At 69.3% G+C, this 115343-nt stretch carries 93 protein-coding genes, 6 tRNA genes, 1 other RNA gene, 2 pseudogenes and 1 riboswitch (1 of these 103 running past the window's edge); of the genes and pseudogenes, 73 read left to right on the forward strand and 29 right to left on the reverse strand.

All coding sequences use genetic code 11. The annotated features are described in order from the left end of the window. On the reverse strand, nucleotides 1–1682 hold a 1682-nt coding region (gene aceE, locus RCG67_RS05110; RefSeq protein WP_368825131.1), incomplete at its 3' end, for a pyruvate dehydrogenase (acetyl-transferring), homodimeric type. 430 nt (nucleotides 1683–2112) lie between these two features. Between aceE and RCG67_RS05115 the strand changes: the two genes are divergently transcribed. The 4 genes from RCG67_RS05115 (at nucleotide 2113) to RCG67_RS05130 (ending at nucleotide 4164) form a co-directional block, all read left to right on the forward strand. Further along, nucleotides 2113–2529, forward strand: a complete 417-nt coding sequence (locus tag RCG67_RS05115) for a DUF3052 domain-containing protein (protein ID WP_058874154.1) — start codon at nucleotides 2113–2115, stop codon at nucleotides 2527–2529. Between the two features lie 35 nt (nucleotides 2530–2564). Then, nucleotides 2565–3023 (forward strand): peroxiredoxin, encoded by a 459-nt coding sequence (locus RCG67_RS05120; protein WP_058874155.1) that lies wholly within the window; start codon nucleotides 2565–2567, stop codon nucleotides 3021–3023. A 32-nt stretch (nucleotides 3024–3055) separates the two neighbouring features. Beyond that, nucleotides 3056–3958: an NAD-dependent protein deacetylase gene (locus RCG67_RS05125; protein WP_368825132.1), complete on the forward strand. Its 903-nt coding sequence runs from the start codon at nucleotides 3056–3058 to the stop codon at nucleotides 3956–3958. Between the two features lie 130 nt (nucleotides 3959–4088). Next, nucleotides 4089–4164, forward strand: a tRNA-Val gene (locus RCG67_RS05130). 37 nt (nucleotides 4165–4201) lie between these two features. Here RCG67_RS05130 and RCG67_RS05135 read toward each other — a convergent pair. After that, nucleotides 4202–4483, reverse strand: coding sequence for a hypothetical protein (locus RCG67_RS05135; protein WP_058874157.1), 282 nt, complete (start codon nucleotides 4481–4483; stop codon nucleotides 4202–4204). 185 nt (nucleotides 4484–4668) lie between these two features. Here RCG67_RS05135 and gnd point away from each other — a divergent pair, with 185 nt between their 5' ends. Continuing rightward, nucleotides 4669–6126, forward strand: coding sequence for an NADP-dependent phosphogluconate dehydrogenase (gnd, locus tag RCG67_RS05140; protein WP_368825133.1), 1458 nt, complete (start codon nucleotides 4669–4671; stop codon nucleotides 6124–6126). Nucleotides 6127–6246: 120 nt separating this feature from the next. Here the strand turns inward: gnd and epsC are convergent, their stop codons facing one another. The 3 genes from epsC to msrA all read right to left on the reverse strand — a co-directional run bounded on the left by epsC (nucleotide 6247) and on the right by msrA (nucleotide 8666). Next, nucleotides 6247–6831 carry a serine O-acetyltransferase EpsC gene (gene epsC, locus RCG67_RS05145; protein WP_058874159.1) on the reverse strand — a complete coding sequence of 195 codons (585 nt, stop codon included), beginning with the start codon at nucleotides 6829–6831 and terminating at the stop codon, nucleotides 6247–6249. Between the two features lie 158 nt (nucleotides 6832–6989). Then, entirely contained in the window at nucleotides 6990–7925 is a 936-nt protein-coding gene (gene cysK / locus RCG67_RS05150; protein WP_368825134.1) for a cysteine synthase A, read from the reverse strand. Nucleotides 7926–8075: 150 nt separating this feature from the next. Beyond that, nucleotides 8076–8666 (reverse strand): peptide-methionine (S)-S-oxide reductase MsrA, encoded by a 591-nt coding sequence (msrA, locus tag RCG67_RS05155; RefSeq protein ID WP_368825135.1) that lies wholly within the window; start codon nucleotides 8664–8666, stop codon nucleotides 8076–8078. Between the two features lie 80 nt (nucleotides 8667–8746). On the opposite strand from msrA, the gene RCG67_RS05160 reads away from it, so the two are divergent. Together RCG67_RS05160 and RCG67_RS05165 are read left to right on the forward strand one after the other, a co-directional pair. Continuing rightward, nucleotides 8747–9811: a Nif3-like dinuclear metal center hexameric protein gene (locus RCG67_RS05160; RefSeq protein ID WP_368825136.1), complete on the forward strand. Its 1065-nt coding sequence runs from the start codon at nucleotides 8747–8749 to the stop codon at nucleotides 9809–9811. Further along, nucleotides 9808–10542: a zinc ribbon domain-containing protein gene (locus RCG67_RS05165; RefSeq protein ID WP_368825137.1), complete on the forward strand. Its 735-nt coding sequence runs from the start codon at nucleotides 9808–9810 to the stop codon at nucleotides 10540–10542. Before RCG67_RS05160 ends, RCG67_RS05165 begins: the two co-directional genes overlap by 4 nt. A gap of 46 nt (nucleotides 10543–10588) precedes the next feature. Here the strand turns inward: RCG67_RS05165 and rnpB are convergent. Further along, nucleotides 10589–10981: RNase P RNA component class A (rnpB, locus tag RCG67_RS05170), an RNA gene on the reverse strand. A gap of 106 nt (nucleotides 10982–11087) precedes the next feature. Between rnpB and RCG67_RS05175 the strand changes: the two genes are divergently transcribed. Further along, entirely contained in the window at nucleotides 11088–11861 is a 774-nt protein-coding gene (locus RCG67_RS05175; protein WP_368825138.1) for a YaaA family protein, read from the forward strand. A gap of 144 nt (nucleotides 11862–12005) precedes the next feature. Here RCG67_RS05175 and def read toward each other — a convergent pair whose 3' ends face one another. The 3 genes from def to orn form a co-directional block, all read right to left on the reverse strand. Continuing rightward, complete coding sequence (gene def / locus RCG67_RS05180) at nucleotides 12006–12578, reverse strand: peptide deformylase (protein WP_368825139.1); 573 nt, start codon at nucleotides 12576–12578, stop codon at nucleotides 12006–12008. A 98-nt stretch (nucleotides 12579–12676) separates the two neighbouring features. Then, nucleotides 12677–12750: transfer RNA gene (locus RCG67_RS05185), tRNA-His, on the reverse strand. Between the two features lie 130 nt (nucleotides 12751–12880). Continuing rightward, on the reverse strand, nucleotides 12881–13456 hold the full coding sequence (gene orn, locus RCG67_RS05190; RefSeq protein ID WP_438612643.1) for an oligoribonuclease: 576 nt from the start codon (nucleotides 13454–13456) through the stop codon (nucleotides 12881–12883). A gap of 197 nt (nucleotides 13457–13653) precedes the next feature. Between orn and mptB the strand changes: the two genes are divergently transcribed. From mptB to ettA, 6 genes are all read left to right on the forward strand, one after another. Then, entirely contained in the window at nucleotides 13654–15225 is a 1572-nt protein-coding gene (gene mptB / locus RCG67_RS05195) for a polyprenol phosphomannose-dependent alpha 1,6 mannosyltransferase MptB (RefSeq protein WP_368825141.1), read from the forward strand. A 150-nt stretch (nucleotides 15226–15375) separates the two neighbouring features. Continuing rightward, nucleotides 15376–15448 (forward strand) — tRNA-Arg (locus RCG67_RS05200). A 342-nt stretch (nucleotides 15449–15790) separates the two neighbouring features. Next, the gene (locus RCG67_RS05205; RefSeq protein WP_368825142.1) at nucleotides 15791–16021 is read left to right on the forward strand and encodes a hypothetical protein; all 231 of its coding nucleotides are present in this window, start codon (nucleotides 15791–15793) and stop codon (nucleotides 16019–16021) included. A gap of 411 nt (nucleotides 16022–16432) precedes the next feature. Further along, entirely contained in the window at nucleotides 16433–16573 is a 141-nt protein-coding gene (locus RCG67_RS05210) for a hypothetical protein (protein WP_157571375.1), read from the forward strand. 273 nt (nucleotides 16574–16846) lie between these two features. After that, nucleotides 16847–17440: a single-stranded DNA-binding protein gene (locus RCG67_RS05215; RefSeq protein WP_368825143.1), complete on the forward strand. Its 594-nt coding sequence runs from the start codon at nucleotides 16847–16849 to the stop codon at nucleotides 17438–17440. Between the two features lie 150 nt (nucleotides 17441–17590). Further along, the gene (gene ettA / locus RCG67_RS05220) at nucleotides 17591–19273 is read left to right on the forward strand and encodes an energy-dependent translational throttle protein EttA (RefSeq protein WP_368825144.1); all 1683 of its coding nucleotides are present in this window, start codon (nucleotides 17591–17593) and stop codon (nucleotides 19271–19273) included. Between the two features lie 111 nt (nucleotides 19274–19384). Here ettA and RCG67_RS05225 read toward each other — a convergent pair whose 3' ends face one another. Then, nucleotides 19385–20275, reverse strand: coding sequence for an acyl-CoA thioesterase (locus RCG67_RS05225; RefSeq protein WP_368825145.1), 891 nt, complete (start codon nucleotides 20273–20275; stop codon nucleotides 19385–19387). Nucleotides 20276–20349: 74 nt separating this feature from the next. Between RCG67_RS05225 and RCG67_RS05230 the strand changes: the two genes are divergently transcribed. Further along, the gene (locus tag RCG67_RS05230; protein WP_368825146.1) at nucleotides 20350–20835 is read left to right on the forward strand and encodes an acyl-CoA thioesterase; all 486 of its coding nucleotides are present in this window, start codon (nucleotides 20350–20352) and stop codon (nucleotides 20833–20835) included. 5 nt (nucleotides 20836–20840) lie between these two features. Then, the gene (locus RCG67_RS05235; RefSeq protein ID WP_368825147.1) at nucleotides 20841–21509 is read left to right on the forward strand and encodes a DUF8185 domain-containing protein; all 669 of its coding nucleotides are present in this window, start codon (nucleotides 20841–20843) and stop codon (nucleotides 21507–21509) included. 17 nt (nucleotides 21510–21526) lie between these two features. Here RCG67_RS05235 and RCG67_RS05240 read toward each other — a convergent pair whose 3' ends face one another. Next, entirely contained in the window at nucleotides 21527–22051 is a 525-nt protein-coding gene (locus tag RCG67_RS05240) for a globin (protein WP_438612644.1), read from the reverse strand. Nucleotides 22052–22122: 71 nt separating this feature from the next. Then, entirely contained in the window at nucleotides 22123–24690 is a 2568-nt protein-coding gene (gene pepN / locus RCG67_RS05245; protein WP_368825148.1) for an aminopeptidase N, read from the reverse strand. Nucleotides 24691–24926: 236 nt separating this feature from the next. Here pepN and RCG67_RS05250 point away from each other — a divergent pair, with 236 nt between their 5' ends. Genes RCG67_RS05250 through RCG67_RS05260 form a run of 3 tightly spaced genes read left to right on the forward strand, consistent with a single transcriptional unit; the run spans nucleotide 24927 to nucleotide 27012 of the window. Next, on the forward strand, nucleotides 24927–25448 hold the full coding sequence (locus RCG67_RS05250; RefSeq protein WP_368825149.1) for a ribose-5-phosphate isomerase: 522 nt from the start codon (nucleotides 24927–24929) through the stop codon (nucleotides 25446–25448). Further along, nucleotides 25449–26339 (forward strand): Fpg/Nei family DNA glycosylase, encoded by an 891-nt coding sequence (locus RCG67_RS05255; RefSeq protein WP_368825150.1) that lies wholly within the window; start codon nucleotides 25449–25451, stop codon nucleotides 26337–26339. Between the two features lie 31 nt (nucleotides 26340–26370). Then, a complete protein-coding gene (locus RCG67_RS05260) occupies nucleotides 26371–27012 on the forward strand; it encodes a methyltransferase domain-containing protein (RefSeq protein ID WP_368825151.1) in 642 nt (213 codons plus the stop codon). Nucleotides 27013–27205: 193 nt separating this feature from the next. Here RCG67_RS05260 and RCG67_RS05265 read toward each other — a convergent pair. Next, a tRNA-Gly gene (locus RCG67_RS05265) sits at nucleotides 27206–27276 on the reverse strand. Between the two features lie 242 nt (nucleotides 27277–27518). On the opposite strand from RCG67_RS05265, the gene RCG67_RS05270 reads away from it, so the two are divergent. From RCG67_RS05270 to RCG67_RS05295, 6 genes are all read left to right on the forward strand, one after another. Then, nucleotides 27519–27591, forward strand: a tRNA-Pro gene (locus tag RCG67_RS05270). A gap of 109 nt (nucleotides 27592–27700) precedes the next feature. Further along, complete coding sequence (tig, locus tag RCG67_RS05275) at nucleotides 27701–29152, forward strand: trigger factor (RefSeq protein WP_368825152.1); 1452 nt, start codon at nucleotides 27701–27703, stop codon at nucleotides 29150–29152. A gap of 191 nt (nucleotides 29153–29343) precedes the next feature. Continuing rightward, complete coding sequence (locus tag RCG67_RS05280) at nucleotides 29344–30024, forward strand: ATP-dependent Clp protease proteolytic subunit (protein ID WP_058874175.1); 681 nt, start codon at nucleotides 29344–29346, stop codon at nucleotides 30022–30024. A 61-nt stretch (nucleotides 30025–30085) separates the two neighbouring features. Continuing rightward, on the forward strand, nucleotides 30086–30763 hold the full coding sequence (locus tag RCG67_RS05285) for an ATP-dependent Clp protease proteolytic subunit (protein WP_058874176.1): 678 nt from the start codon (nucleotides 30086–30088) through the stop codon (nucleotides 30761–30763). Nucleotides 30764–30905: 142 nt separating this feature from the next. Then, nucleotides 30906–32201 (forward strand): ATP-dependent Clp protease ATP-binding subunit ClpX, encoded by a 1296-nt coding sequence (clpX, locus tag RCG67_RS05290; protein ID WP_058874177.1) that lies wholly within the window; start codon nucleotides 30906–30908, stop codon nucleotides 32199–32201. A 64-nt stretch (nucleotides 32202–32265) separates the two neighbouring features. Beyond that, nucleotides 32266–32871 (forward strand): mycothiol-dependent nitroreductase Rv2466c family protein, encoded by a 606-nt coding sequence (locus tag RCG67_RS05295; protein WP_368825153.1) that lies wholly within the window; start codon nucleotides 32266–32268, stop codon nucleotides 32869–32871. A 96-nt stretch (nucleotides 32872–32967) separates the two neighbouring features. On the opposite strand, the gene valS is transcribed toward RCG67_RS05295, so the two are convergent. Further along, complete coding sequence (gene valS / locus RCG67_RS05300; protein WP_368825154.1) at nucleotides 32968–35628, reverse strand: valine--tRNA ligase; 2661 nt, start codon at nucleotides 35626–35628, stop codon at nucleotides 32968–32970. 85 nt (nucleotides 35629–35713) lie between these two features. On the opposite strand from valS, the gene RCG67_RS05305 reads away from it, so the two are divergent. The 5 genes from RCG67_RS05305 to ndk all read left to right on the forward strand — a co-directional run bounded on the left by RCG67_RS05305 (nucleotide 35714) and on the right by ndk (nucleotide 42530). After that, the gene (locus tag RCG67_RS05305) at nucleotides 35714–36493 is read left to right on the forward strand and encodes an SDR family oxidoreductase (RefSeq protein WP_368825155.1); all 780 of its coding nucleotides are present in this window, start codon (nucleotides 35714–35716) and stop codon (nucleotides 36491–36493) included. Nucleotides 36494–36823: 330 nt separating this feature from the next. Then, a complete protein-coding gene (gene ileS, locus RCG67_RS05310) occupies nucleotides 36824–40192 on the forward strand; it encodes an isoleucine--tRNA ligase (RefSeq protein ID WP_368825156.1) in 3369 nt (1122 codons plus the stop codon). Next, a complete protein-coding gene (locus RCG67_RS05315) occupies nucleotides 40189–41562 on the forward strand; it encodes a bifunctional folylpolyglutamate synthase/dihydrofolate synthase (protein ID WP_368825157.1) in 1374 nt (457 codons plus the stop codon). The genes ileS and RCG67_RS05315 overlap by 4 nt, the downstream gene beginning before the upstream one ends. 73 nt (nucleotides 41563–41635) lie before the next feature. After that, on the forward strand, nucleotides 41636–42070 hold the full coding sequence (locus tag RCG67_RS05320; protein ID WP_082696904.1) for a DUF4233 domain-containing protein: 435 nt from the start codon (nucleotides 41636–41638) through the stop codon (nucleotides 42068–42070). A 43-nt stretch (nucleotides 42071–42113) separates the two neighbouring features. Beyond that, the gene (ndk, locus tag RCG67_RS05325) at nucleotides 42114–42530 is read left to right on the forward strand and encodes a nucleoside-diphosphate kinase (RefSeq protein ID WP_368825158.1); all 417 of its coding nucleotides are present in this window, start codon (nucleotides 42114–42116) and stop codon (nucleotides 42528–42530) included. A gap of 82 nt (nucleotides 42531–42612) precedes the next feature. Here the strand turns inward: ndk and RCG67_RS05330 are convergent, their stop codons facing one another. After that, the gene (locus RCG67_RS05330) at nucleotides 42613–43245 is read right to left on the reverse strand and encodes a vitamin K epoxide reductase family protein (protein ID WP_368825159.1); all 633 of its coding nucleotides are present in this window, start codon (nucleotides 43243–43245) and stop codon (nucleotides 42613–42615) included. A gap of 492 nt (nucleotides 43246–43737) precedes the next feature. Here RCG67_RS05330 and RCG67_RS05335 point away from each other — a divergent pair, with 492 nt between their 5' ends. The 23 genes from RCG67_RS05335 to RCG67_RS05445 all read left to right on the forward strand — a co-directional run bounded on the left by RCG67_RS05335 (nucleotide 43738) and on the right by RCG67_RS05445 (nucleotide 70216). Then, nucleotides 43738–47280 carry an Rne/Rng family ribonuclease gene (locus RCG67_RS05335; RefSeq protein ID WP_368825160.1) on the forward strand — a complete coding sequence of 1181 codons (3543 nt, stop codon included), beginning with the start codon at nucleotides 43738–43740 and terminating at the stop codon, nucleotides 47278–47280. A gap of 182 nt (nucleotides 47281–47462) precedes the next feature. Then, nucleotides 47463–48197, forward strand: coding sequence for a nuclear transport factor 2 family protein (locus RCG67_RS05340; RefSeq protein ID WP_368825161.1), 735 nt, complete (start codon nucleotides 47463–47465; stop codon nucleotides 48195–48197). Nucleotides 48198–48367: 170 nt separating this feature from the next. Next, nucleotides 48368–48461, forward strand: a riboswitch (TPP riboswitch). Continuing rightward, nucleotides 48453–49328: a hydroxyethylthiazole kinase gene (gene thiM, locus RCG67_RS05345; protein ID WP_438612639.1), complete on the forward strand. Its 876-nt coding sequence runs from the start codon at nucleotides 48453–48455 to the stop codon at nucleotides 49326–49328. It overlaps the preceding riboswitch by 9 nt. Beyond that, the gene (thiE, locus tag RCG67_RS05350; RefSeq protein WP_368825163.1) at nucleotides 49325–50008 is read left to right on the forward strand and encodes a thiamine phosphate synthase; all 684 of its coding nucleotides are present in this window, start codon (nucleotides 49325–49327) and stop codon (nucleotides 50006–50008) included. Before thiM ends, thiE begins: the two co-directional genes overlap by 4 nt. Further along, nucleotides 50005–51525: a bifunctional hydroxymethylpyrimidine kinase/phosphomethylpyrimidine kinase gene (locus RCG67_RS05355; RefSeq protein ID WP_368825164.1), complete on the forward strand. Its 1521-nt coding sequence runs from the start codon at nucleotides 50005–50007 to the stop codon at nucleotides 51523–51525. The genes thiE and RCG67_RS05355 overlap by 4 nt, the downstream gene beginning before the upstream one ends. Nucleotides 51526–51745: 220 nt before the next feature. Next, the gene (gene rplU, locus RCG67_RS05360; protein ID WP_368825555.1) at nucleotides 51746–52057 is read left to right on the forward strand and encodes a 50S ribosomal protein L21; all 312 of its coding nucleotides are present in this window, start codon (nucleotides 51746–51748) and stop codon (nucleotides 52055–52057) included. Nucleotides 52058–52117: 60 nt separating this feature from the next. After that, nucleotides 52118–52375, forward strand: a complete 258-nt coding sequence (rpmA, locus tag RCG67_RS05365) for a 50S ribosomal protein L27 (RefSeq protein WP_017834601.1) — start codon at nucleotides 52118–52120, stop codon at nucleotides 52373–52375. A 154-nt stretch (nucleotides 52376–52529) separates the two neighbouring features. After that, nucleotides 52530–54095 (forward strand): GTPase ObgE, encoded by a 1566-nt coding sequence (gene obgE, locus RCG67_RS05370; protein ID WP_368825165.1) that lies wholly within the window; start codon nucleotides 52530–52532, stop codon nucleotides 54093–54095. A 111-nt stretch (nucleotides 54096–54206) separates the two neighbouring features. Next, nucleotides 54207–55460, forward strand: a complete 1254-nt coding sequence (gene proB, locus RCG67_RS05375; protein ID WP_082696903.1) for a glutamate 5-kinase — start codon at nucleotides 54207–54209, stop codon at nucleotides 55458–55460. Continuing rightward, nucleotides 55457–56815 carry a glutamate-5-semialdehyde dehydrogenase gene (locus RCG67_RS05380; protein WP_197412618.1) on the forward strand — a complete coding sequence of 453 codons (1359 nt, stop codon included), beginning with the start codon at nucleotides 55457–55459 and terminating at the stop codon, nucleotides 56813–56815. Before proB ends, RCG67_RS05380 begins: the two co-directional genes overlap by 4 nt. 125 nt (nucleotides 56816–56940) lie before the next feature. Further along, complete coding sequence (locus RCG67_RS05385; RefSeq protein WP_368825166.1) at nucleotides 56941–57189, forward strand: hypothetical protein; 249 nt, start codon at nucleotides 56941–56943, stop codon at nucleotides 57187–57189. A gap of 19 nt (nucleotides 57190–57208) precedes the next feature. Further along, nucleotides 57209–57931, forward strand: coding sequence for a nicotinate-nucleotide adenylyltransferase (nadD, locus tag RCG67_RS05390; RefSeq protein ID WP_438612640.1), 723 nt, complete (start codon nucleotides 57209–57211; stop codon nucleotides 57929–57931). Next, nucleotides 57931–59028 (forward strand): hypothetical protein, encoded by a 1098-nt coding sequence (locus RCG67_RS05395; RefSeq protein ID WP_368825167.1) that lies wholly within the window; start codon nucleotides 57931–57933, stop codon nucleotides 59026–59028. Before nadD ends, RCG67_RS05395 begins: the two co-directional genes overlap by 1 nt. Nucleotides 59029–59114: 86 nt before the next feature. Beyond that, the gene (gene rsfS / locus RCG67_RS05400; RefSeq protein ID WP_058872739.1) at nucleotides 59115–59519 is read left to right on the forward strand and encodes a ribosome silencing factor; all 405 of its coding nucleotides are present in this window, start codon (nucleotides 59115–59117) and stop codon (nucleotides 59517–59519) included. Nucleotides 59520–59636: 117 nt separating this feature from the next. Next, a tRNA-Ala gene (locus RCG67_RS05405) sits at nucleotides 59637–59712 on the forward strand. A gap of 245 nt (nucleotides 59713–59957) precedes the next feature. Next, complete coding sequence (gene fdhA, locus RCG67_RS05410) at nucleotides 59958–61175, forward strand: formaldehyde dehydrogenase, glutathione-independent (RefSeq protein ID WP_058872770.1); 1218 nt, start codon at nucleotides 59958–59960, stop codon at nucleotides 61173–61175. Between the two features lie 328 nt (nucleotides 61176–61503). Beyond that, a complete protein-coding gene (locus tag RCG67_RS05415) occupies nucleotides 61504–62574 on the forward strand; it encodes an App1 family protein phosphatidate phosphatase (protein ID WP_058872738.1) in 1071 nt (356 codons plus the stop codon). Nucleotides 62575–62627: 53 nt separating this feature from the next. After that, entirely contained in the window at nucleotides 62628–64115 is a 1488-nt protein-coding gene (locus tag RCG67_RS05420) for an aldehyde dehydrogenase family protein (protein WP_368825168.1), read from the forward strand. Nucleotides 64116–64411: 296 nt separating this feature from the next. After that, a complete protein-coding gene (gene nrdH, locus RCG67_RS05425; protein ID WP_058872736.1) occupies nucleotides 64412–64648 on the forward strand; it encodes a glutaredoxin-like protein NrdH in 237 nt (78 codons plus the stop codon). 72 nt (nucleotides 64649–64720) lie between these two features. Beyond that, the gene (gene nrdI / locus RCG67_RS05430; protein ID WP_368825169.1) at nucleotides 64721–65218 is read left to right on the forward strand and encodes a class Ib ribonucleoside-diphosphate reductase assembly flavoprotein NrdI; all 498 of its coding nucleotides are present in this window, start codon (nucleotides 64721–64723) and stop codon (nucleotides 65216–65218) included. Then, nucleotides 65215–67374 carry a class 1b ribonucleoside-diphosphate reductase subunit alpha gene (nrdE, locus tag RCG67_RS05435; protein WP_368825170.1) on the forward strand — a complete coding sequence of 720 codons (2160 nt, stop codon included), beginning with the start codon at nucleotides 65215–65217 and terminating at the stop codon, nucleotides 67372–67374. Before nrdI ends, nrdE begins: the two co-directional genes overlap by 4 nt. Nucleotides 67375–67465: 91 nt before the next feature. After that, entirely contained in the window at nucleotides 67466–68464 is a 999-nt protein-coding gene (gene nrdF / locus RCG67_RS05440) for a class 1b ribonucleoside-diphosphate reductase subunit beta (protein ID WP_368825171.1), read from the forward strand. Between the two features lie 678 nt (nucleotides 68465–69142). Next, nucleotides 69143–70216, forward strand: a complete 1074-nt coding sequence (locus RCG67_RS05445; protein ID WP_368825172.1) for an IS630 family transposase — start codon at nucleotides 69143–69145, stop codon at nucleotides 70214–70216. Nucleotides 70217–70284: 68 nt separating this feature from the next. Here RCG67_RS05445 and RCG67_RS05450 read toward each other — a convergent pair whose 3' ends face one another. The 4 genes from RCG67_RS05450 to RCG67_RS05465 form a co-directional block, all read right to left on the reverse strand. Beyond that, nucleotides 70285–73746 carry a DEAD/DEAH box helicase family protein gene (locus RCG67_RS05450; RefSeq protein ID WP_368825173.1) on the reverse strand — a complete coding sequence of 1154 codons (3462 nt, stop codon included), beginning with the start codon at nucleotides 73744–73746 and terminating at the stop codon, nucleotides 70285–70287. A gap of 367 nt (nucleotides 73747–74113) precedes the next feature. Beyond that, nucleotides 74114–74248, reverse strand: a complete 135-nt coding sequence (locus RCG67_RS05455) for a hypothetical protein (protein WP_368825557.1) — start codon at nucleotides 74246–74248, stop codon at nucleotides 74114–74116. Between the two features lie 534 nt (nucleotides 74249–74782). After that, entirely contained in the window at nucleotides 74783–75940 is a 1158-nt protein-coding gene (locus tag RCG67_RS05460) for a restriction endonuclease subunit S (protein WP_368825174.1), read from the reverse strand. Then, a complete protein-coding gene (locus tag RCG67_RS05465; RefSeq protein ID WP_368825175.1) occupies nucleotides 75937–77457 on the reverse strand; it encodes a type I restriction-modification system subunit M in 1521 nt (506 codons plus the stop codon). The genes RCG67_RS05460 and RCG67_RS05465 overlap by 4 nt, the downstream gene beginning before the upstream one ends. 579 nt (nucleotides 77458–78036) lie before the next feature. Here RCG67_RS05465 and RCG67_RS05470 point away from each other — a divergent pair. From RCG67_RS05470 to RCG67_RS05515, 10 genes and pseudogenes are all read left to right on the forward strand, one after another. Then, entirely contained in the window at nucleotides 78037–78807 is a 771-nt protein-coding gene (locus tag RCG67_RS05470) for a TnsA-like heteromeric transposase endonuclease subunit (RefSeq protein ID WP_368825176.1), read from the forward strand. Further along, the gene (locus RCG67_RS05475; protein WP_368825177.1) at nucleotides 78804–80852 is read left to right on the forward strand and encodes a TnsB C-terminal domain-containing protein; all 2049 of its coding nucleotides are present in this window, start codon (nucleotides 78804–78806) and stop codon (nucleotides 80850–80852) included. The genes RCG67_RS05470 and RCG67_RS05475 overlap by 4 nt, the downstream gene beginning before the upstream one ends. Next, the gene (locus tag RCG67_RS05480) at nucleotides 80852–81958 is read left to right on the forward strand and encodes a TniB family NTP-binding protein (RefSeq protein WP_368825178.1); all 1107 of its coding nucleotides are present in this window, start codon (nucleotides 80852–80854) and stop codon (nucleotides 81956–81958) included. Before RCG67_RS05475 ends, RCG67_RS05480 begins: the two co-directional genes overlap by 1 nt. 1189 nt (nucleotides 81959–83147) lie before the next feature. Further along, nucleotides 83148–83222: pseudogene (locus tag RCG67_RS05485) on the forward strand (zinc-ribbon domain-containing protein); the annotation flags it as partial. A gap of 132 nt (nucleotides 83223–83354) precedes the next feature. Continuing rightward, on the forward strand, nucleotides 83355–84002 hold the full coding sequence (locus tag RCG67_RS05490; protein WP_438612645.1) for a zinc-ribbon domain-containing protein: 648 nt from the start codon (nucleotides 83355–83357) through the stop codon (nucleotides 84000–84002). Nucleotides 84003–84731: 729 nt separating this feature from the next. Then, nucleotides 84732–85292, forward strand: a complete 561-nt coding sequence (locus tag RCG67_RS05495) for a hypothetical protein (protein WP_368825179.1) — start codon at nucleotides 84732–84734, stop codon at nucleotides 85290–85292. Nucleotides 85293–85387: 95 nt separating this feature from the next. Beyond that, nucleotides 85388–85963, forward strand: a complete 576-nt coding sequence (locus RCG67_RS05500; RefSeq protein ID WP_368825180.1) for a hypothetical protein — start codon at nucleotides 85388–85390, stop codon at nucleotides 85961–85963. 115 nt (nucleotides 85964–86078) lie between these two features. Continuing rightward, on the forward strand, nucleotides 86079–86273 hold the full coding sequence (locus RCG67_RS05505) for a hypothetical protein (RefSeq protein ID WP_368825181.1): 195 nt from the start codon (nucleotides 86079–86081) through the stop codon (nucleotides 86271–86273). Next, a complete protein-coding gene (locus RCG67_RS05510; RefSeq protein ID WP_368825182.1) occupies nucleotides 86266–86673 on the forward strand; it encodes a hypothetical protein in 408 nt (135 codons plus the stop codon). The genes RCG67_RS05505 and RCG67_RS05510 overlap by 8 nt, the downstream gene beginning before the upstream one ends. Continuing rightward, on the forward strand, nucleotides 86670–86801 hold the full coding sequence (locus RCG67_RS05515; RefSeq protein ID WP_368825183.1) for a hypothetical protein: 132 nt from the start codon (nucleotides 86670–86672) through the stop codon (nucleotides 86799–86801). The genes RCG67_RS05510 and RCG67_RS05515 overlap by 4 nt, the downstream gene beginning before the upstream one ends. A gap of 396 nt (nucleotides 86802–87197) precedes the next feature. Here RCG67_RS05515 and RCG67_RS05520 read toward each other — a convergent pair whose 3' ends face one another. Continuing rightward, nucleotides 87198–88325, reverse strand: a complete 1128-nt coding sequence (locus tag RCG67_RS05520; protein WP_368825184.1) for a hypothetical protein — start codon at nucleotides 88323–88325, stop codon at nucleotides 87198–87200. 666 nt (nucleotides 88326–88991) lie between these two features. On the opposite strand from RCG67_RS05520, the gene RCG67_RS05525 reads away from it, so the two are divergent. From RCG67_RS05525 to RCG67_RS05535, 3 genes are all read left to right on the forward strand, one after another. Then, nucleotides 88992–90488 (forward strand): hypothetical protein, encoded by a 1497-nt coding sequence (locus RCG67_RS05525; RefSeq protein ID WP_368825185.1) that lies wholly within the window; start codon nucleotides 88992–88994, stop codon nucleotides 90486–90488. Between the two features lie 978 nt (nucleotides 90489–91466). Continuing rightward, the gene (locus RCG67_RS05530) at nucleotides 91467–92540 is read left to right on the forward strand and encodes an IS630 family transposase (RefSeq protein ID WP_368825172.1); all 1074 of its coding nucleotides are present in this window, start codon (nucleotides 91467–91469) and stop codon (nucleotides 92538–92540) included. A gap of 23 nt (nucleotides 92541–92563) precedes the next feature. Further along, nucleotides 92564–94138: a hypothetical protein gene (locus tag RCG67_RS05535; RefSeq protein ID WP_368825186.1), complete on the forward strand. Its 1575-nt coding sequence runs from the start codon at nucleotides 92564–92566 to the stop codon at nucleotides 94136–94138. 538 nt (nucleotides 94139–94676) lie between these two features. Here the strand turns inward: RCG67_RS05535 and RCG67_RS05540 are convergent. Then, nucleotides 94677–95438: a DUF6994 family protein gene (locus tag RCG67_RS05540; RefSeq protein WP_368825187.1), complete on the reverse strand. Its 762-nt coding sequence runs from the start codon at nucleotides 95436–95438 to the stop codon at nucleotides 94677–94679. A gap of 257 nt (nucleotides 95439–95695) precedes the next feature. On the opposite strand from RCG67_RS05540, the gene RCG67_RS05545 reads away from it, so the two are divergent. Beyond that, nucleotides 95696–96028, forward strand: coding sequence for a histone-like nucleoid-structuring protein Lsr2 (locus tag RCG67_RS05545; protein ID WP_368825188.1), 333 nt, complete (start codon nucleotides 95696–95698; stop codon nucleotides 96026–96028). 465 nt (nucleotides 96029–96493) lie between these two features. Here the strand turns inward: RCG67_RS05545 and RCG67_RS05550 are convergent, their stop codons facing one another. Beyond that, nucleotides 96494–96916 (reverse strand): hypothetical protein, encoded by a 423-nt coding sequence (locus tag RCG67_RS05550; protein ID WP_368825189.1) that lies wholly within the window; start codon nucleotides 96914–96916, stop codon nucleotides 96494–96496. Nucleotides 96917–97806: 890 nt separating this feature from the next. On the opposite strand from RCG67_RS05550, the gene RCG67_RS05555 reads away from it, so the two are divergent. The 3 genes from RCG67_RS05555 to RCG67_RS05565 all read left to right on the forward strand — a co-directional run bounded on the left by RCG67_RS05555 (nucleotide 97807) and on the right by RCG67_RS05565 (nucleotide 101049). Further along, the gene (locus RCG67_RS05555; protein ID WP_368825190.1) at nucleotides 97807–99129 is read left to right on the forward strand and encodes an NYN domain-containing protein; all 1323 of its coding nucleotides are present in this window, start codon (nucleotides 97807–97809) and stop codon (nucleotides 99127–99129) included. A 211-nt stretch (nucleotides 99130–99340) separates the two neighbouring features. Further along, a protein-coding gene (locus tag RCG67_RS05560; RefSeq protein WP_438612646.1) for an IS5 family transposase occupies nucleotides 99341–100149 on the forward strand; the annotation gives its coding sequence in 2 pieces (ribosomal slippage) (nucleotides 99341–99662 and nucleotides 99662–100149; 810 coding nt in all). A gap of 375 nt (nucleotides 100150–100524) precedes the next feature. Beyond that, nucleotides 100525–101049: a cupin domain-containing protein gene (locus RCG67_RS05565; RefSeq protein ID WP_368825192.1), complete on the forward strand. Its 525-nt coding sequence runs from the start codon at nucleotides 100525–100527 to the stop codon at nucleotides 101047–101049. 721 nt (nucleotides 101050–101770) lie between these two features. Here the strand turns inward: RCG67_RS05565 and RCG67_RS05570 are convergent. From RCG67_RS05570 to RCG67_RS05585, 4 genes are all read right to left on the reverse strand, one after another. Next, nucleotides 101771–102496, reverse strand: a complete 726-nt coding sequence (locus RCG67_RS05570) for a YwaF family protein (RefSeq protein WP_368825193.1) — start codon at nucleotides 102494–102496, stop codon at nucleotides 101771–101773. Between the two features lie 53 nt (nucleotides 102497–102549). Continuing rightward, nucleotides 102550–102972, reverse strand: coding sequence for a hypothetical protein (locus RCG67_RS05575; protein WP_368825194.1), 423 nt, complete (start codon nucleotides 102970–102972; stop codon nucleotides 102550–102552). 200 nt (nucleotides 102973–103172) lie between these two features. Further along, on the reverse strand, nucleotides 103173–103793 hold the full coding sequence (locus RCG67_RS05580) for a dihydrofolate reductase family protein (RefSeq protein ID WP_368825195.1): 621 nt from the start codon (nucleotides 103791–103793) through the stop codon (nucleotides 103173–103175). A gap of 164 nt (nucleotides 103794–103957) precedes the next feature. Continuing rightward, complete coding sequence (locus RCG67_RS05585; RefSeq protein ID WP_368825196.1) at nucleotides 103958–105508, reverse strand: HNH endonuclease signature motif containing protein; 1551 nt, start codon at nucleotides 105506–105508, stop codon at nucleotides 103958–103960. A 357-nt stretch (nucleotides 105509–105865) separates the two neighbouring features. Between RCG67_RS05585 and RCG67_RS05590 the strand changes: the two genes are divergently transcribed. Then, nucleotides 105866–107584, forward strand: coding sequence for an MFS transporter (locus tag RCG67_RS05590; RefSeq protein WP_368825197.1), 1719 nt, complete (start codon nucleotides 105866–105868; stop codon nucleotides 107582–107584). Between the two features lie 84 nt (nucleotides 107585–107668). On the opposite strand, the gene RCG67_RS05595 is transcribed toward RCG67_RS05590, so the two are convergent. After that, on the reverse strand, nucleotides 107669–108649 hold the full coding sequence (locus tag RCG67_RS05595) for a patatin-like phospholipase family protein (protein WP_368825198.1): 981 nt from the start codon (nucleotides 108647–108649) through the stop codon (nucleotides 107669–107671). A gap of 421 nt (nucleotides 108650–109070) precedes the next feature. On the opposite strand from RCG67_RS05595, the gene RCG67_RS05600 reads away from it, so the two are divergent. Further along, nucleotides 109071–110099: a M12 family metallopeptidase gene (locus RCG67_RS05600; protein ID WP_368825199.1), complete on the forward strand. Its 1029-nt coding sequence runs from the start codon at nucleotides 109071–109073 to the stop codon at nucleotides 110097–110099. A 461-nt stretch (nucleotides 110100–110560) separates the two neighbouring features. Then, nucleotides 110561–112724: pseudogene (gene katG / locus RCG67_RS05605) on the forward strand (catalase/peroxidase HPI). Here katG and RCG67_RS05610 read toward each other — a convergent pair. Both RCG67_RS05610 and RCG67_RS05615 read right to left on the reverse strand, forming a co-directional pair. Further along, on the reverse strand, nucleotides 112693–114249 hold the full coding sequence (locus RCG67_RS05610; RefSeq protein ID WP_368825200.1) for an FAD-dependent monooxygenase: 1557 nt from the start codon (nucleotides 114247–114249) through the stop codon (nucleotides 112693–112695). The pseudogene katG and the gene RCG67_RS05610 overlap by 32 nt on opposite strands. Before the next feature lie 111 nt (nucleotides 114250–114360). Beyond that, nucleotides 114361–115343, reverse strand: the 3' portion of a protein-coding gene (locus RCG67_RS05615) for an FAD-dependent monooxygenase (protein WP_368825201.1). The gene runs 223 nt beyond the window's last position; only the last 983 of its 1206 coding nucleotides appear in the window; the start codon falls outside the window, past its right edge; its stop codon occupies nucleotides 114361–114363.

A 115343-nucleotide genomic window follows, 5' to 3' on the forward strand; every position in this document is an offset into this window, starting at 1 on the left:
TTCTGCCCGTTGGGGTTGTAGATCTTGGCCGTGGGGAAGAACGAGTCCATGCCGAAGGTGCGGGCCTCGTCGGGGACGATGGGCACGATCCGGTGGCCGAACTCCTTCTCCCGCAGGAGGTCCTTGAGGATCCGCACGAAGGCCATGGTGGTGGCCGCCATCTGCTTGCCGGAGCCCTTCTTCGCGGACCGGTACGCGTCGTCGGACGGCAGCGCGATCTCGGGCTGCTCGTGCGGGCGGTCCGGGACGAAGCCGCCGAGCTCCTTCCGGCGCTCGAGCAGGTACTTGATCTCCGGGGAGTCCTTGCCGGGGTGGTAGTACGGGGCGCCGTAGAGGTCGCTCTCCAGCTCCTCGTCCGAGACGGGGATGCGCAGGTGGTCCCGGAAGGCCTTGAGGTCCTCCAGGGTCAGCTTCTTCATCTGGTGGGTCGCGTTGCGCGCCTCGAAGTGGCTGCCCAGGCCGTAGCCCTTGACGCCCTGCGCCAGGACCACGGTCGGCTGGCCCTGGTGCTCGGTCGCGGCCTTGTAGGCGGCGTAGACCTTGTGGTAGTCGTGCGCGCCGCGCTTGAGCTCCCAGATCTCGTCGTCGGACATGTCCGCGACGAGCTCCTTGGTGGCCGGGGACTTGCCGAAGAAGTGGTCGCGGATGAAGCCGCCGGACTCCGCCTTGTACGTCTGGTAGTCGCCGTCGAGGGTCTCGTTCATGATCCGCACGAGCTCGCCGTCCTCGTCCTTGGCGAGCAGCTGGTCCCACTCGCGGCCCCAGAGGACCTTCACGACGTTCCAGCCGGCGCCGCGGAAGAAGGCCTCCAGCTCCTGGACGATCTTGCCGTTGCCGCGCACCGGCCCGTCCAGGCGCTGCAGGTTGCAGTTGATCACGAAGTTGAGGTTGTCCAGCTTCTCGTTGGCGGCCAGCTGCAGCAGGCCGCGCGACTCCGGCTCGTCCATCTCGCCGTCGCCGAGGAACGCCCAGACGTGCTGGTCGGAGGTGTCCTTGATGCCGCGGTTGTGCAGGTAGCGGTTGAACTGCGCCTGGTAGATCGCGTTCATCGGGCCGATGCCCATCGACACGGTGGGGAACTGCCAGAAGTCCGGCATGGAGCGGGGGTGCGGATAGGAGGGCAGCCCGTTCGGGGCCTTGGTCTTCTCCTGCCGGAACCCGTCCAGCTGCTCCTCGGTGAGCCGGCCCTCGAGGTAGGCGCGCGCGTAGTTGCCGGGTGACGAGTGGCCCTGCCAGAACACCTGGTCGCCGCCGCCGGGGTGCTCGGGGCCGCGGAAGAAGTGGTTGAGGCCCACCTCGTAGAGGGTGGCCACGCCGGCGTAGGAGGAGATGTGCCCGCCCACGCCGATCTCGGGGCGCTGGGCCCGGTGCACCATCACGGCGGCGTTCCAGCGCAGGAACGCCCGGTACCGCCGCTCGATGTCCTCGTCGCCCGGGAACTCCGGCTCCTGGTCCACGGGGATCGAGTTCACGTAGTCGGTGGTGGTCACCATCGGCACGCCCACGCTCTTCGCGCCCGCGTGCTGGAGCAGGGCACGCATGATGTACTGCGCCCGCTCCGTGCCGTGCGTCTCGATCAGGCCCTCGAAGGACTCGATCCACTCCCGGGTCTCCTCGGCGTCGGAGTCCTTCAGGTTGTTGGTCAAGCCACTGAGGATGTGGTGGTTGCTGGATGAAGGCACGTTAAACCTCTCTTCGTCGAGTTGCCCGATCAGGTTCCCGGGCGGGTGCGCGCGAGGACGCGGCCGGGTCGTCCGACAGTCTCAAAATACCCGTTGCCCGTCCGGACGCCGCCCGGGGCGGGCGGACGTCCGGGAACCGGCCCGTCGTGCGGATTGCGCCGACAGGGCCACCCGGGCGCACGGGGTGTCTGTTGGGACCATGCTTCCACACCCGGGGCGGGCCGTCACACGACGTGTCACCCCACGATTCGGCGGTCCGCACCGTGCGGGAGCTTGAAAGAGTCCCTGATCCGGTGTTGTCTGGACGGTGAAGCCGGTATCCGGCCCGCCACCGGGCCCCCGCGGTCCGCCGACGGGCAGGCGGAGCCCAGCACCGGTACGCAGTGCGTGGTCGTCGTTCGTCGGCCCGATCCCAGAAGGAGCATGAACAGTGAGCGAGGCCAAGACCACCGCGGGTGACGCGGTAGTCCAGCTCGGTTTCAAGGATGGCGACTACATCCAGGAGTTCGGATACGACGAGGACGTCGACCTCGACCTGAGGGACGGCATCGAGGAAGTGATCGGCTCGGACCTGCTCGACGAGGAGGACCAGGAGGTCGTCGACGCCGTGCTCCTGTGGTTCCGCGAGGGCGACGGCGACCTGGTCGACACGCTGGTGGACGTCACCACCACCCTGGACGACGGGGGCGTGGTGTGGGTGCTGACCCCGAAGGCCGGGCGCGACGGCTACGTGCCGCCCGCGGAGGTCCAGGAGGCCGCGCCCACGGCGGGCCTGCACGTGACCACGACCGCGCGCGTCAGCGCGGACTGGGCCGCGACCCGGCTCATGCCCAAGCGCAACGTCTGACCGGGCGCCACGGAACCCACCGGAGGAGACCACGCATGCTCGAGATCGGCGCCCCCGCTCCGGACTTCACCCTCCAGAACCAGTTCGGCGAGCCGGTCGCCCTGAGCGGCCTGCGCGGGCGTCCGGTGGCGATCGTGTTCTTCCCGTTCGCGTTCTCCGGGACGTGCACCGGGGAGCTGTGCCGGCTCCAGGACAGCCTGCCCGTGTTCGACGACGCCGGGGTGCGGCTGCTCGCGGTGTCCGTGGACTCCAAGTACACGCTGCGGGCGTTCGCCCGGGAGGAGTCGTTCGACTTCGACCTGCTCTCCGACTTCTGGCCCCACGGGGCCGTGGCGCAGCGCTACGGGGTGTTCGACGCGGAGGCCGGCCTCGCGGAGCGGGCCACGTTCGTCCTGGACGCGGACGGCGTCGTCGTCGACGCCTTCCGGTCCGAGCGCGGTGTGCCCCGGGAGCTGGAGGCCTACCGCGCGGCCCTCACCCGGCTGCCCGGCTGAGCGCGGCCGGCCCGGTCCCCGAGCGAGCCACGATGCCCACCGTCCGCGCCGGCTACGGCGCCCCCGTGCCCCCCGACCAGTTCCCCGACCCCGACGCCGCCGGGCTCGACGCCGGGCTGGCCCTGGCCGCCGAGCTGCTGGCGGGCCGCCGGACCGCCGTGCTGACGGGCGCCGGGATCAGCACGGACTCCGGGATCCCGGACTACCGCGGCCCCGGCTCCACCCCCCGCACCCCCATGACGTTCGACGAGTTCACGGGCAGCGCCGCGATGCGCAGCCACTACTGGGCGCGCAACCAGTACGGCTGGCGCCACCTGGCCCGGGCCCGGCCGAACCCGGGGCACGCGGCCCTGGCCCGCCTCGAGGAGTCGGGGGCCGTGACGGGCGTGGTCACCCAGAACATCGACCGGCTGCACCAGGCCGCCGGGTCCCTCAACGTCGTGGACCTGCACGGGCGGTACACGCAGGTGGGGTGCCTGCGCTGCGCCAGCCGGATCCCGCGGTCCGTGCTCTCCGAGCTGTTCGACGAGCTCAACCCCGGCTTCTACGACTCGATCTCCTCCGCGGAGGACATCGAGTTCGCCCCGGACGCCGACGCCGTGGTGCCGCGCACGGCCGGGTTCCGGGTGCCGGACTGCCCCGTCTGCGGCGGGGTCCTGAAGCCCGACGTCGTGTTCTTCGGGGAGAACGCGCCCCGGCACCGGGTGCTGCGCGCGCTGCGCATGGTGGACGCCGCGGACGCCCTGCTGGTCGTCGGGTCGTCCCTGACGGTGAACTCGGGGCGGCGCTTCGTCCGGCACGCCGTGCGCGCCGACGTGCCGGTGGTGATCGTCAACCACGGGCGCACCCGGGGGGACGCCGCGGCACGGCTCAAGGTCGACGCCTCCGCGACCGAGTTCCTGGTGGGCCTCGAGCAGCGACTCGCCCGCCCGTAGGCTCCCCGCGGAATATGGGCAACGTCACACCGGAGCGGGCCCCCGGCCGGTCGGCGCCGGTCCGCCGCGGCGGGTAGCCTGTTCGGGAACCGGGTGCCGGCGGTTGCGCAAACCTCCCACCCGGTTGTCAGGGTCTTTAGCTCAGCTGGTAGAGCGCCACGTTTACACCGTGGATGTCATCGGTTCGATCCCGGTAGGACCCACCACGACGCGCCGGGGCCGTCCGCGGGAACCGGCACGCGGTCAGCGGAAGTACACCTGCTTGTTCCCGGGGCGGGTGCAGAGGACCACGATGCTGCCCGTGCGAGCGGCCTTCCGGGCCCGCTTCACGTAGCCGGAGGGCGGGCCCCCGCACAGCCGGGCGGCCCCCTCGGTGGCCTGGCCGACCGTGGCCTCGTCGAGCACCACCCTGGTGCCCAGGACCAGGTCGACCCCGCCAGCGGCGGCGGCGGGCGCGAGCGCGGCGCCCGACCACAGGGCGGCACCGGCCACGGCCCCCGCCAGTGCCCTCGTCCACGCGTTCATCCCCGGCCCCCCGACTCGTCGTGCTGCAGGACCAATCTAGGGGCCCCTGCGGAGCGCGCGGCGATTGTGACGCCGGTGCTCTCCCGGACGTCGCCGTCGGCCCGCCCGCGCGATCCGCCCCGGGAAGCGGCGGCAACAAGTGCGCACCGGACGTGGCAGGTCCCCGGGGTTTGTAGGCTGGGGGCATGCCAGCAGAACAGAAAGCCCAGATCGGCGTCACCGGCCTCGCGGTCATGGGCGCCAACCTCGCCCGCAACTTCGCCCGGCACGGTTACACCGTCGCCCTCCACAACCGCTCCGTCGGAAAGACGGACGCCCTGCTCGACGCCCACGGCGACGAGGGGACGTTCATCCGCACGGAGAGCCTCCAGGAGCTCGTGGACGCCCTCGAGACCCCTCGCCGCATCCTGGTGATGGTCAAGGCCGGCGCCCCCGTGGACGCCGTCATCGAGCAGCTCGTGCCGCTGCTCGAGAAGGACGACATCATCATCGACGGCGGCAACTCCTACTTCCAGGACACCCGGCGCCGCGAGCGGGAGCTCGCCGAGAAGGGCCTGGACTTCGTGGGCGTGGGCGTCTCGGGCGGTGAGGAGGGCGCCCTGCTCGGGCCCTCCATCATGCCCGGCGGCCCGGCCAAGTCCTACGACTCCCTCGGCCCCCTCCTCGAGGACATCGCCGCCAAGGCCGAGGACGGCAGGCCGTGCTGCGCGTGGATCGACACGGACGGCGCCGGACACTTCGTGAAGATGGTGCACAACGGCATCGAGTACGCCGACATGCAGGTCATCGGCGAGGCGCACGAGCTGCTCCGCTCCGTCGCGGGGCTCGAGCCGGCCGAGCAGGCCGACGTCTTCGAGCAGTGGAACCGCACCGAGCTGGCCTCCTACCTCATCGAGATCACCGCCCACGTGCTGCGCCAGGTCGACGCCCGCACCGACCAGCCCCTCATCGACGTGATCGTCGACGCCGCGGGGCAGAAGGGCACCGGCCGCTGGACGGTCCAGGAGGCCCTCGAGCTGGGCTCCCCGGTCACCGCGATCGCCGAGTCCGTCTTCGCCCGGGCACTGTCCTCCGCCGAGCCGGAGATGCGCCTCGAGGCGCAGCGCGTGCTGCCCGCCGGCGTCGGGGGCACCACCGAGGACGTCGTGCACGACCCCGAGTTCGTGGAGGACGTGCGCAAGGCCCTGTACGCCTCGAAGCTCGTCAGCTACGCCCAGGGCCTCGACATGCTCACCATGGCCGGCCGGGAGTACGGCTGGGACCTGGACCTCGCCACGATCGCGAGCCTGTGGCGCGAGGGCTGCATCATCCGGGCCGAGCTGCTCGAGGTCATCATGGAGGCGTACAAGGGCGACAAGCAGCCGCTGAACCTGCTGTTCGCCCCCGAGTTCGTCACCGCGATCGAGGACGCCCTGCCGTCCTGGCGGCGGGTCGTGGCCCGTGCCGTGGAGCGCGGCATCCCGGCGCCGGTGTTCGCCACCACGCTAAACTACTACGACTCGCTGCGCCGGCCCCGGCTCAACGCGGCCCTCACGCAGGGGCTGCGCGACTACTTCGGCGCGCACACCTACCGGCGCACCGACGACGCCGAGGGCGTCTACCACACCCTCTGGAGCGGGGACCGCTCCGAGGTCGTCGCCTGATCGGCCCGACCCCCGCACGACGGCGCCGGCCGGCCGTCTCCCGATCCGGGAGCGGCCGGCCGGCGTCGTGCTGACCGGGACGGCTCGGATCCGCATGGTGGCTCGGATCCGCAGAGCGGGTCAGATCCACATGGCGGGATCGATGTAGCTGGAGGGGTCCACGAGCGGCTGCTGCTTCTCCGGGGTGCGCGGGCGGACCTTGCCGGGGATCCCGGTCACGATCGAGTCCTCCGGGACGTCCTTGACCACCACGGCGTTGGCGCCCACGGCGGAGTCGGCGCCGATCTCCACCGGGCCGAGGATCTTCGCGCCGGCGCCGATCACCACCCGGTCGCCCACGGTGGGGTGCCGCTTGACCTTCTCGAGGGAGCGCCCGCCCAGGGTCACCCCGTGGTAGATCATCACGTCCTCGCCGATTTCGGCGGTCTCCCCGATGACCACTCCCATGCCGTGGTCGATGAAGAAGCGGCGCCCGATGGTGGCGCCGGGGTGGATCTCCACGCCGGTGAGGAAGCGGCCGAGCTGGGAGACCGTGCGGGCCAGCAGCCGCCGGTCGGGTCGTTGCCAGAGCCGGTGGGACAGCCGGTGGATCCAGATGGCGTGCAGACCCGAGTAGTTGAGGGCGATCTCCGCCCGGGAGCGCGCGGCCGGGTCGTGCGTCCGGGCCGTCTGCAGGTCCTCGGCGAGTCGGCTCCAGAAACTCACGGCTGTCCTCTGTTCTTCCGGGGGCGGGGTCGTGTCCCGCCGGGGCCGGCGGGACGTGCGGGGGCGCGGACGGGAACGACCCGCCCACCACCGGGGGCAACGTCACCGGAAGGCGGCGCTATTCCCGGCGGGGACGGGTCGTGCGGGCGTCGCTGGGCTCAGCCCCGGATGTCCTCGTAGAGCAGGGTGGAGATGTAGCGCTCGCCGAAGTCGCACACGATCGCGACGATCAGCTTGTCCCGGTTCTCCTCCTTGGCGGCCTCCTGGAGGGCGGCCCAGACGATGGCGCCCGAGGAGATCCCCCCGAGGATGCCCTCCTTGGTGCCGAGCTCGCGGGCGACCCGCACGGAGTCCTCGACGGTCACGTCGTAGACGTCGTCGTAGATCTCGCGGTCGAGGATGTCCGGGACGAAGTTCGCCCCGAGGCCCTGGATCTTGTGCGGACCGGCCTTGCCCTCGGTGAGCAGCGGCGAGTCGGCCGGCTCGACGACGACGAGGCGCACGTCCGGCTTCTGCTCGCGCAGGTAGCGGCCCGCGCCCGTGATGGTGCCGCCGGTGCCCACACCGGAGATGAACACGTCGACCTGGCCCTCGGTGTCCTCCCAGACCTCGGGGCCCGTGGTCGCGTAGTGGATCGCCGGGTTGGCCTCGTTGGCGAACTGGCTGGCGAGGACCGCGTTCTCGGTCGTCTCGACGATCTCCTGGGCCTTCTCCACGGCGCCGCGCATGCCCTCGGCGCCCGGGGTGAGCACGATCTGGGCGCCGTAGGCGCGGAGCATGACCCGCCGCTCCGTGGACATGGTCTCGGGCATGGTCAGGATGACCTTGTAGCCGCGGGCGGCGCCGACCATGGCCAGCGCGATCCCGGTGTTGCCGGAAGTGCCCTCGACGACCGTGCCGCCCGGCTTGAGCTGGCCGGACTTCTCGGCGGCGTCGATGATGGCCACGCCGATGCGGTCCTTGACGGAGCTGGCCGGGCTGTAGAACTCCAGCTTCACGGCGACGTTGCCGGGCAGGCCCTCGTCGAGCCGGTTCAGGTGGACGAGCGGGGTGCGGCCCACGATCTCGGTGACGTCGTTGTAGATCTTCGCCATGTGCGTACCTCGGTTTCTGAGTGGTCGGTTCTCTGTCGGGCTTCTGTGTCGGATTCCGGTGGAGCTCGGGTGCTGCACTGGCCGCCGGTGCTCTGGGGGGCCCGCGGCGGCGCGGTCCTAGCTCAGCCTAGCCAGGCCCCGCAACCGCTACTACGCGGTAAGCCACGCGGAGTAACGTTGCCGGACCTTCGCCAGCTTGGGGTTGATGATCACCTGGCAGTAGCCGTTCCAGGGCTGGGCGGCGTAGAAGTCCTGGTGCTCGGGCTCCGCCTCCCAGAACGTGCCCAGCGGCTCGAGCGTGGTGACGATCGGCTGGTCCCACGCGGGCTGCGTCCGGGCGATCGAGCGCTCGAACAGCTCCCGCTGGGACTCGTCGGCCCAGAACATGGCGGACCGGTACTGGGTGCCCACGTCGTAGCCCTGCCGGTTGAGCGTGGTGGGATCGTGGCCGGTGAAGAAGAGGTCGAGGATCACGTCCGCCGGCACGACCGACGGGTCGAAGGTCACGGCGACCGCCTCCGCGTGGCCGGTCGTGCCCGAGCACACCTCGTAGTAGCTCGGGCGCCCGGGACCGCCCCCGGTGTACCCGGAGACCACGGAGGTGACTCCCCGGGTGATGCGGTAGACGGCGTCGAGGCACCAGAAGCACCCGCCGGCGAGCACGAAGGTCACGGGGCCGGCGGGGTCGCCGGGAGCGGGAGCAGGGACGGGGCGTGCGTCGTCGTGCGCGGAGAAGGCCATGACCCGTACAACACCGCACGGCCCGCATCATTCCCGGGGCCCTCCGGGCCCGCGCCGGGGACGGCTCCTAGACTGGCCCCATGAGCGAGCAGAGCACGTCCCCGCCCCGGCCCGCGCCCTCCCTGTCGGAGGTGCTCGAGGCCGTCGAGCAGCTGTGGCCCCTGCGCCTGCAGGAGCCCTGGGACGCCAGCGGGCTCGTCACCGGGCGCCCGGACCAGCCGGTCCGCCGGATCCTCTTCGCGGTGGACCCCGTGGCCGACGTCGTGGCCGAGGCGGTCGCCACCGGCGCCGACCTGCTGATCACCCACCACCCCCTGCTCCTGCGCGGGGTGACCTCGGTGGCCGCCGACGGCTTCAAGGGCGCCGTGGTGCACGAGCTCATCGAGCACCGGTGCGCGCTGCTCGCCTGCCACACCAACGCGGACTCGGCCCCGGACGGCGTCTCGGACGCCGTGGCCCGGGCCGCGGGGCTCACGACGACGACGCCGCTCGCCCCGCACCCCCACGACCCGGCCGTGGGCATCGGGCGCGTGGGGGAGCTGGCGCGTCCCGTCCGCCTGCGCGAGCTGGCCCGGCGCCTGGCCGACGCCGTGCCGCCCACCGCCCACGGCGTGCGCGTGGCCGGGGACCCGGACGCCCTCGTGCGGCGCGTCGCGGTGTGCGGGGGAGCGGGGGACTCGCTCCTCGACGCGGTGCGGGCCGCGGGGGCCGACGCCTACGTGACCGCGGACCTGCGCCACCACCCCGCGTCCGAGGCGCGCGAGGCCGCCGTGGGGCCCGGGGCCGACGGCACGCCGTACCTCGTGGACCTGTCCCACTTCGCGAGCGAGTGGCTGTGGCTGCCCGTGGGCGCCGCGGCGCTGCGGGCGGCGCTCGCCGCCCGCGGCCACGACGTCGAGGTCGAGGTCTCGCACCGGCGTTCCGACCCGTGGGACTTCCGCCTCGACCACCCCGGCCACGACGGGCCCGACCCCGTCCGGTCCGGCCGGGACCACCCCGGCCACGACGGGCCCGACCCCGTCCGGTCCGGCCGGGACCACCCCGGCCACGACGGGTCCGACCCCGTCCGGTCCGGCCGGGACCACCCCGGCCACGACCGTTCCGCCCCCGACCCCGCCGCCCCGACCGCAGGAGGACCCGCATGAGCACCGCCACGCCTGAGCAGCAACGAGCCCTGCTGGCGCTCGAGCAGGTCGACGCCCGGCTGCGCCGGATCACCGCCCGGATCGCGGAGCTGAAGGCCGACCCCGAGGTCGCCGCGGCGCTGCAGCTGCGGGCCCGGGCGATCGCCACCGCGAAGGAGCTCGAGTCCGGGGAGCAGGCGATCCGCGACCGGCTGGCGGCCGCCGAGCAGAAGGCCGCCCGCGTCCAGGCCTCGATCGAGAAGGACCGCCGGCGCCTCGAGCAGGGCGGATCCGCCAAGGACCTCATGGGTCTGCAGCACGAGATCGAGACCCGCACCCGGCAGCTGGCCGAGGCCGAGGAGGCGGAGCTGGAGATCATGCAGGAGCTCGACGACGCCGTGGCGCACCGCGCCCGGATCACCCCGCGGCTCAAGGAGGCCGACGCGGAGGCGCGCCGTCTCGTTGCGGCACGGGACGAGGAGGGCCGGACCCTGACGGCCGAGCGCGGCGACCTGGCCGGCACGCGCACCGCCGCCACGGAGGGCGTGGGCCATCCCGGCCTGCTGGCGCGGTACGAGAGGATCCGGACCGGGCGCGGCACCGAGCGGCCGGCGGCCGCGGAGCTGCGGGGCACCGTGTGCGGGTCCTGCGGATCGGCGCTCAGCCCCACGGACGCCGCGACGTTCCGGGCCGCGGCCGCGGACGAGGTGCTCACGTGCCCGGAGTGCGGGGTGATCCTCGTCCGCTCCTGAGGCCCCGGCTGGGCCGGGCGCGCCGGCGGCGCCGGGAGGGAAGCGGGGGACAGGCCGGCCTGTAAGCCGGGTTCTGTGCACACGGCCGGTCGCCCGCGCCGTGCTGGTGACCATCCATCTAGGCCCACCGTTGCCGGTGGGCTCGAGCGGCCTACCCGGGTGCTCGGACGAGCAGCCCTCGGACGCACCCTGTCTGGCCTTGCTCCGGATGGGGTTTGCCGAGCCGCGCCGGTCACCCGGCGCGCTGGTGGTCTCTTACACCACCTTTTCACCCTCACCCGCTGCCCGGACGGACCGGGGCGGGCGGTCTGTTTTCTGTGGCACTTTCCTGCGGGTCTCCCCGAGTGGGCGTTGCCCATCATCCTGCTCTGCGGAGCCCGGACTTTCCTCGCGCCGCGGCAGCCGGAGCTGCGCGGCCCGCGGTCACCCGGCCGACCTGTCCGCCGCCCATCCTACCCGCCGGACCAGCGGGTCCGGACCGGGCCGGGGCTCCCGGTCCGCCCCGGCGGGCGCACCGGCCCCGCCGGGTCACTAGACTTCTGCGGGTGCTGATCCTCCTCCCGCCCTCCGAGACCAAGACCGCCCCCGACGCCGGTGCGCCCGTCGACCCCGCGCTGCTGTCCTTCCCCAAGCTCACGGCCGCCCGCGAGCAGGTCCTGGCCGAGCTGGCCGCGACGAGCGCCCGCGACGACGCGCTCGAGCTGCTGGGCGTGGGGGAGCGGCTGCGGGGAGAGGTCGAGCGCAACACCCGCCTGGGCGCGGAGCCCGCCGCCCCGGCCCTGAGCGTCTACACCGGCGTCCTCTACGACGCCCTGGACCCGGCCGGGATGCCCGGGGCGCAGCGGGCCGCCGCGGCGGAGACCCTCGTCGTCGTCTCGGCCCTGTGGGGCGCGGTGCGCCCCGCCGACCGGATCCCCGCCTACCGCCTGGCCATGGGGGCGGAGCTGCCGGGGCTCGGCCGGCTCGCCGCCCACTGGAAGCAGCACCTTCCGGCCGTGCTGGGACCCGCCGCCGGGGACGGGATCGTCGTGGACTGCCGGTCGGCGGCCTACGCGGCGGTGTGGCGCGGCCCGCGCGAGCGGACGGTGGGCGTGAAGGTGGTCCGGGAGCGTCACGGGAAGCGGCAGGTCGTCTCGCACATGGCCAAGCACACCCGCGGGCTGCTCGCCCGGCACCTGGTCGAGCGCGCCGCCGAGGGTCAGCGCCCAGGGACGCCGCAGGAGCTGCTCGCGGCGGCGCGGGAGCGCTGGCACGCCGAGCTCACCGAGCCCACGGCCCGGTCGGCGGGCGAGCTCGTCGTGGTGCGCACCGAGGACTGAGCCCGGGGGCGGGCCGGTCGCGCAGGTCGCGGGTCCTCGGCTCGGGCCCGGGGCCTGCGCCGGAGACTGTCGAGCCCGGGTCAGGGGCCTGCGCGGCCGGCTGCCGGGGCTCGGGCGCGGACCTGCGCCGGGCCCGCCGGGGGGTCAGTGGCCGAACGGGTCCTCGTCGACGCCCGGCGTCCAGGTGTGGCCGGCCCGGCCCCAGCCCTCGGCCTTGACGGCCTTGCGCGCCTTCCGGGCCCACCGGTCGTTGAGCCGGTCCACGTAGAGCTTGCCGTCCAGGTGGTCGTACTCGTGCTGCATGACCCGGGCGAACCATCCCGTGGCCTCGAAGTCCACCGGACGGCCGTCGGCGTCGAAGCCGGCGACCCGGACCCAGTCCGCGCGCTTGAGCGGCCAGCTGTGGCCCGGCACGGACAGGCAGCCCTCGGCCTCCTCGTCCGGGTCCGGCGGGTCCTGGGAGATCTTCCCCGGGGTTAGGACGGGATTGACCAGGACGCCGCGCGGCGGCACGCCGTCGTCGTTCTGGAAGGTGTAGGTGAAGATCCGCAGCCCCACGCCGATCTGCGGAGCGGCGAGGCCCACGCCGTGGGCGGCGTCCATGGTCTCGTACATGTCCTCGACGAGGGCGCGCAGCTCCTCGTCGAAGCGGGCCACCTTCGCGGCGGGACGGTGGAGGACGGGATCACCGGTGATCACCACGGGACGGACGGCCATGACGCACTTCCTTCGACTTGCCGGGGCTGACGCCCCTTCGAACCGGACCGGGAACGACGAAAGGCCGTCCCGAGTCCTCGGGACGGCCTTTCACAGCGGGTGAGCGACGGGGGTTGAACCCGCGACCTCCTGGACCACAACCAGGCGCTCTGCCGAACTGAGCTACGCCCACCATGAACGCCCGCCGGAAGACCGTGCTTCCGCTGGGCAACGCATACGAGTGTACCGCATTCCCGGACCGCCCCGGACCACGCCGGAGTCCTTCCTCCGCCGCCCGCGGGCCGCGCCGGCGGAGGACGGGCTCAGGCGCCCGTGCGGGAGGCGGAGATCTCCGCGGCGATGGTCCTCGCGGTCTCCGAGTCCGGTCCCGGCTCGGGAGCGAACACGGCGCGACGGTAGTAGCGCAGCTCGTCGATCGAGTCCCGGATGTCGCCGAGGGCCCGGTGGTTGCCGGTCTTCGGCGGGGCCTGGAAGTAGGCCCGGGGGAACCAGCGGCGGGAGAGCTCCTTGATGGTGGAGACGTCGATCACGCGGTAGTGCAGGTGCGCCACGAGCTCCGGCATGTCGCGCACCAGGAACGTGCGGTCCGTGCCCACCGAGTTCCCGCCCAGGGGCGCCCGGCCCGGCTCGGGCACCCACTGCTTGACGTAGGCGAGGACCTGCGCCTGCGCCTCCTCCATCGTCATGCCGGAGGGGAGCTCGTCGAGCAGCCGGGAGGAGGTGTGCATGTTCCGCACGAAGTCCCCCATCTGCGCCAGCGCCGCCTCGCTCGGTCGGATCACGACGTCGACGCCCTCGCCGAGGACGTTGAGCTCGTCGTCGGTGACGAGCGCCGCCACCTCGATGAGGGCGTCGTCCTCGAGGGACAGCCCCGTCATCTCGCAGTCGATCCACACTATGCGTCCGTTCGAAATAGCCACCCGGACAATCTACCGTGCCGCCCCGACGGCGGAGCTCCCGCCCCGGCTCCTCCGGGGATCCCGCAGCGGCCGGGGATAGGATCGGGGCGACCACGGGTCCGTGCTGCGCCCAGCCGCGGCACCCGAAGCCACCGGACGGGCGCATCGGGAGAGCAGTGCAGACCACTTCGAGGACGGCGGCCCCGGGCGAGGGCCCCGACGGCGTCCGGCCGCCGGCGGATCCCGGGAGCTCGCGGTACATCTCCGGATCGCCGCTGCGGACCGTGATCATGGGCACCGTCGGCTCCGTCATGCTGCTCGTCGGCTCCCTCGGCGTCGGCTGGCTCGCCTCCGTCTCCCCGCTGCGGCAGGCGCCGGTGATCATCGGCATGCGCTTCACCACCACCGGGGTGATCGTCTCCATTCTCCTGCTCGCCGTGGGCGGGATGCTCCTGATCCGCGAGTGGCTGCGGCTGGGGCAGAAGCTCAACCGGTGGGGACCGGGCAGCGGCCGGTGGGTGCTCACCGCCATCGCGGCGTGGTCCGCCCCCATGCTCGTGACGATCCCGCTGTTCAGCCGCGACGTGTACTCCTACATCGGCCAAGGCAGGGTCATGGCCAACGGGCTCAACCCCTACGAGCACGGCGTCTCCACGATCGACAACTTCTTTCAGCTCGGCGCGGACCAGATGTGGTCGGAGTCCCCGCCGCCCTACGGGCCGCTCTTCCTGTGGATCGAGCAGTTCGTGGTGGCCGTCACCGGGGCGGACCCGGACGCCGCCGTGCTCTGGTTCCGGGGGCTGTGCGTGCTCGCCGTGATCGCGTGCATGTGGCTGATCCCGCGGCTCGCACGGCTGCACGGCATCAACCCGGCACGGGCCCTGTGGCTGAGCGTGGCGAACCCCCTGTTCCTCACGAACTTCATCGTCTCCGTGCACAACGACGCCATCATGATCGCCCTGGCCCTGGGCGGCACCTACGCGGCCGCCGTGCACCGGAACTGGAAGGGCGGACTGCTCGGCACCACGCTCGTCACCCTGTCCGTGGCGATCAAGCCCATCACGCTCGTCTTCCTCCCGTTCATCGGCCTGCTCTGGGCGGGCCGGGGCGCCTCGTGGACCCGCCGCTTCGTGATCTGGTTCCTCGTGCTCGCCTACTCGATCGCCCTGCTCGGGCTGATGGGCCTGGTCAACGGCTTCGGCTTCGGCTGGGTCGCCGCCATGTCCACCCCGGGCTCGGTGTCCATCTGGTACGCCCCCGTGGGCTTCGTCGGCGGCCTGGCCGCGACCCTGGCCGCGGCCGTGGGCGGCGACTCGGGCCAGTGGCGGGAGGTCACCCACTCGGTGGGGCAGGCGCTCGCGGTGCCGGTGATCCTCTGGCTCATGTTCGTGGGCCGGGACGAGCGGATCATCCGCCGTCTGGCGTGGGCGTTCGCCGCGATCGTGCTCTTCTCCCCGATGATCCAGGCCTGGTACGTGGTGTGGCTCATCCCCCTGTTCGCCGTCACGGGCATCCGCAGCGACTGGCAGGTGGACATCCTGTTCTTCCTCACCGTCTTCTTCATGATCTACGCGGTGTCCGACCAGCTGGACGTCTTCCCGTACCTGGACCTGGACCTTAGCTCCGGCCGGCTGATAGCGGCGGTCGTCGCCCTCTCCTACGGCGTGTACCTGTGGTTCATCGACCCGGCGACCCGGCGGCTCTTCCGTGGCCGCTATCAGCCCCCGGTGCAGAGCGCCGTGATCTGAGCCGGGCCGGGCCGCCCCGGCGGCCGGGCGGTTCCTCCGCGGCCGCTGCCCGCCCTCGGTGCGGCGTGCCGCGCACCGACGGCGGACCGGGCCGCCGCGGCGAGTTGGTAAACTCGTGCGCGGCGCCCGGGACGGTCTCCCGGGCGGCCCGCCTCAGTAGCTCAGTGGATAGAGCAGGAGCCTTCTAATCTCTTGGTCGGGGGTTCGACTCCCTCCTGGGGCACCCGTGCGACCCCGTCCCGCCGGCTCACCGCCGGCAGGGCGGGGTCGTTGTCACTCCGGGACGAGGACGCCGTGGCCGTCATCCCGCCCCTCGCGCCCACCGCTGCTATGTGCTTTCGCGAAAGTGTGGACAGCCACCACCCTGTGAATTCGCATACGTTAAGAAGCACATCGCGGGGTGCGGTGCTCCGGCCACCCGACGTCCTCGCCGGGACGGGGAAGGGGAGGACCAGCACCTCGGCGACGTCCCCGGCGGCAGCCCGCCGGGACGGCCGCAGTTCCCGGACGGGGTGCCCGGGGCGGCCACGGACCGTGCGTCCGGATCCGATCCAGGGGAGGAACCATGAGCGTCACCATCATCAGGCAGTGGACGGGCCGGGGGGCCCGCTACTACCACTACGACACGGTGGAGGAGGCCACGGAGGACACCAGGGACTTCATCGTCCGGCAGGTCGGCGAGGACATCGATCCGCAGCAGCTGGAGACCATCACCCGTGGCGTCGTCGACCTGCACTGCATGCACCTGGACTTCCGGGAGGACTGCGTCGTCGTCGAGCCGGGGAGCGCCGCGTAGCCGCAGGGGTCGCACGGGAAAGGACACGGGTGCGCGGCGCGGTGGCCGCACGCGGGGGAGAGCGCGCCCGGCGCGGAGCCGGCTGTGCCGGGCCAGGGCGGCCGCACTGCACCGTCGGGTCCGCGCCGCGAGGGCGTGCCGGCCGACGACCGCGGGAACGCCTTGCCGGCCGCAACGAAGCGCTGCGGCCGGCAGGCCGCCCGGCGGCGATCCTGCGGGCCACGGCCCCCGTCCGGCGCAGCCGCCCCCGAGGCGGCGGGCGCGCGGCCGTCGCGGAGCGCGGAAAAGCCGCTCCCCGGTGCATCCACAGGGGTTCCCGCACCGGTAGTAGGGGTGAGGACACCCGCGCAGGATGTCGTCCGGCAGGCCACCACCTGCCAGGCCACTGCAACGAACATCGAGGTGAGTCCGATGGCCCGGATCCGGCTCTGCCAGTGCGGCGCCCCGCCCCTGTACGGCCCGTGGTGCTGGGCGTGCTCCCACGAGCAGGAGCGGCGCCGGGAACCCCTCGGCGTCATCGCTTGGAACGCCGCCGACATCGACGGACAGTGAGCACGTCCGCAGTCCGACGGTGCCGGGCCGTGGGCGGGTGACCACGAGCGCGACCCTTCGCCTCACGGGCCATGGACCTCGCGACGGGCGAAGCCGCCGGACGCGGGGCCCTCGGCCGCACTGCACAGCGCACCGTTCCCCGGCGACGACGGACCCGCCGTCCACACCGCGGGCGTCCGCGCCGCGGCGGCCCACGGTGCGGACGGACGCTGGGTGCACCCCGCCACCGGGGCCAGCACCGGCCGCACCGGCCGCCGTCCAGAGGAGTTCTCGATGACCGAGCAGATCACCGTCCGCGGCTACGTGGCCACGGATCCCGAGTCCCGCAGCCTGCCCGACGGCACCGTGGTGGTGACCTTCCGCCTGGCCTCCACCCCGCGCTGGTTCGACCAGCAGGCCGGTTCGTGGCGGGACGGGCACACCAACTGGTTCTCGGTCCAGGCGTTCCGCGCTCTGGGGCTCAACGTCCTGGCCAGCATCAAGAAGGGCCAGCCCGTGGTGGTGGTCGGCAAGCTCAAGGTCCGGTTCTGGGAGGGCGAGCACGGCCGCAACACGGCGGTCGACGTGGACGCGGTGTCCGTCGGCCACGACCTCGGGCTCGGCACGGCCTGCTTCCAGCGCACCGTGAGCTCCTCGCCGCCCGCCGACCAGGCGGGGGAACGGCTCGCCGGACAGCCCGAGGACGCAGCGGCGACCGGTGCCGCGGACGCTCCGGCGGCCCCGGGCGAGGTTCCATCGGGCTCGGGCGGCGACCACGACGCCGGGGCCCCGGCCGTCCCGGAGGGCGTCGACCCGGAGACCGGTGAGCTCGTCGGGGCGGCGGCCGACCCCGGCCGGCGCTCCCGCCGGCAACCCGCGGCGGGCTGAGCCGCCCGGGCGGGGCCGGCCCGGTGTGCCGGGGACGGATCGGACCGCGGGGCCGCCCTGGTGTCCGAGGGACGGAGCGGGGCCGCGATGTGGCCGTCCTCGCTCCGTCCCCGCCCGTGGGCCGCCGCGGAGCGGGGTAGCCTTGAGGGCATGGCGGAATTCATCTACACAATGTCCAAGGCCCGCAAGACCGTGGGCGACAAAGTCATCCTGGACGACGTCACCATGTCGTTCTACCCCGGCGCGAAGATCGGCGTCGTGGGGCCCAACGGGGCCGGCAAGTCCACCATCCTCAAGATCATGGCCGGTCTCGACCAGCCCTCCAACGGAGAGGCGAGGCTCAGCCCCGGCTACACCGTCGGCATCCTGCTGCAGGAGCCGCCGCTGAACGAGGAGAAGACCGTCCTCGGCAACGTCGAGGAGGGCGTGGGCGAGATCAAGGCCAAGGTCGACCGCTTCAACGCGATCTCCGAGGAGATGGCCCAGCCGGACGCCGACTTCGACTCCCTCATGGAGGAGATGGGCAGGCTCCAGGAGGACATCGACGCCGCCAACGCCTGGGACCTCGACTCCCAGCTGGAGCAGGCGATGGACGCCCTGCGCTGCCCGCCGCCGGACACCGACGTCAAGGTCCTCTCCGGTGGCGAGCGCCGCCGCGTGGCCCTGTGCAAGCTGCTGCTGCAGAAGCCGGACCTCCTGCTGCTGGACGAGCCCACCAACCACCTCGATGCCGAGTCCGTGCTGTGGCTCGAGCAGCACCTGAAGGACTACCACGGCGCCGTCATGGCCGTGACCCACGACCGGTACTTCCTCGACCACGTGGCCGAGTGGATCTGCGAGGTCGACCGCGGCCGGCTGTACGGCTACGAGGGCAACTACTCGGCCTACCTCGAGACCAAGCGCGCCCGCATGGAGGTGCAGGGCAAGAAGGACGCCAAGCAGGCCAGGCGCCTGGCCGACGAGCTCGAGTGGGTGCGCTCCAACGCCAAGGGCCGGCAGGCGAAGTCGAAAGCCCGTCTGGCCCGCTACGAGGAGATGGCCGCCGAGGCCGAGAAGACCCGCAAGCTGGACTTCGAGGAGATCCAGATCCCGCCGGGACCCCGCTTGGGCAACCTGGTGATCGAGGCGAAGGACCTGCAGAAGGGCTTCGGGGACCGCAGCCTCATCAAGGGGCTGTCCTTCTCCCTGCCGCGCAACGGCATCGTGGGCGTCATCGGCCCCAACGGCGTCGGCAAGTCGACCCTGTTCAAGACCATCGTGGGGCTTGAGGAGCTGGACGGCGGGGAGCTGCGGATCGGCGACTCCGTCAAGATCTCCTACGTGGACCAGAACCGCGCGAACCTCGACGCCAACAAGTCGCTGTGGGAGGTCGTCTCCGACGGCCTCGACTACATCAACGTCGGCAACGTCGAGATGCCCTCGCGCGCCTACGTCTCCGCGTTCGGGTTCAAGGGCCCCGACCAGCAGAAGAAGGCGGGGGTGCTCTCCGGCGGTGAGCGCAACCGGCTGAACCTGGCCCTGACCCTCAAGCAGGGCGGCAACCTGCTGCTGCTCGACGAGCCCACCAACGACCTCGACGTCGAGACCCTCGGCTCGCTGGAGAACGCCCTGCTGGAGTTCCCGGGCTGCGCCGTGGTGGTCTCCCACGACCGGTGGTTCCTCGACCGGGTCGCCACCCACATCCTCGCGTGGGAGGGCACCGAGGAGGAGCCGGACCGGTGGTACTGGTTCGAGGGCAACTTCGAGTCCTACGAGGCCAACAAGGTGGAGCGCCTCGGCGCCGACGCCGCGCGGCCGCACCGCGTCACCCACCGCCGCCTCACCCGCGACTGACGCGGAGCCGGGCCGCGCCCGGACTCCTCGACGGCACCGAAGGGGCCCGTCCGGCGGGAGAGAACCGTTCTCTCCCGCCGGACGGGCCCCTTTGACGTGCTCCGGTGCGGCCTAGGCGAACTCCGGGAAGCGCATCATGCCCTCCTGGGCGGTGGTGGCCACGAGCCGCCCGTCCCGGGAGAACATCCGGCCCACCCCGAGGCCGCGGGCCGAGGACGCATTGGGGGAGGACTGCACGTAGAGCAGCCACTCGTCGGCGCGGGCCTCCCGGTGCCACCACATCGCGTGGTCGAGCGAGGCGATGTTCATGCCCGGCTGGATCCACGTCCTGCCGTGCAGCCGGAGGATGGGCTCGAGCAGGGTGTAGTCGCTCGCGTAGGCGAGCGCGGCGCGGTGCACGTTCGGGTCGTCCGGCAGGGGCTTCAGGGTCTTGATCCACACCGCGTTGAACGGCTCGCCGCGGGAGTCCGGCTTGAAGTAGATCGGCTCGGTGATGTAGCGCATGTCGAAGGGCCGCTCGTGGGCGATCGCCTGCGCCTCGGGGGCGTCGACGTGGCCCAGCAGCTCCACGGCGCTCGGCAGGGACTCCGGGTCGGGCAGGTTCTGGGGCGACTCGTCCTGGTGGTCCAGGCCCCGGGCCGGGACCTGGAAGGACGCGATGGCCGAGAGGATGGCCCGCCCCTCCTGGTAGGCGTGCACGCGGCGGGCGGAGAAGGACCGGCCGTCCCGGATCCGCTCCACCCCGAAGGTGATCGGCCGGGACACGTCCCCGGCGCGCAGGAAGTACCCGTGCAGGGAGTGCACGATCCGCTCGGGCTCCACGGTGCGCATCGCGGCGGTCACCGCCTGCGCCAGGACCTGGCCGCCGTAGACCCGGCCGCGCGCGGGGGAGATGGAGTGGCCCACGTAGATGTCCTCGAGAGTGCGGGCGCCACCCCCGTCCGCGAGATCGAGCATGTCGAGCAGGGCCTGCGTGGGGTCCGGGATGGGGCTGTAGGTCATGGGCCTCACTCTAGCCAGGACGCCGGTCGCGCCGCGGCGCGACCGGCGGGGCGCGGTGTGATGGGATGGGGGTCATGTCTTCGCTGCTGATCCCCATCCAGATGCGCTTCGGCGACATCGACAGCTACGGCCACGTCAACAACGTCACGATGCTCCAGTACCTGGAGGACGCCCGCGTGCGACTCATGGCCCGGCCGCTGCCCGAGAACGCCGTGCCTGGGGCGCCCGCGGACGCCACGTTCCGCTCCCTGCTGGGCGACCGGATGACCGTGATCGGCCGGCAGGAGGTCGAGTACGCCCAGCAGCTGCTGTACCGCCCCGAGCCGGTGTTCGTGCGCGTGTGGGTCTCCTCCGTGGGCGGGTCGAGCTTCGTGCTGGACTACGCGGTCCAGGAGGAGGACGGCTCCCGGGTCTACGCCGTGGCCCAGACCGTGGTCGTGGTGATCGACCGGGCCACCGGGCGTCCCGTGCGCCTCGACGAGACGCCGCGGAGCGCGCTCGGCCTGTGGTCGGACGCCCCGACCCGCTTCGCCCGCCGGCCCGTCCCCGCCGAGGCCTGAGCACCGTGAGCCGTTCCCTTCCCCTGACGGACCCGCGGGACGTCGCCGACCTGCGGACCTACCTGTCCCGCGCCCGCGGCGTGGATCCCCAGGGCGCGGTGCGCTTCCAGGCCCGCGGGCGTGCCCTGGGCGTCTACGTGTGCGTGCTCGAACCGCACGGCCTGCTCGACAGCACGCCCACGGTGCTGGGCCTGCGCACCGCGGCGCTGGCCCAGGAGCAGTCCCTGGACGTCACCGTCCCGCTCGGCGGGGTCCTCGACCGCATGCCGCGCCAGGACCAGGACGCCACGGACGTGGGGCTGCCCCCGATGGACGCGACCGTCTCCTGGGCGGGGATCGCCCCGCCGCTGAGCGGGTGGGCGCCGGTGGGGGACGTCGCCGGGGACGAGCTGCGCGAGGCCGCCCGGGCCGGGGTCGCCGAGGTCGCGCGGACGGTGCCCACGGACGCGGGGGCCGCCGTCGTCGACACCGTGCGCTCGCAGGTCTGGGGCCGCTCGTCCGGGTGGGCGGAGCCCCTCGCGGGACGCCTCACCGGGGCGCCGCCGCCGGACGGCGCGGCGTTCGCCGCGTACTCCCTCGGCTTCCTGCGCCCCGGCACGGCGGTCGCCGTGGCCGAGAACGGCCGCTGGGTGCGCCTGAGCACCCCCGGCGGGCACGTCCTCGCCAAGCGCTGAGTCGGCGCGGGGCCGGCTCAGCCGGGCCGGTTGACCATCGCGTGGGCGGCCCGGTCGAAGTAGTCCCAGATGATCCCGTCGTGCAGCGGGGAGAGCTCCAGGGTGTCCAGGGCCGCGCGCATGTGCGTCAGCCACGTCTCCCGCGCCCAGGTGTCCACGGGGAACGGCATGTGCCGCATCCGCAGCCGCGGGTGCCCGCGCCGCTCCGAGTAGGTGGTCGGCCCGCCCCAGTACTGCTCGAGGAACATCCGCAGCCGCTCCTCGGCGGGGCCGAGGTCGTCCTCCGGGTAGAGCGCCCGGAACCGTTCGTCCTGGGCCACCCGGGCGTAGAACTCGTGCACGAGCTTCACGAACGTCTCGTGCCCGCCCACCTGCTCGTAGAACGACGACGCCGTGCCCGCCTCGGCCTGCTGCCGCTCGTCGCCGACCTGCGGCACCGGGCGGCGCAGCTGGGAGAGCGGGGCCCCCACGGCGAAGGACCTCGCCCCGGGCGGGGCCGCGGCGGCGGGGTCGGTCCGCGGGTCCGCGCCGGCCGGGGGCATCGCGCCGGGGCCGCCGGGAGCGTGCCCACCGGGGCCGTGCTCGCCGGGACCGGGCCGTCGCTGCTCGCCGCTCACGCGCGCACCGCCTCGTAGGCGGCGTCCACGGCCTGCGCGCGGACCGCGCGCGCGGTCGCGTCGCGCTGCTCGAGCACGAGCCGTCGGAGCCCGTGCAGATCCTCGGGCAGGTCCGCGAGGAAGACGTCCGTGGCGTCGACCGTCTCCTGGGCGGGGATGTTCGGGTACATGCCGGTCGCGATCTGCTGGGCGAGCTCGTGGGTGCGGGTGCGCCAGACGTCCGGGATCGCCGCGAAGTACTGCTCGGCGTACGGGGCGAGCAGGGCCGTGTCGGCGGCCGTGCGGAACCCGTCGATCGCCGCGTCCTGGATCGAGTTGGGCAGCGACCCGTCCACCACGATCTGCTGCCAGGCCCGGGCCTTGGCCTCGGCCGTGGGGATCGACGCCCGGGCGCGGGCGGCCGCGATCGCGCCGTTCTCGGTGTTGTCCCGGGCGAGCATCGCGTCCACGTCCGCGTCGCCGAGGCGCCCGCCGGCGCACAGCGCGGTGAGCAGGCTCCAGCGCAGGTCGGTGTCCAGCGCCAGGCCCGGCAGGGAGCCCCGCCCGTCGAGGAGCTGCTCGAGGACGTCGAGCTGCTCCCCGGTGCGGGCGTGCCGGGCGAAGGCCTTCAGGAACTGCAGCTGCTGGTCGGACCCGGCGGCCGCCTCCTCGGTGAGCCGCCGGAGCCGGTCGGCGGCGGTGCGCACGGTGGTCCCGCGCACGGGCTCCGCCACGTAGCCGTCCAGCACGGTGTCGAGCTGGCGCAGCTGCACCTGGATGCCGGTCGAGGACGTCTCGTGGGCGATGTTGCCCAGCACGAGCTCCACGTAGCGGCGGGCGGGCGTCTCGCCGTCGTGCACGCCGTCCCAGACGGAGGCCTGGACGAGGGCGCGCGGGAGCGGGTCCTCGAAGTTCTTCAGGTGGGTGAGGGCGGTGTCCAGGGAGCACTCGTCGAGCCGGATCTTCGCGTAGGCGAGGTCGTCGTCGTTGAGCAGCACGAGGTCCGGCAGCTCCCGGCCCACCAGCTCGGTCACCTCCGTGGACGCACCGTCCACGTCGAGCTCCACCCGGTGGGTGCGCACGAGCTTGCCCTGCTCCGGGTCGTGGTCGTAGAAGCCCACGGCCAGGCGGTGCGGGCGCAGCGTGGGGTGCTCCGCGGGCGCCGTCTGCTCGATCCGGAAGGCGCGGATGATCCCGTCCTGGTCGGTCTCCAGGGCCGGGCTCAGCGTGTTCACGCCGGCGGTCCCCAGCCACTTCGCGGCCCACCCGTCGAGGTCCCGGCCGCTGGCCTCCTCGAGCCGGACCATGAGGTCGCGCAGCTCGGTGCTGCCCCAGGCGTGCTCGCGGAAGTACCGGTTCAGCCCGGCCATGAACTGCTCCTGGCCAACCCAGGCCACCAGCTGCTTGAGCACCGAGGCGCCCTTGGCGTAGGTGATCCCGTCGAAGTTCACCAGCACGTCCTCGAGGTCGCGGATCTCGGCCTCGATGGGGTGCGTGGTGGGCAGCTGGTCCTGCTCGTAGCCCCAGGACTTCTCCCCGGCGGCGAACGTGGTCCACGCGTCCGTCCAGCGGGTGTTCTCCGCCGCGGCGAGCGTGGACATGAACTCCGCGAAGGACTCGTTGAGCCACAGGTCGTTCCACCAGCGCATGGTCACGAAGTCGCCGAACCACATGTGGGCGAGCTCGTGCAGGATCGTGACGGCCCGCCGCTCCACCCGGGCCTGCGTGGGCCGGGAGCGGAAGACGTAGAGCTCCACGAAGGTCACCGCGCCGGCGTTCTCCATGGCCCCGGCGTTGAACTGGGGGACGAACAGCTGGTCGTACTTCTCGAACGGGTAGGGCACGCCGAACTGCGCCTCGTAGAACTCGAAGCCCTGCTTGGTGACGCCGAACATCTCCTCCGCCTCGACGTGCTCCATGAGCGATCGCCGGGCGTACAGGCCCAGGGGGATCCTGCGGCCGTCGGCGCTGGTGAGCTCGTCGTGCACCGACGCGTACGGGCCGGCGATCAGCGCCGTGACGTAGCAGGGGACCACCGGGGTGGGGGCGAAGGACCACGTGGCGGCGCCCTCGCCGGCGGGGACGGGCTCCGGGGTGGGCTGGGTCGAGACCACCGTCCAGTGCTCGGGGGCCGTGACCGTGAACGCGAATCGCGCCTTGAGGTCCGGCTGCTCGAACACGGCGAACATCCGCCGGGTGTCCGCCACCTCGAACTGGGTGTAGAGGTACACCTCGTCGTCGACCGGGTCCACGAACCGGTGCAGGCCCTCGCCGGTGTTCATGTACCGGCAGTCCGACTCGACCGTCAGCACGTTCTCCCCGGCGAGCCCGGGCAGCTGGATCCGCACGCCGTCCGAGACCTCGGCGGGGTCGAGCCGCGTGCCGTTGAGCACCACGGAGTGCACGGCGTCGGTGATCGCGTCGATGAACGTCGTGGCGCCCGGGGTCGCCCGGAAGCGCACGGTGGTCGTGGAGCGGAAGATGCGCTCGCCGCGGGTCAGGTCGAGGACCACGTCGTAGGCGTCCACCGCCACGGTCTCGGCCCGCGCGGCCGCCTCCTGGCGGGTCAGGTTGGTTCCGGGCACTTCAGTGCCGTCCTCTCGTCGGGGTCGGGTCGGGGTCGTGATCGGGCGTCCGCGGCCGGTGGGCCGCGGCGGATCGTCCCATTATGTCAGCCGGGTCCGGACCGTCCCGGGAGGCCCTGCGGTGTCCGCCCCGGCCGGCGCGGCACCCACTACGCTGGAGGGCGGCCGGTCCGCCGCCGCGGGCCCTGCGCCACGACCCCGCCCCGTTCCCGCGACATCCCAGGAGCACGCCGCCCATGCGCGTCCACATCGCCACCGACCACGCCGGACTGGACCTCTCCCGCTTCCTGGTGGAGGAGCTCGTCGCCGCCGGCTACGACCTCGTCGACCACGGCCCCGCCGAGTACGACGCCCTCGACGACTACCCCGCGTTCTGCATCAGCGCCGCGCGCGCGGTCCGGGCGGACCGGGACGCCGGTCTCGACTCCCTCGGCATCGTGCTGGGCGGATCGGGCAACGGCGAGCAGATCGCCGCGAACAAGGTCGCGGGCATCCGGGCGGCCCTGGCCTGGAACCTGGACACCGCCCGGCTCGCGCGCCAGCACAACGACGCCCAGGTCGTGGCCGTCGGGGGCCGCCAGCACCCCCGGGAGGAGGCGCTGGAGATCGTGCGGGCGTTCCTCGCGGAGCCCTTCTCCGGGGAGGAGCGCCACGAGCGGCGGATCGCGCAGATCGGCGAGTACGAGACCACCGGCACCGTCGCCGGCAGGCTGGAGGAGCTGCGCCCGCGCGAGTTCCCGGCCGCCCGGGAGGCCTGAGTGCCGGAGGGCCACTCGGTCCACCGGCTCGCCCGCCAGTTCGCCGACTGCTTCGTGGGACAGGCCCTGTCCGTGAGCTCCCCGCAGGGGCGCTTCGCCGACGGCGCGGCCGCTCTGGACGGCGCCGTGCTCGAGGCGGCGCGGGCCCACGGCAAGCAGCTGTTCCTCGACTTCGCCGGGGACCGCGTGCTGCGCTCGCACCTCGGCCTCTACGGCGCGTGGAGCTTCGGCGGCACCGACCGCTTCCGGGGCGCCTCCTCGATCGGGGCCCCGCGCCGGATCGGGGAGCGGGAGGCCCTCGACGACGGCGCCCCCCCCGGCGGCCCGCCGGTCCCGCCCCCGCCGGTGGGGGCGGTGCGCGTGCGGCTGGTCGGGGACGAGGGCTGGGCCGACCTGCGCGGACCCGCGCTGTGCGTGCTCGAGACCCGCGCCGAGGCCGAGGCGGCCCGGGCGCGCCTGGGGCCGGACCCGCTCGACCTGCACGCGGACCCCGCCCCCTTCGTGGCGGCGGTGCGGCGCAGCCGCCGCCCGGTGGGCGCGCTGCTGATGGACCAGGCGGTCGTGGCCGGGGTGGGCAACATCTTCCGGGCGGAGTCGCTGTTCCGGCGCGGACTGAACCCGATGACGCCGGGGCGTGCGCTCGGCGAGCCCGTGCTGCTCGCGCTGTGGGCGGAGAACGCGGCCCTCATGCGCACGGGCGTGCGGCTCGGCCGGATCGTGACGACCGACCCCGCGGACCGCCCGGGCACGCCGGAGGAACGGGCCTCGCCGGAGCACGCCCACCTGGTCTACAAGCGCCAGGGCTCGCCGTGCCGCCGGTGCGGTACGCCCGTGGCGGCGGGGGAGCTGGAGGGGCGCGCGCTCTACTGGTGCCCCTCCTGCCAGCGCTGACCCGGGTCCCGGGCGAGGATATCCTGCTCGCATGAGCAGCTGCTGCGGCCCCGGGGCCTACGAGGGCGTCTTCGGGCCCCGGCTCGCCCGCCACCTCGCCGCCCGGTACCGGCACTCCGGCCCGGACCGGACCACGCGGCGGCTCCTCGGCTTCCTGGCCGCCCGCGGGATCGAGGGGGCCAGCGTGCTGGAGATCGGCGGCGGGGTCGGGGAGGTCCAGCTCGAGCTGCTGCGCCGCGGCGCGGCCCGCACCACGAACCTCGAGCTCGTCGACTCCTACGAGGCGGAGGCCGCGGCCCTCGCCGCGGCGGCAGGGACGGCCGGCCGCACGACCCGGCGCCGGCTCGACATCGCGGCCGACCCCGGTGCGGTGGAGCCCCACGACGTCGTGGTCCTGCACCGCGTGGTGTGCTGCTATCCCGACCACGCGCGGCTGCTCACGGCTGCCGCCGACCACGCCGGGCGGCTGCTGGTCCTCAGCTTCCCGCCCCGCACCCCGGCGGTCCGGGCGTCCCTGGCCCTTCTCAATGCGTTCTACCGGGCCACCGGGCGCGGCTTCCGCAACTACGCGCATGCCCCCGAGGCCATGCTCGCGGTGCTGCGCGGCCGGGGCCTGCGGCCCGTGTACGCCCACCGGGGCCGGTTCTGGCGGGTCGTCGGTCTCGTCCGCTGAGGCCCCCGCGCCGCCGGTCTGCGGTGCGGACCCGCCGCTCGCGGCGCCCACCGGACGGCGGCGGTCTCCGTCCGTTCTCCCTCCGTCGACCGGGGGGCGCGGCCGGGGACCCGGCGGCCCGGCCGCACGCCGGGCGGGACGGTCCGGGAACGACGAACGCCCCGGTCCGGGGACCGGGGCGTTCGGGGCGACGAGGGGATGACGGGAATCGAACCCGCGTAATCAGTTTGGAAGACTGAGGCTCTACCATTGAGCTACATCCCCACAGGGCGCTCTGTCGAGGCCAATCCCATTAACCGGCCCGGCGCGCGCAGTGTCAAATCCCGCAGAGCCGGACGGCCCTGGGAGCAGCGTCCGGCGGATCGCGCCGGGGCCGTCCGGGCGTCTCCCGGCGGGCCGAGGTGCGGCCCCGTCCGCCCAGCCGGTAGACTCGCCGGTGGTTTCTGGTGAGTGCACCGTTTTCCACCTGCCAGGACCGCAGTCGCTGCAGCCGAGGCTGCAGGTACCGGGGCGTAGCGTAGTGGCTAGCGCGCCTGCTTTGGGAGCAGGAGATCGCAGGTTCGAGTCCTGTCGCCCCGACGTTGGAGCGGTTGCCCGGCCCCGCCGGGCAGCCGCCTTCCCGACTGTCCCGGGCCGGGCAACGGCACCGGAAGACCCAACCGACCTACCACTCAGGAGTGCAGCGGAAGTGAAGAGCGCCGTCGAGAAACTCAATTCCACCCAGGTCAAGATCGTGGTGGACGTCCCGTTCGCGGAACTGAAGCCGTTCATCGACCAGACCTACACCTCGCTCGCCAACCAGATCCAGGTCCCCGGCTTCCGCCGCGGCAAGGTTCCGGCCCGGCTGATCGAGCAGCGCGTGGGCTTCGACTTCGTCGTCGAGAACGCGCTCAACGAGGGCCTGAACACCTTCTTCCAGCAGGCCCTGGCCGAGAACGAGATCACCCCGCTGACCCAGCCGCAGGTCGAGGTCGTCGCGAAGCCGGACGAGACCGACCGCGAGGCCGACACGAAGGTCGAGATCGACGTGGCGGTGCGCCCCGAGATCGAGCTGCCCGACTACAAGGGCCTCGAGGTCCAGGTCGAGGCCCGCGAGGCCTCCGCCGAGGACGAGCAGAAGGCCCTCGACGAGCTGCGCGGGCGCTTCGGCACCCTCAAGACCGTGGACCGACCCGCCGCCGAGGGCGACTTCGTCACCCTCGACCTGCAGGCCCTGGTCGACGGCGAGGAGGTCGACGCCGCCAACGACCTGTCCTACCAGGTGGGCGCCGGCACGATGCTCGAGGGCATGGACGAGGCCATCACCGGCCTCTCCGCCGACGAGGACGCGACGTTCGAGACCAAGCTCGCCGGCGGCGAGCACAGCGGCGAGGACGCGACCGTCAAGGTCAAGGTCACCGCCGTCAAGGAGCGCGAGCTGCCCGAGGCCGACGACGAGTTCGCGCAGCTGGCCTCCGAGTTCGACACCATCGAGGAGCTCAAGGAGGACCTGAAGAAGCAGGCCGCCGAGGGCACCGTGGTGGAGCAGGGCGTCGAGGCCCGCGACAAGGTCCTGGAGAAGCTGCTGGCCCTCGTGGAGATCCCCGTGCCGCAGGCCGTGATCGACGAGCAGATCGCCCAGCACTTCGACAACCCGCAGGCCGAGGCGGACCACGACACCCCGGACCACCGGGCCGAGGTCCAGAAGAACGCCGAGGACGCCTTCCGCAACGAGATCGTGCTGGACGCGGTCGCCGAGGCCGAGGAGATCGGCGTCGAGCAGTCCGAGCTGATCGACTACATCATCAACATGTCCCAGCAGTACGGCATGGACCCGAACCAGTTCGCCCAGCTGCTGGACTCCTCGGGCCAGGCCGGCCTGATGGTGGGCGAGGTGCGGCGCCGCAAGGCCCTGGCGAAGGTCCTGGAGTACGCGACGGTCACCGACACCGAGGGCAACACGGTGGACCTCTCCGAGTTCGTGCGCCCCCAGGGCGAGGAGCAGGCCGGGGAGCCCGCCGAGGAGGTCGAGCCCGAGGAGACCACCGCGGCCCCGACCCCCGGCACCGAGGAGGAGTCCGCGGACTCGCCCGAGTCCCCGGAGTCCGGCGACTCCCCGGAGTCCGCCGAGTCGGCCGACTCCCCGGACTCCGCCAAGTGAGTTCCTGAGCACGCCCCGAAGGCGCCGCCGTCCCGCCCGGGACGGCGGCGCCTTCGTCCGTCGCGGGGCCCCCGGCGCCGACCATGCGCCATCAGCGAACAACCCGGACGCGGACCGGCCCGGGCCCGGGGCGGGCACTAGTGTTCTGTTCAGAGATCACCGGACCACACGGACGAAAGAGGCACTGTTACATGACCTCCGCTCACGAGTCGCCGTTCGGCTCGACCCACGCAACCTCCACCGGACCGCGCCTGCAGGGCGGGGGCCCGATGGGCGGCCAGGACGACTACGTCTACAACCGGCTGCTCAAGGAGCGCATCATCTGGCTGGGCTCCGAGGTGCGCGACGACAACGCGAACCTCATCTGCTCGCAGATGCTGCTGCTCTCGGCCGAGGACCCGCAGGCGGACATCTTCCTGTACATCAACTCCCCGGGCGGGTCCGTCACGGCCGGCATGGCGATCTACGACACCATGCAGCTCATCCCGAACGACGTCGTGACCGTCGCCACGGGTCTGGCCGCCTCGATGGGCCAGTTCCTGCTCTCCTCGGGCACCAAGGGCAAGCGCTACTCCACCCCGAACGCCCGGATCCTCATGCACCAGCCCTCCGGCGGCATGGGCGGCACGGCCTCGGACATCCGGGTCCAGGCCGAGCTCATCCTGTCCATGAAGCAGCGCCTCGCGGAGCTCACCGCCGAGCAGACCGGCCAGACCCTGGAGACGATCCTGCGGGACAACGACCGCGACAACTGGTTCGACGCCCAGCGCGGCCTCGAGTACGGCTTCTTCGACCACATCGCCAGCTCGGCCGGGTCCATGACCGGTGGCGGCGGGACCATGAAGGACCAGGACACGAAGGACCAGGCGTAGGACCTCGGCGGTCCCACCCATCCACCCGGCACGCTCTTCCAGACCTCCGAGGAACTCAACCATGACCTTCACCCACGGACCCTCGTCCACGGCCGGTTCCGCGGCCGCCCTGCCCACCAGCCGCTACGTGCTCCCCGACTTCGAGGAGCGCACCCCCTACGGGTACCGCCGGCAGAACCCCTACACCAAGCTGTTCGAGGACCGGATCATCTTCCTGGGCGTCCAGGTCGACGACGCCTCGGCCGACGACGTCATGGCCCAGCTGCTCGTGCTCGAGGCGCAGGACGCCGACCGCGACATCACGATGTACATCAACTCCCCGGGCGGGTCGTTCACCGCGATGACCGCCATCTACGACACGATGCAGTTCATCCGGCCCGAGATCCAGACGGTCTGCCTCGGGCAGGCCGCGTCCGCGGCCGCGGTGCTGCTCGCCGGCGGCACCCCGGGCAAGCGCCTGGCCCTGCCGAACGCCCGCGTGCTCATCCACCAGCCGGCCATGTCCGGCCAGGGCGGGGGACAGGCCTCGGACATCGAGATCCAGGCCAACGAGATCATGCGCATGCGCGAGTGGCTCGAGGACACCCTGGCCCTGCACTCCGGCAAGACCTCCGAGGAGGTCAACCGGGACATCGAGCGCGACAAGATCCTCACCGCGGCCGCCGCCAAGGAGTACGGGATCGTGGACCACGTCCTGGAGTCCCGGAAGATCCACAAGCCCGCGACCGTCACCTCCTGACCCGGGCACCCCGCCCGACCGCACCCCGGTGCGCCGCGACCCGCCCGGCCGCGGCGCACCGGGGCGTCCCGGTGTTGGGGCGGGGCCCGGTCCTCGCCTATCCTGGACGAGGATTTCCCGTACCCGACCGGAGGACTGTTTCATGGCGCGCATCGGCGAGACCGCGGACCTGCTCAAGTGCTCCTTCTGCGGCAAGAGCCAGAAGCAGGTCCGCAAGCTCATCGCGGGCCCGCGCGTCTACATCTGCGACGAGTGCATCGAGCTGTGCAACGAGATCATCGAGGAGGAGCTGAGCGAGGTCAAGGACCTCGAGCAGCAGGAGCTCCCCACGCCCCACGAGATCTACCAGCACCTCCACCAGTACGTGATCGGCCAGGAGACCGCCAAGCGCGCACTGGCCGTGGCCGTGTACAACCACTACAAGCGGGTCCGGGCCGGGGAGAACGGCAAGCCCCTGTCCCTGGCCACGGCGGCCGGTGACGAGGACGTCGAGATCGCGAAGTCCAACATCCTGCTGGTCGGGCCCACCGGTTCCGGCAAGACGTACCTGGCGCAGTCGCTGGCGCGCCGGCTCGACGTGCCCTTCGCCGTCGCGGACGCCACGTCCCTCACGGAGGCCGGCTACGTCGGCGAGGACGTCGAGAACATCCTGCTCAAGCTCATCCAGGCCGCCGACTACGACGTCAAGCGGGCCGAGACGGGCATCATCTACATCGACGAGATCGACAAGATCTCGCGCAAGTCCGAGAACCCCTCGATCACCCGCGACGTCTCCGGGGAGGGCGTGCAGCAGGCGCTGCTGAAGATCCTCGAGGGCACCGTGGCGTCGGTGCCGCCGCAGGGCGGGCGCAAGCACCCGCAGCAGGAGTTCATCCAGATCGACACCACCAACGTCCTGTTCGTCGTGGCCGGGGCGTTCGCCGGCCTCGAGGACATCGTGGAGTCCCGGGCCGGGCGCACCAGCATCGGCTTCGGCGCGGAGCTCAAGCAGGCGGGGACGCGGGACGAGGTGATGGCCGACGTCATGCCGGAGGACCTGCTGAAGTTCGGCCTGATCCCCGAGCTCATCGGCCGTCTTCCGGTGGTGACCACGCTGCGCGAGCTGTCGGTGGCCGACCTCGCCCGCATCCTCACCGAGCCGCGCAACGCGCTCGTGAAGCAGTACAAGAAGATGTTCCAGCTGGACGGGGTCGAGCTCACGTTCGACCCCGAGGCGCTGACCGCCGTCGCCGAGCTCGCGATCAAGCGGGGCACGGGCGCCCGCGGGCTGCGCGCCATCCTGGAGGACGTGCTCCAGCCCGTCATGTTCGAGCTCCCCAGCCGGGACGACATCGCCGCCGTGCTGGTGACCGCGGAGGCCGTGGCCAAGCAGGCCGAGCCGGAGGTCATCACCCACGAGATGATCCGCGAGGAGCAGAACCGGAACAAAACCGCCTGATCGGTGGCTTCTACCCGGTGACGCGTCCGCCACCCCCGGCGGACGCCCGCACGAGAGGAAGCTGATGACGGACAAGGTGGAGTTCTGGTTCGACCCCGCGTGCCCCTGGGCGTGGATGACCTCCCGCTGGATGCTCGAGGTGGAGAAGGTCCGCGACGTCGAGGTGGACTGGCGGATCATGTCGCTGGCCGTCCTCAACGAGGGGCGCGACGAGCTGCCGGAGGACTACAGGAAGTTCCTGCAGAAGGCGTGGGGCCCCGTCCGCGTGGTCGTCGCCGCCCGCGAGGAGCACGGCCCCGAGCACGTCAAGGCGCTCTACGACGCCATGGGCACCCGGCTCCACCCGGGCGGGCAGAAGGACTTCGGCGCCGTGATCGCCGAGTCCCTGGCCGAGGCCGGCCTCCCGGCCGAGCTGGCCGGCGCCGCGGACACCGACCGCTGGGACGACCTGGTCCGGGCCTCGCAGAAGGAGGCGCAGGACCGGGTGGGCGACGACGTCGGCACCCCCGTGATCGCCGTGAACGGCACGGCCTTCTTCGGGCCCGTCATGTCCCCGGCGCCCACGGGCGAGGAGGCCGGCCGGATCTTCGACGGCGCCGTGCTGCTGGCCGGCTACCCGGGGTTCTTCGAGCTCAAGCGCTCCCGCACCGCGGAGCCGGTCTTCGACTGAGTCCTGTCCCCGGGGACCGCACGCGCGGCCCCGCCGGGACGCACGAGGGCCCGGCCGCCGCGGCGGCCGGGCCCTCGTGCTGCGCTCCGCGCGGCCCTACCGGGCCGGCTCCTCCGCCGGAACCAGCTCGACGTCGCGCACGGCCAGGCCCTCCGGCCCGGCGACGAGCACGAGCTCGGCGGCGTTGCCCGCGGCCCTGAGGTCGCCCAGGCCCGCCTCGAGGCGGGCCACGTCCTCGGCGGAGGCCGTGATGGTCGCCGAGCGCACCGCGGTGCGCTGCTTGACCTTGGCCTCCGACTTCGCCTTGCGCAGTCCGGAGAGGGCCTCGCCCACGGTCGTGAGCACCTCGGGGTCGGCGTCGGTCACGGCGTCCGCGAAGCCCCCGGCGTCCGGCCAGGCGGCCCGGTGCACGGAGCCGGAGCGCCACCAGGACCACACCTCGTCCGTGGCGAACGGCAGGACGGGGGCGAACAGCCGCAGCAGCGCGTCGAGGGTCGTGGCGAGCGCGGCGTGCACGGACGCCTGCGCGGCCTCCCCGCGGGCGCCGTAGGCGCGGTCCTTGACGAGCTCGACGTAGTCGTCGGTGAAGGTCCAGAAGAACTGCTCGGTGAGCTGCAGGGCGCGGGCGTACTCGTAGTCCCGGAACGCCTGGGTGGCGCGCTGCACGACCGTGCCCAGCTGGGCGAGCAGCGCCCGGTCGACGGGGTCGGTCACGACGTCCGTGGACGCCCCGGCACCGAGCACGGACGCCTCGGTGACGCCCTGGGCGAGGACGAACTTCGAGGCGTTGAGCAGCTTGATGGCCAGCCGGCGGCCGATCTTCATCTGCCCCTCGTCGTAGGCGGTGTCCGCGCCCAGGCGGGCGGACGCGGCCCAGTAGCGCACCGCGTCGGCCCCGTAGTTCTCGAGCACCTCCGTGGGGACCACCACGTTGCCCTTGGACTTGGACATCTTCTTGCGGTCCGGGTCGAGGATCCACCCGGAGAGCGCGGTGTTGGTCCAGGGCACCGAGCCGGCCAGCGACTCGGAGCGCACCACCGTGGAGAACAGCCAGGTCCGGATGATGTCGTGGCCCTGGGGCCGGAGGTCCATCGGGAAGGTGTTGGCGTGCAGCCGCTCGTCGAACGCCCAGCCCGTGGCGATCTGGGGGGTCAGCGAGGACGTGGCCCAGGTGTCGAGCACGTCCGGGTCGCCCGTGAAGCCGTGCGGCCGGTCCCGCTGGGACTCGTCGAAGCCGGGGGCGGGGTCGGCGGCCGGGTCCACGGGCAGCTGGTCGAGGGCGGGCAGGACGGGGGCGTCGTAGTCCGGGTTGCCGTCGCCGTCGAGCCGGTACCAGACCGGGAACGGCACCCCGAAGAAGCGCTGGCGGGAGATCAGCCAGTCGCCGTGCAGGCCCTCGATCCAGTTCTCGTACCGGGAGCGCATGAACGCCGGGTGCCAGTCCATCTCGCGGCCGCGCGCCAGCAGCGCCTCGCGCCGCTCGGCGTCGCGGCCGCCGTTGCGGATGTACCACTGGCGGGAGGTCACGACCTCGAGGGGCTTGTCGCCCTTCTCGTAGAAGTTCACCGGGTGCATGACCTTCCGGGGCTCGCCCGCCAGGTCACCGGACGCGCGGAGCATCTCCACGACGGCCTGCTGGGCGGAGAACACGGTCTTGCCGGCCACCTCGGCGTAGTGCTCGGCCGGGGCGCCGGCGGCGATCCACTCGGGGGTCTCGCTCGCGAAGCGGCCGTCGCGGCCGATCAGCGCGCGGGTCGGCAGGTCCAGCTCCCGCCACCAGGTGACGTCGGTGAGATCGCCGAAGGTGCAGATCATGGCGATCCCGGAGCCCTTGTCCGGCTTGGCCAGCGGGTGCGCCCGGACCTCGACCTCGACGTCGAACAGCGGGGAGCGCACCGTGGTGCCGAACAGCGGCTGGTACCGCTCGTCGTCGGGGTGCGCCACGAGGGCCACGCACGCCGGCAGCAGCTCGGGGCGGGTGGTCTCGATGTGCACCGGCTCGCCGTCGGGACGGTGGAAGGCCACGCGGTGGTAGGTGCCCTCGCGCTCCCGGTCCTCGAGCTCGGCCTGGGCGACCGCCGTGCGGAAGGTGACGTCCCACAGGGTGGGGGCCTCGGCCATGTAGGCGTTGCCGGCCTCGAGGTCCTGGAGGAAGGCGCGCTGGGAGACCGCCCGGGAGCGGGCGTCGATGGTGCGGTAGGTGCGGGTCCAGTCCACGGACAGGCCCAGCGTGGAGAACAGGTGCTCGAAGACCTTCTCGTCCTCGACCGCCAGCTCCTCGCACAGCTCGATGAAGTTCCTGCGGGAGACCACGTCCCAGTCGCGCTGGTTCTTCGCGGGCTTCTCCGGCGGGCGGTAGCCCTCCACGTAGGGCCGGGTGGGGTCGCAGCGAACGCCGTAGTAGTTCTGCACGCGGCGCTCGGTGGGCAGGCCGTTGTCGTCCCAGCCCAGCGGGTAGAACACGTTCTTGCCGCTCATCCGCTGGAACCGGGCGATCACGTCGGTCTGCGTGTAGGAGAACATGTGGCCGACGTGCAGGGAGCCGGAGGCGGTCGGCGGGGGAGTGTCGATCGAGTAGACCTGCTCGCGGGTCGTGTCCTCGTCGAACGCGTAGGTGCCCTCCTCGCGCCACGTGCGCGAGTACTTCTGCTCCAGACCCTCCAGCGCGGGCTTCTCGGGAACGGTCACGGGCGTGGTGGCGGGCGTGGTCTCCGGTGCGGTTCCGGGCGTGTCTGTGCCCTGCGTGTTGTCAGCCATGCGGACCAGTCTCTCACGAGCCCCGGGGCGGGCCCCGACGCCCCGGTCCTTGGGCGGTGCCCGGTGCCCGGCTAGCGTGGGGCCCATGACCGATCAGCAGAGTCCGCACACGCACACCGGCCGGGTCGCCGTCGTCACCGGCGCCTCGACCGGCATCGGGGAGGCCACCGCGCGCGAGCTGCGCCGCAGCGGCTGGACCGTCTACGCGGTGGCCCGCCGCGCCGAGCGCCTGGAGGCACTGGCCCGGGAGACGGGAGCCATCCCGGCCCCGTGCGACATCACCTCGGACGCCGACGTGGACGCCCTCCGGGACCAGGTGCTGGAGGAGCAGGGCCGCGTGGACGCGCTGCTCAACATCTCCGGCGGCGCCCACGGCACCGACCGGGTGGCCGAGGCCGGCACCGAGGACTGGGAGTGGATGTACCAGGTCAACGTGCTCGGCACGATGCGCCTGACCCGGGCCTTCCTCCCCGCCCTGCGCGAGAACGGCGAGGGCACCGTCCTGAACCTCACGTCCCTCGCGGCGCACCGGGCCTACGAGGGCGGCGGCGGCTACAACGCCGCGAAGTACGCCCAGCGGGCCATGACGGAGGCGCTGCGGCTCGAGGAGGCCGAGCACAACGTGCGCGTGGTCGAGATCGCCCCGGGCCTCGTGCACACCCCCGAGTTCTCGCTCAACCGCCTCGGCGGGGACCAGCAGGCCGCGGAGCAGGTCTACGCGGGCGTGGACGAGCCCCTCACCGCCGAGGACGTCGCCCAGGTGTGCGCCTTCGCGGTGAACCTGCCGCACCACGTGGACCTCGACACCGTGACCGTCAAGCCGGTCGCCCAGGCGGCCCCGCACAAGGTGATCCGCCGCTCGTAGCCCCCTTTCGCCGAGGTTGCCTCTGTCGGCGACCCGGCGAGCCCGGGTCGCCGACAGCCGCGACCTCGGCGGGCTGCCGGGTGGGTTAAGATGGGGGGCAGTCATCGCGGCGTCGATCCGGCCATCACCGGGGAGCCTTCGGAAGAACAGGGCCCCCGGGCCCCCAGTAGAACCGAACGGGTAAGCCCGTCACAGCAGTCACGAGCGGCGGCCCGCGTCCCCCCGGGGACCGGGGCGCAAGCGAGGTGGTACCGCGTTCCGCCCCGGGCGACCGGCCGGCAGCGTCCTTGCACCCTGACCCGCACGAGCAGCACCGACGTCAGAACGAGGATGGACCCCGTGTCAGACCAGCCCGTCTACCCCAAGGCGACCACCGACCCCGAGGCCCGCGGCGTCCCCGCGGCGCCCGCGTTCCCCGCCGTCGAGGAGCGCGTCCTGGCCTACTGGGCGCAGGACCGCACGTTCCAGGCCAGCGTGGACCAGCGCGATCCCGGCCGGGACGGCGCCAACGAGTTCGTGTTCTACGACGGCCCGCCCTTCGCCAACGGCCTGCCGCACTACGGCCACCTCCTCACGGGCTACGTCAAGGACCTCGTGGCCCGCTACCAGACCCAGCAGGGGCGCCGGGTGGAGCGCCGCTTCGGCTGGGACACCCACGGCCTGCCCGCCGAGCTGGAGGCGATGAAGCAGCTCGGGATGGCGGACAAGCAGGAGATCGAGCGGATGGGCGTCGCGGCGTTCAACGACGCCTGCCGGTCCTCCGTGATGAAGTACGCCTCCGAGTGGCAGGACTACGTCACCCGCCAGGCGCGCTGGGTCGACTTCGACAACGACTACAAGACCCTCAACCCGGACTACATGGAGTCCGTGATCGCGGCGTTCAAGGCGCTCGACGACAAGGGCCTCGTCTACTCCGGCTACCGCGTCCTGCCGTACTGCTGGAAGGACGAGACCCCGCTGTCCAACCACGAGCTGCGGATGGACGACGACGTCTACCAGGACCGCCAGGACCAGACGGTCACCGTCACGTTCCCGGTGCTCGACGACGCCTCGTGGGCGGTCCGGCCCGAGCTGGCCGCCGAGCTCGCCGGGGTCGAGGCCCTCGCCTGGACCACCACCCCCTGGACGCTGCCCACCAACCAGGCGATCGCCGTGGGCCCCGGGATCGTCTACGCCGTGGTCCCCGGCGCGGGGGAGCTCGCGGGGCGGCGCTTCCTGGTCGCCGAGGTGCTGCTGGGCGCCTACGCCAAGGACCTCGGCTACGGCGACGCCGAGGACCCGGCCGCGGCCGCGGCCGCCGCCGTGACCGCCCGGCACCCCGGCGCGGACCTCGAGGGGCTGCGCTACCAGCGGCTGTGGGACTACTTCGCCGACGCCGAGCGCTTCGGCACGGGCACGTCCTGGCAGTTCGTCGTGGCCGACTACGTCACCACGACCGACGGCACCGGGCTGGTGCACCAGGCGCCCGCCTACGGCGAGGACGACCAGAACGTCTGCGCCCGCTACGACATCCCCGTGGTGCTCTCCCTCGACGAGTCGGGGGTGTTCTACCGGCTCTTCGAGGACGAGCGGCTCGCCCCGGGCGCGCCCCTGGCCGGGATCGCCGGGCGCAACGTCTTCGACAAGGACGTGGCGCGCACGGTGATCCGGGACCTCAAGGCGCAGGACCGGCTGGTCCGGCAGGCCACCTACGAGCACCCGTACCCGCACTGCTGGCGCTGCCGCAATCCGCTCATCTACCGGGCCGTGTCCTCCTGGTTCGTGGAGGTCACCCGGATCAAGGAGCGGATGGTCGAGCTCAACCAGCAGATCCACTGGATCCCGGAGAACGTCAAGGACGGCCAGTTCGGCAAGTGGCTGGAGAACGCCCGCGACTGGTCGATCTCCCGCAACCGGTACTGGGGCTCGCCCATCCCGGTCTGGGAGTCCGACGACCCCGAGCACCCGCGCCGCGACGTCTACGGCTCCCTCGCCGAGCTGGAGGCCGACTTCGGCCGGCTGCCGGTCAACGACCGGGGCGAGGTCGACCTGCACCGGCCGTGGATCGACGAGCTGACCCGCCCGAACCCCGACGACCCGACCGGCCGCGCCACGATGCGGCGCGTGCCCGAGGTGCTGGACGTGTGGTTCGACTCCGGGTCGATGCCGTACGCGCAGGTGCACTATCCGATGGAGAACCGGGAGTGGTTCGAGACCCACAACCCGGGCGACTTCATCGTGGAGTACATCGGCCAGACCCGGGGCTGGTTCTACACGCTGCACATCCTGGCCACGGCGCTGTTCGACCGGCCCGCGTTCCGCAACGTCATCAGCCACGGGATCGTGCTGGGCTCGGACGGGCAGAAGATGTCGAAGTCCCTGCGCAACTACCCGGACGTCAACGAGGTCCTGGACCGGGACGGCGCCGACGCGATGCGCTGGTTCCTGATGTCCAGCCCCATCCTGCGCGGCGGGAACCTGGTCGTGACCGAGCAGGGCATCCGGGACGGCGTGCGCCAGATGATGCTGCCGCTGTGGAACGTGTACCACTTCTTCGGCCTCTACACGAACGCCGCGAACGGCGGCGCCGGCTACGAGGCGCGGACCCGCCACGAGTCCGGGAACGTGATGGACCGCTTCGTGCTAGCCGCCACCGGCCGGCTCGTGACGGACGTGCAGGACGCCTTCGACCGCTACGACGTCTCGGGCGCCGCGGAGCACCTGCGCTCCTACATGGACACGCTGACCAACTGGTACGTGCGCCGCTCCCGGGACCGGTTCTTCGACGAGGACACCGTCGCCTTCGACGTGCTGTACACGTGCCTGGAGACGGTCTGCCGGGTGGCCGCCCCGCTGCTGCCGCTGGTCGCCGAGGAGATCTGGCGCGGGCTGACCGCCGGGCGCTCGGTGCACCTGACCGACTGGCCGGACGCCTCGCTGTTCCCCGCCGAGGCCGGCCTGGTGGCGCGCATGGAGACGACCCGCACCATCTGCTCCAACGGCTCCGCGCTGCGCAAGGCCCACCAGCTGCGCGTGCGCCAGCCGCTGGCCGGGATGACCGTGGTGGTGCCCGGGGGCGACGAGCTCGCCGGCACCTTCGAGCGCATCGTCGCGGACGAGCTGAACCTGAAGTCCGTGACCCTGTTGGACGCCGCCGAGGCCTCCGCGGAGCAGTTCGGCATCTCCCAGCAGCTCAAGGTCAACGCCCGCGCCGCGGGCCCGCGCCTGGGCAAGGGCGTGCAGGGCGTGATCAAGGCCGCCAAGGCGGGGGACTGGTCCACCGCGGAGGACGGCACCGTCACCGCCGGCGGGGTGCCGCTGCAGGAGGGCGAGTACGAGCTCGAGACGGTCGTGGCCGAGGACGCCGCGGCCGGCTCGCGCGCCGTCGCCGTCCTGCCCGGCGGCGGGTTCCTCGTCCTCGACACCGAGCTCACCCCCGAGCTCGAGGCCGAGGGCACGGCCCGGGACATGGTCCGGGCGATCCAGCAGGCCCGCAAGGACGCCGCTCTCCAGGTCTCCGACCGGATCCGCACGGTCGTGACCGCGGACGAGCGGACGGTCGCCGCGCTCGAGGCCAACCGCGGGCTCGTGGCGGGCGAGACGCTCTCCGCGGAGCTCGAGCTGCGCGTGGGCGAGCCGTCCGTGGCGGTGACCGTCGTGGGGACCGCAACCGGGCGTCCGGCCGGCACCGCCGTCGACGCCGGGGCGGTGCAGGCGTGAGCGCCCCGTTCGCGGAGACCGGCGGCGCGGAGACGGTCGAGGAGGTCTACGCCCGGCTGCTCGAGCGCGCCCCCGAGAACCGGATGGCCCCGCGCCTGGACGCGATGCGCCGGACCTTGGAGGTCCTCGGCGAGCCGCAGCGCGCCGCCCCGGTGATCCACCTGACCGGCACCAACGGCAAGACCTCGACCGCGCGCATGGTGGAGTCCCTGCTGCTCGCCCACGACCTGCGGGTGGGCCGCTACACGAGCCCCCACCTCTCCCGGGTCACCGAGCGGATCAGCGTGGACGGCGCGCCCGTCGACGACGCGACGTTCGTGCGCGTGTACGGCGAGATCGCCCCGTACCTCGGCTTCGTGGACGCCGAGCTGGCCGAGCGGGGCGAGCCCCGGCTCAGCTACTTCGAGACCGTCACGGCGCTCGCGTTCGCGGTCTTCGCGGACGCGCCGGTCGACGTCGTCGTCCTCGAGGTGGGCATCGGCGGCTCCTGGGACGCCACGAACGTGGCCGACGCCGTGGTCTCCGTGGTCACGCCCGTCGACCTCGACCACACCGACATGCTCGGCGACACGCTCGCGGAGATCGCCGCCGAGAAGGCCGGGATCCTCAAGCCGGGCGGCTTCCTCGTCTCCGCCGCCCAGGACCCGGAGGCCGCCGAGGTGCTGCTCGCCCGGGCCCGGGAGCTCGCGATCCCGTTCCGCTTCGGCGGCGTGGAGTTCGGCGTGGAGTCCCGCGCCACGGCCGTGGGCGGGCAGGTGCTCGACCTGCAGGGCCTGGCCGGTCGGTACCCCGAGGTCCTGCTGCCGCTGTTCGGCGCGCACCAGGCGGAGAACGCCGCGCTGGCCGTCGCCGCCGTGGAGGCCTTCCTGGGCGGCGGGGACAAGGAGCTCAGCCCCGAGCTGGTCCGCACCGGACTCGGCGCCGTCGAGTCCCCGGGGCGGCTCGAGCTGGCCCGCAAGGCGCCCCCGGTGGTGCTCGACGCCGCGCACAACCCGCACGGGCTCACGGCCGCGGCGGCCGCCCTCAAGGAGGCCTTCACCTTCGGGAAGCTCAATCTCGTGGTGGGGGTGCTCCAGGAGAAGGACGCCGAGGCGATGCTGCGGGTCCTGCTGGACGAGTACGAGGAGTTCCACACCGAGTTCTGGTTCACCCGGTCCTCCTCGCCGCGGGCGGTCGACCCGCAGGAGCTCGTGGAGCTCGCCGTGGACCTCGGCTTCCCGGAGGACGTGGTCCACGCCGTGCCCCAGCTCGACGACGCGATGACCGAGGCCGTCCAGGACGCCGCCGCCCGCCCGGAGTTCGACGGCGCCGTGCTGGTCACGGGCTCGATCACCGTGGTCGGCGAGGCCCGCACGCTGCTGGGGCTGTGACGGTGCGCCGCGCCCCGAGCCACCCCCGCCCCCCGCACCACTCGCAGGAAAGGACCCGTTCCCCGTGGCACGCATGAGCAGAGCCCAGCGCGGCACGCCCTCCGGGCAGCCCGGGCGGCGGCGCTCGATCCGCACGATGTTCGCCTCCTCCGTGCTGGTCATGGAGGCGTTCATCGCGTTCTTCGCCGCCCTCACCGCCTACGGAGTGCTCGGCCGCGAGCTCGGGGACGGGGCGCGCGTGGCGGTCCTGGCGGGCGGGACCGCGCTCGCCCTGGTTCTGGGGCTGGCCCCCGCCGTGCTGGGCCGGCCCTGGGGGTACACCGTCGGGTGGGTCCTGCAGGGGGTGCTCCTGGCCACGGGTCTCGTGCTCCCCACGATGTTCTTCGTGGGCGGGCTGTCGGTGCTCGCCTGGTGGTACGCCGTGCGCACCGGGGCGCGGCTGGACCGGGAGAACGCCGCCCGCGACGCCGCCCAGGCGCAGTGGGAGCGGGAGCACCCGGACGGCTAGGCTGAGCACCGACATCCCGGATCCCCACCTCGGAAGGACTCCCATGACCACGGAACGCACCCTCGTCCTCGTCAAGCCCGACGGCGTGGCCCGCGGCCTCACCGGCGAGGTGCTCGCCCGGATCGAGGCGAAGGGCTATCGCCTCGTGGAGCTGCGGATGCTGCACGCCGAGCGCTCGGTGCTCGAGCAGCACTACGCGGAGCACCGCGGGAAGCCGTTCTACGAGCCGCTCGTCGAGTTCATGCTGAGCGGCCCGGTCGTGGCCGCCGTCGTCGAGGGCCACCGGGTGATCGAGGGCTTCCGCTCCCTGGCCGGGACCACCGAGCCGACCACCGCCGCGCCGGGCACCATCCGTGGGGACCTCGGCCGGGACTGGGGCGGGAAGGTCCAGCAGAATCTCGTGCACGGCTCCGACTCCCCGGAGTCGGCCGAGCGCGAGATCGGCATCTGGTTCGCCTGATCCCGGTCCCACCGACGACGGCCTCCGCCCGGTCAGGGCGGAGGCCGTCGTCGTCCGGGCCCGGGGTCGTCCGGGCCCGGTCTCAGGCCGGGAAGATGACCCCGGCGAAGCGCACGAGCACCGTCCCGAAGATCAGCACCAGCAGGGTCGCGGAGACGAACCACGCCCACGGTTCGGCGGCGCGCGCCAGAGCGGCGGGCGCCGGCAGCACCCCGGCGCGCAGGTTGCGGGCCGTGGTCTGCACCACCAGGACGGTCTGCATCACCCACACGAGCATGCAGTACAGGCACAGGGCGTTGATCTCGAACGTGGTCTGCCACCACAGCCACAGCACGAAGACCCAGCCGAGGGTCACCCCGAGCTGCAGGCCCCACCAGTACCAGGCGGCGAACCGGGCGCCGGCCAGCACCGCGAGCGCCACGGCCACGACCACCGCGTAGGCCACGATGCCGATGAAGGGGTTGGGGAAGCCGAACGCCTCCGCCTGCGGCGTGCGCATGACGGTGCCGCAGGACAACCACGAGTTGATGTCGCAGCTGGTGCGGTGCCCGGCGTCCAGGAAGAGCTGGAGCCGCTCGTACACCAGGGTGGCGGCGCCGTAGAAGCCCAGGACCGCGGTCACGAGCGCCACGAGGCCCCAGCGCCGGTCGGCGCGAGGGTCGTGGCCGGGAGGTGCGGGGGGGGAGTCGTCGAGAGCGGACGGAGTGGAGGTCACACGCCGATCCTAGGCGATGCCTCCTCCGGCCCTCCCGGTCCCCGGCGGGAGGAACCCGGGAGGACCCGGGGAGGACGCCGGGCGCGTCACGGGAGGTCGCAGCAGGACCGCGGGACGAGCGCGGGAGGGTTGCGGGCCGTGACAGGACCAATCCGGCCCGGACCGGGACGTCTGTGAGATACTGGCCACGGTCGAGCCCGCCCGTACGCGGGATCTCGGCCCAGTCGGACTTCGACCCCAGGTCGGCAGGACCCGCGGCTCTCATCGGATTGAGCGCGTCCGCCGCCGGCTCAAGACCGTTGCCCTCGTGAGCAGCGGCTCGAAGCCCCGGACTGGCTCGTTGCCGTCCCCGCCCGTTCGCGAGGTGTGCGGGACGCGACGGGTACGCACAGGACTTCTGGCCGCCGCGTGGACCCCCACCGGCGATACGCCGACCAAGCCGCCGCGGGGACCGGGTACGGACGGCGTACCGCGGCAGGAGCACAGCTGTATATGGATGCCGAACAGGAGAACCAGGTCGGGGCGCAGGACGCCCTGGACGCTGGTCAGCAGAACACATCGCACGACGCGCCCCGGGACCTCCCGATAGCGGAGGAAACGGTGCAGGACCCCGCCCCCGAGGCCCCGGCCGACGCGCCGGGCACCGGGTCGGACGCTGAGCCGATCACGGAGCCGGGCACTGAGCCGGTCGCCGCGTCGGTCGCAGGGCCGGACGCTGAGCCGGTCGCCGCGTCGGTTGCAGAGACAGACACCGAGCCGGTCGCCGATCCGGACCCTGAGCCGGACAGGGGCGCGGACGCCGGGACCGACACCCTCGACGTCGCGCCGGGGACCGCTGTTCCCGGTGACGAGCGACCCGGAGCGGTGGCCGAGGAGGCCGCCGCGCCCGGGCACCCCGCGCCGGGCACGCCCGGTGCCGAGGAGGCCGCCGAGGGCGTCGAGCCCGCCGGTGAGGCGGAGGACCTGGGCACCGGGGCGGGCACCCCGGTCGAGGACCCGACGAGCGGTCGCGGCGAGGGCCAGCACACCGACGCCGTGGGTGCCGGGAACGAGGCCAGCGACGACCGGAACGCCGGCAACGGGAATGCCGACGCCGGGGGTGCCGGGAACGGGGCCACCGGCGACCGGAACGCCGGCAACGGGAATGCCGACGCCGGGGGTGCCGGGAACGGGGCCACCGGCGACCGGAACACCGGCAACGGGATCGCCGAGGCCGAGGGCGCGCGGAACGGGACGACCGACGACGAGAACACCGGCGACCGGAACGCCGACTACGAGGGCACCGACGACGGCGAGGGCAGCGACGGCGACGAGCCGCGCACGGCGCTGTCCGCCGCCGTGGCGGCGACCTCGCTGATGTTCCACGCCCCGGACCTCGACGAGCTGCGCGAGGCCGCTCAGCAGCGCGCGGCCCGCCGCCGCGAGGCGCGGCGCCGCCAGCAGGAGGAGAACGCCTCCGCCGAGGACCCGGGCGACGGTCCCGAGGAGCAGGACACGGCCGAGCTCGCCGACGAGGGCGAGGAGGCCGGACAGGGCTCGGGCGGGGGCACCACCAGCCGCCGGCGCCGTCGCCGCCGCCGCGGCGAGGTCGACATGGAGCTCGTGGGCGGCAGCGACGACGACCCGCCCAACACCGTGACGCGGGTCCGGGCGCCGCGCGCCGCGGACTCCGCCACGGTCGACGAGGTCGTGGCCGTGAAGGGCTCCACGCGGCTCGAGGCCAAGAAGCAGCGCCGGCGCGAGTCCCGCCAGACCGGCCGCCGCCGCCAGGTGATCACCGAGGCGGAGTTCCTGGCCCGCCGCGAGTCCGTCGAGCGGCAGATGCTGGTGCGGCAGAAGGACAACCGGATCCAGATCGGCGTCCTGGAGGACGGCGTCCTGGCCGAGCACTTCGTCTCGCACACCCAGCAGGACTCCCTGATCGGCAACGTCTACGTGGGCAAGGTGCAGAACGTGCTGCCGTCCATGGAGGCCGCGTTCATCGACATCGGCCGCGGCCGCAACGCCGTGCTGTACGCCGGCGAGGTCAACTGGGACGCGTCGCGGCTCGAGGGCGGGCCCCGTCGGATCGAGGTCGCGCTGAAGTCCGGGGACTCGGTCCTGGTGCAGGTCACCAAGGACCCGGTCGGGCACAAGGGGGCGCGGCTCACGAGCCAGATCTCCCTGCCCGGCCGATACCTGGTCTACGTGCCGGGCGGGTCGATGACCGGGATCTCCCGGAAACTGCCCGACGTCGAGCGCGCCCGGCTGAAGAAGATCCTCAAGGACCGGCTGCCGGACGGGGCGGGAGTCATCGTGCGCACCGCCGCCGAAGGGGCCTCCGAGCAGGAGCTCACCCACGACATCAACCGGCTGCGCGCCCAGTGGGAGCAGATCCAGGAGCGGGCCGGCTCGACGAAGACGCTGCCGCCCGAGATGCTCTACGCGGAACCGGACCTGACGATCAAGACCGTCCGCGACGTCTTCAACGAGGACTTCACCACCATGGTCGTCCAGGGCGACGAGGCGTGGGACAACATCGAGGCGTACGTGACCTACGTCGCGCCGGACCTGCTCGACCGGCTCCAGAAGTGGGACGAGGACGAGGACCTGTTCGTGAACTACCGCGTGGAGGAACAGATCCAGAAGGCACTCGAGCGCAAGGTCTTCCTGCCGTCGGGCGGCTCGCTCGTGATCGACCGGACCGAGGCGATGACGGTGGTCGACGTGAACACCGGCAAGTTCACCGGCTCCGGCGGCAACCTCGAGGAGACCGTCACCAAGAACAACCTGGAGGCGGCCGAGGAGATCGTCCGGCAGCTGCGGCTGCGGGACATCGGCGGGATCATCGTGATCGACTTCATCGACATGGTGCTCGAGTCCAACCGGGACCTCGTGCTGCGCCGACTGGTGGAGTGCCTCGGCCGGGACCGCACCAAGCACCAGGTGGCGGAGGTGACCTCGCTGGGGCTCGTGCAGATGACGCGCAAGCGCATGGGCACCGGCCTGCTCGAGGTGTTCTCCGAGCCGTGCGAGCACTGCGCCGGTCGCGGCGTGGTGGTCCACGACCACCCGCTCGAGGGCCGGTCCGGCGGCGCCACGGGCGAGTCGCGCGACCAGCGGCCCAACCGGACGGAGCGCAAGCGCGGCCGCGGGGGCCGGGGCGAGCAGCAGCCGGCCCGGACGGAGCAGCGCTCCACCGAGCCGGACCCCGCGGAGAAGGCCAAGGCCGAGGCCGCGCGGACGGCGTTCGCGACCATCGCCGCCGCCACCCACCACGAGGAGGCCGTCGTGGAGGAGCCGGCCCGTGCCGAGGAGACCGCCCCGCCGGCGGAGTCCCGGCCCGAGGGCTCGGGGCGCTCGCGGAAGAAGCGGCGCGGCAAGCGCAGCCGCAACCGCGGCCAGGGCGCGGACACCGCCGCCGAGCAGCAGCCGGGGACGGGGGAGGAGCCCGCTGCTTCCGCACCCGAGCAGGTCTCCGCCGAGGAGACGCCGGCAGGGCAGGGCTCACGCCTGATGATCAAGGGCGAGGTCATCGAGCTGCCGCAGGGCCACGCCCCTGCGGAGGAGCCCGCCGAGGCCCGGCCGCTGAGCCTGGACTCCCTCGCGGAGGCCTTCGAGCACTCCGCGCCGGACGCGGCCTCCGCTCCGCGGGAGCCGGCCGGCACGACGGGCGCCGCTGCGCGGAACACGGCCGCACGGGACACCGCCGCACGGGACACCGCCACGGAGGACGCCCGGGCGGGTGCCGCCGAGCAGCAGAGCGAGGGGCGCGCGGGCACGGCGCCGCAGGCTCCCGCCCCGGAGCAGCCGCGGGCGGACGTCGAGCCGGCGCGCCCCCGCCGGCGCTCCCGGCGGGCCTCGGCACCGGAGGCCCGCCCGGGCGAGGCCGAGGTGACCGCCGGGCAGGCGGCCACCGCGGAGGGCGCCCGGCACGAGGCCAAGGCCGTCGCCCAGCGCTCCCCGGAGGAGACCTCGGGCCGCGCGCCGACCGTCGTCGGCGTGGGGGTCAAGGCGGAGGACCTCACCAGCGGCCGGCCCGCCGAGCGCGGCTGAGCCGCCCCCGCGAGCAGCACGACGGAGGACCCCGACCGGTACTGGTCGGGGTCCTCCGTCGTCGTGCGCTCCGCCTCCCTGTCGGGCCGGGCACGGCGCGAGTAGCGTGGTGGCACGACACGCGGGCCGGCCGACCGGGCCGATCCGTCGGATCCCCGGCCCGCAGCCCCGAGGGGACAGTCATGAACAACAAGCAGATCGTTCTCACCGCCGGCCGCGAGCTCTTCGGCGAGCGGGACGCCTCGGCCATCGACCGGCACTGGGCCCCGGACTACCGGCAGCACTCCGCGCTCGCGCCTGATGGCACGGCAGGACTCCAGGCGATGTTCCGGCAACTGCCCGAGAACTTCCGATTCGAGCCCCTGCGGGTGCTCGAGGACGGCGACATGGTCGCGGTCCACTGCATCTACCACGGGTTCGGCCCCGACCCCACGGCAGCGGTGGACGTGTTCCGCGTGGCGGAGGGAAAGATCGCCGAGCACTGGGACGCCCTGGCGCCCCTGCCGGGCGGTTCCGCCGGGACGCACCGGATCGGCGGACCACGGCAGATCACCGGGCGCGAGCGCACCGGCGCGAACAAGGCGGCGGTGACCGAGTGGGTGCAGGAGCGGCTCATCGGCGCCGACCGGGACGCCCTCGAGGAGCTGGCCCGCGACCCGCGCTACGTGGAGCACGGCCCCGGCCCGGACGACCCGCTCGCCCGGCACACCCTGCACCGGGTGCTCGGCGAGGGCGACCTCGTCCTCACCGTCACCGAAGCCCTGCTCGGTCCCGGCGACGGAGGCGCCGAGCCCGGCGACCGCGTCCCGGCCGGCTGCTACGACCTGTGGCGGGTCTCGGACGGCCGGATCCTCGAGCACTGGGGGGTCTGCCAGCCCGTCCCGGAGCGGATGCCGCACGGCAACGGCTTCTTCTGAGCGACAGGACGTCTCCACGAGCCCGATGGTGCCGGGCCGTGGGGAGCCGATCACCGGTGTGCCCCTCCGCCCGGGCGCAGCCCCCGAGGGCGGGACGACGGAAGCACTCCGAGCGCCGCGGCCGGGGCCCTCCGGCGTCCCGGCGCACCTTCTGCGACTACACTGGCAGGACACCTGACACGGGGTGCCGCGCGAGCGGCTGAGAACACACCCGTCGAACCTGATCTAGCCAGTACTAGCGAAGGGATGTCGCAGATGCGCGATGCCGTACCCACGTCCGCCGGAACACCGGGAGCCGTCCGGCCGGTACCACCGGACCCCGCGCTCGCCGAGGACGCCGCCGCGGCCCTGGAGGACCTGCGCTCCGCGGCGCCGCTGGTGCAGTGCATCACCAACGCCGTGGTCACCAACTTCACGGCCAACGCGCTGCTCGCCGTGGGCGCGTCCCCGGCGATGACCGACATCCAGGGCGAGGGCGGGGTCTTCGCGGAGCTCGCGGACGGCCTGCTCGTCAACACCGGCACGCCCACCGCCGAGCAGCGCGGCGCCGCCTACGAGGCCGTCGGGGCCCGGCACCGCGCCGGCCGGGCGTGGGTCCTCGACCCCGTGGCGGTGGGCGCCCTGCCCGTGCGCACCGCGCTGGCCCGCGACCTGCTCGAGTTCCGGCCCGCGATCGTGCGCGGCAACGCCTCCGAGGTCATGGCCCTCGCCGGCGGCGCCGGCGGGCGGGGCACGGACGCCACCCACGGGGTCGAGGCCGCCCGTGACGCCGCCGCCGCGCTCGCTGAGCGGGCCGGCTCGGCGGTGGCCGTGTCCGGGCCCGTGGACCTCGTGCGCTTCCCGGGCGGCACCGTCGTCCGCGTCCCGCACGGCACGCAGCTGCTGACCCGCATCACCGGCGGGGGCTGCGCCCTGGGTGCCCTCATGGCCGCGTTCACCGCCGTGCGCACGGACCGGGGCGCGGCGGCCGTGGCGGCCACCACGGTGTACACCCTCGCGGCCGAGGACGCGGCCGCCGAGGCCTCCGGGCCCGGGTCCTTCGCCGTGGCCCTGCTGGACCGGCTGCACGCCGTGACGCCGGAGCAGGTGGCCGCCCGGGCGGAGCTGGTGCGCGAGGAGGTGGCCCGGTGAGCCCTCGCCTCGATCCCGCGGCCCTGGCCCTGCACCTCGTGACGGACACCGCCCTCAGCGCGCCCCGGCCGGTCCCGGACGTCGTGGCCGCCGCAGTGCGCGGGGGCGCCACCATGGTCCAGGTCCGCGCGAAGGACGCCCCGGTCCGTGATCTCGTCGCCCTGCTGACGGCCGTCGCCGAGCGCGTGGGCCGGCAGGTCCCCGTGCTCGTGGACGACCGCGCGGACGTGTACCTCGCCGCCCGCGCGGCCGGCGCCCCCGTGGCCGGGGTGCACGTCGGGCAGACGGACCTGCCCGTGGCGCTCGCCCGGCGGATCTGCGGCCCCGACGCCGTGCTGGGCCTCAGCGCGGCCACGGCCGAGGAGCTCGACACCGCCTCCGCGCTGCCCGCCGGCACGGTCGACTACCTGGGCGTCGGGGCGGTGCGGGCGACGCGCACCAAGCCCGACCACCCCGAGCCGCTGGGCGTCGAGGGCTTCGCCCGCGCGGCGGCCCGCACCTCCCTGCCCTGCCTGGCCATCGGCGGGGTGCAGGCCGAGGACGCCGCCGCCCTGCGCGCCGCGGGCGCCGCCGGGCTGGCCGTGGTCTCCGGGATCTGCGCCGCTGCCGACCCCGCGGCCGCCGCCGCCCGCTACGTGCGCGCCTTCGGCGCGGCGCCCGCCGAGGAGGTGGCCCCGTGAGCGCACGCGTGCCCCGCGTCCTGGCCGTCGCCGGCACCGACCCCACGGGCGGGGCCGGCCAGCACGCGGACCTCAAGTCGATCGCCGCGATGGGCGGCTACGGGATGAGCGCCGTCACCGCCGTCGTCGTGCAGAACACCGTGGGCGTGCGCGCCATCCACGTCCCGCCGGTCGAGTTCCTCACCGCCCAGCTCGAGGCGGTCGCCGAGGACGTCGAGATCGACGCCGTCAAGATCGGGATGCTCGGCTCCGTGCCGGTCATCGAGGCCGTCACCCGGTGGCTCGGAGCCCACCGGCCCCCGGTCGTGGTCCTGGACCCCGTCATGGTCGCGACCTCCGGGGGGCGCCTGCTCGAGCCCGACGCCGAGGACGCCCTGCGCTCGATGCTGGGCCTCGCCGACCTGATCACCCCGAACCTGCAGGAGCTCGCCGTGCTCGCGGGCGAGGACACGGCGCCGTCGTGGGAGGAGGCCCTCGCGCAGGGCCACCGCGTGGCCCGCGCCCACGGGACCCTGGTCCTCGTCAAGGGCGGGCACCTCACCGGGGACCGGACCCCGGACGCCCTCGTGGGCCCGGACGCCCCGGAGCCCCTCGTGGCGTTCGACGGCGTCCGGGTGCCCACCGAGAACTCGCACGGCACCGGGTGCTCCCTCTCCTCGGCCCTGGCCACCCTCCAGGCCCGGCACGGGGACTGGCCCCGGAGCCTGCGGATCGCCCGGGACTGGCTGCGCGGGGCCCTCGAGACCTCCGGGGAGCTCTCCGTCGGCCACGGGAGCGGGCCCGTCCACCACTTCCACCACGTCCAGCACGCCCTCGAGACCTGGGGCGCCGTGCCGGAGCGGTTCAGCGACGAGCTGTGGGAGGCCTCCGCGGCCGTGCGGCGGGAGATCGAGGAGCTCGAGTTCGTGCGCCGCCTCGGGGACGGGCGGCTCGAGCCGGACCGCTTCCTCGCCTACCTCGACCAGGACCTGCAGTACCTCGACGGCTACAGCAGGGCGCTCGCCCTGCTGGCGGCACGGGCGCCCGACGAGGAGCAGCGGCTGTTCTTCGCGGCCGGCGCCGTGTCCTGCACCGAGACCGAGGCGCAGCTGCACCGGGCCCGGCTGCAGCACGCCGGGGACGGCGGCGCGCGGGACGAGCCGGCGGAGGTGACACGGCGGTACACCACCTTCCTGCTCGCGGCCACCGCCGCGGAGCCCTACCCCGTGGGCCTCGCGGCCGTGCTCCCGTGCTACTGGGTGTACGCGGACGTGGGACGCCACCTGGGCGAGCTCGCCGCGGCCGGCGGGCCCGGCGAGCACCCCTACGCCGACTGGCTCGCCACGTACGCGGACGAGGGGTTCCAGGAGGCCACCCGCACGGCCCGGCGGCTGCTCGACGACGCCGCCCGCGAGGCCCCGGCGGAGGTCCGGGAGCGGATGCGGGAGGTGTTCCTGGAGGCCTGCGCGCTCGAGCGGGACTTCTTCGCCGCGCCGGGGACGGGGCGCCGGTTGGCGGGCATTGACCGGATCGAGTAGTCTTGATCTTCGGTGCCATGCCGGTGCGCGCGTGTAAAAACTCGACACCCCACCTGGCGGCACATGCGGGTGCAGTTCCTGAATTGCGGCGAACCTGCGCTGACCTCGGCCTAGTCCCACGGGCCGGTCACCGACAGCTCGTCTCAACGTCGTTGGTCCTGACAGGTATGCGCTCGACCCACACTGTTTACACATGACGTCGAGAGAAGTGAGTTCCCAAGTGGTGTACGCGATTGTCCGCGCTGGCGGCCGCCAGGAAAAGGTTTCCGTCGGAGACCTCGTTACCCTTGACCGCGTCGCCGGCGGAGCAGGCAGCACCATCGAGCTCCCTGCCCTGCTGCTGGTCGACGGGGACAAGATCACCTCGGATGCCCCGACCCTGGCGAACGTCAAGGTCACGGCCGAGATCATCGAGAACCTCCGCGGTCCCAAGATCTCCATCCAGAAGTTCAAGAACAAGACCGGCTACAAGAAGCGCCAGGGCTTCCGTGCCGAGCTGACCACCGTGAAGGTGACCGGCATCGACGCCTGATCGGCCCGGTTCCCCTCCAGACTCCATCAGCCAGTAAAAACCCGAAGGTAGGCACACCTCATGGCACACAAGAAGGGCGCGAGCTCCACTCGCAACGGTCGCGACTCCAACGCGCAGTACCTCGGCGTGAAGCGCTTCGGCGGCCAGACCGTCAACGCCGGCGAGATCCTCGTCCGGCAGCGCGGCACGCACTTCCACCCCGGCCTGAACGTCGGCCGCGGCGGCGACGACACCCTGTTCGCCCTGGCCGCCGGCCAGGTCGAGTTCGGCACCCGCCGGGGCCGCAAGGTCGTCAACATCCAGGCTGCCGCGGAGTAGCCGGAAGGACCGGCCCTGCCGGTCCCGGTGCGGGTCCCCACCCGCGCCGCCCATTGTTTGTGCTGTAGAGGGTGGGTGCGTCCAGCGCCCGCCCTCTACAGTTTTAACGTGGCCCGTCCGCGGGCCCGCCCGTTCTTGACCAGAGGAGTTCCCCGTGGCCAGTTTCGTCGACCGCGTCGTCCTGCACGTCTCCGGCGGCTCCGGGGGGCACGGCTGCGTGTCCATCCGCCGGGAGAAGTTCAAGCCGCTCGGCGGGCCGGACGGGGGCAACGGGGGAGACGGCGGCAGCGTGATCCTGCGCGTCGACGGCCAGACCACCACGCTGCTCAACTACCACCACGCGCCCCACCAGTCCGCTCCCAACGGCGGCCCCGGCAAGGGCGACCTCCGGCACGGGCACAAGGGCGAGGACCTCGTCCTGTCCGTCCCCGACGGGACCGTGGTGAAGGACCAGGACGGCAACGTCCTGGCCGACCTGGTGGGGCAGGGCTCCGAGTTCGTGGCCGCGCCGGGCGGGCAGGGCGGGCTGGGCAACGCCGCGCTGGCCTCGGTCAAGCGCAAGGCCCCGGGCTTCGCGCTCCTCGGCACGCCGGGCTCGGCCCGCGACGTGGTCCTGGAGCTCAAGTCCATCGCCGACATCGCCCTGGTCGGCTATCCCTCCGCCGGCAAGTCCAGCCTCGTCGCCGCCATCAGCGCCGCCCGCCCCAAGATCGCGGACTACCCCTTCACCACGCTCGTGCCGAACCTCGGCGTGGTGCAGGCGGGGGACGTGCGCTACACGGTGGCCGACGTCCCGGGGCTGATCCCCGGCGCCTCCGAGGGCAAGGGGCTGGGCCTGGAGTTCCTCCGCCACGTCGAGCGCTGCGCCGCGCTCGTGCACGTCCTCGACTGCGCGACCCTCGAGCCCGGCCGGGACCCGGTCTCCGACCTCGAGACGATCGAGCGGGAGCTCGCCGGCTACGCAGTCGACGGCGACCTCGACGGCGGGCAGGCGGTGCCCCTCAACGACCGTCCCCGCCTCGTGGTGCTGAACAAGATCGACGTCCCCGAGGCCCGGGAGCTCGCCGAGTTCGTGCGCCCCGAGCTCGAGTCCCGCGGCTACCGCGTGTTCGAGATCTCCACCGCCTCCCACGAGGGGCTGCGACCGCTGACCTTCGCCATGGGCGAGGTCGTGCAGCAGGCCCGGGCGGCGCGACCGGCTCCGGCGGAGGCACCGAGGGTCGTGCTGCGCCCGAAGGGCGTGCGCGGGCCCGAGTTCACCATCAGCCGCGAGGAGCGCAACCTCGAGCCGCTGTGGCACGTGCGCGGCGACAAGCCCGACCGCTGGATCCTGCAGACGGACTTCAACAACGAGGAGGCCGTCGGCTACCTCGCCGACCGGCTCGCGAAGCTCGGCGTCGAGTCGGAGCTGTTCAAGCAGGGCGCCCGGCCCGGCGACGCCGTGCTCATCGGACCCGAGGACGACGGCGTGGTCTTCGACTGGGAGCCCACGATGGTCGGCGGCGCCGAGCTGCTCGCCGGGCCCCGCGGCACCGACCTGCGCTTCGCGGACATCGACCGCCCCACCCGCGAGCAGAAGCGCCAGCAGTACCAGGACCGCAAGGACGCCAAGGCCGCCGCCCGCGCCGAGCTCGAGGCCGAGCGCACCGCCGGGGTGTGGACCGAGTCGGTCGACGCCCGGCGCGGCGAGGCCCCGGAGGGCCCCGGCACCGACGACTGACCGCACCCGCGGGACCGGGCCGGGCACGCCGCCCCGGTCCCCGACCGCAGCACCCGACGAACGACTGACCGACACACCGACGACGCCCACCGGACGAGGGAGACGCCCAGGATGAACGAGCAGACGAACGAGATCGACGTCGAGCAGCTCGAGGAGGTCGCGGAGAAGTCCGCGGTCCAGCTCAGCAGCGAGAACCGCGGCAAGAACCGGCGCAGCCCCATCGAGCGCCGCGAGGACATCCCGCGCGCCCACCGCGTGGTGGTCAAGGTCGGCTCGTCCTCGCTGACGTCCATCGAGAGCTCGATCGACGAGCAGGCCGTGCGGATGATCGTGGACGCCCTCGGGGAGACCAAGGCCCGCGGCATCGAGCTCGTGTTCGTGTCCTCGGGCGCGATCACCGCCGGCCTGGCGCCCCTGGGGCTGTCCCGGCGGCCCAAGAACCTGGCGGGCAAGCAGGCCGCCGCCGCCGTGGGCCAGGGACTGCTGATGGGCCGCTACATCGAGTCCTTCGCCCGCTTCGGCGTCACCGTGGGCCAGGTGCTGGTCACCGCGGAGGACCTGATGCGCCGCAGCCACTACAAGAACACCCACCGCCAGATCGAACGGCTCCTCGACTTCGGCGTGCTGCCCATCGTCAACGAGAACGACGCCGTCTCCAGCCAGGAGATCAAGTTCGGCGACAACGACCGGATCGCCGCCCTGATCGCCCACCTCATCAAGGCGGACGTCCTGCTGCTGCTCTCCGACGTCGACGCGCTCTACACCATGGACCCCCGCAAGGGCGGCGAGCGGATCCCGGTGGTCAACGACCCCATCAAGGACCTCGAGGGCGTGCAGATCGGCTCGGTGGGAGCCGCCGGAGTGGGCTCGGGCGGCATGGTGACCAAGGTCCAGGCCGCGCGCATCGCGGCGGCCTCGGGCATCCCGGCGCTCGTCACGTCGGCGCAGAACATCACCCGCGCGCTGGACGGCGAGGACGTCGGCACCTGGTTCGCGACCTCCGGCGGGCGGCGCAACGTCCGGTTGCTGTGGCTGGCCCACCTCGCGGACATCAAGGGCTCCCTGACCCTGGACCCGGGCGCCGTCGAGGCGATCCGCGACCGCAACTCCCTGCTGGCCGCCGGGGTCACGGGCGTGTCCGGCACCTTCGAGGCGGGGGAGCCCGTCTCGCTGCGGGACCCGGCGGGCAAGGAGATCGCGCACGGGCTGAGCAACTACTCCTCGGACGAGATCCCGCCGATGCTCGGCAAGTCCACCTCCGTGCTGGCCGACGAGCTCGGGGACGACTACAGCCGGGAGCTCGTGCACGTGGACAACCTGGTGGTCCTGCGCGCACGCGGCGCACGGACTAAACTGAAGAAATGACTTCCGCCGCACACGATTCCGTGACCACCGACGAAGCCACCCGCACGACCGACAAGGCGGTCGTGTCCGACCACGGCGTCATCGCCACCTTCGGGGAGGACCCCGTCGCCGGCGTGGCCGCCATGGCCGACGACGCCCGCGACTCCGCCCGCGTGCTCGGCCGCGCCACCCGGGCCTGGAAGGACCGGGCGCTGCTCGCCATCGCCGACCGCATCGAGCGCAAGCAGGACGTGATCCTCGCCGCGAACGCCAAGGACCTCGAGCGCGGCCGCGTGAACGGGACCTCCACGGCCCTCCTCGACCGGCTCAAGCTGGACGCCGGGCGGATCACCGCCCTGGCCGAGAGCCTGCGCGAGCTGGCCGCCCTGCCCGACCCCGTGGGCGGGTTCGTCCGCGGCTCCACCCTGCCCAACGGCCTGCGGATGCGCCAGGTGCGCGTGCCGATGGGCGTGGTCGGCGCCATCTACGAGGCCCGCCCCAACGTCACCGTGGACATCGCCGGCATCGCCCTGAAGTCCGGCAACGCGGTGCTCCTGCGCGGCGGCTCGGCCGCGGAGGAGAGCAACCGGGCCCTCGTGGGCATCATCCGGGACTCCCTCGCCGACGTGAAGCTGCCCGTGGACTGCGTCCAGAGCGTCGACGAGTACGGCCGCGAGGGCGCGAACGCGCTCATGGCCGCCCGCGGCAAGGTCGACGTCCTCATCCCGCGCGGCGGGCACGGGCTGATCCAGTCGGTCGTCCAGAACGCCAAGGTCCCCGTCATCGAGACCGGTGAGGGCAACGTCCACCTCTTCGTCGACCACTCGGCGTCGAAGGACATGGCCGTGGACGTGGTGGTCAACTCCAAGACCCACCGCACGAGCACGTGCAACACCACGGAGACCCTCCTGCTGCACAGCGGCTTCGAGCACGGCGCCGCCGTGCTGGCGGCCCTGGACCGGGCCGGCGTCACGCTGCACGTCGACGAGCGGGCCGAGGCCATGCTCCCCGCCGGCAGCCACCACCTGCGCGCCACCGAGGAGGACTGGGGCACCGAGTACCTGTCCATGGACCTGGCCGTGAAGGTGGTCGACTCCCTGGACGAGGCGCTCCAGCACATCGACCGGTGGTCCACCCGGCACACGGAGGCGATCGTGACCAACGACCTCGCGGACGCCGAGCGGTTCGTCGCCGAGATCGACGCCGCCGCGGTCATGGTCAATGCCTCCACCCGGTTCACCGACGGCGGCCAGCTGGGCCTGGGCGCCGAGATCGGCATCTCCACCCAGAAGATGCACGCGCGCGGTCCCATGGGCCTGGAGGAGCTGACCACCACGAAGTGGATCGTCCAGGGCGACGGGCACACCCGCGCCTGAGTCCCGCACGCGGCGGGCCCGCCGCGGATTCAGTACGATGAGAACCGCCCGGGCCCGCCGACGTCGGCGGCACGGACCGCCCACCGACCACCCCCGCCGCCACGCCGGCGCCAGAAGGGATCCCCATGCTCCAGTACACCGTCATCACCGTCCTCGCCGCCGCGGAGGGCGGGCACGCCGCCGCCGAGTCCGGAGTGCCCGCGTGGGTCTGGGGCCTCTCCATCTTCATCGTGCTGATCGGTCTCATGGTGGTGACACTGTCCTACGCCAACCGCGGCCTCAGCCCCGAGGCCGGCCAGCACGAGGACCCGGCCGACCTGCCCGCGGACGAGCGGGCGATGCTCGACGAGTACGCCGCCAAGCGCCACGCCTGAGCCGGGGAACCCCACCGTCGTGACGACCGCTTCGCAGGACACCGCCGCCCGGACCCGGGGCCTGCCCCTGACGGGGACGGCCGTGCCGCCCCGGACACCGGGGCGCACCAGGCTCGGCGTCATGGGCGGGACGTTCGACCCCATCCACCACGGCCACCTCGTGGCCGCGTCCGAGGTGGCGGGGGAGTTCGATCTCGACGAGGTCGTGTTCGTCCCCACCGGGCACCCCTGGCAGAAGGCGGCCGGGGCGGTGAGCCCCGCGGAGCACCGCTACCTCATGACGGTGATCGCCACGGCCTCCAACCCGCGGTTCACCGTCAGCCGCGTGGACATCGAGCGCGACGGTCCCACGTTCACGGTGGACACCCTGCGGGACCTGAAGCGTCAGCGGCCGGAGGCGGACCTGTTCTTCATCACGGGCGCGGACGTCATGGCGGAGATCCTGACCTGGAAGGGCGCGGAGGAGCTCTGGCAGCTCGCCCACTTCGTCGGCGTCACCCGGCCGGGTCACGACCTCGCCGCGCCGGTCGGGTCCAGCGGCGTGAACCTGCTCGAGGTGCCCGCGATGGCCATCTCGTCCACGGACTGCCGCGCCCGCGTGGCCGAGCACAAGCCCGTCTGGTACCTCGTGCCCGACGGCGTGGTGCAGTACATCAACAAGTACGGGCTCTACCTCGGCGCCGGGGACGGGGCGACGACGGACCATGTCGGCGTCCGCGGCACCGCGGCGAAGGCGCCCTGATGGCCGGCGAGGACGCCGTGCGGGACGACCCGGAGCAGCCGGCCGACCCGGTCGCGGGCGCACCGGGGCCGGCGGACGGCCCCGCTCCGGGCACGCCCACGGCGACCTCCGGGGCGGCTCCCGTCGTCGATCTCGGCGAGGACGCCGTGCGGGACGACCCGGGACAGGCGGACGGCCCTGCCGTGGGCACGACAGAGCCGGCGGACGATTCGGTCGCGGGCGCGCCGGGGCCGGCGGTGAGCACGCCGCCGGCGCCCTCCGGGCCGGCCCCGGTCATCGATCTGGGCGAGGACGCCGTGCCGGTCCGCCCCGTGAAGCCCCTCGGGCCGCGGCGGCTGGCCCGACTGCAGCGCGAACTCGCGGAGCGCGCGCGGGAGCTCGAGGAGACCGGCGGCCCCGCGGACCCGGAGCTGCTGGAGAAGCAGCGCCGGTTCGCGGAGCTCGCCGCGCAGGCGGAGGCCGCCCAGACGGAGTCCGGCACGGGTGTGGCCCCCCAGCAGCCGGTCGCCCCGGCGGCTCCCTCCGCGCCGCTCTCCCCGGCGCCGCCGGAGGACCGGCGGGAGCCGCTCGAGCAGATCACCGTCGTGTTCCCCGGCGGCGGCCCGGACGGCCCGGACGGGCACGTGTCCCACGACCCCGTGCACGTCGACCCGTCCCTGTTCAGCAACCGGCTCGCGCCGGAGGACCTGGCCGCGCTGACGCACATCGAGATTGTCGCGCCCGAGGACGCCGAGCACCACGGCTCCCACGCGACCACGGCGGCCGCTGCCGCCCAGCGGACGACCCCCGCGGCCGCCGAGAACCCACCTGGAGCCGGACCGGCTCCCGCCGCCGAGGACGGCCCGCAGGGGGGCGCCGAGGACCCACCCGGGGCTCCGCCGGCGCCGGCCGACCCGCCCGAGCCGGCGCCGGCGTCCGCGGCGTCGTGGTCCGAGGAGGACCCACCGGCTCCGCCGGTGCCGGCCGGCACCGCCGAGGGGCTCGAGCTGCTCGAGCGGCGGGAGTACCGGCGCCGCACGGGCGCCGCCTGGTGGGTCCTGCTGCTGCTGGCAGTGCTCGCGGCCCTCGTCGTCGTGCTCGTGCTCTTCGTGCTCTGAGCACACCACCTGCTGTCCTGCTCCACTCGTCCACTCCATCCGTCCCCGTGGGACGGAACCTCCGGTTCGCCGGGAAAGGATCCTTCTTGACTGTCAACGACTTCTCCCTCTCCATCCTCCGCGTCGCGGCCGCCGCGGCCGACGCCAAGCAGGCCCACGACATCGTGGCCCTCGACGTCAGCGAGGCGCTGGGCATCACCGACGCGTTCCTGGTCGCGTCCGCCTCCAACGAGCGGCTCGTCAACGCCGTGGTCGACGAGATCGAGGAGAAGCTGGTCGAGCAGCTCCAGCTGCGCCCGATCCGCCGCGAGGGCCGCTCCGAGGGGCGCTGGGTGCTCCTCGACTACGGCGACGTGGTGATCCACGTCCAGCACGACGAGGACCGGGCGTTCTACGCCCTCGAGCGGCTGTGGCGGGACAGTCCCGTGGTGGACCTCGGCACCGCCACGGGCCAGGCCGCGCCGGCGCCCGCGGCCGACGATTTGCCTTGATCCTGATCGACTGTCTACTATGAATGCGTTGCCCAGCGAGGTGCTGGATCAACCGGGAAAGGGTGACCGATGAGGACGCCGTCCAGGTTGTGATAGTGTCTCTCGAGGCAACGACTTGGGGCTGTGGCGCAGCTGGTAGCGCATTTGCATGGCATGCAAAGGGTCAGGGGTTCGAGTCCCCTCAGCTCCACCAGGACGAAAGAGCCCGTTCCGCGACACGCGGGGCGGGCTCTTTCGCATTCCTTTTTGCCTGCTCCCATCCCTTCCGCTCGTTGACGCGTCCTGTTAGCGTCAGCACCACCGGCGGCCGTTCTCCGTGACCTGGATCACAGCGAGCTCAGGGTCACATCGTGACGGGTCCCCGTCGGGAACGAGGGCTTCCGCGGTGGTGCTCCACCGGGAACGCCCGTGACGGACATCCACACGGAAGAGGTCATGATGGCAGGCAACAGAGCGGTCGCCTACAAGGGTCCCGGCAAGGTCGAGGTCATCGACACCGAATACCCCGAGTTCGAGCTCAAGGACGCCCCGGGGATCAACACGGCCAACATCGGCCGGAAGGTCCCGCACGGGGTCATCCTCCGGACCGTGAGCACGAACATCTGCGGCTCGGACCAGCACATGGTGCGCGGGCGCACCACGGCTCCGACGGACCTCGTCCTCGGCCACGAGATCACGGGCGAGGTCGTCGAGTGCGGGCCGGACGTCGAGTTCATCAAGGTCGGGGACATCGTCTCCGTCCCCTTCAACATCTCCTGCGGGCGGTGCCGCAACTGCAAGGAGCGCAAGACCGGCATCTGCCTCAACGTGAACCCGGACCGGCCGGGCTCCGCCTACGGTTACGTGGACATGGGTGGCTGGGTCGGCGGGCAGGCGGAGTACGTGCTGGTGCCCTACGCGGACTGGAACCTGCTGAAGTTCCCGGACCGGGACCAGGCCCTGGAGAAGATCATGGACCTGACCATGCTCTCCGACATCCTGCCCACGGGCTACCACGGCGTGGTCACGGCCGGGGTGGGCGTCGGCTCCACGGTCTACATCGCCGGCGCCGGACCGGTGGGCCTGGCCGCGGCGGCCGCGGCCCACCTGCTGGGGGCCGCGGTGGTGATCGTGGGGGACATGAACGAGCAGCGGCTGGCCCAGGCGCGCAGCTTCGGCTGCGAGACCGTGGACGTCTCGAAGGGCTCGCCCGCCGAGCAGATCGAGCAGATCCTCGGCGTCCCGGAGGTCGACTGCGGCGTGGACGCCGTCGGCTTCGAGGCCCGGGGGCACGGCAAGGACGCCTCCCACGAGGCTCCGGCCACCGTGCTGAACTCGCTCATGGACATCACCGCCGCGGGCGGAGCGCTGGGCATCCCCGGCCTCTACGTGACCGGGGATCCGGGCGCGGTGGACGAGGCGGCGAAGAAGGGCTCCCTGTCGATCAGCCTCGGCACGGGGTGGGCGAAGTCCCTGGCCTTCACCACCGGACAGTGCCCGGTGATGAAGTACAACCGGCAGCTGATGATGGCGATCCTGCACGACAAGATCCAGATCGCCAAGGCCGTCAACGCCAAGGCCATCCCGCTGGAGGAGGCGCCGCAGGGCTACGCCGAGTTCGACGCCGGGGCCGCCACGAAGTACGTGCTGAACCCGAACGGCTACATCAAGAACTGACGCCGGGGTCGCCACGGAGGACGTGCTCGACCCGAACGGTTGCGTCGAGAGCTGACTCCGGGGCCGCCACGGAGGACGTGCTCGGCCCGGACAGCCTGCGTCGAGAACTGGCGCCGGGACGGCCACGGAGTATGTGGTGAACCCGGACGGCGGCGTCGAGAACCGGCGCCGGGACGGCCACGGAGGACGTGCTGAACCCGGACAGCCTTCGTCGAGAACTGACCTGCAGTACCCCGGCGCCCGTGGGGCGCAGCGGATCGGACACCCGGTCCGCTGCGCCCCGCGGGCGCCGCCGTGTCCCGGGTGTGCCCTGTGGAACACTGGGCGCATGGCGAAGAAATCCAGCAGCTCGGAGCTCATGCAGACCGTCGATCAGGTCACCGAGGAAGCCATCAACGTGGGCTACCGCCTCGAGCAGCGGCTCCACCGGTTCCGCCAGCGGCGCGCCGAGGCCCGGGGCGACATCCCGGTCATGGTGGCCTTCGAGGGGTACGGCTCCGAGCACCACGTGCGGGTGCTCGGCCGGGCCCTGCTCAAGACCCGGGGGCTCATCGAGTCCACCGACGAGAGCGCGGAGTCGATCCGCGGCTGGCGCTCGTTCACCTCGGTGCCCATCGCCTTCGCCCACGTCAACGTCTGGATCGACGAGTTCGAGTTCCACCTGGTGGCCGACAAGGGCGGCGTGGTCGACGTCGACCTGCAGGTGTCCCTGGCTCCGGGCGAGCACACGGTGTGGATGCAGACGGAGGGCTCCGAGACCGTCGAGTCCCGCGTGTTCGTCGTGGCGGACGAGCAGCGGATCGGCGTGGTCTCCGACGTCGACGACACCGTCATGGTCACGGCCCTGCCGCGCCCCATGCTGGCCGCCTGGAACTCCTTCGTGCTCAACGAGCACGCCCGCACACCCACCCCCGGGATGGCGGTCATGATGGACCGGCTGCTGCACCGCCACCACGAGGCGCCGTTCCTCTACCTCTCCACGGGCGCCTGGAACGTGGCCCCCACCCTGCGCCGCTTCCTCACCCGCAACGCCTACCCGGCCGGGGCCCTGCTGCTCACCGACTGGGGCCCCACCACGGACCGGTGGTTCCGTGCCGGGGCCGCGCACAAGGTGCAGAACCTCGAGCGGCTGGCCCGGAACTTCCCCCACGTGCGGTGGATCCTCATCGGCGACGACGGCCAGCACGACCCCGAGATCTACAGCGGATTCGTCAACCGCTATCCGGAGCACGTGGCCGCCATCGTCATCCGCAACCTGTCCCCGGCGGAGGCGGTGCTGGCCGGCACGCCCCTGGTCAACGAGGAGCGGCGGGTGACCATCCCCGAGGGGACGCTGTGGATCGAGGGCAACGACGGCGCGTCGATCTCCCGGCAGCTCGCGGAGCACGGGCTGCTCTGACCGGTCGAGGGTCCGGGCTCTCCGGCGTCCGAGCCGGGCCCTACTCTGGAGCCATGACCAGCATCCACAGCAGTCTCACCGTTCCCGGCCCCGCGGACGTCGCGGCCGACGCACCGGCGGACTTCCCGGCCGTCGACGCCGCCGTCGACCGCGCCCGGGCGGCCTTCGTCCCCGACGTCGACCTCGCGACCCGGCTGGACCGGCTGCACCGGCTCGAGGACCTCGTGCGGGAGAACCGCACGGAGCTCGAGCAGGCCCTTGCCGCCGACCTCGGCAAGCCCCCGGCTGAGGCGTGGCTCACCGAGCTCGGCTTCACTCTCGAGGAGGTCGCCGGCATCCGCAAGGAGCTCGCCCGCTGGATGACCCCGGCCCGGGTCCCCGTCCCGCTGAGCCTCGCCCCGGCCCGCTCCCGGGTCGAGCACCAGCCGCTCGGGACCGTGCTGGTGATGGCGCCGTGGAACTATCCCGTCCAGCTCGTCCTGAGCCCGCTGGCGGGAGCGCTCGCCGCCGGCAACACCGTCGTCGTCAAGCCCTCGGAGGTCTCCGCCACCGTCTCCGGGGTGCTGGCCGAGCTGCTCGAGCGCTACCTGGGGGACTGCGTGAGCGTGGTCGAGGGCGGCGTGCCGGAGACCACCCGGCTGCTCGAGCACCGCTTCGACCACGTCTTCTACACCGGCAACGGAAAGGTCGCGCGGGTCGTCATGGCCGCCGCCGCACGGCACCTGACCCCGGTGACCCTCGAGCTGGGCGGGAAGTCCCCGGTCTGGGTGGACGGCTCGACCGACCTGCGGACCGCCGCACGGCGGATCGTGTGGGGGAAGTTCCTCAACGCGGGCCAGACCTGCGTGGCCCCGGACCACGTGCTCGGCACCCCCGAGACGCTCGCCGCCCTCGAGCCGGAGCTCGTGCGCGCGGTGGAGGAGCACTACGGCCCTGACCCGTCCCGCAGCGACTCCTACGGGCGGATCGTCACCGGCCGCCACCTCGACCGGCTGACCGGGCTCCTGGACCAGGTCCCCGACCACGACGTGGTCTGCGGAGGGACGGCCGAGCCGGGGGAGCGCTACCTCGCGCCCACGGTGGTGCGCTCCGCCCCGGACGGCCCGCTCATGGCCGAGGAGCTCTTCGGGCCCGTCCTGCCCCTGGTGCCCGTGCCCTCCGCCGAGCACGCCGTTGAGCTGATCACCGCCCGGGACAAGCCGCTGGCCCTGTACGTGTTCACCGAGGAGCGGTCGGTCAAGGAGCTGTTCCGCCGGCACACGTCCTCCGGCGGGCTGTCCTTCAACGCCCCGCTGCTGCACCTCACCAGCCCCGAGCTGCCGTTCGGCGGGGTGGGGGAGAGCGGCACCGGCGCCTACCACGGGAAGTTCTCGTTCACCACGTTCTCCCACGCGCGGGCGGTCCTCGACAAGCCGCTCGCCCCCGACACCCTGCGGGTCGTCTACCCGCCCTACCGGGGCCTGCGGGGCAGGATCGCCGCCGCGGCGGTCGGGCTGCGCCGGCCCCGCCGCCGGACCCGACACGCCGTGTCCGAAAATTAATCCTGTCCACCGGCCGGGGGCCCGCGGTGCGCACAGCCTGTGCACAACGGCACCCCGGCGGCGGAAATCCGCGACCCCCTGCGGAGGCCCCTGTGGATGGACCAGGGCCTTCCTGGGGATAGCGAGAAGGGAGCTGTGGACAACCGTCACCACTGCATCTAGGGGTCGCTTCCCCTTCCTGGCACTAGATGTAGTATTGAAATCAGCCACCCGGAGATACCCCTTCACCGCCGCAGAGTCTGCGGAAGTCGCGGATCTCCCTCGAAAACCACCCGACCGACCAAGGGGAAACAGCGATGTCCGTGACCGTGTACAGCAAGCCGTCCTGCGTCCAGTGCAATGCCACCTACCGGGCTCTGACCAAGAAGGGCATCGAGTACAACGTCGTCGACGTCACCGAGGACGAGGCCGCCCTGGCCCACGTCCTGGCCCTGGGCTACCAGCAGGTGCCGGTCGTCGAGACGCCGACCGAGCACTGGTCCGGGTACCGTCCGGACAAGATCACCTCCCTGGCCGTCCTCCTCACGGCCTGAGGCCGGCGCGCCGCCCGCTTCCCCGCGGCGCCCGACCACCCACCCACCACCCCATCCCGGAGCGCGGAAGCAATGAGCACGCACCACCCCGGCACCCGTCCCGGGAACGCTCAGCAGGACCACGGCGAGACCGCCGCGGCACCGGACGGCCACGCCCCACTGGTGGTCTACTTCTCCTCGGTCTCCAACAACACGCACCGCTTCGTCGAGAAGCTCGACGCCCGCGTGCTGCGCCTTCCTCTTCTGACCGGGGAGGAGCCCCCTGAGATCACCGAGCCCTTCGTGCTGGTCGCCCCGACGTACGGGCGGCCCAACGGCAGCGGGGCCGTCCCGCCGCAGGTCGTGAAGTTCCTCAACAAGGAGACCAACCGGCGGTTCCTGCGCGGCGTCATCGGCGCGGGCAACACCAATTTCGGGTCGGCGTTCTGCCTGGCCGCGGACAAGATCGCGGCCAAGTGCAACGTCCCCGTTCTCTACAAGTTCGAGCTCATGGGCACCTCCGAGGACGTCCACGAGGTCAATCAAGGATTGGAACAGTTTTGGCGACAATTTCAGCAGCTCCGGGCGTGAGCGTCGAGCCCGGCCACGAGGACACGCGCGTCCCGGAGAAGTACCGGGGCCTGGGCTACCACGAGCTCAACGCCCTGCTGAACCTCTACGACGCCGACGGCCACATCCAGTTCGACGCCGATCGGCAGGCCGCGCGGCAGTACTTCCTGCAGCACGTGAACAACAACACGGTCTTCTTCCACGACCTCGAGGAGAAGCTCGACTACCTGGTCTCGCACCAGTACTACGAGCCCGAGGTCCTGGCGAAGTACAGCATGGACTTCATCAAGGAGCTCTCCAAGCGGGCCTACTCCCGGAAGTTCCGCTTCGAGACCTTCCTGGGCGCGTTCAAGTTCTACACGTCCTACACGCTGAAGACCTTCGACGGCCAGCGCTACCTCGAGCGCTTCGAGGACCGCGTGGTCATGGTCTCCCTCTACCTCGCGGACGGCGACGAGCTGCTCGCCACGCAGCTGGTCGACGAGATCATCGCGGGGCGCTTCCAGCCGGCGACCCCCACGTTCCTCAACGCGGGCAAGCAGCAGCGCGGCGAGCTCGTCTCCTGCTTCCTGCTCCGCATCGAGGACAACATGGAGTCCATCGGCCGATCGATCAACTCCGCCCTGCAGCTGTCCAAGCGCGGCGGCGGCGTGGCGTTCGCGCTGACCAACGTCCGTGAGGCCGGGGCCCCGATCAAGAAGATCGAGAACCAGTCCTCGGGCATCATCCCGATCATGAAGCTGCTGGAGGACTCGTTCTCCTACGCCAACCAGCTGGGCGCCCGCCAGGGCGCGGGTGCGGTGTACCTGCACGCCCACCACCCGGACATCTACAGCTTCCTGGACACCAAGCGGGAGAACGCGGACGAGAAGATCCGGATCAAGACCCTGTCCCTGGGCGTGGTCATCCCGGACATCACGTTCGAGCTCGCCAAGAAGAACCAGGACATGTACCTGTTCTCCCCGTACGACGTGGAGCGGGTCTACGGGATGCCGTTCTCGGACGTCAACGTGTCCGAGAAGTACCACGAGATGGTCGCGGACGGCCGGATCACCAAGAAGAAGATCAACGCCCGCGAGTTCTTCCAGACCCTCGCGGAGGTGCAGTTCGAGTCCGGCTACCCGTACGTCATGTTCGAGGACACGGTGAACCGGGCCAACCCGATCGACGGCAAGATCATCATGTCCAACCTGTGCTCCGAGATCCTGCAGGTCTCCGAGCCGTCCACGTACCACGAGGACCTGAACTACGACGAGGTCGGCAAGGACATCTCCTGCAACCTCGGCTCCCTCAACATCGCGCTGACCATGGAGTCCCCGGACTTCGGGCGGTCGGTGGAGACGGCGATCCGGGGGCTCACCGCGGTGTCGGACATGTCCGACATCACCTCGGTGCCCTCGATCGAGCGCGGCAACCAGATGTCCCACGCCGTGGGCCTCGGGCAGATGAACCTGCACGGCTACCTCGCCAAGGAGCACATCCACTACGGCTCCGAGGAAGGCCTCGACTTCACGAACATCTACTTCTACACGGTCACGTACCACGCGGTCCGCGCGTCGAACGAGATCGCGAAGGAGCGCAGGTCGGTGTTCGCCGGCTTCGAGCGGTCCCAGTACGCGTCGGGGGAGTACTTCACCAAGTACACCGACCGCGAGTGGGCCCCGGCCACCGAGCGGGTGCGGCAGCTGTTCGCGGAGGCCGGCGTGCACATCCCCACCCGGGCGGACTGGGAGCAGCTCAAGGCCTCGGTCATGGAGCACGGGATGTACAACCAGAACCTGCAGGCCGTGCCGCCGACCGGCTCGATCTCCTACATCAACAACTCGACGTCCTCGATCCACCCGATCGCCTCGAAGATCGAGATCCGCAAGGAGGGCAAGCTGGGCCGCGTGTACTACCCGGCGCCCTTCATGAACAACGAGAACCTGGAGTACTTCCAGGACGCGTACGAGATCGGCTACGAGAAGATCATCGACACCTACGCCGCGGCCACGCAGCACGTGGACCAGGGCCTGTCCCTGACCTTGTTCTTCAAGGACACGGCCACCACCCGGGACATCAACCGGGCGCAGATCTACGCGTGGCGCAAAGGCATCAAGACGATGTACTACTCCCGGATCCGCCAGCTGGCGCTGGAGGGCACTGAGGTCGAAGGCTGCGTCTCCTGCATGCTGTGACCACAGGGCCCCGGCGGCCACCCACGAAACTCCCCGCGTACGTCCGCAGGACGCGCGCGGGGGCCCACCCCGTTCGAGGAAGAGACAGACCATGACTCTGGAGAAGAGCGAGAGCATCGACAAGGTGCAGCTGCTCCACCACCAGGCCCAGGCCATCAACTGGAACCGGATCGAGGACCCGAAGGACGACGAGGTCTGGGACCGGCTGACCGCGAACTTCTGGCTGCCCGAGAAGGTGCCGATCTCCAACGACGTCCCCTCCTGGAAGACGCTCACCGCGGAGGAGCAGCAGCTCACCATGCGGGTCTTCACGGGCCTGACCCTGCTGGACACCATCCAGGGCACCGTCGGCGCCGTCTCCCTGATCCCGGACGCCGTGACCCTGCACGAGGAGGCGGTGTACACCAACATCGCGTTCATGGAGTCGGTGCACGCGAAGTCCTACTCGTCCATCTTCTCGACGCTGTCCTCCATGAAGGAGATCGACGACGTCTTCCGCTGGTCCCGGGAGAACCCGCACCTGCAGAAGAAGGCCGACATAATCATCAAGTACTACAAGGGCGACGACCCGCTGAAGAAGAAGGTGGCCTCGACCCTGCTCGAGTCCTTCCTCTTCTACTCCGGGTTCTACCTGCCCATGTACTGGTCCTCCCGGGCCAAGCTGACGAACACGGCCGACCTGGTCCGCCTCATCATCCGGGACGAGGCCGTGCACGGCTACTACATCGGCTACAAGTTCCAGCGGGCCCTGGCCCAGGAGTCCCAGGAACGCCAGGACGAGCTGAAGCTCTACACCTACGAGCTGCTCGAGGAGCTCTACGAGAACGAGGTGCGCTACACCGAGTCCCTCTACGACGGTGTCGGGTGGACCGAGGACGTCAAGAAGTTCCTGCACTACAACGCCAACAAGGCCCTGAACAACCTGGGCTTCGAGGCGCTGTTCCCGAAGGAGATGACCGACGTCTCGGCGGCCATCCTGTCCGCGCTGTCCCCGAACGCCGACGAGAACCACGACTTCTTCTCCGGCTCGGGCTCCTCCTACGTGATCGGCAAGGCCGTGAACACGGAGGACGAGGACTGGGACTTCTGATCCCGTGTGAGGTGCCGGGCTAGTTGGCCAAAACAGTGGTAGTTGGCCAAAACGGCCGACCGAGTTGGCCAGCAGGTCGTTTAGTTGGCCAACTCGGTCCTCGAGATGGCAGATGGTGCGGAGATACCTAGTTCTGGACCGCGGGCCGCCCCAGCGTCCAACTAGGGACAGAGATCAGCACCAAGCTTGGCCGCAAGGCCAACAAGAACGGGGTGGCCCTGTTTGAGCAGGGCCACCCCGAGTTGGGCCAAAGACCCGATGCCTGGTAGGGCGTCGACCAGTCTACGCGCGTTGTCAGCGCCCCCACCACGGGGGCGTGCTCGGGCCCGGCGCGACCTCTCAGGAGGTGGCGATGACACGCAGTGTCAATCGCAGCGCCCGTACCGGGCGATTTGTCAGCAACGCCGCCGCGGCTCGCTGGCCCGGGAAGACGACCAAAGAGGCCGTTGGCTCGGGTACGAGCAACAAGAGGACGGTGACCCGGTCGGCAACGACCGGACGCTTTGTGCCGAACGGGCGCAGCGATAGTGATCCTGGCGGAACAATTCGCCAGCGCATCTGACAATGGAGGGCCCGGCTGCACAAGCAGCCGGGCCTTTTCCCACTCATCTGTGCCAGTAGCCGCTAGTGGCCCGTCTGTGAACTGCTTGAACGCTTGACGGGGTGGGATCATGGGTCATGGCAAACCATCCTGCGGCCCCGTTGCTCTTGCGGGAAGGCGACCGGGAGAAGCTGAGCCGATTGGTGCATTCGAGTTCTGTCCGGGCGGGGCTGGCGCAGCGGGCGCGGATCGTGCTGCTGGCCGCCGACGGGGTCTCCAACACCGAGATCGCCGAGAAGGTCGGGGCCACCCGCACCACAGTCATCGCCTGGCGGGCCCGCTACGACGCGGCCGGGATCGATGGGCTGGCCGACCACGACCGGTCCGGGCGTCCGCGGCGGATCGACCACCGGGCGATCGTGGCCGCCACGCTGCGGCCACCGCCGAAGAAGCTCGGGGTCACCCACTGGTCCTCCCGGCTGCTGGCGTCCCGGCTGGGGATCGACCACAGTACCGTGGCCAAGGCTTGGCGGGAGTACGGGGTGGCGCCTTGGCGGGAGGGCACCTTCAAGTTCTCCACCGACCCCGAGCTGGTCGCCAAGGTCGTCGACGTCGTGGGGCTCTACCTGGCCCCGCCCGAGAACGCGATCGTGCTCTGCGTGGACGAGAAGTCCCAGATCCAGGCCCTCGAGCGCACCTCCCCGGGGCTGCCGATGCAGCCCGGGAAGCCGGCGGCTCGGACCCACGACTACGTCCGGCACGGGACCTCGACCCTGTTCGCGGCGTTGGAGATCGCCACCGGCCACGTCACCGCCGCGTGCAAGCCGCGACACCGGCGCCAGGAGTTCCTGGCCTTCCTCAGACAAGTCGCCCGCGCCTACCCGGAGGGACCGCTGCATCTGGTGATGGACAACTACGCGGTGCACAGGACGCCTGAGGTGAAGGCCTGGCTGGTTGAAAACCCGCGGTTCCAGGTGCACTTCACTCCGACCTCGGCCTCCTGGTTGAACCTCGTGGAGGTGTGGTTCGGGATCATCGAGCGTCAGGCTCTGCACCGGGCCGACGTCACCTCGGTGCCCGAGCTCAACCGGAAGATCCGGGCCTTCGTCACCGGGTGGAACGACCGCTGCCACCCCTTTGTGTGGACCAAGACCAGCACCGAGATCCTCAAGAAAGCCAACCGACCAACCACTTCAAAGACGGGCCACTAGTTTGGAATGACGACTGCATTTGCTGTCCACATATTAGTGTCTCACTGTTGGATAACTGATTATCGGAGTTAAGCGATTTCTCCGATAGCTTCCCCGGGTGCTGGGAAGTTTGAGCTCCCAAATCGATCGACGACCGCGAAGATGCGGTTGACCGTGTCCTCGGCGAAAAGATCCTCGGGCCCGTGGGGTGCGATCTCCGTGTATGGAGGCTCGTAGAGCGCCGCGGCGTCCATGCGGCCACCGCGGGTGAGTTGGGCGATGAGCATGTGCAACAGTTTCAGCTGGCGCGTGTTCAATGTGCTTTCGGAAATGAACTCGGCGAACGCTTCCTGGACAGCTTGCGGGTCCAGGCCGACCAGGGAGCGGATGAAACCAGTGAGATCGCCTGCGGTGGCGCGTTCCAGGTCCTCGCGGGATCCCGCGCCGCTTCCCATGAGCATCTTCTCGAGTGCTGCCAGGTCGAGGGCAGTCAGCGCTCGTCCGTGGCGCAGCCTTTGCATGGCGATGTGGTCGAGGTGTTCCTGCAAATGGAGCGCCACACGCTCTCGGTAATAGGACACGTCAAAAGTCGGCTGCTTCACGCCCTGCAGATTAATTTCGGTGAGTTCACCCCGGACGTCCACAAAATTGGTGTAAACGAGGTTGCGTTTGCGCCTTTCAATCAGAGGCACGAGATTCCGTAGCTTATGCCTGACCGTTTCGAGCCAAAGCGCGTCTACGGCGGTCCACGTCCCGTCATCGGAACCCATCTCCACGATGGCGTCGATCACGTGCAACTGCGCCGCGATTCTCGGGATATTTCCCTGATCCTGGAGCGCCGCAGCGATCTTCACCAGCTGCGCCCCGAGCCGTGCCAGTCCGGCTGGGGCGCCGGTCAACGCTGCCAACTCGATCTGCAGGACGAGGAGATCGAAGCGCCTGGACTCTTCCTCGCCTTCGCCGGGCACCACGGCGGCCAAGGGGGCGAGTTCCTGGTCGGCGATGGCTGCGTCGGTGTCGGTCAGCTTCTCCCATGTCGAGTTCTGGGCGAAGCGCTCCACGGCCGCCACATGGGGCCTGACCAGGAAATTGTGGCGGGGTAATCCGCGCATGGTCGAGCCCAAGTGCGACACCAGGTCTGTGCGGAAGCCACTGTCGTATCCTGTCTCCGCGGCCGCACGAAGCAGCTGTACCCGGGTTGCGAAGGTCCGTGTGGCTAGTGAGCGTCCTAGCACGGCGTCAGGTGCGGAGAGCCCGGCGTTGAAGAACTCGGCGTTGCCGCACACGTCGATGATGAGGAAGTCTGTCTTGGGCTGGTCGGGGCCGTAGAGGTCTGGTCGAAGCCGGGTTCCGCGGCCGACCATCTGCCAGAACTTCGCCTTGGACCGTACGGGCTTGAAGAACACCAGGTTCACCACGTCGGGGACGTCGATGCCGGTGTCGAGCATGTCGACGCTCACGGCGACCTGCGGGTCTTTGGCGGGGTCGGAGAAGTCGTCGATGAGCCGTTGCGCGTAGTTCACGCTGTGGGTGATGACCCGGGCGAGGTTTCCGGCCTGGTCAGGGTAGTTGGCGTCGAAGCGGTCGACTATGAATCTGGCGTGGTCCTGGTTGCGGGCAAACACGATCGTCTTGCCGAGCTTGTCGCCGCCGGCGACCTTGTGCCCGCGTTCCATCAGCACCTCGAGCACTTTGTCCACGGTGTCGGTGTTGAACAGCCATTTGTTCAGGTCCGGGGCGGCGATCTCGTCGGGAACCAGTCCGTCCTCGTCCCATTCCTTCTCGTCCCACTCCGCCTGCTCTTCGGGGGAGAGGTCGTCGTAGCGGATTCCTTGGCGCATGAAACCGACTGGTACGTCGATTACCCGGGGCGGCACGAGGTAGCCCTCGGTGACTGCCTCGTCGAGCTCGTACGCGCTGGTGGGATTGTTGTTCTCGATCCCGAACAGGGCGTATGTGTTGCGGTCGACCTCGCTGTGCGGGGTGGCAGTCAGCCCGATCACCAGCGCGTCGAAGTAGGCGAAGATTTGGCGGTACTTCTGGTAGACGGAGCGGTGGGCTTCGTCTACGACCACCAGGTCGTAGTAGCCGACCCCTCGCCACTCGGGGCCGGTCACCTTTCCCTCGTTCGAGGCGTTGATTAGGTTCATCATCGTCGGATACGTGGAGAGATGGATCCGGCTCCCCGGTCCCTCGTCGGTGCCCAGGATCGCTGGCGAGGAGCCGGGGATGAGGTTTCTGAAGGCGCGGGAGGCTTGCGTGACCAAGGCGTTCCGGTCGGCGAGGAACAGTACCCGTTTGACCCACCGGTTCTCGCTTAGCAGCTGGGTCAGTGCCACCACGGTGCGGGTTTTTCCCGTGCCGGTGGCCATGACCAGCAGTGCTTTTCGACGTTTGTCGGTGTCGAAGGCCTCCGCCACGGCGCGAATGGCTTCCTGCTGATAGGGGCGATCGGCGATGCCGGCGGGAATGGGTGCTTCGGCCAAAGGCTTACGCGAAGATCTGCGGTCGACCATGAGCTGGAGCTCATCGCGGGTGTGAAAGCCCAGGACCTCCCGCTCGGGGTAGACGGTATCCTCCCAGATCCAATGCCGGTACCCGTTGGAGTAGTAGATCACCGGGCGCTGCCCGTAAGCGCGCTCGAGGCAGTCGGCGTAGTACTTGGCCTGCTGCTGGCCGGCGTGGGGGTCCTTGGAGGACCGCTTGGCTTCCAGCACGGCCAGAGGCTTCCCGTCCGCGCCCCACAGCACATAGTCCACAGCGCCGTGCCCGTCCAGGGTTCCGGCCGCCGTCGGCATGGTGTGGACCGGGAACTCGCGCACGTTCGGCGCCGCGACGTCCCAGCCGGCCTCGGCCAGATAGAGGTCGATGTACTCGCGGGTCCCGGCCTCGGTGTAGTCGTGCTCGTCCGGGATCTTTTCGTTGGCCTTCTTCGCGGCCTCGACTTCGGCCTGAAGCGCTTTGATCCGCGCCTCGTAGCCAGCCTCCTTGAGAGCGGCCTCCTTCAGTGCGGCGTCTTTCGCGTCGAGCTTGCCAGCGAGAGCCTCCGCCTCTGCCCTCGTCAGCTGCACGACCCCGGCGGCCGGCTTCGGCGCGAGCAACGCCGCGTCGAAGGTAATGCCGGAGAGGGGACGGGTGGCAGGGTCCGTGGCGTAATGCGTGGCCAGCCAGACGGTCACGTGGAACAGCTCGGAGACGATGTGGCCGGAGATCTGCGTGCTGACCGGCAGGTTCCCATGGATGCCCTTGTTGGCGACCTTGCGGATGGCGTGCATTTTGTCTCGGACCATGGTCGGGACCAAGGCTTGGAACTGTTGCTCGGTCAACCGATTGTTTAGGTCGTCTTTCAGTGGCACGCGCAGGGTCGGGTCGGCCGTGTAGAGCCAATCGATCAGGGCTTCAAGCGCCCGCCGGGCATACAGCAGTGAAGTCCGCGGGTCCCGCAACGCGTAGGTTTCGGCGGCCCGAGCATCGCCGAACACGCCGGGCCACTGAGTAGATAGGAACCCATAATTGGACACGCATCCCGCGCCGCTTGCGCCCTGTTCCATTGCTTACCCCTCAGACGCGCTGGTCAATGTGTACTCATGCTAACTAATGACCGCAGGCAAGCGTTCCCGTGGCGTGACATACGTAAGCGACACCTGATGATCGGCCAAGTTGGTGCTGCTCTAATTGAAGAAGTCCTCGTCGATGTCCACCTCGTCGTGGCTCTGCTTCACCTGGACGACGACGGGGCGCTTATTCATCAGTGAGACCAGGCAGTTGCCGTCAATCGCGATCACGCTGGTTTGAATGCTAATCGCCTAAGCGCGGGCGTTCCGCGTGAAGGTGCTAGTGACCATGAACGTTGCGCGACCAGCTCCGGGCCCATGCAGCGCTCCGATATACGCTTAGATCGTCATGCGGCCGATGATCTTACCTTGACGTAGCGTTTGCCCTGTACGTGACATGTTCGGGGCCCAATGCTTCCTGATCGATCACCACGTCAACGCTCCCATCGCCGGAGCTTTCGATGCTCTGTCCGCGCTGCTTGGCACCGCCATAACCCATGCCCGGCAGCAACCGGACGACGGCTTCCTCGAACAAAGCGGGGTGGCTGTCACCGAGCAGCACCAACAGGGAGTCACCAACCTGGGCCGTGATGCGGTTGATGCCGGCCTTGATCTGTTCGATCGGGCCCCCGCATCGGATGTGGCATTTTGGGATAAGACGGCGGTGCGTGTGTTCTGCACGTGGAACCGGAAGGTCCGAAAACGCGATTGCAATAAAAAACTCTTTATAGCTCCCGCATTGTCAGCAAACCACGTTCGGCTTGCCTCGGTGCTGGGGTAGCTGGCCCGCGAGGGACGCTCGATGAAGACTACTTCACTAGAATTGGTGATCGCCAGCTGAGCTGTTGTTCCGAACGCAACCCGCCGAAGTTGTGCGTCTCGGCTCGGGCACTTTCCGTAAGGCCGGCCGCGTCCATAGCGCATTCAACGACGTCGCGTGGTTGTAACGTGCTGCCGTCGGCCGTCACGGGCCGTACGAAGAAGAGCTAAATCCGAACCTCGGACTCAAGCGGCTTGGCGATGACCGTGGCCATTATAATTCGCCCTTGAAAGCGCGGTTCTGCAGGGACAGGAATAGGCTATCGAGGGCAGCCAACTGGGCGCGGTGGGCAGCCCTCAGGGTATCGAGTGCAGTGATGCGGTCCGTGAACTCCTGCTGCAGCCCCAAGGGTGGGAGAGGGATATGGAAATTTCTGCAGTAGGGCACGGAGAGGTGCTTAACCGTCGTGCCAGCACCATGCTTGCTGAAACTCGTTTTCATATATCGTGATGTCAACGTATATAGCAAGTATTCCGCCGTGAGTCGGGACGGATCTGCTCGGTACAGCATCGTGCGTTGCCCTAGGAAGACTTTTTCTCCAGCGGGCACAATACCTGCTTCCCCCATAGGTGCTTCCCGTGTCAAAACGACATCGCCGAAACGAGGGATTAGCCGTCTGTTCCACTGATTGAACGTTTCTTCGTCCACGAAGCGGACGTCCGTAAGATCGATCGACCGATTGCGCACATTTGTCGTTCGAATCATTTTATAAGGGGTAGCATTGGGGGTGATCGGCGCTGTGCGATTTACACAATCAACAATATGACTGCACACTTCGGCCACAGATACATGTGGCCACCGACGATCCGAATCGACTAACGAGTCGCCAAATATCTCGTTGTAGATAGAGATGCTGAGGGCGTCGAGGTGAATTATGGCTTCGCGGCGCTTGGCGCGAAGGGCGTCGGCCTTATCTAGGGTATTGGCGATACGACGCTGATTCTCCAAGGGTAGGAATGGAACCTCGATTGTTGCAAGAATTTTGGGGCTAATGCGTGGGAGGTTTGCTCCAGTGGCCAGACTATTAACCTTGTTGACCATATGGTTCTGTCGAAGATAATGTGCGATAAAGCGCCTATCAGCTTGTTCTCCTACTTTGATTGGCAAAATGTCCGTGCTACAAATACCACTGAATTCAGGTAAGGCAATTTTAGCCAGATAGGGGCGAAGTTTGCCGTAGAGAATGTGTTCCCGCGTAAATTTGAACTTGTTGCTCGCAAGAGTGCCTGCAGATACATCCACGACATCAACGAACGAACCGCCAGAGGCAATGTTCTCTAATCCGACGTAGGTAGTTCCCTTTTTGATATCTCCTGGTTGAATGGAATCCCGGTCGATTCTGGCGACTTCTGAGAGCGGCACGAATTTCACGCCAGTAATCCCTTCAGTTCCGCGAAATTCTTGGCGATGTCGTCGTCGAGCTGTTCGATGTCGGCGATGATGTCCGCTGGGGTTCGGTGTTCGACGTTGTCGTATTGCATTTCCTTGTACCGATTTATCGCAAGGTCGTATCCGTTCTCTGCGATCTCCGTTTTCGGGACCACGAATGAACGCTCGGTTCGCGCGCGAGCGAGTTCTGCATTCGTACGCTCCTCCCCGAGCTCACCGCGGAGGGCGCGCCAGCGATCGAGAATGTCGGGCAGGTCGGAGGTTTGGATCGGGTTGCGCTTGTCGTCGAGGCTGAATCCGTCGGAAGCCACGTCGTAGAACCAGACGTTTTCGGTGCCGCCTGAGTCGGTGCGGGTGAAGAACAGGACTGCGGTAGACACTCCTGCGTAAGGCCGGAAGACGCCGGAGGGCAACTTGACGACCGCTTCTAGCAACTGGTTCTCCACGAGTTCCTTGCGCAGCTGCTTGTGCGCGTTGGAGGAGCCGAAAAGGACGCCATCGGGCACGATAACTGCGGCGCGGCCGCCGGGTTTGAGCAGGCGTAGGAACAAGGCTAGGAACAGCAGCTCGGTCTTCTTGGTCTTGACGACCTTGAGTAGTTCCTTGGAGGTGTTCTCGTAGTCCAGACTGCCGGCGAAGGGTGGGTTGGCTAGGACGACGTCGTATTTCTCCTCGTCGGCCGAGTGAAGGTCGGCAAGGGAATCGCGATTTTCGATGACCGGGTTCTCGATGCCGTGCAGCAGCAGGTTCATGGCACCGATGCGCAACATGGTGGAATCGAAGTCAAAGCCGTGGAACTGCCCGTTGTTGAAGAACGCGCTTTGAGTCGGGTCGAACATCAGATCTGGGTTGTGGTCGCGGAGGTGTTCACCGGCGGCCATGAGGAAGCCGCAGGTTCCGGATGCCGGGTCGCAGATCGCCTCCATCGGCTTCGGGTCACGCATCTCCACGAGGAGTTTGATGATGTGGCGCGGGGTGCGGAACTGGCCGTTGGTGCCCGCGGTGGCGATTTTGGAAAGCATGTACTCGTAGAGGTCGCCCTTGGTGTCGCGGTCCTCCATCGGGATGCGGTCGATCAGGTCCACCGCTTTTTGCAGCACGTGATCCTTGGTGATGGTGAAGCGCGCGTCCCTCATGTGGTGGCTGTAGGAGGAGTCGCTGCCGTCTGACTGGCGGGTGAGCTCCTCGCGCAGGAAGGGGAAGATGCTTTGGCTGAAGACCGTGAACATCTCGGTCTTGTCGAAGTTCTTGAACTTCGACCAGCGCAGGTCCTGGTAGGAGCGGCCGAACTGGTCCCTGCCCTCGGGGAAGACAGGCCGCTCGACGGGTTTGCCCGTGCGGGCGGCTTTGCGTTCGGCGGCGATCTGCGCGTCATCCAGGCGCTTGAGGAAGAGCAGGTACGTGATCTGTTCGATCACCTCCAGGGGGTTGGAGATGCCGCCGGACCAGAAGGCGTTCCAGACGCTGTCGACTTGGGACTTGAGCTCACCGGTAATCACGGCCTCCAGCCTATCCGCTGGGGCGGACGGTTCTGCCCCAGCTGTGGCCGCTGAGCCCGATGTTGGTGGATGGGGAAAGTATGGGGGCGGGTCTCCTCCTGCACCACCTTCGTAGCTAAAAAGACATCGCCCAGTGCGGTCTCTCCTGGGTGCTTCGCGGACATGTTGGGCTCAGTCGCATGGTGCTTTGTTACGAGCGACGGCGGGAGCGCACCGCGGGGTTCGAAGAATTTGCAAGGCGCGATGAACTAATTTAATAAGTTTATGTCCTTGATGAGGAAAGTATGCAACTCGCTTAAATCGCCGGGATGTAGGGGTGTATGACCTTCGGTCATGATGTGCGTGAGTGCGTCGGCGCAGGCATGAGCTAATTAATCGAGTTTATCCCCGGGCGATATGAAGACGTCTGTTCCGGAGAAATGTGACTCGCCCTGGTCTGGCGCGTCGCTCGATACTTGACTGCCGCGCCTGTCGTATCGGCAAATTGTCACGCATAAGGTCCATGCCGGATATAGGACGTCTGTGGGGAAGCAGGCGACACGTGTCTGAATCGGGCCAAATGCAACTTGCCTGGACGGAGTGGAGATCGTCATGGTTCGACTACGCAACGATCCTTTTGCCGATGTGGAGTCCCTTGACCGTGTACTGATGCTGTGGCTGGACGAGGACGGTGACACCCAGGAGCGGTCGTTACACCGCCGTGTCACGGATGTAGCCCCGGAGTACCACGGGCCATGCCGGCTGTCGCCCAACTATCAGCACCGTCGCCACTACCTGGGGCAATACGTGTGTGTCGCGACGGGCCAGCAGGTGTGGTTCGAGTCCCTGCTAGAGCTCTCCTGTTTGATGCAGCTCGAACACGGCGGGGGGATCGAGGCGATAGCGACCCAGCCGTTCTGTCTGGTGTTCCCGCAAGGCCCCCGGCACTACCCCGACTTCTGTTACCGGCGGTTAGACGGAACACGGGTTGTTGTAGACGTACGCGAGAAAGAACTAATCCGTGAAAAGGACCGGGATAAATTCGAACGCACACGGGACATCTGCCAATTCCAGGGCTGGGACTACGAGATTATGCACGGGCTCAGCGGCTGGCAGGCGGAGAACTTAGACTACCTGGGCGCTTTCTATAGACCCCACCTCCAGCTAGGAGAAGCGCAATCCCTCCGGCTCATGGACTTTTTGCGGACGCCCAAGACATTCGCTGAAGCGGCTTGTTTCCTAGATCCTGAAACACCTGTGCGATTCAAGCCGCATCTGTACCACTCGATCTGGATGCGGGAAATTTTGATCCTCTCCGAAGGCCCCATCTTCGAGGAGATGCTGATCGCTGCGTCGGAGGTGGCGTCATGAACTTCTTCCGAGTCGGACTCATCGTCGAGATCGAAGAAGAAGAGTGGCGCATCACGACGATCAGTAGTGAGGGGATCTACGGACTTCGGAACGACCTGACCGGGGCAGCCATCAGCATGGGCTTCGGTGAACTGACGCTGGCCACGGGCCGAACACCGCAACTCGATGACTCCATCAGGTCGCTCGGAAGCCTGAGCGCCGCCAAGAACCCCTCCGCCGCCCGAGCTTGCCTGTTGGCGGACCACATGCGGGAGCTGGTCGACGGAACGCCTCCGGACGGCGGAGAACCGCGTCCGCAGTACGACCTGAGCCTCACCAAAGCCCAGCGATATCAGACAAAGCTGGAAGAGCTGAAGTCCCTCGGTATCCCCATGGGGGATCGCACCTTGAGGCGCCATGTCTCCGACTACCTCAAAGGTGGCGCGGCCGAGCTCCTCGACAAACGATCCGCCCGCCTGCACCTTCCCTTGGACGGCGTGGCTGACGAGGTCATCTCGCTCTGTGAAACAGTTCTCGACGACCGAGTCATGAAGTCCAGCACGACGTGGAACAACCTCGGGATCACTGTCCAGCTCGAGTTCGAAAACCGCTGGCCTGACAAGGCAGCGTTGCTGCCGGCCAAGGACCGGATCATCTCAGTGCTCCAGGAACTGGCTGGTGACCGTGACCCCACCGGCTCGGCCAAGAACCGTCAGAGCGCGCACAACTCGCCCCATCGCGTCTTCGACGCCCGGCCGGCCCTGTTGCCCGGCGGGGAGGTCCAAATTGACAGTTCGCCCTTCGACGTCATTGTCCGGATGCCTGACGGAGAACGCGGCTGGGTCGTGCTGACCATCATGATCGACAAGGCCACCAGATCGATCCTCGCCACAAGCATCCAAAGGCGAAATAAGGGTCTGGATGTTGGCACGATGCTGGCGGATTCACTCACGCTCCCCGCTCTACGTCCCACCGGCGAGGGCATCATCGACGGCTGGACATTGCGCCGGATGGCATTGCCATGGGCCTTCCTCTTCGACGAGGAAGAGCAACAGAAATGGGATACGGCTCGACCTGCCGTGATGATCCAACGCCTCGTCACAGACAACGGTCGTGACTATCGCGGCAAGGTAGTCGAAGCCGCCTGCCACAACTTCGCCATCACGCTGGTCCCGGCCGCCTCACGCGCGCCCACCGACAAAGCCATCATCGAAAGCGTCTTCTCCACGATCAAGACCCGGTTCGTGATGCACCTGCCCGGCCAGACCGGCGGCACGGTCGAAGCGCGCGGCTACAAGCCCGAGAATGAAAATCTGCTGACGGTCGAACAACTGATCTGGTTGTTCGACCGCTGGATTACGCAGGTGTGGCAGAACACTCCAACGGAGGGCTTACGCAATCCGTCGACACCCGCGGCACCCCTACTGAGCCCCAACGCCATGTACGCCGCCATGTTCCCGTTCGTCGGCTACGTCCCGGTGCCGCTGAGCGAGCGCGACTACATCACGCTGCTGCCTATCAAGCACCGTACGATCCAGAAAGACGGGGTGCAGATTCACAACCGCATGTACGACTCTCCAGCGCTGGACAAGTACCGGCTTCGCCATGCTCGCTCCGGCGGGCAGACCAAGTGGGAAGTGCACTTCAAGCCGACGGACCCCACTCGCATCTGGGTGCACCTCCCGGATGAGGACGTCTACGTCACCTGCCACCTCAAGGAGCGCAGGCTCCGATCCCCACACGCCCAGCGCATGTGGGAGCTCGCCGGGGAACTGTCCAAGGTCTACCGACCTGTGGCGCCTGACCAAGGCATCCGCGACACCATCACCCTCATCGAAAAGGCCCAGAAACAATGGCGCCGTGAAGAAGCCCAGCGCAAGCAGGATGAAGACGCTGAGCACCTGTCCGAAATCCAGGGACGCGGGGCAACCGCTGGGCGCTCCAAGCTCGTGCCAGCCGACGACATGGATACCGCAGGCAGCGGGAACAACGGCTCGGACGCGAAGACCTCTTGGGACGACGTCGACTGGGAGGCCGATGATGCGATCGGCTTTGAGGAGGACTGATGAGCCGCTACAGGCGCCGTGATCGCAGCGGAGGAGACCGCAACCATTACTCCGGCTACCTCGCTTGGCTCCGGGACCACCACGAGGCTTTCAAGCCCCTTCCCCTGGACCAAGTGACTGCCATGGGTAGCCAGGAGCGCTTGAACTACGACGAGCAACGCCACGCATACCTGAGCCGCGGCATCACCGTCAGGAGCCGTACCGTCAGAAACCTTGATGACACCGTTGATCAGCTCATGGACCAAAATCACGCTCGTCGCGGCGGAGGGTGCGGTGCCTTCCTTTCGGCGCCCTCCGGCTACGGGAAAACTACGGCCATACATACCGTGCTGGGCAGCGTCTTGGGCGTGATCCTCCGAGAGGAGCCGACGTGCATGCAGAGCGGGCAAATACCCGTCGCCTACATCGCTATCCCAGCCAGCGGTACCCAAAAAAGCATCTACCAGGCCATAGCCGACTATCTAGGCATCCCTTACACCGCTGGGACCTACGAGCCTGAACTAGCGACTATGGTGCGCAACGGCATCAACAGATCCCAGATCGATCTGCTTGCCATCGACGAGGTCCAGAACTTGGACAACGCGGACCGGGCCGAATCGGCTGCCGATGCCTTACGGCGCCTCGGCGATGAAGTAGACGCGACACTGATCCTCGCCGGCATCGACCTCGAACACTCCACGATCACACTGGGATCTCGTGGAGCTCAGATCGCGAATCGCTATACGCGTGCTGCGGTCTTCGACTACTCGGACGAAGAAGTCACTGACTATCAAAGCGCCTGGATGTCGTTGGTGGGGGGAATGATCGAAGCCCTGCCGCTTTACGCCACCGGCTCGAAGGACGTCCGAGTTTTGGCTCCGTACCTGAAGGAGATGACAGGCGGCAGCGTCGGCATGCTGAACTCCGCTCTCACCCAAGTCGCCCGAACACTCATCAAAAACGGGAACTTACAGGACGAAAAAATCACCATCGATCGGCTACGCGGAGTTTCACGCACCTTGCAGGCTGAACGACATGAGCTGTCCCAACGCGACGTCGTTGACTCGAAGAAAAACATCCAGCAACCGCAGCCGACGCAAGACGAATCAGACGAACAGAAAGGGTGACAGTGATTAGCTCACGTCCGCCACTGGCGCCCCGGCTAGTGCCTCTGCAGGTCTCTGACGAGACCGTCGTCAGCTATGCCGCACGGATCGAGGAACTGCTGGAGGCTCCCAAGGGATTGCTGACCAACAAGGCTCGCTCCGAGCTTCGCGCCCACGGTCAAAAGTCTTTCAGCGTTGAAAATGTGCTGGCGCACCTGGCTGACCTACTGGAAGAGTTGTGCCGAATGCCAGAGGGCACCTTTCGCCGCGACGCCTGGGACATGGAAATGGCTTGGCACTCCTGCCCGCAGTGCGGGCCCATCGGTGAGCTCGTTCCCTCGGCGGGCCGCTATGTCTGCCAGACCCACCTGTTATGGACTGGACCGGACCGACCCCTTGAAAACGATCGTTGGACCCCTCGACGAACCGGAGAGGCCCACGGAACGGTAGTTGACGTTGCAGTAGCCGCCGCCGCCTACGCCATTCAGGATCAGGTAGCAACGCGTCCCCGGTTGATGGAAGTCTGCATCAGCCGCGGGATATCAGCTGTTTCTCGCGGTCAGTGGGACACATGTGGGCCAGAGGAGCTAGTGGCCAGCGCGTGCATTCTGCCCACGGTTTTGTCACTGGACGTGCTGGCCTCCGTGGCCAGCGCCACAAAGCCCGATAGCGCATATCAGGTTGTTCGCTCATCAATTTTGGCGGCTATGGGCAATTACGCGAGGAACTGGAATGAAATCATGCTCGATGCCGTGGTGGACCAGGCGTGGACGTTGTTGCGTCCAACTGCGATTGCGGCACGCATTGCGAGTGGGAGAACACCGCCTGTAGACGAGTTCATACCTTTCGTGGATGTGCCGAGTCATCTGGGCGACGGAGCCTGGGGCGGTGAGCCGGGGGAGTGGTTGGCCCTGTTGCGGACGCAGAACCGTGACGATTATCGATGGTGGTCCGACCGTTTCGCCCTGGACAGCGCGGGACCTCGGACATTGCTGTGCCCAGACGGACACCCACTTCGTCACGTCCCCGGTCATGCCTGCCGCTACGCAGGCAAGGACTTCCACTGCGTCGTCTGCGCCGGTTCTCGTCCCGTGCCCGGACTGACCACCCTGGCGGATACAGACCCGGACATCGCCGCCGAGTGGCATCCAACCATGAACGGGGACGTCACCCCGGAAAAGCGTCCGCGCGGATCTAACGAAAAGTCTGGTGGTTGTGCCCCCGAGGACACTCCTACGGCGCCATCATCGCCAATCGCACCCTGCAGAAAGCCGGATGTGCTCGCTGTTCCGGCCATGGACTGTGGCCTGGGCACAATGACCTGGCAACCACCCACCCGCACCTGGCAGCTCTCTGGGATCCCGAGGCGGACAATCCACCCGCCTCGACCGTAACCGCCGGAAACAGCAGGACGTACATAGCACTTCGGTGTCCCCGAGGGCATCCCTTCACTCGCGTTCCCAGCAGAATGGTCGCGGCCAAGACTTTGTGCCCTACGTGCAAGGGCCGAGCACCGATTCCCGGTGTGAACGACTTGGCAACGACCCACCCAGAATTAGCCGCGTCTTGGCACCCAGATCGCAACGGGGAGTTATTGCCGACTGATGTTAAGTTCAATATGAACTTGGAGGTTTGGTGGCAATGTTCTGACGGCCACCCATTTCATTTGAGCATTGCCTACCGAAGCCGTCAGGCAACCCCCACCTGCCCAGTCGAAACCGGAAGACAGTTGCTTACCGGCACGAACGACCTTGCCACGAAACACCCGAAGCTGGTGAAGGATTGGGACCGAGGAAACAACGGCATTGGACCTGAAGATACAGTCCCTGGCAACAAGAAATGGTCGTGGACCTGCTCAGCCGGTCACACGCAACAGAAAACTGTACTTGACCGAAAGCGAGCGGGAGGTTGCACCCTTTGTGCTCCAGAAGACCGAGTGGCTCAACCCGACTGGCCGTCCACACCTGCTCACGGGAAAAAGATAGGCATGCACGGGGATCCCCCAAACATTGCTGACTCGCAGATGGAACCTAAAGAACTATCGGAAGGACCATCGGATGGGTAAGCCGACAGACCCGCTGCGGTGGTTCAACGGTCCCGGGACAGATCTGGTTGCGGGCTTCCTTCCACGGAAGTACTTGCATCATGGCAATTCAGAGCGCGGCCCCAAGACGGCGACCATGAGCGGGAGTGATGTGCTTCCGGCGGTGTCCGGACACATGAGCTCGGAATACGACTAATGATTCTTGTTACCTGTTCCTGCAGGCGGCTATCACAAACGTCCTTCGAGCGACTGGAGCGCCCACTCATGACCACACCCGTTAAGTCCCGCCCCTCCTGGCCAGTAAGGGCTTGCTCGTGCCACTCGGGCTGGTCGTTCTCCCGACCTTGCTGTACGTGGCCGGCGTACCGTGGGTGGTCGTCGCTTTGGACGAGTTCTGGGAAGGGGTGGACCGCTTGGCTGAGCACCCGCGGATCTGGTCCTTCCTCACCGCCCTGTCATGGGCCGTCGCGGCCGTTTTCGTCTACCGTTTCTACCGTTTGTAACTTTGGGACAAGCGCGTGTCGTCCGCGCTGGAGGCGGTCGTGGCCTCGTCGTCGTCTGGGCAGCAATTGGCATGGCGTTCGCTGAGCCATCTCGCCACGGCCGGGGGATTGCCGAAGAATGAGCGGGCCTGGTTGTCGGCTGTTCTCGACGATCTCCACGAGTTGAGTGGTCCCCAGCCTTCGACGTCCCCGGTCTGTGAACGTTGCGGGAGGGGATGACGGGATGAACGCCCGGTTGGAGGCTTCCGTGGTTGAGCTGCCGTGGTGGCTGGACTACGTCAACGCCCTGGCTTGGGCTGGGACCTCGCTCGCACTGTTGGCCGCCGCCTATTTCTTCTGGCGCACTCATACGTTGAGGCGGCGCTCCGAAATGCGATCGGGGCAGTGGGCATCACTGGTCAGAGCCATCGACCATGTCCTCGATGCCCAGGAATGCCACCAGCTGCAGATCAGAATGCTCCTCCTCGTGCACCTGGCGAGGCAGCACAAGTTCTGGTTTGGCGATGCCCAAGTGCTCGCGGAGGTTAACGCCGTGCTGGCCCGTCGCATTGTGGCAGGGGAACTGTGCTCCGACAGTGCATCAAGCTTTGAGGTCGTCACTGGGTCTACGGCTTTCGAGGGGGAGGGGGTCGCACGGTCGGTCCCCGGAGCGCAGGAGAAACGATGGAGACAGGAGGGGCAGGGTTCGCTCGGGGTCATGTGCGTCGAAGTGCTCCAACAAAAGGTGCCGTACAGGTCCCAGGAGGAACGCGTGCTGCTCGAGCTCTCAAACGAGCTCCAGCGCATCCTCAGCCACTCACAGCATTGAGTCTTGAGCTGCACCGGTGTGCCAATGCAAAACTGGTTCCTCTTGGTTGGTTAGGTTGGGGGCTTGACGCCTCGCACGCACAGGAGGAACTAGGCATGGGCAGTACGTCGTCGGCGTATCGCTTTCCGCGCGGTGATACCCCGCACCAGTGGAAGCTGGGTACCTGGGCTGAGGCGACGGTGCCGAAGCTCGAGGACGTCGCCTCTCACTACGGCGACTACATCGCCTACGGGGAACTCGCGGAGCACTTGTTCGAGCGCACCAACGTGCGCACGGATCAACGGCTGGACTACTGGATCCGGCACGTCCTGGGCATGGTCCTGGACTACTGCGACGCCAAGGGACTGCCAGCCTTGCCGGCGTTGGTCGTGCAGAAGAAGACCGGGATGGTCGGCCCCGGCTTCAGCGCCTGGCTCCCCAAGATCGGCCTTCCCGCCACACAAGAGCCCAAAGTCTTGGAATGGGTTGCAGCCCAGGAACGGCTCAAGTGCTATCACCACTTCGGAGCCGACGTCCCACCGGAGGCGCGACCGATACCCACACGGGAGTACGCCGCGCTGTTGAATCGAAATGAGCGCAACACGTCGAAGCGGACATCGGCACCTGAGGCGTCGTGCCCGGAGTGCGGGACGGTGCTGCCCATGTCCGGGCAGTGCGACACCTGCTCCTGATCACCACCGCATCACTGTGGCGCGGCGCACTGACCCGGTAGGGCGACTTACGCCTCCGTCTTCTCTGGGGGTGAATGTCGTAGCGACCGCCGTGGCCACCGGTCACACTGTTTCCATGGACACCGAGGCCGCCAAGCAGAAGCGGGTGCAGAGGGTGCTGGCCCGCGCCCGTGAGGGACGGCCGAATGAGGTGGTGGAGGAATGGTTGCACGGGTCCAACGACGTCCTGAAGGGTGCTCGGCCCATCGACCTGGCTCGGCGCGGCCAAACCGACGAAGTGCTGGCAGCGTTAGAGGTGGAACGTGCCTGACACCGAAGCTGCAGGCTTCGCGGGAATGAGCCCGCAGTACGCAAGGTCCCTGCAAGCGGAGCGCTACTGGTGGCGTCGCATCGAGTCCAAGCACACCTTCGCTGACGCCACGGACACGGAGGTCGAACTCATCCGCGAGGGCCGCCTGCTCGGCCATCACTACGGTGGCACCTACCGCCGCCCCGACTTCCAATTCGATGCGGACACCGGTGAGATCCTGCAAGTGATCACCGCACTGCTGGGAGTTGCCCGGAGCTACCAGGTGCCGGTACACGACGTCATCATGTGGTTGTGCACCCGTTCGGCCCTTTTCGCGGAGCAGGACGAACCCATGAACCACCTGCATGATCCTGAGATCTTGCTAGCCGCAGCTCGGGACGAGTTCGGAGCCGTGTGGTGAGCGTCGAAAACCCTTCTGATAACGACAGGGAGCAGCAACAGGACGCGGATGAAGCCCGCGTGCAGCTGCTCATCACCAAGACCCTCGAGCGATACGAGCGCCGGCGACGACGCCAGGCCAAGGAGTAGATCTCACCTCACCGTCAAGATCGCCGTGTCGAGTTCAACGCTGCCAGCCGCTCGGCCTCGGTGAGGAAGTCGCCCATTGGGAGACCTCCTGCAGGTGGATCCCATTCACCACTACCGAGCCGAGCACAGCGCGGATGCCCTCGACGTCACCCGCCTCGACGAGGCGTCGCCATCGGGCGAGATTCTGCACATGAGGGCGCCCCTGTACCTCGGTCTCCAGCCGGTCGAGGTTCGCCAGGATGCGCGGAGTTCACGCCGCGCGGCAAGGTGGTGTCGACGGGTGTGACTCACAGAACGACCGACCCGGTTCGGCGCCCTCATTGAGAGGTATGTCATCTCGTAGCCCGCCGACTACCGATGGCTCGATAGGAGTCAGGCGAACCGAGGGAGGTCCCATCATTCAGGACAATCGAAGTCTGGCGAGGAAGCGACGCGGCTGGCTCTGAGCACCTGGGCAAGCGTCGAAAGTGCTTCGAACACGCCTAGGGTCTCGCTGAGGAACTCTAGATATGTCATCCCGGAGGGATCCGCGTCGCTGACTACACGACCTGTCTGGAGGTCATGGTGCGCTGTCGCATGCCCGATCGCGTTCCGGCGGCGGTTTCTAAGTAGATCCGCGATTGACTCCCAGCCGGGGACCTGAGCTACATACGCGATCTTGTAGGCATTGGGCAGCTTGTCGAACTTCTCGAGGCTCTTTGGGCGCTTGTTCATGGGCACGCTACCGGGGTGGACGTCGCCGAAGTCATCGGGGCTGCCGCGCTTAACCGTGTTCTGAGCCGCAACGAGCGGCCAGAGACACTTGCAGGCGACCTCGAAACCGTGTTGGTAGAGGTCCCTCACTGTCGAGAACTCGTCTCGGTAGAGCACCAGTTCGTCAAAGGCGTCCTTCTTTTCCGGCCGGACGAACCTGCCGAGCAGCCCCATTTCCCAGGACTCGTGATGCTCCACGAAACGGTTGAGCTCAGTGAAAAGATCCCGCTCCAAGGCGGCCGACGTCTGGCCCCGACGTCGAAACGCCAGGAGGTGGTTCCTGTGCCGGTGCATCGCTGCGGTGTGCTTCCGCGAGAAGCGGCCGATCACTCTCGCGCTGGTGGTCCCCGTGGCTCCTGTGATGATCGTCGTGGCTGTTCCCAGGACCTGGTAAGCGACCGTGGTCCGCTCATGGTTCGTGCTCGGATCCCAGTCAAGCCCTAACTGCTGCTTCGCGATGCGAGCGAACATCAGGGTGTTGCCCTGAAGGTAGTACTGGAACAGCATGCGAACCTGAGGCCACAAGGCTTGGACCGCATCGAGCGCAGCATGTCGTTCGGATTCGAACTCGCTGAATGTGACGTGGCCGAGAATCTGCACGAGCGTCATCGTTGGGAAGGCTCCGGTCGGAGTGAACGAATCGGATTCGTAGAGCGATGGTACGAAGGGGTTGATGGTTACGACGAGCCCACCGGGAAGCTCTAGGTTGGAGCCGTTTAACGCTTCGCATTCGATGTCGATCCGGTGGTTCTGAAGCTCGGTACCCGACATCGATCCCCGGATCGGTAGACGGCAATGCGGGCACGGAAGATAAAACCTCGTTCCCCGGGTCGGCTCCACACCCAGCCGCGCGACAAACACTTCGCCACAGCCGTGGCACTTGAGGTGGTAGCGACAGATCACGCTGCCAGATTATCGCTGGCTGCGTCCCTACCCATTGAGGCGCCCACTCATCTTGAAGCGCTGAGGGGTACGCTGCGGGCGCGCGGACTTCGACGGCCGAGCGGATACTGGCATAAGGGGCGATGAGCCCAAGCGCATCCTGCTCCACAAATCAGTAACGACCCTTGTCAGCGCGCTCGGACCTGTTGCTAGCGATATGGAAGTCGTCTGCCACACAGCGGCGGAGATTGCTTTGATTATGGATAAAGAGGCGCACTATATGGTCGTTGATCGAGATGATGCTGCCAGCCCCGACAGGGCGTTAGGGGCGCCCGTTCACTGACGCGCGCACCCAACCCGAGGTGATCCGCGGCGACAAGGCATAGGGCACGTAAGCGGTTGTCTGTATCCAACCATGCGTCGAAACCCGAGATGAGGTCCTGTTGACCTGTGCCGTTGGGCGCGCCCTGTCCCGGGCCGCCCGCCTGCCGGGGTGAGGCCCGGGTGTCCGAGGGGTCTGCTTCACTGGTCGGGGAGTTCAGGGAAGGGGCGACGGTGGGGCAGCAGCAGGTCACGGACAGGGGCCACAGAACCTTGAGGGGGGTTTTCCGCAAGGTCGTCCTCGCCCGCGTGCTGGTCGCCGTGCCGACGGCCGCGCTGGGCGCCTCCATGGGTTTCGACCTGCCCCTGGACCTGATGCCTGCGGGGGTGCGCCCCGTTGTCGTCGTGGCCGCGGCCGTCATCGCCGCCTACATATTCTCGGCGTTGACGACGACGGGGCTGGGCCTGCGGGGTGATGACCACCTCGTGCGCGCCCTGCTGTGGCGGTGGGCTGGCCACCGGTTCGGCGGCTCGTCAGCCCACCGTTTCCTCGAATCCCGATCGGCCCGGTGGGGTGTCCGCCGGCTCCCGTGGGTCGTGCTGGGCGTCAGCGCCCTCGCTGTGGGTGTGTGGGGTGCTGGCCCGGTGAACGAGCGGTACGGCCTGGACCTCGGTGTGGTGGCCGTCGCCGCGCGGGCCGGGCTGTTCGTGGCCGTCTCGGGCGTGGCAGTGCTGATGGCCGTGCTGGTGCTCAGCGTCCTGGCCGGCATGGCGAAGTTGTTCGTTGACGACCTGACGTTCCTCCGCCCTTTCGATCCGGAGTCCGGTTTCCTGCGGAAGATTCTGCCGCCACGCCTGCTTCGCGGGTTTCTTCTGGCAGGAGCGGCACTGGCCGTGGGGGCGGTGCTGGAACTGCTGGTCGACTCGGAGCCGTTCCAGCTTGCGCTCGTGGGCCTTCTGGTTGTGGGGACGGTGGCAATGGCGGCGTGGGTGGTGGTCACCATGGTCCGCATCGACCAGCGGTACGGGGCCCTGGCCCCGCTGGCGGCCTTGGCAGCTGCCATGGCCTTCGAGGCCGAGATGACGCCTTTCGACTTGCCGGCCGCCGTCTCGGCCTTCATTGTGGCGGGCAACCTGGCGGTAACCGGGTTCGCCGCGGCGTACGCCGGTGTGACCGCGCTGGCAGGGCACCGGTCCAGGGCGGCAGCACTGATTCGCCAAGCCCGGGACGCTCACGCGAACCTGCTGGATGGGCAACGGCGGCACGGGGTTTCCACCGGGTCCTACTCGTCAAGATGGACACCCGGGCGTGCTCGTGTCCCTGCGCTTCTGCGGGCCTTCGGGGCGGAATACGCATCCTCGGCCGTCTGCATCGCTGGCCTGCCTCCGGGCTACGAGCGATGGTGGCAGCAGGTCGTGGAGCACTACGACCGATACCCGAGAGCGCCGGGAGCCGTGCTGTACGTCCTGACCGTCACCGACTCTAGGAGCCTGCACTCGGGCCTGAAAAAGCTCCAGAATCTCCAGGAGCACCTGGCCGGGGCGGGCCCAGTGGTCCAGGGCCGGGACACGGTCGGATTCCTCGTTGTGGCCGACTATCTCGACCGGGTCGGGGTGGAGGGCTTCCAGCGCCGTGTCGAAGCGGCGTGGCCGGTGCCCAAAGCACGGTGGTCCGGTCCCGAACCGGTCGGGGTCTCGGACCGGATCCTCCGGATGCACCTGCACCGCTGAGCTGGCCTCGTTGCAGCGGTAATCAACCTGTTTGGCTGGGGAAGCGGAATGCTATGTAGTGCGGTCCAGAGATTCGAGGCGAATGCTCTCCAGTCGCCGAGAATGACATAATTGCACGGCCGTACTCCCCGCTGAAAATTAGGCAGGGGGAAAAGCTCGCCCGGTCAGGAAAAGATGATCCGGAGGTGTTGCGGCATTTGATTGTCGAGTTCGAGCAGCGCAGGATTCCTAGGCAGTAGAGACATCTACCTGTCACGTATCGGTGCGGCTGTCCCGAAGCACAGGGCTGGCACCATGATGACGATCTAGCGACGACACCTACATGGGCTCATCCGCGGCCCAGTGGTTACTGACGTTGTAGTCAATCGTCATGCGAAAACCCCCGAAGTGGGCTCTGCATGGTAAGCCAGGAGAAAAACCCAATCATGTTTCTTCTATGAAGCACTGGCCGACCCAGGAAAAAATCATACCTACTACTTATCACTGAGTGTGCGCCCAGCGCAGTGGTTTTGCCTAAAGACGCATCATGCTCAGCGCAATGAAGTTGAATTAACTCAAATTTCTTACCCGTAACTAAACGCGCGTGCTTGCGCTTGAGATGTCTTGTATGTTGAAATCGCTGTGAACATCGGAAAATTCAACGTGTCAAGTTTTGAGTCGCATAGCGTCTCTTACAACCCGATGTCGGTCCTAAAAAATACTTTAGGACTTAGCTTATCGGTTCTGGACAACAGGGCAATCTGATAGTATTCGGTCAAACCACATGAAAGTTGCAACCGGCCGGATTAATTCAGATGAGGGTTATTTGTGAAAGCATTCAGATCACCGCATAAAACTTCCTACCGCATCGGCCGCGCAGATGAATCCTACGTTTCCGATCTCATCAAAACTGCTCTGCCAACAGGCTATGCTTCCGGGCAAATTCTAGTGGCCCGTCTGTGAACTGCTTGAACGCTTGACGGGGTGGGATCATGGGTCATGGCAAACCATCCTGCGGCCCCGTTGCTCTTGCGGGAAGGCGACCGGGAGAAGCTGAGCCGATTGGTGCATTCGAGTTCTGTCCGGGCGGGGCTGGCGCAGCGGGCGCGGATCGTGCTGCTGGCCGCCGACGGGGTCTCCAACACCGAGATCGCCGAGAAGGTCGGGGCCACCCGCACCACAGTCATCGCCTGGCGGGCCCGCTACGACGCGGCCGGGATCGATGGGCTGGCCGACCACGACCGGTCCGGGCGTCCGCGGCGGATCGACCACCGGGCGATCGTGGCCGCCACGCTGCGGCCACCGCCGAAGAAGCTCGGGGTCACCCACTGGTCCTCCCGGCTGCTGGCGTCCCGGCTGGGGATCGACCACAGTACCGTGGCCAAGGCTTGGCGGGAGTACGGGGTGGCGCCTTGGCGGGAGGGCACCTTCAAGTTCTCCACCGACCCCGAGCTGGTCGCCAAGGTCGTCGACGTCGTGGGGCTCTACCTGGCCCCGCCCGAGAACGCGATCGTGCTCTGCGTGGACGAGAAGTCCCAGATCCAGGCCCTCGAGCGCACCTCCCCGGGGCTGCCGATGCAGCCCGGGAAGCCGGCGGCTCGGACCCACGACTACGTCCGGCACGGGACCTCGACCCTGTTCGCGGCGTTGGAGATCGCCACCGGCCACGTCACCGCCGCGTGCAAGCCGCGACACCGGCGCCAGGAGTTCCTGGCCTTCCTCAGACAAGTCGCCCGCGCCTACCCGGAGGGACCGCTGCATCTGGTGATGGACAACTACGCGGTGCACAGGACGCCTGAGGTGAAGGCCTGGCTGGTTGAAAACCCGCGGTTCCAGGTGCACTTCACTCCGACCTCGGCCTCCTGGTTGAACCTCGTGGAGGTGTGGTTCGGGATCATCGAGCGTCAGGCTCTGCACCGGGCCGACGTCACCTCGGTGCCCGAGCTCAACCGGAAGATCCGGGCCTTCGTCACCGGGTGGAACGACCGCTGCCACCCCTTTGTGTGGACCAAGACCAGCACCGAGATCCTCAAGAAAGCCAACCGACCAACCACTTCAAAGACGGGCCACTAGATCCCATCGCAGGCGGCACATATTTGAACAACCTGCGCAGGATTCTGGCGAGAAAAGTCAAGTATTCCTTGCTGAACAAATACCCCGCGGCGCAATGGTTATGGATGCTTCGTCGTGTCGATCTGCAGTTTGTTTCCGATGGGGATCTAGCAAGCACGGCAATGGAAGTTATTAGAATTGCCGAAAATCTTACAGGCGAATCAACTCAAACGAAATTCCGCCGGAGAGCATCTGGCTCATTATTAAGTTTCGATATTACAGACACAATGATGTCGGATCTCGCACGCGTTCTTTTGATCTCCGGAGAATTTAAGACACTTTATTCATGGCAAAGACGTGTTGTAAAAGGACAAAGTATTCAAGTATGTGACGATGACATTCCAAGCCTAGTGCCAAATTCTGTTATAGATACTGCGCTTCACCTACTGGATTTTCGAAGCATGGATGGTCCACTGAATGTTTGGCATCCTATGCTCCGCAGAATACCCACCGAGGACGAGGCGGCGAAGAGCACTAAGGGCAATACTATTTTTGTAGCCTCTAGGGCTGTTCCAGCGGGCCAAGGGAAACCTGAAGCAAAAAAAACTCTCGAGTTAAATTTTCAGAAAACTCTGAACTTCAAACTGATGCTACTTTATGTATCTCCTCACTATGACGGCGCTTCCCTTAGTGCAAGTATTGGTCGCGATGAGGCCACCAAAGTTGCGGCTCTTGTAATCCTCGGTTCGGCTCTCACTCGGTTCAATTTGACACCAGGAATGCCCAAAGACCCTCATGCCGGGATGGCCAGAGGATGGATAATTTTTAACTCCACCCTCGAGGAGTGGTTGGCTGCAAATTTCGATGACATATGCTCCCCTGAGATATGGCCAAATTACCTCCAGGACGTAGTTCCCCAAAAATCCTCAGATATCATGCCTTTGGTACTAGGGTTGTATGATTTCGGAGGTATTTCGGCCCCGGGTCCCCTCGTTCGCCGGCTTGAAGGTGGCGATATAATAATCGATTTGTATGCGCTTTCGGAAGAATTGATTCAGCGGTTTCGTTTCGGCATCTCTAGTGGTGGCGAAACGGTTAATGGGCCCGCTGATCGATTTGAATTGGACGTGCAAAATGTGATTGATATGTCCATTTTCGCCCCTGATAGCAAAGTAAGGCAGATGCGTGGGAAAAGTTTGCTAGATTTAGGCAGACCAATCACTGACTTGGATGCTATAGCTGTTTTGGGAAATACACTTATTGGTATTGACTGCAAAAACTATCCCACCCTTCGGGAGTATGATGCAGGTGATTTCCGAACCGTGCGAAACGCGGCGAGTAAAGTGAAAGACGCGTGTTCCCGTTGGGCTGAAAAAATGAAATACCTACAAAGCCATCGAGTTGGACAGAATTACGACCTAAGTTCTTTTGATAATATTGTCGGAGTGGTGGTCACTCCGTCATTGATGTACACAGGAGAACCTTCTTGCGAAGAAGTTGTTTTTAGTGATGAATCGAGCGGGGTGGAAATAAGGCGATATATGTCGGCGACCGAGCTCATGATCGCTTTTGGTATGACTGGTCCCCATGTTGATGGACAGTGGTCTCGTGGACTTTAGTAATTTTCGAAATTTGCTCGCATAGTTGCTAAATTGAGGCTTGGTAGAATTGCTTGGCGACGCCACCTATGGTTGCATTCTGCATTTTGTGGCTAAGGCCATCTGAGAATCGGAAAACCGTGGCTCACCCACCAAGCCTTCCCAGTCGTGGCGGTCGATATCATACGCGGTTTGTGTCCGAGAGGGGAGTAGCTGCAAACTAACACCGTCTTCGCTTGAGGGGATGCCTGCGTCTGTCGGGTTTTGACCAACTATGACAAGGTCCTGGCTCCGTGCCGTGAGTGACGGCCGCCTTGGATTGGCGGGCCCTAATGTTTGGGCAGGTTGGCCAAGTTGATCCACGCCTCACAAGTGTATTAATTTGAGCGAAAAGGAGCTGTTCAAGCTGAATCTGCTCTCCCGGGTGCTGCACTGGCCCCTCCAGCGCGCACCGTAGGGCACCAGGACGCTCGCCCGGGTCTTTCCGATCCGCCACGGGGAAAGCCGTCCCCCGCTATACCGGGACTGGGGCGGCGGGGGACATGCTTTTGACCGGGGGCTACTCGAGCACCTGAATATCGGGGCGGTTTTTCCTTACCCACTGGGCCATCCGACGCCGCCGTTTTCCGATGAACTCCAGGACGGCTTCCCGGTACTCCACGTATTCCTCCGGTGTGACCGGTGTTCCGGAACGCTCGAAGTTGTCGAACGGCAGATAGAATCGGACCTCGGCATAGTCGGGCGTCACGAGGTCCTGGAAGTGGAAGAAGTCCACGAACTCAGGGAACCCGTCGAAGAGCGCGAAGAAATCCGCATAAGCGGTGATGACATCGGCCAGGGGGCTCTGAGGCTCTCCGGCGTAGTGACGCCGGATGCACTCGAGAGTGAGATCCATCCGGTCAGCAATCCGCAGACGAGTCCCTCGCGCCTGGTTCATGGTGGGCCGGTCCTTCATCCTGACCGGCCAGATCATCGCACTGTCGATGGTGTACGGCGGGTTGAGGTAGCGGGAACGCTGACCCTCGTCCAGCGAGGCGACGGCGGCGGCCAGGGCCTTGGGACGCATCCACCGGGTGTAGGAGTTGGTGATGGCATCGCTGCCGTACCAATGCCTGTCCCCGGAGGCGTCAGTGAAGATGAGGTAGCCGTCTCGGCGACCCGGTGGCACGGTCGGGGCGAAAAGGACGCCGGAGTTCAGTTCCTTGGTCCACAGCAACTCATGGTCGGCCCTCAGCCTCGGGCTGAGACTGTCCGGGTCGGAACTTTTCCTCCCATAAGGAATGTCGGTCTTGTAGTCGAATGAAGCGTCGAAGATGCGCATGGTTGCAGTGTATGCACTCGTGAACACCATCGGCCTCGAACTCGTCGACCCTCAGCAGGTAATCGAGCCGACAAAGCCATGGCCGTGCTTCGCTCACGGCTCGTCACCAGCGGTGGGGCCTGGGGCGAAGGCTTTTCGTGTAATGCTTTATCCGAAACGTCAACTCTCGCACCGAAAAGCGTTGGAGAACACCTTGGGCGCGAATCCTGAGCGGGTTCTCACTCAAACGATGTTGAGATCAACGGAAAGGGGAAGCAGTGGCGCAGAGCGTGATGGTGATTCTGGAGGACGACCTCGACGGAGGTCTCGCTGACGAGTCCGTTCAGTTCAGCCTGGACGGGAAGCAGTACGAGATCGACCTCAACCGCGCGAACGCGAAGAAGCTCCGGGAAACGCTGCACCCCGTCATCTCCTCCGGGCAGCAGGAGCAGGTCAAGCAAGCCCGCGCCGCCGGGGCGCGGACCACGGCGGCCGACAACCCGGAGGCCGCGAAGATCCGGGCCTGGGCCCAGGAGAACGGCCGGAAGGTCTCCGACCGCGGCCGGATCGCCCAAGAGATCCGCCAGGTTAACTACGCCGCTACCAGCTAGACCCCCCCCCCTTCTGACTGCCGGGAGGCACCCCGCATCACCGCACCCGCTGAACGGCCCGCCGGACCCCCTCTTTGGACGGGCCAAGGCCGAGTTGCGGACTGTGGGACTACTGCAAGTGATTAGCTACTGCGAGCAACGACCGATGAGGTTCTGAGACCAGGCGTTAGGGCAGTGGGTATTGTCCCGGACGGTGTGCTGACCATCGGAATCGACCCCGACTGGCGGCCAAGCCACCTGGCACGCGCGTTCGCAGACGAGGGGCGGCTGCTGAGTGGCACCGTGCTTTTCACGGCGACCGACCTGAGCCCATGGCTGGAACGGCGTCGGGAGCGGCGGGAAGCGCGGTGGTCGGCGCAACATACGAAGCCGGTGGCGCCTGCGCCTGAGGAGGGGCATCCTTGAAGATGGTCTTGATGCGGGGGCCGGTGAAAGCGCCGCGCTCGGTGCGGATTTCCGCCAGCATTAGCTTTTAGCTGCGCGGCTGGCCTTATCGGCCCAGGCGCTGGCCTTATCGGCCCAGACGCTGGCCTTATCGGCCCAGACGCTGGCCTTATCGGCCCAGACGCTGGCGTTATCGGCCAACCTCATCAGCGGGGAACGTCCGGCGACGTGGACCGTGCCGGTCACATCCACTGACAGGCGCAAGGTGGAGTACAGGCCACAGGCCCACTCGATGAGCACCATGAAGAGCCATAGGCCCAAGGTGAGCAGGACTAAGAGCAGGTCGACGAAGAAAAGCCACCTCCGCCACTTCGGGACCAGGACCATCATCGTCGGCGTCTGGGAGCGAACTTCGTACTTCCAACTTGGGAACTTCCCAGCGGTGTACTTCTGCGCGGCGTGGTAGAGGCGAAGTTCGCGCTGATCGACGGTCAAGGGGTCCATGGTGCTCCTCAGTTTGTAGTTCGAGTGGTGGGGATCAGAGCCTCGGTCCTGGTTACGAGGCGGACGCAGGCGCGGACGGTGCCAAATTTGTCGAGGTTGCGGTCCCCAGATACGGGTAGTGTCGGCGTCGTGGAAAGATGCAGCCCCAGTCGCCGCCGATTTTTTCAACGAGCAGGTTGGCAATCACGCTCCGCCTTATTCACTGGCTGGCAGGCCGGTGTGGCGAGCAGGGCTGTGGCGCCTTTGGTGGGGGCATCGAGCGCCGCGTCGGCTGAGCCAAGACGTACTTTATTGTTGCCGTGACCACGAACCCACTATGTGTGCATTTGTGAAGAGGCGTGTCGACGCCGTCCAACTCCGGGCATCGCCTGGAACTAGGCCGCCTCCCAACACGTCTTTGAGCTAGTCGGTGGTGGCTCGAAACTGAAGCGCCGGAGAAAATCCCATGAGTGGCTGTGCCACCGGCGTGCATTACCCCCCTTGGGCGCGGTACTCGGACTGACCACTGAGCTTGCCCACACGTGTCACTGACACCACCGGGGTTGCCGCACCATCAGGTGACACTCGATGGTGGGGCAGTCACGACGGAGCGTCCGATGGTCACCGTCGGCACTTGATGGCCCCGGACACTAACCCGTATGTGTGTGCGCCCTCGAGCGCTGTGGCGGTTCGGAATGCGCGGTGTGAGCAGCTGTCCAAGCGACCGATTCTTCAGGTAGGCCGTTGGGTCCTCTTATCTGCGTGGCTGACTGACGCAGTCGAGTAGATGGAAGTCCTGTCGGAGTTTTGACGGTACATCTGCGCGCGCCGCGGCCAAGTAGCAACCTCGGGGGCTACTGCAAGTGATTAGCTAATGCACATAGTGCAGCTCACCCAATCGCGAGGACGCCATGGGCCACCGCAGATCCGCCATGTTCATAGACTTCGACAACTTCTTCAGCGGGTTGCTCGGTAGTGACCCGAAAGCAGCCCTCGAACTAGCGGAACGGCCGTCCGCGTGGATCCACCGACTGGCGAGGCATGACGCTGACGATGTCCGCCGCTGGCTGGTACTTCGTTGCTACATGAACCCGTCCGGCAGCATCGCCCACCCCCTGCAACCGGGGGAGCGGCTGTACTTTTCGAAGTTCCGGCCATTCTTTACTCAGGCCGGCGTGGAGGTCGTGGACTGCCCGAGTCTCACGCGGGGGGCGAAGAACGGAGCGGACATCCGCATCGTGATCGACGTGATGACCGCTCTACAGCACGAGATCTGCTATGACGAGTTCGTGCTGGCTTCCAGCGACGCGGACTTCACGCCGTTGCTCCAGGTGCTGCGCGCCCATGACCGCAGGACCGCAATCATCGCCACTGGCTCGACGGCTGTGGCATATGAGGCCCTGGCCGACCAGTACCTCGATGAGCAGGACCTTTTCGACCTCATGGCCCCGGCGCAGGAGTCGGAGGGTGACGTCGCTGAGGAAGCTGCGGCCATCCTGGAAGTACACAGCGTCGCAGGGGACGCCGCTCCCGGGGGCCGGGCGAACGACGAGGAGGCATGGCGGGAGTTCTGCGAGGTGGTGCGCAGCGATTACGAGTCCTCCGAGGTGCCCATCAATTGCGCCCGCCTCGCCAGCCGGATCCACGCAGATCTGGGTGAAGTCGTCACACGTACCCGGTGGTTCGGCGGAGGAACGTTTCGGAAGGCTGTCGAGCGGATCGGCTTGCCCAACCTCAACTTCTCATCGCATCACTTCTGGGACTCGGCCAGGCACCCGGCGCCCGAACCCGTCCAGCCTGGCCTGAGTGATCCGCCGGAGGGCTCGGCGCCGCTTCCGCCGGGTATCACTCGATTCTGCGACGTCGCGAAGATGCCCCGGCTGCCGCAGGACCACTGGCCCATCGTGTTCAAGGTGCTCTCGGAGTATGCCTATGAGTTCGACTTCAACCTCTCGGAGGCCTCGAAGTGGTCCAGGGGCCGCGCCGGGGAACTGGGCGTCGAGGTCTCCCGGAGAGCACTTCTCTACGTTATTCGAGGTGCCCGTACCGGGGGCGCCGATCTCAGTGCGGACCGGGCCCCTGACGCGTCCGCCATCGGCCGCGCTGTGTTCAGTAGCGTGCTTGGACAGGCCTCCCTGGCGGGGTTCTCTCCTTCAGAGGACGAACAACAGGACCTGGCCGACTGGCTGGCAGTCGACGCGTCGAGCTCCAGGCTGGTCCACGGAATGAAGTGACGACCGGAGCGGTGCCCGACCTTCAGCCTTGCGTGGGTCGCTGGCAACGCTGTCGCTGGCTCAGTATGAACTTTTGAACGGTTGGAGCCGGACGGTGTCGGAGGGTTCGGGAATGGTCAACTAAGACCTGGTCTCAAAACCCGGTCTGTCGTTGCCCACTCGCTTCTGGGTAGTTCACAGTGCCAGCATGACGACGAGGACTCAGTCGTGGATGCTCGATGACCGTCTGTGGGAGCTGATCGCCCCGCTGATCCCGCCCCAGCCACCGCCACGAGGCCCCGGTGGTAGACCGAGGATCGAGGACCGTGCGGCCCTGGAGGGGATCCTGTTCGTACTCCACACCGGATGCCGGTGGCGGGACCTGCCCCCAGCCCTGGGCTGTGGGTCCGGGCACACCGCCTGGCGCCGGCTGCGCGCGTGGCAAGAGGCCGGGGTGTGGGAAAGGCTGCACCGGGCCGTGCTCGAGGAACTCTCCGAGAAGGGGATCCTCGATTGGTCGCGGGCCAGCATCGACGCGGTGTCCGTACGGGCCAAAAGGGGGGCGAGCTGACCGGGCCCAACCCCACCGACCGCGGGAAGCCGGGCACGAAGTACCATCTGCTCACCGACGCAGCCGGGCTGCCACTGCACGTGCTGGCGTCCGCGGCGAACACCCATGACAGCCGACTGTTCGAGCCGCTGTTGGAGACCAGTCCGAGTGTGCGCGGCCGGCGCGGTCGTCCGGGCCGGCCCCGCCGCAGGCCGGAGAAGGTGCACGCGGACAAGGGCTACGACTATCCGAGGTGCCGCCGCTACCTGCATCGGCGGGGCATCAAAGTCCGCATCGCCCGGCGCGGGATCGAGGCCAAGACCCACTTGGGCCGGCACCGCTGGGTCGTGGAGCGAACTATCTCCTGGGTCCTGCGGTTCAAGCGCCTCGGGCTCCGCTACGACCGCACCGAAGCAACTCTGCTCCCGCTGCTCCTGCTCGCCGTCACCCTCATCAACGTCCGTCGGCTGCGTCAGGCAACCGAGCTATGAGGCCAGGTTCAAGCGGACTCCTCCGGCTACTGACTGTTGCCACAGGTATTCCACGATGAACGAGTCGGAGCTGGACCCGGCCGGCCAGCAGGTGCCGCGGCCGTCGACGAGCCAGCGCATGTTCAGTGCGTGGATCGAGCGTCTCGGTGGGCAAGCCATTAGCCGTGTCGAGGTGGGTGATCGTCACCGGGAAGACGTAGCGCATCGGGTGCGTGGGCCGCGGTGCCGGCGGGGTGATGATCATGGGCTCCATCTATGCGGCGCCGGTACCAGTCGTGTACCAGTCGTGGTCACGGTCTGTCGCCAGGTCTCGGTTGCACCACGATGCCCTCGTGGATGAGCCCGCCCCCGGCCTCTCGGGCCGATCCTAGGGGCATGGACACCACCGTCTACGGCCCGGTCGGTCCCGAGGCCGGGCACACCGCGCTGATGGGCCAGCTGACCGCCCGGACCATGTTGCCTGCCGAACTGACCGAGGGCCGGTTGTCGATCGTGGAGCACTACCTTGACCCTAAAGAGTTGGGTGCCCCGCTGCACCGGCACGCCCGGGAGGACGAGTACACGGTGGTGTTGGAGGGTCGCATGGGCGTGATGCTGGGCGAGGACGTCTACGAGGCCGGACCCGGGGAGCTGCTGCTCAAGCCGCGCGGGCAGTGGCACGCCTTCTGGAACCCCGGACAGGACCGGGCCCGGTTGCTGGAGATCATCTCCCCGGCCGGGTTCGAGCAGTTCTTCGTGGAGATCGCCGAGTACTACACCTCCGAGCGGGAGATGGACATGGAACGGTTCATGGCCGCTTGCGACCGGTACGCCCTGGAGATGGATCTCGAATCGATGCCCGAGCTGATCGGCCGATTTGGCCTCATCCCGCCGCCGGAGATGACCTCGGGTAGCGGGTGAGCCGGCAGCTCAATGGTGGTAGGCGGCCAAGGTCATGGCGTCGGTGATGTGCCCGTCAGCGATCAGGTCCGTCAACTGCTCGGTGGGATCCCACACCTGGGCAGCACCGATGATGTTCTTGACATCGTCGGCCTCCGGGATCGACTCTTGAACGCCCCGGGACAGGACCAGCAGCGACAGATCAAGTTATGAGACCAGGTCTAAGCCGGGTCGTCGAGCCCATGTCCGATGTGAGTAGAATGCCTAGATTTCGGGACTTCAGGACTGGCCACATTGGCCAGTTAGCCCGGTGCCTCACATCCCGGGTGAGATCCCGACGTGTCCGAGCGATGTGACCCCAGTGTCACCACATATCCGACTGCCGCGGCGTTTGCTGACGACGCCGGATCGCGGGCTGAACTGGTCCGCGGCGACGACAACGGGTAGCGGCGCGTCACAGGTGAGTACAGATGCAGCTGAGCTGCCACGATGACATGTCGTGCAGGCATCCGCCGAGCATCGTGAAATGCTCACATGACTTGATGCCGCCAGGAGCGTGACCCAGCGACGCCGATCCCGGAAGTCCGGGGTGCCCGTTCCTGGGCAATTGCTCACTCAGGTCGGCGTCTCACATCCCGGCCTGAGCCATGAGGACGACGACGGCGGTCCGGCCCACCTCGGGAAGGTGGGCCGGACCGCCGTCGTCGACAGGCATGACTCGATGCCCTGGTGCCGTGCTGCCTCAGCGTTCCGCGCCGACCTGGGGCTCGGCTGCGCTCTTTCGCCGGATCGTCCAGGGCCAGGTCATGAGCGCCCAAGCCACGGCGATGACGAGGAACTCCACCAGCAGGTACCACGGCCAGGGCCCGAGCAGATCGAGGATCGAGGGGTTGTCCGGCTTGCCGTTGAGGAAGCCGTAGTTGGTCCCCAGCCAGCTGTTGAGTCCGAAGGCAGCCATGGCCCACGTGACGGTGACCACCATGGCCAGGCGGTAGCTGCCCCAGTCAATCCGGCCGCCGCGTCCCCAGATCAGGTACAGGGTGGCCCAGAGGACCAGGATGTGCTGGACCCAGAGGTCGACGAAGTCGATGTGGGGGAAGTCCGGCGAGTCGAGTGCCGGGGTGAGGATGGCCTGCGGGTTGAGAGTCAGTCCCCAGTAGTAGGTGAGCGCCGTCGCCCAGCGGACCCGTGTCCACAGGGCGATGACAGCGACCATCCACGCGACGTCCGAGAGGTGGACCGGCAGAGAGATGTGGACGTCGAAATTGCCCGGCAGCGACCGGTAGACGAGCATCGTCACGGTGTACGTGGTCAGCACCGCGGCGAAGGCACGAGAAAAAACCACCTCGGCCCCGGAACCCCGAAGGCGGCGTCCCAGCATCACCACGAGCACAGCCCCGAGGACGCAGACGCCCAGAGCAGCCCAGTGCGTGGGGCCGTAGGGGACGAAGACCTCCTCGTCGGGCATCGCCGTCTCCCCTCAACCGGGCCCATGGGCGGTGCGCCCATGGGGCCAGGACATCAGATCCGGTCGTCCAGGGCCATGGGCGGGGCAACGTGGACCGCGACCGGCGCCGGGTCGCCGTTCGAGCTCTTGGCCTTGCCCTGACCGATGCTGCGCGTCACGGAGACCAACTGGTAGGGCCTCTTGGCCCGGGGGCGCGTGTCACGCCGGAGCAGCGCCACCCATCCTTCGCCGGCAACGTCGACCTGCTTCAAGGGCCGGGTGAGGTAGCTGACAACGGTCGGCGGCGTGGTGGATCGATCGATGCGGACCCCGCCGACGAGACCGGTGTTGAAGTCCCGGGTCCATGCGTTCTTCGCCGGCGTGGCCGAGGCAATGTGCTCTGCGAACTCCGGTGGCACCACGAAGGTCGCCAGCCTGCCGTCCACACCCTGTAGCCGCAACGGCACCCGGTACCGCGGTGCCTCCAGCTCGCCCATCCCAGGTCCTTCTTCGCGGGTTCGGTCGGCGGCATTATAGCGGATCCCCCTGAAGATCTTCCGCTGCGTGATCGACTCGGCAGTGGGAAGCCGCGCTGCTTCGTGACAGGCCGAGGTGCCTCACGACGGCGTCGCGACCGGTCGTCCGACAGCCCGGTACAGGTGACAGGGATACGGCGTACAGGGCGTTGCGACGTCGTTCACTGCGCCGGCTGGGAGACGTCCACGCCGGTGACCGGGTCGCCGGCCCGCTCGTAGACGAGCGAGACCGCTCCCTTCGGGAATGCCCGCGGCGGCTCCGCCAGGGTGAAGGCGGCCGGGACGGAGCCGTGGCCGAAGAGGCGCTTGCCCGACCCCAGGACCACGGGATAGAGCAAAAGATTCAGCCGGTCGACAAGGTCCTCCCTCAGCAGGGTCGTGACCAGGTCGCCGCTGCCGACCACGTGGACCTCGTCGAACCGCTCCTTGAGGGCTCCCACCTCGGACCTGACATCTCTCAGCACCGTGGTGCCCTGCCACGAGGGAGCGCTCAGGGTGCGGGACACGACGAACTTCGGCACCGCGTTGAACTTCACGGCGATCGAGTCGTCGCCGTCGTGGGCCGGCCAGTAGCCGGCGAAGATGTCGTACGTCCTGCGACCGAGCAGCAGCGCGTCCAGGCGCTCGATGCCCGCGCTGACCGTCGCCCCCGATTCGTCGTCGAAGTAGGCCCCCTGCCAGCCACCGAGCTCGAAGCCGCCCGAACGGTCCTCGTCGGGCCCGCCCGGCGCCTGGTAGACGCCGTCGAGGGTGAGGAAGAGGTCGACCTGGACGATTCCCATGGCGTGGTCCTTCGGCGTGCTGCGGCGGCATCCGTGGTGCACCATCTTGTCGCCGCGGGATGCGGGCGTCAACGGCTCGCCCCCGGAGGACACGATGCCTGCACTGCCCTGTCGTGACGTCCTGCTCCGGCCGGGTTGCCGGCTGTGCTGATCGAGGCCCCGGTTCAGAAGGGCGGGGGGTCGTCGGCAGGTGGCGACGGCGGTGGGCATTCGGCCGAGGGGCCGAGGGTGGGATGCCGCGGGCCGTCAGCAGCGGCGCTCCGGTCACGGACGTGCTCGGGCACGGACCGGTGCACGAGCCCGCCCGGGGAGGTCCACTCCAGCACCGCGGCGTGCTCGGCAGGGGTGCCGCCCGCCCCGCCGTCCGGTTCGGGTGCGACCCGCCGCACCGACCAGCGCCCGAGGTGCCCGTCGCGGTGCTTGACCCGGTGATGGTGTCGGCACAGCGCGGCCAGATTGTGCTCGGCCGTCGGACCGCCGTCCGCCCAGGCCACCGTGTGGTCGAGGTCGCCGGTCTCGGCCCGGCGCCGGCACCCGGGGAAGCGGCAGGTCCCGTCGCGCAGCTCGACCAGGCGGCGCAGGTCCCGGGGCACGGCGTAGACGGTGCGGTCGTGGTCGAGGACCACGCCGGAGACGGGATGGGTCAGCACCCGGTGCCAGGCGCCGGCGCCGGCGGCCAGCCGGCGGGCCACCTCCGTGCTGATCGGCCCGAAGCCGGAGAGCATCGGGGCGCCGCAGGCGGCGGTATCCGCCCCGACGCCTTCGCCGGCGAGCAGAGCCAGCGGCACCGTCACGGTCACCCGGGCCCGGACTCCGCGTGGGAAGCGCGGCTCGTCGGGCAGGACACCGTCCAGCAGCAGGTCCGCCAGCACATCAGCCCGCAGCTCCCCGGCCGAGCGCGGGTCAGCATCCTCCGAGCCCTCCGACAGGGACCGTCCGGCCGGCCCGAGATCGTCGGGAGCCGGTACGTCCTCGCCCAGCAGGGCCACCAGGTCCTCGAGCCTGCCGTGCACGGCGACCGCCACGTGCGCGTCCAGCAGTGCGTGCAGAAAAGCCGTCCCGTCGGGGGCCGGTTCTACCCACACCGTGCGGTTCTTACGGGCGCTGCACCGGCTGCGCTCCTCAGCGTCGGCCACGAGCACCGCCCGCCGGGCGCGAGCCACCGCCCGCAGCTGCGCGGCCGTGGCGTGGGGTGCCCGTTCCAGGAGCTCGGTGATCAGGCGGCAGACCGCGTCGACGGGCGGTGAGGCGCAGCTCCCGGCAGTCCAGGTCGGTGCCTGCTCGATGAGCTCGCGCCACTGCTCCACCATCACCATGGCCTGGGCCGCACCGATGCGGCCATCCTCCAGGGCGGTCAGGACCTCCGGCAGCATCTCGGCCAGGAGGACGGCGTCCTCCACCCGCCGCCGGGCCGTGCCGGCCGGCACCCGCAGCGCCGGCCCCACCTCGGCCGCCACGTCCACGACCAGCTGGTGCTCCGCTTCGGCCAACGGGCCCAACGGGTCCGGGCGGACGAACCCTCGGGCGGACATCTCGGCATCTGCCTGCGCCATCGTCTCGAACCGGGCCGCCGTACGAGCCGCCTGCGCCGCCAGCCAAAGCCGGTGGATGGACCGCATCTGGGCGCCGACTGCCCGTGCCTCCGCGGCGGCGGCGTCCACGAGCTGGGCGGCGGCGGCCCGTACCACCTCGCGCCGCGCTCCAGGCCCCGTCATGTCCGTCAGCCCGGGGCGATCCCGGCATCCGTCACGGGCCACCGGGGTAGGGAGCTGCCACTGCGCCGTCGCCGTCATGACCCCATTCTCTCCAGCGCCTCCGACGCGCTAAGGCCGAGCCCGCCCACGACCGTCCTGGGCTTTCCCAGGGGGGTGTGCCGTTCGAGGGCCGTGGCCAGGGGCGCGTTCTCGCCCGCCCGGGCCGCTGCAGAGCTGCTCCTCGGTGCCCCGCTCTGCTGACCGTCGGCCGGGAAGCGGGCGTGCCCTGCCGTGCTGTCCGCACGGGCGACCAGTCGCGGGTCCCGTCGCCCGCTCCGAGCCGTTATCGTGTCCGCACCCCTCACTAGACTGAGCCGCATGAACGAGCAGGAACCGGGTCTGTCCCGGGCCGCGGCGGCCCCTGTCGGCCGTGCGGCGCTTCCCGCGGACGCGACCGGCACGCCCGCTCCGACCGACGAAGGCGACGCCCCGGGCCTCGTCGATCCAGGTGCCGTCGACACCTCCCTGCGCAGCCCGGCGCAGCGCTCCCGCACCTTCGCCGGGATCCTGGTGAACACGGCGCTCGCGAACATCACGACCAGCTATCTCTGGTTCGCCCTGACGTTCTGGGTCTACCTGCAGACGCGTAACGTGATCGCCACCGGAGTGGTCGGCGGCGCCTACATGCTGCTGATCGCGCTCTCCAGCATCAGCTTCGGCACCTTCGTGGACCGCTACCGCAAGCTCGCCGTGATGCGCTTCGCCGCGGCCTTCACCCTGGTGATGTTCGTCCTGGCCGGAATCCTGTTCCTCCTCGCCCCGGCGTCCGCGATGGCGGACCTGACCCGGCCGTGGATCTGGGTCTTCGCCCTGGTCGTGCTGATCGGTGCGGTGGTGGAGAACATGCGCAACATCGCCCTGTCCACCACGGTCACGATCCTCATCGAGCCGGACCGTCGCGCCAACGCCAACGGGCTGGTGGGCATGGTGCAGGGCCTGATGTTCATCGTGACCTCGGTGCTCTCCGGCCTCTCGATCGGGCTGCTGGGCATGGGCTGGACGGTCGTGGTAGCTGTGCTGCTCACGGCCGTGGCCTTCGGGCACCTCCTGACGCTGCGCATGCCCGAGGAGGTGCGCGCCGCGGCCACGGACGCCCACGGCGGCTTCGACCTGCGGGGAGCCTTCGCGGCCGTGCTGGCCGTGTCGGGACTGTTCGCGCTGATCCTGTTCTCGACGTTCAACAACTTCATCGGCGGCGTCTACATGGCCCTGATGGACCCCTACGGCCTGGAGATGTTCCCCGTGGAGATCTGGGGAACGGTCTTCGCGCTCGGCGCCACCGGGTTCATCGTGGGCGGGGCGCTGATCGGCAAGTTCGGGCTCGGGTCCAACCCGCTGCGCACCATGCTGCTCGCGGTGATCGCGATGGGCGTGCTCGGGGCGGTGTTCACCGTGCGGGAGTGGGCCTGGCTGTACGTCCTCGGCATCTGGCTCTACCTGGTGCTCGTCCCCTTCGTGGAGGCGGCCGAACAGACGATCATCCAGCGTGTCGTGCCGCTCGAGCGGCAGGGCCGGGTGTTCGGATTCGCCATGGCGTTCGAGTCGGCGGCAGCGCCGGTCACCGCGTTCCTCATCGCGCCGATCGCCCAGGTCTGGATCATCCCGTACGCGCGGTCGGCGGAGGGCAGCGCCCAGCTGGCTCCTCTGCTGGGCGAGGGCACCTCCCGGGGCATCGCCCTGGTGTTCCTGGTGGCCGGGATCATCATGATCGCCGCCGCGCTGCTGGCCTTCCTGACTCCGGTCTACCGCCGCGTCTCGGCGTCGTACGCTCAGGTTGCCGCTGAGGCAGGCGGGGGCGCGGGGGTCGTCAGGGACCCGGGGGACGCGGGGGCCGGCGGGGACACTGAGGGCGTCAGGGACCCGGGGCACGCGGGGGCCGGCGGGGACACTGAGGGCGTCAGGGACCCGGGGAACGCGGGGGCCGGCGGGGACGCAGAGGGCGTCAGGGACCCGGGGCACGCGGGGGCCGGCGGGGACACTGAGGGCGTCAGGGACCCGGGGAACGCTGGCGACGGCGTCCGCGCACCCTCGACCTGAGCGTGGCGGCAGCTGCCCCGAGGACGACGGCGGGAGCGGTGGCCGGCCCGTGAGCTCGGCGGGGCCGGCGGAGCCGGAGAAGCATCAGCGGTGTGCGGCGATGTAGGCGCTGAAGTCCCACGGAGGGCGGTGGGCCGAGCCGTCGAGGAACTTCTCGGCGGCCCGGCGCCCGTTCTGGTAGAGGAAGTCCCGGTCGTCGTCGGTGAGGTTGAAGTCGGTGGCGCGGATGGCGCCGGTGTCGACGAAGATCGTGCGGGCCTGGGCGTCGGAGGACTCGATGTGCATCTGGTCGTAGAACCCGGTCATGGTCTTGAGCATGGCCCGGCTCATGCTCACCGGACCGTTGATCGGGTACTTGGTGCCCTGGATCGCGTCCGGATGCGCGGAGAGCTTGATGCCCAGGGTGGGCCAGCGCGGGGCGGTTCCGGCCGGGGCGTCGAAGACGCTGATGGGATAGTTCGAGAGCATCCCGCCGTCGACGAGCCAGGCCTTCCGGCCGTCGGCGGTGTCCCAGCGGACGGGACGGTAGAAGAAGGGGATGGACATCGAGGCGCGGACCGCCTCGACCACGTGCTGGGCGCCCCGATCGCGGCCGAACTCGTCGTAGTCCCAGGGCAGGTAGCGCAGCCGGCCCCGGCTGATGTCCGAGGCGGTGACCACCAGCCGGAAGGCCCGCTCCGGGGCGGGGGGCCGGTCGTCGTCCGTGTAGGGCAGGTCGGCGAAGGTCGTGACGCCGTAGTCGTCGAGCTGGGACTGCAGCCAGGAGCGAAGGTGCTCACCGAGGTAGATGCCGTTGCGGGCCAGGATCCCGGCGGCCTTGCCCGCGGTGGTCCGGGTCAGCCGGGAGCCGTCGCGGAAGTCGGGATACTGGACGGAGCCGATGATGTCCACCAGCTTCCTCGCCGGGGCGCCGGCGGCGACCAGGGCCCCGACGATGGCTCCGGCGGAGGTGCCGGCCACTCGTTTGAAGCGGTAGCCGCGCTCCTCGAGGACCTCGATGGCCCCGACCAGGGCGATGCCCTTGACGCCCCCGCCCTCCAGCACCAGGTCGGCAAACTGTTCCATGCAGCCCACGCCCCTCAGGCAGGTCGGTTTCCTGTGCCCAGTACAGCAAATGATCTGTGGAGAAGGAACGAGTCCACGGCATGCGGTTTCATGTGACGAGAGTGCATCTGTGCAGAGGGGATCTGCGGAGCCGGCATCCCGCTCCGTCCGCCCAGCAGCGCATCATGGCGAGGCTCGCCACAACGTCCCACGTCGGAGCCGGGTCCTTCATGTTGTCGTCACATGATCACAGCCGCAGCACGGGGAGGACCGACCTCTTGGACGTGCTGCTCGCCCGTGGTTGTGTCGATGCACATCACTGCGACGGCACTCGCGGTGCGCCGCGCGGAAGGACTGCCGCCGGGATTCTCCGGCGGTGCCGCACGCACCGTGGCCGTGCGGCATCCGAGATCGCATGACAGGCACGTGTCAGGAGCCGACAATGACCGATTCCCCAGTTCGTCCGTACTGCGCCGCCAAGCCACGCATCGTCCGTCCGCTCCCGGAGGGACTGGTGGCCGTCAGGCAGCGGCTCGTCCGGCTCATGGCGCAGAAATGGGTCAACGGCACCGTGCTCCACTACGCGTTCCGGGAGGGCCCCGAGCCGCAGCGCCAGGCGGTGCGGAGCGCGTTCGAGGAGTGGAAGGACCTGGGGATCGGCCTCGGCTTCCAGGAAGTGGACGAGCCGGGGGAGGCGGAGGTCAGGATCTCCTTCGACCAGGCCGACGGGTCCTGGTCCTACGTGGGCAGGGACGTCCTGGCCATCGGCACCCAGGCGCCGACCATGAACTTCGGCTGGGACCTGACCGACGAGTACGGACGCACCACGGCGTTGCACGAGATCGGCCACACGATGGGTCTGCCCCACGAGCACCAGAACCCGTTCGCCGGAATCGTGTGGGACGAGGCCAGGGTCTACGAGTTCTTCGCCGCGGCACCGAACCACTGGTCCCCGGAGACGACGCACCACAACGTCCTGCGCAAACTGGGCCAGGACGAGGTGGAGGGCTCGACCTGGGATCCCGACTCGGTGATGCAGTACGCGTTCCCCGAGGGGCTCATCAAGGAACCTGCCCGCTACCAGCCGGGAATCAGCCCCCCGGGCGGCCTCTCGGGCAAGGACACGGAATGGGTGCGGACCTTCTATCCGGTGCTGCCGGACGCGCTCCCGGCCCTCGAACCGTTCCGGTCCACGCCGCTGACCCTGGCCCCCGGGGAGCAGGCGGACTTCGAGATCACCCCCGACGCGTCGCGGAAGTACCAGGTCGCGACCTTCGGAGCCGCAGACACCACGCTGGTGCTCTTCGAGGAGGTCGACGCCGAGCTGCGCTTCCTCGCCGGCGACGACGACAGCGGGGAGGACCGCAACTCCAGCCTGTCGGCGAAGCTCTTCCGGGGAAGGCGGTACGTGGTGCGCGTCCGGCTCGCCTGGGCAGGACAGTCCGGGGACACCGCGATCATGCTCTGGTAGCCCGGGGCGTGCTCCGCCCGCTCCACGAGCGGCGGCCCCGCCCAGCACTGCCGCCGAGGCCGGGACCGGCGGAGCGCGGATCCTTGACGGGCTCCGGACCGGCCACGACACTTTGAGGGTGGACGCACAGCTGGATCTCCAGCAGCTCTCCCGGAGCGCCGCCCAGCGGGTCGACCTGACTCCGCCGGGGGTTCCGAACGCCGTGACCACTTCCTCGCACGTCGCCACCGCCCCGGTCCACCGCGGCGTCGGTCGCGCTCTCCCCGCCCCGTCGGCCCCGGCCGCGCACACCGCCCTCCGGAGTCCGGACGGCGTCACCTCCTGCCCGACGGCGCCCGGGCGTCCGACGGCATCCGGTGACCACGTGCTGTCCGCCCACGGGTGCGGCTCGTCCGCCGAGGTCGGTGCGCATGCTGCACGACCGGTCCCGGCCCCGCACCGCCATTCCGGAAGGAAGACCCATGTCCCAGACATCTGACGCTCCCGTGCACGGCAGCGAGAGCGAGAACCCGGCCATCGACGCGCCCACCCCGAGGACCGGTCAGCCGCGGACGGTCCAGGACTGGTGGCCCGACCAGCTGGACCTGGGCGTCCTGCGGAAGCACTCGACCACGACCGACCCGCTGGGCCCCGACTTCGACTACGCGAGCGAGTTCGAGAAGCTCGACGTCGAGGAGCTCAAGCGCGACCTCGTCGAGCTCATGACCGCCTCGCAGGACTGGTGGCCGGCCGACTTCGGGCACTACGGAGGGCTGTTCATCCGGATGAGCTGGCACTCGGCCGGCACCTACCGGACCGCGGACGGCCGCGGCGGCGCCGGCGAGGGCGCCCAGCGGTTCGCCCCGCTCAACAGCTGGCCGGACAACGCCAACCTGGACAAGGCCCGGCGCCTGCTGTGGCCGGTCAAGCAGAAGTACGGCCGGAAGATCTCGTGGGCGGACCTGCTGGTGCTCGCCGGGAACGTGGCGCTCGAGTCGATGGGCTTCAGGACGTTCGGCTTCGGCTTCGGACGCGAGGACGTCTGGGAGCCCGAGGAGATGTTCTGGGGCCCTGAGGACACCTGGCTCGGCGACGAGCGCTACGCGGGCGACCGCGAGCTCACGGGCCCGCTGGCCGCGGTGCAGATGGGGCTGATTTACGTCAACCCCGAGGGCCCCCAGGGCAACCCCGACCCGCTCGCCTCCGCCAGGGACATCCGCGAGACCTTCGGACGCATGGCGATGAACGACGAGGAGACGGTCGCCCTGATCGCCGGCGGGCACTCGTTCGGCAAGACCCACGGTGCCGGACCCGCGGACCACGTGGGCCCCGAGCCGGAGGCCTGCCCGGTCACGGGCCAGGGTCTGGGCTGGAGGAGCACCTACGGCACGGGCAAGGGCCCGGACACGATCACCAGCGGCCTGGAGGTGACCTGGACCAGCACCCCGACCCGGTGGGGCAACGGCTTCTTCGGCAATCTCTTCGGCCACGAGTGGGAGCTGGTCGAGAGCCCCGCGGGGGCGCACCAGTGGGTGGCCAAGGACGCCGACGAGACCGTCCCGGACGCCTTCGACCCCGAGCGGAAGCACCGGCCGACGATGCTGACGACCGACCTCGCACTCCGGGCCGACCCGGAGTACGAGAAGATCTCCCGGCGGTTCCACGAGCACCCGGAGCAGTTCGCCGAGGCGTTCGCCAAGGCGTGGTACAAGCTGCTGCACCGCGACATGGGTCCGGTCACGCGCTATCTGGGACCGTGGGTCCCGGAGCCGCAGCTGTGGCAGGACCCCGTTCCGGCGGTCGACCACGAGCTGATCGGGGACGACCGTGCCGCAGCTGGCCTCGACCGCGTGGGCCGCCGCGGCCAGCTTCCGGGGCACCGACAACCGGGGCGGGGCCAACGGCGCCCGCATCCGCCTCGAGCCGCAGCGCGGCTGGGAGGTGAACGAGCCGGAGCGGCTGTCCGAGGTGCTGCGCGTCCTCGAGCAGGTCCGGGACGACTTCAACGGTGGCCGCTCGGACGGCAGGAGGATCTCCCTGGCCGACCTGATCGTCCTCGGCGGCTGCGCGGCCGTCGAACAGGCGGCCCGCAGCGCCGGGCACCCGGTCGAGGTCCCGTTCCGGCCCGGGCGCACGGACGCCACGCAGGAGCAGACCGACGTCGAGTCCTTCGCCGTGCTCGAGCCGCAGGCCGACGGCTTCCGGAACTTCGTGAAGTCCGGCGCACGGCTGTCGCCCGAGACGCTGCTCCTCGACCGCGCCTACATGCTGAACCTCACGGCCCCGGAGATGACGGTCCTGGTGGGCGGCATGCGGAGCCTCGGCACGAACCACGGGCGGTCGGAGCACGGAGTCCTCACCGACCGCCCGGAGACGCTGACCAACGACTTCTTCGTCAACCTCCTCGCGGCCGGCACGGAGTGGAGGCCGTCCGAGTCGTCGGAGGACGTCTACGAGATCCGCGATCTCGCCACCGGTGAGCTCCGGTGGACGGCCACCGCGGCCGATCTGGTCTTCGGCTCGCACTCCCAGCTGCGGGCGATCTCGGAGGTCTACGCGAGTGCCGACGCCGGGGAGAAGTTCGTGCGCGACTTCGTCGCCGCCTGGGTGAAGGTCATGGAGCTCGACCGGTTCGATCTCCGCTGACCCGGAGTCCGGGGCGCGGGCCGCACCAGGCGGTGAGCGCCTCCTCCAGTCCTGAGCGGTCTCCCTCGCCCACCCAGGCGACGTGCCCGTCCGGGCGGATCAGCACCGCGGTGGGCGCGGGGACGGTGCCCAGGGCCGGGAGCTCCCAGGCCCCGGCGGGTTCGGCGGCGACCAGCCGGACGCGCTCGGCCCAGGGCCCGGCGTCGACGCCGTCCGGGTCCCCGAGGTCGAGCAGCACCGGCCGGGCCTCGTGCAGGAGGTCGAAGACCCGTGCGGGGCCACCGGCCGTGCGGAGGTCGAGATCGGGCATGCGCCGTCCGAGCAGGGGATGCCCCGCGCCGAGGTCGTAGTGGATGTCCAGACCGGACATCGTCGCGGCGTAGCGTCGTCGTGGCTCGTCCATGCCCAGCAGCTCGGCGACCGTCTCGCCCACGGCCCGCACCCGGTCGTCGGGCCGGCGCAGCCCGACCTGCGCCATCGTGAGGCGCAGCACGCGGGCCGCCACGGGGTGGCGCTCCGCGTGGTAGCTGTCCAGAAGGCTCTCCGGTGAGGTCCCCGCGACGACCTGGCCGAGCTTCCAGCCCAGGTTCACCGCGTCCTGCACCCCGGTGTTGAGACCCTGCCCGCCGTCCGGGGCGTGCACGTGCGCGGCGTCGCCGGCCAGCAGGACCCGTCCTGCCCGGTAGGACGCCGCCTGCCGGGTCGTGTCGGTGAACCGGAAGATCCAGGTGGGGCTGTGCACCCCGTAGTCCGTCCCGTACACGGCGACGAGCGCCTCGCGCAGATCGTCCAGAACGGGCTCGCGACCGTGTCCGACGCGGCGCTCGGTCACCATGACCCCCACCGGCCCACCGTCCTCGGGGCGGCGGAAGGCGTGCTTGCCGAGACCGTCCTGGTGGATGCCCCACTGCGGTTCCTCGTCGAGCTCGACCTCGGCGAGCAGGCTGCTGGTCGTCGGTTCCCACCCCGGGAACGCGATCCCCGTCGCCCTGCGGATCCGGCTCCGGCCACCGTCGCACCCCACGAGGCGGGCCGCCCGCAGCCGCCGGCCGTCGGACAGGTCCACGTCGACGCCGGCGCCGTCCTGGGCGATGCCCGTCACCTCGTGCCCGTAGCGGACGGGCACCCCCAGCTCGCGGACCCAGCCGGCCAGGAGCCGCTCGATGTGATTCTGCCACAGCGCCAGGCCGTAGGGATGGCGGGTGGGGAAGTCGCTGATGTCCAGTGGAACGCCGGCGAACCCGGCGACCTGGGCGGTCGTTCCCGCCGCGAGGAACCGGCCGGCGATGCCGCGCTGGTCGAGGACCTCGATGGTCCGCCCGTGCAGCCCGCCGGCACGCGAGCCGACGAGCTCCTGACCGGCCCGCCGTTCGACGACGACGACGTCCACCCCCGCCAGCGCCAGCTCGCCCGCCAGCATCAGGCCCGTCGGTCCCGCGCCGACCACCACCACGTCGTGCTCGTCCATGTGCTGCTCCTCGGCCCGCAGGTCCCGCTCCCGGCCCGAGCATTCTGCGGCGCGCACGGGGTCTTGCCGCAAGCCCCCCGCGCCGCTGTACGTTGGGAGTGACGAGCAAGCCGGCACGGCCCCGGCCGGGACGGCCCCTGCCCCGTTGCGGCCCGGGCGTCGAGCGGCTCAGAGCCAGGTCCCGCCGCCGGACTCGTCGGGCACGTCGACGTCGGCGCGGAAGCCGTGGATCCACGCGAGGTGCCGGTCGACGACATCGGGACGGCCCAGCCGGGCGTTGCGCTCGTCGGCCCGTTCACCGTCGGGCAGGTGCAGCACGTCGGCGGTGGTGATCGAGGCGTACTGCACCTTGCGGGTCCGCCCCCGGCGCAGCCGCTCGTACTGCTCCCGTGCTGCGTCCCAGTCGGCGCTCCCGGCCAGCTGGTCGGCCAGCACGATCGCGTCCTCGATCGACTGGTTGGCGCCCTGCCCGTGGTGCGGCACGAGCGCGTGGGCGGCGTCGCCCAGCAGCGTCACGCGGCCGCGGGACCAGCGGGACAGGGGCGGGCGGTGGAACAGGGCCCAGCGCTCGGTGACGGGCACGGCCGAGACCATCTGCCGGACCGCCGGGTGCCAGTCGCGGAACCGCTCGAGGTGGGACCCGTCCTCGACCGGCACGACCCAGCGCCGGTGCGGCCAGGGCGAGGGCGCGCGCTCCACGAGGAAGAAGTTCTGGTCCCCGCCGCCGATGGGATAGTGGAGCAGGTGCGCGCCGGGGCCCGTCCAGAACTGGATGGCCCCGGGGTCCGGCAGCTCGGACAGCGCCTCGGGCGGCACGATGCCCCGGGAGGCGCTGGTGCCGGAGTACAGCGCGTCGTCGTAGCCCAGCAGCAGCCGCCGGGTGGTGGAGCGGGCGCCGTCCGCGCCGATGACCAGGTCCGCCTCGGCCGTGCTGCCGTCCTCGAAGCGCAGCACCGCGGCCGCGCCGTCGTCGTCGACGTCGACCAGGCGCTTGCTCAGGTGCAGGCCGTCCGTCCCGAGGGCCCCGGAGAGGATCTGCTGCAGGTCGGCGCGGTGGATCCCCACGTAAGGGGCCCCGAAGCGCTCGCGGTAGCCCGTGCCGTGCCGGCCGATCAGCCGGCCGTCCCGCCCGTCGCGGAAGACCAGCGCCT

This window comes from Kocuria cellulosilytica, from assembly GCF_040981245.1.
In the GTDB taxonomy this organism is placed as follows: domain Bacteria; phylum Actinomycetota; class Actinomycetes; order Actinomycetales; family Micrococcaceae; genus Kocuria; species Kocuria cellulosilytica.

Excerpts from the sequence above, each read along its gene's own strand:
- RCG67_RS05120 (WP_058874155.1), top strand. The coding sequence starts at position 2,565 with ATGCTCGAGATCGGCGCCCCCGCTCCGGACTTCACCCTCCAGAACCAG.
- RCG67_RS05125 (WP_368825132.1), top strand. The coding sequence starts at position 3,056 with ATGCCCACCGTCCGCGCCGGCTACGGCGCCCCCGTGCCCCCCGACCAG.
- RCG67_RS05135 (WP_058874157.1), bottom strand. The coding sequence starts at position 4,483 with ATGAACGCGTGGACGAGGGCACTGGCGGGGGCCGTGGCCGGTGCCGCC.
- gnd (WP_368825133.1), top strand. The coding sequence starts at position 4,669 with ATGCCAGCAGAACAGAAAGCCCAGATCGGCGTCACCGGCCTCGCGGTC.
- cysK (WP_368825134.1), bottom strand. The coding sequence starts at position 7,925 with ATGGCGAAGATCTACAACGACGTCACCGAGATCGTGGGCCGCACCCCG.
- msrA (WP_368825135.1), bottom strand. The coding sequence starts at position 8,666 with ATGGCCTTCTCCGCGCACGACGACGCACGCCCCGTCCCTGCTCCCGCT.
- RCG67_RS05160 (WP_368825136.1), top strand. The coding sequence starts at position 8,747 with ATGAGCGAGCAGAGCACGTCCCCGCCCCGGCCCGCGCCCTCCCTGTCG.
- RCG67_RS05165 (WP_368825137.1), top strand. The coding sequence starts at position 9,808 with ATGAGCACCGCCACGCCTGAGCAGCAACGAGCCCTGCTGGCGCTCGAG.
- def (WP_368825139.1), bottom strand. The coding sequence starts at position 12,578 with ATGGCCGTCCGTCCCGTGGTGATCACCGGTGATCCCGTCCTCCACCGT.
- orn (WP_438612643.1), bottom strand. The coding sequence starts at position 13,456 with ATGACGGGGCTGTCCCTCGAGGACGACGCCCTCATCGAGGTGGCGGCG.
- RCG67_RS05205 (WP_368825142.1), top strand. The coding sequence starts at position 15,791 with ATGAGCGTCACCATCATCAGGCAGTGGACGGGCCGGGGGGCCCGCTAC.
- RCG67_RS05210 (WP_157571375.1), top strand. The coding sequence starts at position 16,433 with ATGGCCCGGATCCGGCTCTGCCAGTGCGGCGCCCCGCCCCTGTACGGC.
- RCG67_RS05215 (WP_368825143.1), top strand. The coding sequence starts at position 16,847 with ATGACCGAGCAGATCACCGTCCGCGGCTACGTGGCCACGGATCCCGAG.
- ettA (WP_368825144.1), top strand. The coding sequence starts at position 17,591 with ATGGCGGAATTCATCTACACAATGTCCAAGGCCCGCAAGACCGTGGGC.
- RCG67_RS05225 (WP_368825145.1), bottom strand. The coding sequence starts at position 20,275 with ATGACCTACAGCCCCATCCCGGACCCCACGCAGGCCCTGCTCGACATG.
- RCG67_RS05230 (WP_368825146.1), top strand. The coding sequence starts at position 20,350 with ATGTCTTCGCTGCTGATCCCCATCCAGATGCGCTTCGGCGACATCGAC.
- RCG67_RS05240 (WP_438612644.1), bottom strand. The coding sequence starts at position 22,051 with ATGCCCCCGGCCGGCGCGGACCCGCGGACCGACCCCGCCGCCGCGGCC.
- RCG67_RS05250 (WP_368825149.1), top strand. The coding sequence starts at position 24,927 with ATGCGCGTCCACATCGCCACCGACCACGCCGGACTGGACCTCTCCCGC.
- RCG67_RS05260 (WP_368825151.1), top strand. The coding sequence starts at position 26,371 with ATGAGCAGCTGCTGCGGCCCCGGGGCCTACGAGGGCGTCTTCGGGCCC.
- RCG67_RS05280 (WP_058874175.1), top strand. The coding sequence starts at position 29,344 with ATGACCTCCGCTCACGAGTCGCCGTTCGGCTCGACCCACGCAACCTCC.
- RCG67_RS05285 (WP_058874176.1), top strand. The coding sequence starts at position 30,086 with ATGACCTTCACCCACGGACCCTCGTCCACGGCCGGTTCCGCGGCCGCC.
- clpX (WP_058874177.1), top strand. The coding sequence starts at position 30,906 with ATGGCGCGCATCGGCGAGACCGCGGACCTGCTCAAGTGCTCCTTCTGC.
- RCG67_RS05295 (WP_368825153.1), top strand. The coding sequence starts at position 32,266 with ATGACGGACAAGGTGGAGTTCTGGTTCGACCCCGCGTGCCCCTGGGCG.
- valS (WP_368825154.1), bottom strand. The coding sequence starts at position 35,628 with ATGGCTGACAACACGCAGGGCACAGACACGCCCGGAACCGCACCGGAG.
- RCG67_RS05305 (WP_368825155.1), top strand. The coding sequence starts at position 35,714 with ATGACCGATCAGCAGAGTCCGCACACGCACACCGGCCGGGTCGCCGTC.
- ileS (WP_368825156.1), top strand. The coding sequence starts at position 36,824 with ATGGACCCCGTGTCAGACCAGCCCGTCTACCCCAAGGCGACCACCGAC.
- RCG67_RS05320 (WP_082696904.1), top strand. The coding sequence starts at position 41,636 with ATGAGCAGAGCCCAGCGCGGCACGCCCTCCGGGCAGCCCGGGCGGCGG.
- ndk (WP_368825158.1), top strand. The coding sequence starts at position 42,114 with ATGACCACGGAACGCACCCTCGTCCTCGTCAAGCCCGACGGCGTGGCC.
- RCG67_RS05335 (WP_368825160.1), top strand. The coding sequence starts at position 43,738 with ATGGATGCCGAACAGGAGAACCAGGTCGGGGCGCAGGACGCCCTGGAC.
- RCG67_RS05340 (WP_368825161.1), top strand. The coding sequence starts at position 47,463 with ATGAACAACAAGCAGATCGTTCTCACCGCCGGCCGCGAGCTCTTCGGC.
- thiM (WP_438612639.1), top strand. The coding sequence starts at position 48,453 with ATGCGCGATGCCGTACCCACGTCCGCCGGAACACCGGGAGCCGTCCGG.
- rpmA (WP_017834601.1), top strand. The coding sequence starts at position 52,118 with ATGGCACACAAGAAGGGCGCGAGCTCCACTCGCAACGGTCGCGACTCC.
- proB (WP_082696903.1), top strand. The coding sequence starts at position 54,207 with ATGAACGAGCAGACGAACGAGATCGACGTCGAGCAGCTCGAGGAGGTC.
- RCG67_RS05380 (WP_197412618.1), top strand. The coding sequence starts at position 55,457 with ATGACTTCCGCCGCACACGATTCCGTGACCACCGACGAAGCCACCCGC.
- RCG67_RS05385 (WP_368825166.1), top strand. The coding sequence starts at position 56,941 with ATGCTCCAGTACACCGTCATCACCGTCCTCGCCGCCGCGGAGGGCGGG.
- RCG67_RS05395 (WP_368825167.1), top strand. The coding sequence starts at position 57,931 with ATGGCCGGCGAGGACGCCGTGCGGGACGACCCGGAGCAGCCGGCCGAC.
- fdhA (WP_058872770.1), top strand. The coding sequence starts at position 59,958 with ATGGCAGGCAACAGAGCGGTCGCCTACAAGGGTCCCGGCAAGGTCGAG.
- RCG67_RS05415 (WP_058872738.1), top strand. The coding sequence starts at position 61,504 with ATGGCGAAGAAATCCAGCAGCTCGGAGCTCATGCAGACCGTCGATCAG.
- RCG67_RS05420 (WP_368825168.1), top strand. The coding sequence starts at position 62,628 with ATGACCAGCATCCACAGCAGTCTCACCGTTCCCGGCCCCGCGGACGTC.
- nrdH (WP_058872736.1), top strand. The coding sequence starts at position 64,412 with ATGTCCGTGACCGTGTACAGCAAGCCGTCCTGCGTCCAGTGCAATGCC.
- nrdI (WP_368825169.1), top strand. The coding sequence starts at position 64,721 with ATGAGCACGCACCACCCCGGCACCCGTCCCGGGAACGCTCAGCAGGAC.
- nrdF (WP_368825171.1), top strand. The coding sequence starts at position 67,466 with ATGACTCTGGAGAAGAGCGAGAGCATCGACAAGGTGCAGCTGCTCCAC.
- RCG67_RS05445 (WP_368825172.1), top strand. The coding sequence starts at position 69,143 with ATGGCAAACCATCCTGCGGCCCCGTTGCTCTTGCGGGAAGGCGACCGG.
- RCG67_RS05450 (WP_368825173.1), bottom strand. The coding sequence starts at position 73,746 with ATGGAACAGGGCGCAAGCGGCGCGGGATGCGTGTCCAATTATGGGTTC.
- RCG67_RS05455 (WP_368825557.1), bottom strand. The coding sequence starts at position 74,248 with ATGGGTTATGGCGGTGCCAAGCAGCGCGGACAGAGCATCGAAAGCTCC.
- RCG67_RS05475 (WP_368825177.1), top strand. The coding sequence starts at position 78,804 with ATGAACTTCTTCCGAGTCGGACTCATCGTCGAGATCGAAGAAGAAGAG.
- RCG67_RS05480 (WP_368825178.1), top strand. The coding sequence starts at position 80,852 with ATGAGCCGCTACAGGCGCCGTGATCGCAGCGGAGGAGACCGCAACCAT.
- RCG67_RS05500 (WP_368825180.1), top strand. The coding sequence starts at position 85,388 with ATGGGCAGTACGTCGTCGGCGTATCGCTTTCCGCGCGGTGATACCCCG.
- RCG67_RS05505 (WP_368825181.1), top strand. The coding sequence starts at position 86,079 with ATGGACACCGAGGCCGCCAAGCAGAAGCGGGTGCAGAGGGTGCTGGCC.
- RCG67_RS05520 (WP_368825184.1), bottom strand. The coding sequence starts at position 88,325 with ATGTCGGGTACCGAGCTTCAGAACCACCGGATCGACATCGAATGCGAA.
- RCG67_RS05530 (WP_368825172.1), top strand. The coding sequence starts at position 91,467 with ATGGCAAACCATCCTGCGGCCCCGTTGCTCTTGCGGGAAGGCGACCGG.
- RCG67_RS05540 (WP_368825187.1), bottom strand. The coding sequence starts at position 95,438 with ATGCGCATCTTCGACGCTTCATTCGACTACAAGACCGACATTCCTTAT.
- RCG67_RS05550 (WP_368825189.1), bottom strand. The coding sequence starts at position 96,916 with ATGGACCCCTTGACCGTCGATCAGCGCGAACTTCGCCTCTACCACGCC.
- RCG67_RS05555 (WP_368825190.1), top strand. The coding sequence starts at position 97,807 with ATGGGCCACCGCAGATCCGCCATGTTCATAGACTTCGACAACTTCTTC.
- RCG67_RS05565 (WP_368825192.1), top strand. The coding sequence starts at position 100,525 with ATGGACACCACCGTCTACGGCCCGGTCGGTCCCGAGGCCGGGCACACC.
- RCG67_RS05570 (WP_368825193.1), bottom strand. The coding sequence starts at position 102,496 with ATGCCCGACGAGGAGGTCTTCGTCCCCTACGGCCCCACGCACTGGGCT.
- RCG67_RS05575 (WP_368825194.1), bottom strand. The coding sequence starts at position 102,972 with ATGGGCGAGCTGGAGGCACCGCGGTACCGGGTGCCGTTGCGGCTACAG.
- RCG67_RS05580 (WP_368825195.1), bottom strand. The coding sequence starts at position 103,793 with ATGGGAATCGTCCAGGTCGACCTCTTCCTCACCCTCGACGGCGTCTAC.
- RCG67_RS05585 (WP_368825196.1), bottom strand. The coding sequence starts at position 105,508 with ATGACGGGGCCTGGAGCGCGGCGCGAGGTGGTACGGGCCGCCGCCGCC.
- RCG67_RS05590 (WP_368825197.1), top strand. The coding sequence starts at position 105,866 with ATGAACGAGCAGGAACCGGGTCTGTCCCGGGCCGCGGCGGCCCCTGTC.
- RCG67_RS05595 (WP_368825198.1), bottom strand. The coding sequence starts at position 108,649 with ATGGAACAGTTTGCCGACCTGGTGCTGGAGGGCGGGGGCGTCAAGGGC.
- RCG67_RS05600 (WP_368825199.1), top strand. The coding sequence starts at position 109,071 with ATGACCGATTCCCCAGTTCGTCCGTACTGCGCCGCCAAGCCACGCATC.